General features: G+C 54.7%; 111 protein-coding genes, 2 tRNA genes and 1 riboswitch (2 of these 114 running past the window's edge). Of the genes, 50 read left to right on the top strand and 63 right to left on the bottom strand.

The window, feature by feature from the left end; all coding sequences use genetic code 11:
• From rnhA to QUE89_RS09065, 4 genes are all read left to right on the top strand, one after another.
• Nucleotides 1–75, top strand: the 3' portion of a protein-coding gene (gene rnhA, locus QUE89_RS09080; protein ID WP_286219785.1) for a ribonuclease HI. 369 nt of this gene lie to the left of the window's left edge; the window shows 75 of its 444 coding nt (coding positions 370–444); the start codon falls outside the window, past its left edge; the stop codon is at nt 73–75.
• 26 nt (nt 76–101) lie between these two features.
• The gene (dnaQ, locus tag QUE89_RS09075) at nt 102–812 is read left to right on the top strand and encodes a DNA polymerase III subunit epsilon (protein ID WP_286219784.1); all 711 of its coding nucleotides are present in this window, start codon (nt 102–104) and stop codon (nt 810–812) included.
• A 228-nt stretch (nt 813–1,040) separates the two neighbouring features.
• Entirely contained in the window at nt 1,041–2,747 is a 1,707-nt protein-coding gene (locus tag QUE89_RS09070; protein ID WP_286219783.1) for a FimL-related protein, read from the top strand.
• A gap of 3 nt (nt 2,748–2,750) precedes the next feature.
• Nucleotides 2,751–3,398: a multidrug transporter gene (locus QUE89_RS09065; protein WP_286219782.1), complete on the top strand. Its 648-nt coding sequence runs from the start codon at nt 2,751–2,753 to the stop codon at nt 3,396–3,398.
• A gap of 66 nt (nt 3,399–3,464) precedes the next feature.
• On the opposite strand, the gene QUE89_RS09060 is transcribed toward QUE89_RS09065, so the two are convergent.
• Complete coding sequence (locus QUE89_RS09060; protein ID WP_041338351.1) at nt 3,465–3,779, bottom strand: SCP2 sterol-binding domain-containing protein; 315 nt, start codon at nt 3,777–3,779, stop codon at nt 3,465–3,467.
• Nucleotides 3,780–4,006: 227 nt separating this feature from the next.
• Between QUE89_RS09060 and sohB the strand changes: the two genes are divergently transcribed.
• Nucleotides 4,007–5,071 (top strand): protease SohB, encoded by a 1,065-nt coding sequence (gene sohB, locus QUE89_RS09055; protein WP_286219781.1) that lies wholly within the window; start codon nt 4,007–4,009, stop codon nt 5,069–5,071.
• 23 nt (nt 5,072–5,094) lie between these two features.
• Nucleotides 5,095–6,093: a YhdH/YhfP family quinone oxidoreductase gene (locus tag QUE89_RS09050; protein WP_286219780.1), complete on the top strand. Its 999-nt coding sequence runs from the start codon at nt 5,095–5,097 to the stop codon at nt 6,091–6,093.
• 60 nt (nt 6,094–6,153) lie between these two features.
• Here QUE89_RS09050 and QUE89_RS09045 read toward each other — a convergent pair whose 3' ends face one another.
• From QUE89_RS09045 to metH, 4 genes are all read right to left on the bottom strand, one after another.
• Nucleotides 6,154–6,660, bottom strand: a complete 507-nt coding sequence (locus QUE89_RS09045) for a DUF934 domain-containing protein (RefSeq protein ID WP_286219779.1) — start codon at nt 6,658–6,660, stop codon at nt 6,154–6,156.
• Nucleotides 6,653–8,305, bottom strand: a complete 1,653-nt coding sequence (locus QUE89_RS09040) for a nitrite/sulfite reductase (protein WP_286219778.1) — start codon at nt 8,303–8,305, stop codon at nt 6,653–6,655. The genes QUE89_RS09045 and QUE89_RS09040 overlap by 8 nt, the downstream gene beginning before the upstream one ends.
• Nucleotides 8,306–8,690: 385 nt before the next feature.
• Nucleotides 8,691–8,948 carry a DUF2970 domain-containing protein gene (locus QUE89_RS09035; protein WP_286219777.1) on the bottom strand — a complete coding sequence of 86 codons (258 nt, stop codon included), beginning with the start codon at nt 8,946–8,948 and terminating at the stop codon, nt 8,691–8,693.
• A gap of 80 nt (nt 8,949–9,028) precedes the next feature.
• Nucleotides 9,029–12,727, bottom strand: a complete 3,699-nt coding sequence (gene metH / locus QUE89_RS09030) for a methionine synthase (RefSeq protein ID WP_286219776.1) — start codon at nt 12,725–12,727, stop codon at nt 9,029–9,031.
• 242 nt (nt 12,728–12,969) lie between these two features.
• Here metH and nfuA point away from each other — a divergent pair, with 242 nt between their 5' ends.
• From nfuA to QUE89_RS09015, 3 genes are all read left to right on the top strand, one after another.
• Entirely contained in the window at nt 12,970–13,557 is a 588-nt protein-coding gene (gene nfuA, locus QUE89_RS09025) for a Fe-S biogenesis protein NfuA (RefSeq protein WP_203300741.1), read from the top strand.
• Nucleotides 13,558–13,825: 268 nt separating this feature from the next.
• Nucleotides 13,826–15,037, top strand: a complete 1,212-nt coding sequence (locus tag QUE89_RS09020) for a DUF445 domain-containing protein (protein ID WP_286219775.1) — start codon at nt 13,826–13,828, stop codon at nt 15,035–15,037.
• Nucleotides 15,038–15,060: 23 nt separating this feature from the next.
• Nucleotides 15,061–15,435 carry a hypothetical protein gene (locus QUE89_RS09015; protein ID WP_286219774.1) on the top strand — a complete coding sequence of 125 codons (375 nt, stop codon included), beginning with the start codon at nt 15,061–15,063 and terminating at the stop codon, nt 15,433–15,435.
• Nucleotides 15,436–15,438: 3 nt separating this feature from the next.
• On the opposite strand, the gene QUE89_RS09010 is transcribed toward QUE89_RS09015, so the two are convergent.
• From QUE89_RS09010 to QUE89_RS08990, 5 genes are all read right to left on the bottom strand, one after another.
• On the bottom strand, nt 15,439–15,762 hold the full coding sequence (locus QUE89_RS09010) for a TusE/DsrC/DsvC family sulfur relay protein (RefSeq protein ID WP_286219772.1): 324 nt from the start codon (nt 15,760–15,762) through the stop codon (nt 15,439–15,441).
• Between the two features lie 3 nt (nt 15,763–15,765).
• Nucleotides 15,766–16,050 (bottom strand): sulfurtransferase complex subunit TusB, encoded by a 285-nt coding sequence (gene tusB / locus QUE89_RS09005; RefSeq protein WP_286219771.1) that lies wholly within the window; start codon nt 16,048–16,050, stop codon nt 15,766–15,768.
• 34 nt (nt 16,051–16,084) lie between these two features.
• A complete protein-coding gene (locus QUE89_RS09000) occupies nt 16,085–16,435 on the bottom strand; it encodes a DsrE family protein (protein ID WP_286219770.1) in 351 nt (116 codons plus the stop codon).
• Nucleotides 16,436–16,437: 2 nt separating this feature from the next.
• Entirely contained in the window at nt 16,438–16,866 is a 429-nt protein-coding gene (gene tusD / locus QUE89_RS08995; RefSeq protein ID WP_286219769.1) for a sulfurtransferase complex subunit TusD, read from the bottom strand.
• A 92-nt stretch (nt 16,867–16,958) separates the two neighbouring features.
• Complete coding sequence (locus QUE89_RS08990) at nt 16,959–17,657, bottom strand: Bax inhibitor-1/YccA family protein (protein ID WP_286219768.1); 699 nt, start codon at nt 17,655–17,657, stop codon at nt 16,959–16,961.
• Between the two features lie 209 nt (nt 17,658–17,866).
• Here QUE89_RS08990 and QUE89_RS08985 point away from each other — a divergent pair.
• A tRNA-Ser gene (locus tag QUE89_RS08985) sits at nt 17,867–17,957 on the top strand.
• 154 nt (nt 17,958–18,111) lie between these two features.
• On the opposite strand, the gene hemH is transcribed toward QUE89_RS08985, so the two are convergent.
• From hemH to QUE89_RS08965, 4 genes are all read right to left on the bottom strand, one after another.
• Entirely contained in the window at nt 18,112–19,221 is a 1,110-nt protein-coding gene (hemH, locus tag QUE89_RS08980) for a ferrochelatase (protein ID WP_286219767.1), read from the bottom strand.
• A 40-nt stretch (nt 19,222–19,261) separates the two neighbouring features.
• Nucleotides 19,262–19,690 carry a protein tyrosine phosphatase family protein gene (locus tag QUE89_RS08975; RefSeq protein ID WP_286219766.1) on the bottom strand — a complete coding sequence of 143 codons (429 nt, stop codon included), beginning with the start codon at nt 19,688–19,690 and terminating at the stop codon, nt 19,262–19,264.
• A 97-nt stretch (nt 19,691–19,787) separates the two neighbouring features.
• On the bottom strand, nt 19,788–20,213 hold the full coding sequence (locus tag QUE89_RS08970; RefSeq protein ID WP_286219765.1) for a DUF6691 family protein: 426 nt from the start codon (nt 20,211–20,213) through the stop codon (nt 19,788–19,790).
• A gap of 4 nt (nt 20,214–20,217) precedes the next feature.
• The gene (locus QUE89_RS08965) at nt 20,218–20,655 is read right to left on the bottom strand and encodes a YeeE/YedE family protein (RefSeq protein WP_286219764.1); all 438 of its coding nucleotides are present in this window, start codon (nt 20,653–20,655) and stop codon (nt 20,218–20,220) included.
• Between the two features lie 345 nt (nt 20,656–21,000).
• On the opposite strand from QUE89_RS08965, the gene QUE89_RS08960 reads away from it, so the two are divergent.
• The gene (locus QUE89_RS08960; RefSeq protein WP_286219763.1) at nt 21,001–21,411 is read left to right on the top strand and encodes a phasin family protein; all 411 of its coding nucleotides are present in this window, start codon (nt 21,001–21,003) and stop codon (nt 21,409–21,411) included.
• Nucleotides 21,412–21,450: 39 nt separating this feature from the next.
• On the opposite strand, the gene QUE89_RS08955 is transcribed toward QUE89_RS08960, so the two are convergent.
• The 10 genes from QUE89_RS08955 to QUE89_RS08910 all read right to left on the bottom strand — a co-directional run bounded on the left by QUE89_RS08955 (nt 21,451) and on the right by QUE89_RS08910 (nt 29,888).
• Nucleotides 21,451–22,080, bottom strand: coding sequence for a TetR/AcrR family transcriptional regulator (locus QUE89_RS08955; protein ID WP_286219762.1), 630 nt, complete (start codon nt 22,078–22,080; stop codon nt 21,451–21,453).
• Between the two features lie 18 nt (nt 22,081–22,098).
• Entirely contained in the window at nt 22,099–22,911 is an 813-nt protein-coding gene (gene xthA, locus QUE89_RS08950) for an exodeoxyribonuclease III (protein ID WP_286222852.1), read from the bottom strand.
• Nucleotides 22,912–22,991: 80 nt separating this feature from the next.
• Nucleotides 22,992–23,741, bottom strand: coding sequence for a hypothetical protein (locus tag QUE89_RS08945; protein WP_286219760.1), 750 nt, complete (start codon nt 23,739–23,741; stop codon nt 22,992–22,994).
• Nucleotides 23,738–24,259 (bottom strand): DUF2878 domain-containing protein, encoded by a 522-nt coding sequence (locus tag QUE89_RS08940; protein ID WP_286219759.1) that lies wholly within the window; start codon nt 24,257–24,259, stop codon nt 23,738–23,740. The genes QUE89_RS08945 and QUE89_RS08940 overlap by 4 nt, the downstream gene beginning before the upstream one ends.
• A complete protein-coding gene (locus tag QUE89_RS08935; protein ID WP_286219758.1) occupies nt 24,256–25,530 on the bottom strand; it encodes an SAM-dependent methyltransferase in 1,275 nt (424 codons plus the stop codon). The genes QUE89_RS08940 and QUE89_RS08935 overlap by 4 nt, the downstream gene beginning before the upstream one ends.
• Nucleotides 25,518–26,402, bottom strand: a complete 885-nt coding sequence (locus QUE89_RS08930; RefSeq protein ID WP_286219757.1) for a DUF1365 domain-containing protein — start codon at nt 26,400–26,402, stop codon at nt 25,518–25,520. Before QUE89_RS08930 ends, QUE89_RS08935 begins: the two co-directional genes overlap by 13 nt.
• 2 nt (nt 26,403–26,404) lie before the next feature.
• Complete coding sequence (locus QUE89_RS08925) at nt 26,405–27,670, bottom strand: NAD(P)/FAD-dependent oxidoreductase (protein ID WP_286219756.1); 1,266 nt, start codon at nt 27,668–27,670, stop codon at nt 26,405–26,407.
• Nucleotides 27,671–27,685: 15 nt separating this feature from the next.
• Nucleotides 27,686–28,471, bottom strand: a complete 786-nt coding sequence (locus QUE89_RS08920) for an SDR family NAD(P)-dependent oxidoreductase (RefSeq protein ID WP_286219755.1) — start codon at nt 28,469–28,471, stop codon at nt 27,686–27,688.
• Nucleotides 28,468–28,935: a nuclear transport factor 2 family protein gene (locus QUE89_RS08915; protein ID WP_286219754.1), complete on the bottom strand. Its 468-nt coding sequence runs from the start codon at nt 28,933–28,935 to the stop codon at nt 28,468–28,470. The genes QUE89_RS08920 and QUE89_RS08915 overlap by 4 nt, the downstream gene beginning before the upstream one ends.
• The gene (locus QUE89_RS08910) at nt 28,932–29,888 is read right to left on the bottom strand and encodes an acyl-CoA desaturase (protein ID WP_286219753.1); all 957 of its coding nucleotides are present in this window, start codon (nt 29,886–29,888) and stop codon (nt 28,932–28,934) included. The genes QUE89_RS08915 and QUE89_RS08910 overlap by 4 nt, the downstream gene beginning before the upstream one ends.
• Nucleotides 29,889–30,006: 118 nt before the next feature.
• Between QUE89_RS08910 and QUE89_RS08905 the strand changes: the two genes are divergently transcribed.
• Nucleotides 30,007–31,026 (top strand): NAD(P)/FAD-dependent oxidoreductase, encoded by a 1,020-nt coding sequence (locus tag QUE89_RS08905; protein WP_286219752.1) that lies wholly within the window; start codon nt 30,007–30,009, stop codon nt 31,024–31,026.
• On the opposite strand, the gene QUE89_RS08900 is transcribed toward QUE89_RS08905, so the two are convergent.
• Nucleotides 31,023–32,516, bottom strand: coding sequence for an HD domain-containing protein (locus tag QUE89_RS08900; RefSeq protein WP_286219751.1), 1,494 nt, complete (start codon nt 32,514–32,516; stop codon nt 31,023–31,025). The genes QUE89_RS08905 and QUE89_RS08900 overlap by 4 nt on opposite strands.
• A gap of 115 nt (nt 32,517–32,631) precedes the next feature.
• Here QUE89_RS08900 and QUE89_RS08895 point away from each other — a divergent pair, with 115 nt between their 5' ends.
• From QUE89_RS08895 to QUE89_RS08865, 7 genes are all read left to right on the top strand, one after another.
• Nucleotides 32,632–33,840 carry a PP2C family protein-serine/threonine phosphatase gene (locus tag QUE89_RS08895; RefSeq protein ID WP_286219750.1) on the top strand — a complete coding sequence of 403 codons (1,209 nt, stop codon included), beginning with the start codon at nt 32,632–32,634 and terminating at the stop codon, nt 33,838–33,840.
• Between the two features lie 14 nt (nt 33,841–33,854).
• Complete coding sequence (locus QUE89_RS08890) at nt 33,855–34,346, top strand: STAS domain-containing protein (RefSeq protein WP_138441447.1); 492 nt, start codon at nt 33,855–33,857, stop codon at nt 34,344–34,346.
• Nucleotides 34,347–34,416: 70 nt separating this feature from the next.
• Nucleotides 34,417–35,484 carry an NAD(P)H-dependent glycerol-3-phosphate dehydrogenase gene (locus tag QUE89_RS08885; RefSeq protein ID WP_286219749.1) on the top strand — a complete coding sequence of 356 codons (1,068 nt, stop codon included), beginning with the start codon at nt 34,417–34,419 and terminating at the stop codon, nt 35,482–35,484.
• Between the two features lie 24 nt (nt 35,485–35,508).
• Nucleotides 35,509–35,958, top strand: a complete 450-nt coding sequence (locus QUE89_RS08880) for a SixA phosphatase family protein (RefSeq protein WP_286219748.1) — start codon at nt 35,509–35,511, stop codon at nt 35,956–35,958.
• A 194-nt stretch (nt 35,959–36,152) separates the two neighbouring features.
• Nucleotides 36,153–37,295 (top strand): GGDEF domain-containing protein, encoded by a 1,143-nt coding sequence (locus QUE89_RS08875; protein WP_286219747.1) that lies wholly within the window; start codon nt 36,153–36,155, stop codon nt 37,293–37,295.
• A 3-nt stretch (nt 37,296–37,298) separates the two neighbouring features.
• Nucleotides 37,299–37,853, top strand: a complete 555-nt coding sequence (locus tag QUE89_RS08870; RefSeq protein ID WP_286219746.1) for a DUF1285 domain-containing protein — start codon at nt 37,299–37,301, stop codon at nt 37,851–37,853.
• A gap of 209 nt (nt 37,854–38,062) precedes the next feature.
• A complete protein-coding gene (locus tag QUE89_RS08865; protein WP_286219745.1) occupies nt 38,063–38,524 on the top strand; it encodes an FKBP-type peptidyl-prolyl cis-trans isomerase in 462 nt (153 codons plus the stop codon).
• Nucleotides 38,525–38,638: 114 nt separating this feature from the next.
• Here QUE89_RS08865 and QUE89_RS08860 read toward each other — a convergent pair whose 3' ends face one another.
• A complete protein-coding gene (locus tag QUE89_RS08860) occupies nt 38,639–40,291 on the bottom strand; it encodes an electron transfer flavoprotein-ubiquinone oxidoreductase (protein ID WP_286219744.1) in 1,653 nt (550 codons plus the stop codon).
• 527 nt (nt 40,292–40,818) lie between these two features.
• Between QUE89_RS08860 and QUE89_RS08855 the strand changes: the two genes are divergently transcribed.
• The 3 genes from QUE89_RS08855 (at nt 40,819) to QUE89_RS08845 (ending at nt 43,460) form a co-directional block, all read left to right on the top strand.
• Nucleotides 40,819–41,568 (top strand): electron transfer flavoprotein subunit beta/FixA family protein, encoded by a 750-nt coding sequence (locus QUE89_RS08855; protein WP_286219743.1) that lies wholly within the window; start codon nt 40,819–40,821, stop codon nt 41,566–41,568.
• Nucleotides 41,569–42,510 (top strand): electron transfer flavoprotein subunit alpha/FixB family protein, encoded by a 942-nt coding sequence (locus tag QUE89_RS08850; protein WP_286219742.1) that lies wholly within the window; start codon nt 41,569–41,571, stop codon nt 42,508–42,510. It abuts the gene before it with no gap.
• Between the two features lie 107 nt (nt 42,511–42,617).
• Nucleotides 42,618–43,460, top strand: coding sequence for a putative RNA methyltransferase (locus tag QUE89_RS08845; protein ID WP_286219741.1), 843 nt, complete (start codon nt 42,618–42,620; stop codon nt 43,458–43,460).
• A 17-nt stretch (nt 43,461–43,477) separates the two neighbouring features.
• Here QUE89_RS08845 and QUE89_RS08840 read toward each other — a convergent pair whose 3' ends face one another.
• Nucleotides 43,478–43,957: a hypothetical protein gene (locus QUE89_RS08840; protein ID WP_286219740.1), complete on the bottom strand. Its 480-nt coding sequence runs from the start codon at nt 43,955–43,957 to the stop codon at nt 43,478–43,480.
• Between the two features lie 15 nt (nt 43,958–43,972).
• On the bottom strand, nt 43,973–44,302 hold the full coding sequence (locus QUE89_RS08835) for a hypothetical protein (protein WP_286219739.1): 330 nt from the start codon (nt 44,300–44,302) through the stop codon (nt 43,973–43,975).
• A 210-nt stretch (nt 44,303–44,512) separates the two neighbouring features.
• Here QUE89_RS08835 and QUE89_RS08830 point away from each other — a divergent pair, with 210 nt between their 5' ends.
• Both QUE89_RS08830 and QUE89_RS08825 read left to right on the top strand, forming a co-directional pair.
• Nucleotides 44,513–44,929, top strand: a complete 417-nt coding sequence (locus tag QUE89_RS08830; RefSeq protein WP_286219738.1) for a hypothetical protein — start codon at nt 44,513–44,515, stop codon at nt 44,927–44,929.
• Nucleotides 44,930–44,962: 33 nt separating this feature from the next.
• Nucleotides 44,963–46,204 (top strand): saccharopine dehydrogenase family protein, encoded by a 1,242-nt coding sequence (locus QUE89_RS08825; protein WP_286219737.1) that lies wholly within the window; start codon nt 44,963–44,965, stop codon nt 46,202–46,204.
• A 9-nt stretch (nt 46,205–46,213) separates the two neighbouring features.
• On the opposite strand, the gene cydC is transcribed toward QUE89_RS08825, so the two are convergent.
• From cydC to QUE89_RS08805, 4 genes are read right to left on the bottom strand one after another with little or no spacing between them, the layout of a single operon-like run.
• Complete coding sequence (gene cydC, locus QUE89_RS08820) at nt 46,214–47,830, bottom strand: thiol reductant ABC exporter subunit CydC (RefSeq protein ID WP_286219736.1); 1,617 nt, start codon at nt 47,828–47,830, stop codon at nt 46,214–46,216.
• Nucleotides 47,823–49,550 (bottom strand): thiol reductant ABC exporter subunit CydD, encoded by a 1,728-nt coding sequence (gene cydD / locus QUE89_RS08815; RefSeq protein WP_286219735.1) that lies wholly within the window; start codon nt 49,548–49,550, stop codon nt 47,823–47,825. The genes cydC and cydD overlap by 8 nt, the downstream gene beginning before the upstream one ends.
• Entirely contained in the window at nt 49,551–50,552 is a 1,002-nt protein-coding gene (cydB, locus tag QUE89_RS08810) for a cytochrome d ubiquinol oxidase subunit II (protein ID WP_286222851.1), read from the bottom strand.
• Between the two features lie 2 nt (nt 50,553–50,554).
• On the bottom strand, nt 50,555–51,988 hold the full coding sequence (locus QUE89_RS08805; protein WP_286219734.1) for a cytochrome ubiquinol oxidase subunit I: 1,434 nt from the start codon (nt 51,986–51,988) through the stop codon (nt 50,555–50,557).
• Nucleotides 51,989–52,168: 180 nt separating this feature from the next.
• On the opposite strand from QUE89_RS08805, the gene QUE89_RS08800 reads away from it, so the two are divergent.
• Together QUE89_RS08800 and QUE89_RS08795 are read left to right on the top strand one after the other, a co-directional pair.
• Nucleotides 52,169–52,798: a class I SAM-dependent methyltransferase gene (locus QUE89_RS08800; protein WP_286219733.1), complete on the top strand. Its 630-nt coding sequence runs from the start codon at nt 52,169–52,171 to the stop codon at nt 52,796–52,798.
• A gap of 79 nt (nt 52,799–52,877) precedes the next feature.
• Nucleotides 52,878–52,964 (top strand) — tRNA-Leu (locus QUE89_RS08795).
• Between the two features lie 467 nt (nt 52,965–53,431).
• On the opposite strand, the gene drt3b is transcribed toward QUE89_RS08795, so the two are convergent.
• From drt3b to QUE89_RS08775, 4 genes are all read right to left on the bottom strand, one after another.
• A complete protein-coding gene (drt3b, locus tag QUE89_RS08790) occupies nt 53,432–55,423 on the bottom strand; it encodes an antiviral reverse transcriptase Drt3b (RefSeq protein WP_286219732.1) in 1,992 nt (663 codons plus the stop codon).
• On the bottom strand, nt 55,416–56,615 hold the full coding sequence (gene drt3a, locus QUE89_RS08785; RefSeq protein WP_286219731.1) for an antiviral reverse transcriptase Drt3a: 1,200 nt from the start codon (nt 56,613–56,615) through the stop codon (nt 55,416–55,418). Before drt3a ends, drt3b begins: the two co-directional genes overlap by 8 nt.
• Before the next feature lie 13 nt (nt 56,616–56,628).
• The gene (locus QUE89_RS08780) at nt 56,629–58,239 is read right to left on the bottom strand and encodes a replication endonuclease (RefSeq protein WP_286219730.1); all 1,611 of its coding nucleotides are present in this window, start codon (nt 58,237–58,239) and stop codon (nt 56,629–56,631) included.
• A gap of 421 nt (nt 58,240–58,660) precedes the next feature.
• Complete coding sequence (locus tag QUE89_RS08775; RefSeq protein WP_286219729.1) at nt 58,661–58,858, bottom strand: helix-turn-helix transcriptional regulator; 198 nt, start codon at nt 58,856–58,858, stop codon at nt 58,661–58,663.
• A 195-nt stretch (nt 58,859–59,053) separates the two neighbouring features.
• On the opposite strand from QUE89_RS08775, the gene QUE89_RS08770 reads away from it, so the two are divergent.
• The gene (locus tag QUE89_RS08770; RefSeq protein WP_286219728.1) at nt 59,054–60,595 is read left to right on the top strand and encodes a hypothetical protein; all 1,542 of its coding nucleotides are present in this window, start codon (nt 59,054–59,056) and stop codon (nt 60,593–60,595) included.
• A gap of 27 nt (nt 60,596–60,622) precedes the next feature.
• Here QUE89_RS08770 and QUE89_RS08765 read toward each other — a convergent pair whose 3' ends face one another.
• From QUE89_RS08765 to QUE89_RS08750, 4 genes are all read right to left on the bottom strand, one after another.
• Nucleotides 60,623–61,507 (bottom strand): hypothetical protein, encoded by an 885-nt coding sequence (locus QUE89_RS08765; RefSeq protein WP_286219727.1) that lies wholly within the window; start codon nt 61,505–61,507, stop codon nt 60,623–60,625.
• Nucleotides 61,504–62,715, bottom strand: coding sequence for a tyrosine-type recombinase/integrase (locus QUE89_RS08760; RefSeq protein ID WP_286219726.1), 1,212 nt, complete (start codon nt 62,713–62,715; stop codon nt 61,504–61,506). Before QUE89_RS08760 ends, QUE89_RS08765 begins: the two co-directional genes overlap by 4 nt.
• Before the next feature lie 384 nt (nt 62,716–63,099).
• Nucleotides 63,100–63,972: a DMT family transporter gene (locus QUE89_RS08755; RefSeq protein ID WP_286219725.1), complete on the bottom strand. Its 873-nt coding sequence runs from the start codon at nt 63,970–63,972 to the stop codon at nt 63,100–63,102.
• 42 nt (nt 63,973–64,014) lie between these two features.
• Entirely contained in the window at nt 64,015–64,158 is a 144-nt protein-coding gene (locus tag QUE89_RS08750) for a hypothetical protein (protein WP_286219724.1), read from the bottom strand.
• 175 nt (nt 64,159–64,333) lie between these two features.
• On the opposite strand from QUE89_RS08750, the gene QUE89_RS08745 reads away from it, so the two are divergent.
• Nucleotides 64,334–65,125, top strand: coding sequence for an enoyl-CoA hydratase (locus QUE89_RS08745; protein WP_286219723.1), 792 nt, complete (start codon nt 64,334–64,336; stop codon nt 65,123–65,125).
• Between the two features lie 28 nt (nt 65,126–65,153).
• Here the strand turns inward: QUE89_RS08745 and QUE89_RS08740 are convergent, their stop codons facing one another.
• From QUE89_RS08740 to QUE89_RS08730, 3 genes are all read right to left on the bottom strand, one after another.
• Nucleotides 65,154–65,516: a DUF192 domain-containing protein gene (locus tag QUE89_RS08740; RefSeq protein ID WP_286219722.1), complete on the bottom strand. Its 363-nt coding sequence runs from the start codon at nt 65,514–65,516 to the stop codon at nt 65,154–65,156.
• Between the two features lie 140 nt (nt 65,517–65,656).
• Nucleotides 65,657–66,418 (bottom strand): ABC transporter permease, encoded by a 762-nt coding sequence (locus QUE89_RS08735; protein ID WP_286219721.1) that lies wholly within the window; start codon nt 66,416–66,418, stop codon nt 65,657–65,659.
• A gap of 26 nt (nt 66,419–66,444) precedes the next feature.
• Complete coding sequence (locus QUE89_RS08730) at nt 66,445–67,365, bottom strand: ABC transporter ATP-binding protein (protein WP_286219720.1); 921 nt, start codon at nt 67,363–67,365, stop codon at nt 66,445–66,447.
• A 131-nt stretch (nt 67,366–67,496) separates the two neighbouring features.
• Here QUE89_RS08730 and QUE89_RS08725 point away from each other — a divergent pair, with 131 nt between their 5' ends.
• Both QUE89_RS08725 and QUE89_RS08720 read left to right on the top strand, forming a co-directional pair.
• Nucleotides 67,497–67,952 carry a hypothetical protein gene (locus QUE89_RS08725; RefSeq protein ID WP_286219719.1) on the top strand — a complete coding sequence of 152 codons (456 nt, stop codon included), beginning with the start codon at nt 67,497–67,499 and terminating at the stop codon, nt 67,950–67,952.
• 91 nt (nt 67,953–68,043) lie between these two features.
• Nucleotides 68,044–68,358 carry a hypothetical protein gene (locus QUE89_RS08720; protein ID WP_286219718.1) on the top strand — a complete coding sequence of 105 codons (315 nt, stop codon included), beginning with the start codon at nt 68,044–68,046 and terminating at the stop codon, nt 68,356–68,358.
• Here the strand turns inward: QUE89_RS08720 and QUE89_RS08715 are convergent.
• The gene (locus QUE89_RS08715) at nt 68,351–68,920 is read right to left on the bottom strand and encodes a hypothetical protein (RefSeq protein ID WP_286222799.1); all 570 of its coding nucleotides are present in this window, start codon (nt 68,918–68,920) and stop codon (nt 68,351–68,353) included. The two genes, QUE89_RS08720 and QUE89_RS08715, sit on opposite strands and share 8 nt — an antisense overlap.
• A 312-nt stretch (nt 68,921–69,232) precedes the next feature.
• A riboswitch (cyclic di-GMP riboswitch) is annotated at nt 69,233–69,307 on the top strand.
• Nucleotides 69,308–69,338: 31 nt separating this feature from the next.
• Between QUE89_RS08715 and QUE89_RS08710 the strand changes: the two genes are divergently transcribed.
• The gene (locus QUE89_RS08710; protein ID WP_286222798.1) at nt 69,339–69,995 is read left to right on the top strand and encodes a PEP-CTERM sorting domain-containing protein; all 657 of its coding nucleotides are present in this window, start codon (nt 69,339–69,341) and stop codon (nt 69,993–69,995) included.
• Here QUE89_RS08710 and QUE89_RS08705 read toward each other — a convergent pair.
• Genes QUE89_RS08705 through QUE89_RS08695 form a run of 3 tightly spaced genes read right to left on the bottom strand, consistent with a single transcriptional unit; the run spans nt 69,992 to nt 72,986 of the window.
• Nucleotides 69,992–71,458 (bottom strand): PhnE/PtxC family ABC transporter permease, encoded by a 1,467-nt coding sequence (locus QUE89_RS08705; RefSeq protein ID WP_286222797.1) that lies wholly within the window; start codon nt 71,456–71,458, stop codon nt 69,992–69,994. The two genes, QUE89_RS08710 and QUE89_RS08705, sit on opposite strands and share 4 nt — an antisense overlap.
• 8 nt (nt 71,459–71,466) lie before the next feature.
• A complete protein-coding gene (locus QUE89_RS08700; protein WP_286222796.1) occupies nt 71,467–72,117 on the bottom strand; it encodes an ATP-binding cassette domain-containing protein in 651 nt (216 codons plus the stop codon).
• Nucleotides 72,117–72,986 carry a putative selenate ABC transporter substrate-binding protein gene (locus QUE89_RS08695; protein ID WP_286222795.1) on the bottom strand — a complete coding sequence of 290 codons (870 nt, stop codon included), beginning with the start codon at nt 72,984–72,986 and terminating at the stop codon, nt 72,117–72,119. The genes QUE89_RS08700 and QUE89_RS08695 overlap by 1 nt, the downstream gene beginning before the upstream one ends.
• A 184-nt stretch (nt 72,987–73,170) precedes the next feature.
• On the opposite strand from QUE89_RS08695, the gene senB reads away from it, so the two are divergent.
• A complete protein-coding gene (gene senB, locus QUE89_RS08690; protein WP_286222794.1) occupies nt 73,171–74,154 on the top strand; it encodes a selenoneine biosynthesis selenosugar synthase SenB in 984 nt (327 codons plus the stop codon).
• 24 nt (nt 74,155–74,178) lie between these two features.
• On the opposite strand, the gene selD is transcribed toward senB, so the two are convergent.
• From selD to QUE89_RS08670, 4 genes are all read right to left on the bottom strand, one after another.
• Complete coding sequence (gene selD / locus QUE89_RS08685) at nt 74,179–76,455, bottom strand: selenide, water dikinase SelD (RefSeq protein ID WP_286222793.1); 2,277 nt, start codon at nt 76,453–76,455, stop codon at nt 74,179–74,181.
• Complete coding sequence (locus QUE89_RS08680) at nt 76,455–77,147, bottom strand: helix-hairpin-helix domain-containing protein (RefSeq protein WP_286222792.1); 693 nt, start codon at nt 77,145–77,147, stop codon at nt 76,455–76,457. The genes selD and QUE89_RS08680 overlap by 1 nt, the downstream gene beginning before the upstream one ends.
• Before the next feature lie 42 nt (nt 77,148–77,189).
• Entirely contained in the window at nt 77,190–77,588 is a 399-nt protein-coding gene (locus QUE89_RS08675; RefSeq protein ID WP_203300794.1) for a hypothetical protein, read from the bottom strand.
• A gap of 168 nt (nt 77,589–77,756) precedes the next feature.
• Nucleotides 77,757–79,277 (bottom strand): GNAT family N-acetyltransferase, encoded by a 1,521-nt coding sequence (locus tag QUE89_RS08670; RefSeq protein WP_286222791.1) that lies wholly within the window; start codon nt 79,275–79,277, stop codon nt 77,757–77,759.
• Between the two features lie 195 nt (nt 79,278–79,472).
• Between QUE89_RS08670 and QUE89_RS08665 the strand changes: the two genes are divergently transcribed.
• Nucleotides 79,473–81,359, top strand: a complete 1,887-nt coding sequence (locus QUE89_RS08665) for a methyl-accepting chemotaxis protein (RefSeq protein ID WP_286222790.1) — start codon at nt 79,473–79,475, stop codon at nt 81,357–81,359.
• 58 nt (nt 81,360–81,417) lie between these two features.
• On the top strand, nt 81,418–81,975 hold the full coding sequence (locus QUE89_RS08660; protein ID WP_286222789.1) for a YiiD C-terminal domain-containing protein: 558 nt from the start codon (nt 81,418–81,420) through the stop codon (nt 81,973–81,975).
• 44 nt (nt 81,976–82,019) lie between these two features.
• Here QUE89_RS08660 and recQ read toward each other — a convergent pair whose 3' ends face one another.
• Nucleotides 82,020–83,888: a DNA helicase RecQ gene (gene recQ, locus QUE89_RS08655; protein WP_286222788.1), complete on the bottom strand. Its 1,869-nt coding sequence runs from the start codon at nt 83,886–83,888 to the stop codon at nt 82,020–82,022.
• A 219-nt stretch (nt 83,889–84,107) separates the two neighbouring features.
• On the opposite strand from recQ, the gene QUE89_RS08650 reads away from it, so the two are divergent.
• Both QUE89_RS08650 and QUE89_RS08645 read left to right on the top strand, forming a co-directional pair.
• The gene (locus tag QUE89_RS08650; protein ID WP_286222850.1) at nt 84,108–85,301 is read left to right on the top strand and encodes a 1-acyl-sn-glycerol-3-phosphate acyltransferase; all 1,194 of its coding nucleotides are present in this window, start codon (nt 84,108–84,110) and stop codon (nt 85,299–85,301) included.
• A gap of 38 nt (nt 85,302–85,339) precedes the next feature.
• Entirely contained in the window at nt 85,340–85,999 is a 660-nt protein-coding gene (locus QUE89_RS08645) for an alpha/beta hydrolase (RefSeq protein ID WP_286222787.1), read from the top strand.
• Between the two features lie 16 nt (nt 86,000–86,015).
• Here the strand turns inward: QUE89_RS08645 and glgA are convergent, their stop codons facing one another.
• Both glgA and QUE89_RS08635 read right to left on the bottom strand, forming a co-directional pair.
• Nucleotides 86,016–87,506: a glycogen synthase GlgA gene (gene glgA, locus QUE89_RS08640; protein WP_286222786.1), complete on the bottom strand. Its 1,491-nt coding sequence runs from the start codon at nt 87,504–87,506 to the stop codon at nt 86,016–86,018.
• A gap of 88 nt (nt 87,507–87,594) precedes the next feature.
• Entirely contained in the window at nt 87,595–89,007 is a 1,413-nt protein-coding gene (locus tag QUE89_RS08635; RefSeq protein ID WP_286222848.1) for a TrkH family potassium uptake protein, read from the bottom strand.
• 249 nt (nt 89,008–89,256) lie between these two features.
• Here QUE89_RS08635 and QUE89_RS08630 point away from each other — a divergent pair, with 249 nt between their 5' ends.
• The 3 genes from QUE89_RS08630 to QUE89_RS08620 are packed head-to-tail and all read left to right on the top strand — an operon-like array spanning nt 89,257 to nt 90,985.
• Nucleotides 89,257–89,799: an outer membrane beta-barrel protein gene (locus tag QUE89_RS08630; RefSeq protein WP_286222785.1), complete on the top strand. Its 543-nt coding sequence runs from the start codon at nt 89,257–89,259 to the stop codon at nt 89,797–89,799.
• A gap of 23 nt (nt 89,800–89,822) precedes the next feature.
• The gene (locus tag QUE89_RS08625; RefSeq protein ID WP_286222784.1) at nt 89,823–90,398 is read left to right on the top strand and encodes an acyl carrier protein phosphodiesterase; all 576 of its coding nucleotides are present in this window, start codon (nt 89,823–89,825) and stop codon (nt 90,396–90,398) included.
• Nucleotides 90,395–90,985 (top strand): ATP-dependent zinc protease family protein, encoded by a 591-nt coding sequence (locus QUE89_RS08620; RefSeq protein WP_041338460.1) that lies wholly within the window; start codon nt 90,395–90,397, stop codon nt 90,983–90,985. The genes QUE89_RS08625 and QUE89_RS08620 overlap by 4 nt, the downstream gene beginning before the upstream one ends.
• Here QUE89_RS08620 and QUE89_RS08615 read toward each other — a convergent pair.
• From QUE89_RS08615 to QUE89_RS08600, 4 genes are all read right to left on the bottom strand, one after another.
• Complete coding sequence (locus tag QUE89_RS08615) at nt 90,982–92,454, bottom strand: DUF3336 domain-containing protein (protein WP_286222783.1); 1,473 nt, start codon at nt 92,452–92,454, stop codon at nt 90,982–90,984. The genes QUE89_RS08620 and QUE89_RS08615 overlap by 4 nt on opposite strands.
• Before the next feature lie 199 nt (nt 92,455–92,653).
• Nucleotides 92,654–93,400, bottom strand: a complete 747-nt coding sequence (locus QUE89_RS08610) for a CLCA_X family protein (RefSeq protein ID WP_286222782.1) — start codon at nt 93,398–93,400, stop codon at nt 92,654–92,656.
• Nucleotides 93,401–93,476: 76 nt separating this feature from the next.
• Nucleotides 93,477–96,134, bottom strand: a complete 2,658-nt coding sequence (locus tag QUE89_RS08605) for a mechanosensitive ion channel domain-containing protein (RefSeq protein WP_286222781.1) — start codon at nt 96,132–96,134, stop codon at nt 93,477–93,479.
• Between the two features lie 265 nt (nt 96,135–96,399).
• Nucleotides 96,400–96,624, bottom strand: coding sequence for a hypothetical protein (locus QUE89_RS08600; RefSeq protein ID WP_286222780.1), 225 nt, complete (start codon nt 96,622–96,624; stop codon nt 96,400–96,402).
• Between the two features lie 640 nt (nt 96,625–97,264).
• Here QUE89_RS08600 and QUE89_RS08595 point away from each other — a divergent pair.
• From QUE89_RS08595 to QUE89_RS08555, 9 genes are all read left to right on the top strand, one after another.
• Complete coding sequence (locus tag QUE89_RS08595) at nt 97,265–98,092, top strand: DUF4437 domain-containing protein (RefSeq protein ID WP_286222779.1); 828 nt, start codon at nt 97,265–97,267, stop codon at nt 98,090–98,092.
• Nucleotides 98,093–98,481: 389 nt separating this feature from the next.
• Entirely contained in the window at nt 98,482–98,733 is a 252-nt protein-coding gene (locus QUE89_RS08590) for a hypothetical protein (protein ID WP_286222778.1), read from the top strand.
• Between the two features lie 971 nt (nt 98,734–99,704).
• Nucleotides 99,705–99,896, top strand: coding sequence for a phage/plasmid replication domain-containing protein (locus tag QUE89_RS08585; RefSeq protein WP_286222777.1), 192 nt, complete (start codon nt 99,705–99,707; stop codon nt 99,894–99,896).
• A gap of 524 nt (nt 99,897–100,420) precedes the next feature.
• The gene (locus QUE89_RS08580; protein WP_286222777.1) at nt 100,421–100,612 is read left to right on the top strand and encodes a phage/plasmid replication domain-containing protein; all 192 of its coding nucleotides are present in this window, start codon (nt 100,421–100,423) and stop codon (nt 100,610–100,612) included.
• Between the two features lie 524 nt (nt 100,613–101,136).
• Nucleotides 101,137–101,328 carry a phage/plasmid replication domain-containing protein gene (locus tag QUE89_RS08575; protein ID WP_286222777.1) on the top strand — a complete coding sequence of 64 codons (192 nt, stop codon included), beginning with the start codon at nt 101,137–101,139 and terminating at the stop codon, nt 101,326–101,328.
• A 524-nt stretch (nt 101,329–101,852) separates the two neighbouring features.
• Nucleotides 101,853–102,044: a phage/plasmid replication domain-containing protein gene (locus QUE89_RS08570; protein WP_286222777.1), complete on the top strand. Its 192-nt coding sequence runs from the start codon at nt 101,853–101,855 to the stop codon at nt 102,042–102,044.
• A 524-nt stretch (nt 102,045–102,568) separates the two neighbouring features.
• Entirely contained in the window at nt 102,569–102,760 is a 192-nt protein-coding gene (locus QUE89_RS08565; RefSeq protein WP_286222777.1) for a phage/plasmid replication domain-containing protein, read from the top strand.
• A 747-nt stretch (nt 102,761–103,507) separates the two neighbouring features.
• Nucleotides 103,508–104,767 carry a tyrosine-type recombinase/integrase gene (locus QUE89_RS08560; protein ID WP_286222776.1) on the top strand — a complete coding sequence of 420 codons (1,260 nt, stop codon included), beginning with the start codon at nt 103,508–103,510 and terminating at the stop codon, nt 104,765–104,767.
• Between the two features lie 116 nt (nt 104,768–104,883).
• The gene (locus tag QUE89_RS08555; protein ID WP_286222775.1) at nt 104,884–105,771 is read left to right on the top strand and encodes a LysR substrate-binding domain-containing protein; all 888 of its coding nucleotides are present in this window, start codon (nt 104,884–104,886) and stop codon (nt 105,769–105,771) included.
• 65 nt (nt 105,772–105,836) lie between these two features.
• Here QUE89_RS08555 and QUE89_RS08550 read toward each other — a convergent pair whose 3' ends face one another.
• Both QUE89_RS08550 and QUE89_RS08545 read right to left on the bottom strand, forming a co-directional pair.
• The gene (locus QUE89_RS08550) at nt 105,837–106,430 is read right to left on the bottom strand and encodes an HD domain-containing protein (protein ID WP_286222774.1); all 594 of its coding nucleotides are present in this window, start codon (nt 106,428–106,430) and stop codon (nt 105,837–105,839) included.
• On the bottom strand, nt 106,431–107,471 hold the full coding sequence (locus QUE89_RS08545) for a TauD/TfdA family dioxygenase (protein WP_286222773.1): 1,041 nt from the start codon (nt 107,469–107,471) through the stop codon (nt 106,431–106,433).
• 336 nt (nt 107,472–107,807) lie between these two features.
• Between QUE89_RS08545 and QUE89_RS08540 the strand changes: the two genes are divergently transcribed.
• Complete coding sequence (locus QUE89_RS08540) at nt 107,808–109,121, top strand: MmgE/PrpD family protein (protein ID WP_286222772.1); 1,314 nt, start codon at nt 107,808–107,810, stop codon at nt 109,119–109,121.
• 43 nt (nt 109,122–109,164) lie between these two features.
• Here QUE89_RS08540 and QUE89_RS08535 read toward each other — a convergent pair whose 3' ends face one another.
• Nucleotides 109,165–109,797, bottom strand: a complete 633-nt coding sequence (locus QUE89_RS08535) for a metallophosphatase domain-containing protein (RefSeq protein WP_286222771.1) — start codon at nt 109,795–109,797, stop codon at nt 109,165–109,167.
• A gap of 435 nt (nt 109,798–110,232) precedes the next feature.
• Between QUE89_RS08535 and QUE89_RS08530 the strand changes: the two genes are divergently transcribed.
• The gene (locus QUE89_RS08530) at nt 110,233–111,069 is read left to right on the top strand and encodes a LysR family transcriptional regulator (RefSeq protein ID WP_286222770.1); all 837 of its coding nucleotides are present in this window, start codon (nt 110,233–110,235) and stop codon (nt 111,067–111,069) included.
• Here QUE89_RS08530 and QUE89_RS08525 read toward each other — a convergent pair.
• Nucleotides 111,052–112,353, bottom strand: coding sequence for an MFS transporter (locus tag QUE89_RS08525; RefSeq protein ID WP_286222769.1), 1,302 nt, complete (start codon nt 112,351–112,353; stop codon nt 111,052–111,054). The genes QUE89_RS08530 and QUE89_RS08525 overlap by 18 nt on opposite strands.
• A gap of 152 nt (nt 112,354–112,505) precedes the next feature.
• Nucleotides 112,506–114,262 carry the 3' portion of an efflux RND transporter permease subunit gene (locus tag QUE89_RS08520; protein WP_286222768.1) on the bottom strand. It continues 1,297 nt past the right edge of the window, so the window shows 1,757 of its 3,054 coding nt (coding positions 1,298–3,054); the start codon falls outside the window, past its right edge — the gene reads right to left on this strand; the stop codon is at nt 112,506–112,508.

Raw genomic sequence — 114,262 nt, 5'->3', positions numbered from 1 at the left:
CACGCCGGTATCCCCGATAACGAACTGGCCGACGAACTGGCCAATCGAGGCGTAGCAGAATTGGCTCGCGCCTGAGCACGACCTATTGAATTGAGTAAATCATGAGACAGATTGTACTGGATACAGAAACTACGGGTATTGATCCAAACGATGGCCATCGGATCATCGAAATTGGTTGCGTGGAACTCGTCGAGCGCCAACTGACGGGGCGGAATTACCACGTCTATATCAATCCAGAGCGTGAGGTAGAAGCCGAGGCTATTACTGTCCACGGCATCACCAATGAATTCCTGGAAGACAAGCCCAAGTTCGCCGAGGTTGCCAACGACTTCTTTGAGTTCATTAAGGGAGCCGAACTGGTCATTCACAACGCGGCGTTTGACGTTGGCTTCATGGATGCTGAATTTGCCCGGATGAAGCCGGTCCGGAAAACCGCGGACCACTGCGGGATTGTGGATACCCTGGCGATTGCCCGTAAGAAACATCCTGGCCAGAAGAACAACCTCGATGCGCTTTGTAAGCGCTACGGTGTGGACAACAGCAACCGGGATCTCCACGGCGCCTTGCTCGACGCCGAGATCCTGGCCGACGTTTACCTGCTGCTGACCGGTGGCCAGACCGCGTTGTCGTTGGATGCCGGCGCGGAAGAAGGAGGCTCCGGCACCGGTATTCGGCGGTTGCCGGCCGAGCGTCCGGCGCTGAAGGTTGTTCGGGCTTCTGATGATGAGAGCGGCGCCCACGAAGAGTTCATGGCGATGCTGGAGAAGAAGGCCGGTGAAACGGTGTGGGGCAAGCTCCAACCAAGTGAGTGAAGTCGCTCTCTTTTGTACCAAATGTTACATTCTGCCTTTCTTGAGGTACTTGAGTTTTGTGTTATAAGTAATGGTTAGTTCGCCAGTTTTCGCGAACAATTGGTTACTTTTTGCGTGTGCAGGCCAGCGAGGGTTGAGCTGGCTTCTAACAATAACACCGGTCGTTCCACCTGACGGGCGCAGTCGTATCAGGGAGCGGTAGTCTCCGCAAATTAACAGGAAGCGTTTATGGTTCAATCGTCTCTGGCGACGAAATCGCAGTCGTTTGATCTGGTTAAGAGTGAAATCGAACAAACCATCAAACAGGCAGAATCCAGCCTTGAACGCTTTCAGGAAAACCGTGAAAGTGGTGAAGATCTTCAGAACTGTGTCGACTTCATCAATCAGCTTCGCGGTATCTTCATTCTTGTCGAGCTTCGTGGTGGCACCTTGCTATGTCAGGAAGCGGTCAGCATGGCCAACGATGTTCCTGTTGGTGCCAACGACGATAAAAACATCCTGCTCACCACCCTGAACAGTGCGCTGTTCATCCTCCGCCGATACGTTGAGTACTATCACCAGCAGCGTGAAGACCATCCGGAGCTGTTACTCCCGGTCATCAACGATCTGCGTGAGGCCCGCCGGGAAAAGCCTTACCCGGAATCCTGTTTCTTTGATGTCGATGTGAAAGAGCGGCCGGATTTCTGTGCCAGCCTTCAGGTCCAGATATTTGAAGGTGATAACGCGGAGTTTGAAGTAATGGCGCGACGGATGCGCCTGACTTTCCAGGTGGCACTCCTCAGCATCCTCCGTGATCGCAACGACGTGGTTAGCAAAAAACTTGTTGCCCGGTCTTCCCGTGGTTTGGCTCGGCTTTGCCAGGGCGCGCCGATGGGGCAGTTGTGGTGTTTGGTCTCGATTGTGGCTGACACCATGCTTGACCGTGTAATGCCCTTTACCAAGGCCCGCAAGCGAATGTTCATGCGTATTGAAAAGTACGCCCGTGAAGTCGTGTACATCGGCAAGGTCGCTACCGCTAAAGATGCGCCTGATTCCCTGGTGCGTGATTTGGTTTACCTGCTATATCGCAGTGGTTCCGCCAATCCCGAAGTAACCCAGGTGCTGTCGGCTTATCAGCTCACTCCCGCTGACTACCCCGATGCCATGCTCGAAGCCCATGCCCGTCGACTGTACGGTCCCGGCAGCGATGTGCTCCGATCTCTGGCAGAAGCTCTTCAGGACGAACTGAACCAGCTTAAGGACAAGCTCGATATCATTGAGCGCGGTATTGAGCCGGACCTGGCGGAGCTGTCGTCTATTTCTGGTGCTCTTGAGCGTCTTGCCAACACTCTGATCATGCTGGATCTGAACAAGCTGGCAACCGTAGCCCAGGAAGAAGCCTCGCGGTTGCGTGGCTGGGAAGCTGAATCACGGCTGCCTGATGATGACGAGCTGTACGGTCTGGCTGACTCGGTATTGAGTATTGAAGATGCCGTGATGCAAATCGTCACCCGTGGAATTACCTCGGAAACCGATGCCCTGGCCCGGGGTCATCGCGGTCGGGATGAGTCGGTGTACCTGAGTGAGGCGCTGTTTGTGGTAGCCGACGAAGCGCGGGGCGCACTGACGCTGGCGAAGCGGGCTATCACGGCGTTCATGGAGTCCGACTACGACAAGCTGCACCTGGCCAATCTCCCCGCTACACTGCACAGCATCTGGGGAGGACTGCACATGGTCAATGATCCTGCGGCGGCATCCGTGCTGGAGAGGGTAGCTGCATCCATTCAGGAGCGACTCTTGGATGCGCGAGAGGCACCGCCTATGCAGGTGCTGGAAGCACTGGCAGACGCCTTGACGTCGCTTGAGTATTACATTGAAAGTATCGGCCGGCGCGAAGAGCGTAATCCCGATCTCCTCAAGCTGGCTCAAACGTCTCTGGACGATGTAGGTCTTTAAGCCGTGTCTCATGAACTAGCAACCGCAGTGCTGACCGTATTTGGCGCGCTTCTGGTCATTGCAGGTCTGCTGTTCTTCCTGCGACCGAGATGGTTGTTGGCATGGCTAAAAGGTATGGCGGTGTTCGGTTTGATACTGGTAGGTGTCTACACCCTTGCCATTGCCATCAACGTTGCCGGCTACCAATCGCTTGAAGGCATGCAGACCGTTGCAACTGTATCCACCCAGCGTCAGGCTGAGCAGCGTTGGTACGTGAGACTGCAGGCGCCGGGAAAAAACACCGTAGCTGAGACGTTGACCGGTGATCAATGGCAGGTGGACGCTCGTATTATTCGGTTCTCCGGGCCGCTGCGGTGGCTTGGAGTCGCTCCGGGGTACCGGCTTGAACGACTGAGCGGGCGCTATACGTCGCTTGAGCAGGAGCGCTCTGGACCTCGGTCGGTGATAGGTTTGGGCGAGGCATCCTGGCCGGACCTGTGGGAGTTGGACCAAACCTTCAACATGCCGTTCGTGGAAGGTGTTTATGGCAACGCCACCTTCATGCCGATGCGTGATGGCGCGATGTTTGATATTCGCTTGTCGGCCTCGGGTTTAGTGGCGGTTCCGGTGAATGAGCAGGCCAGGGAAGCGATCCAGCTGTGGGATGAATAGCGTTTTGTTCGCCCAATAAAAAACCTGCGCGTAGCGCAGGTTTTTTTTCACCGTTCGCGAGGGCTATCAGCCCATCTTGAACAGCTCGCCGAGCTTGGTGGCAAGCATCATGTCGCCTTCAGCGCGCAGCTGGCCGGCCATGAAGGCCTGCATGCCGTCTGTTTCGCCGGAAACGATGCCGTGCAGGGTTTCAGAGCTCATAATCAGGGTAACGGAAGGATCGTCGTGTTCGCCTTCGTGCGCCTGGCAGGTGCCATCGTTGATGACCAGGTGATAGTTCTTGTCGTCCTCGATGTTGAACTGGAATACCAGGTCCAGGCCTTGCGCTGCGTCTGCGTTGAAGTTCTGTTCGAGTTGTTCAAATACCTGAGCTACCGACATTTTTATACCCTTAATGGTGGTTGTCTTGTCATGGTGACGGCGTCGATGTCCCGTGCTGTTTGAGCCTGAGCGGGAATCCGTCTGGAGCCGACCTCGCTATGCGACTTTATGGTGAGTGTCAGGTTGTGTCAAGCTCGATCGAACGCTTGTTTTAATTATTTTACTCTGCTTATTACCACAAATTCGGTAAGTTACACATTCACGTTTTAATCACACGGAGAAGCACTTTGGAGTTCCTGACTGAGTATGGTTTATTCCTGGCGAAGGTCGTCACCTTTGCCGTGGCCGCGATCGTTGTGGTCGCAGTGATCATTGCGTCGGCACAAAAAGAGCGGGAAGACCATGGCGGCGACGGCGAGTTGAAGATTCGCAAGCTCAATGAAAAGTACGACAAACTCCGGGAATCCATCCAGGCCCGGCTGATGTCCGATGCTGAGCGCAAGGCATTCGAGAAGCGTCAGAAAAAAGAGCAAAAGGCTAAGAAAAAGGCCGAAAAGGCCAAGCACAAAGAGGTGACCACGGAACCGGAGCGCCAACCGCGCGTGTTCGTGCTCGATTTCGACGGCGACATCAAGGCCAGTGATACAGATCCACTGCGCAGATCCATCACCGCTGTCCTCAGCGTGGCTGATCCGGAGCGGGATGAGGTCGTGGTTCGGCTGGAAAGCGGCGGGGGACTGGTGCATTCCTATGGCCTGGCAGCGGCGCAACTTGACCGTATTCGCAGCAAGGGTGTGCCGTTGACCGCCTGTGTCGACAAGGTCGCAGCAAGTGGTGGCTATATGATGGCCTGCGTGGCGGATCGCATCATTGCTTCGCCTTTTGCCATTCTCGGGTCAATCGGTGTGGTCGCCCAGCTTCCGAATTTCCATCGTTTCCTGAAGAAAAATGACGTGGACTTTGAGGTGCTGACCGCGGGGGAGCACAAGCGCACCATGACGGTCTTTGGCGAAAATACCGATAAGGGCCGGCAGAAGTTTCTGGAAGACCTGGAAGACACCCATGTTCTATTCAAGGAATACGTGGGTGAGCGACGTCCGGCCGTTGATATCAGTGCGGTTGCCAATGGTGACATCTGGTTTGGCAAGCGGGCTCTGGACGTTCAGCTGATCGATGAGATCAAGACCTCCGACGAATATCTTATTGAGGCCTGTGATCGGGCAGACGTAGTCTCGGTAGCGTACCAGCGAAAACGCACGCTTCCGGAAAAGCTTGGTCTGGCGACCAGTGCAGCGCTGGAACACACAGTCTGGCGGGTTTTGAGTGCCTTCCGGAACCAGAAAATTCAATAGTTCATGAAGGGTGGGATACAACGATGACAACGAACACCGATTTCAAGGCTTGGCGCGTCGAAGAACAAGACGGCAGCTACGTAGGCAGCGAACAGACCTTGAACACCGCCGACCTCCCGGAAGGTGAGGTTTTGATCCGGGTTTCCCATTCGTCCCTGAACTATAAAGATGCCTTGTCCGCATCCGGCAACAAGGGTGTAACCCGCGATTTCCCGCACACACCGGGCATTGATGCCGCTGGTGAAGTGGTTGAAGACGCCTCTGGCAAGCTTGCGGCGGGCACCGCCGTGCTCGTCACCGGCTTTGATCTGGGTATGAATACCGATGGTGGCTTTGGCGAATACATTCGCGTCCCGGCAGGGTGGTGCGTGCCCATGCCGTCCGGATGGGATGCTCGTACCGCCATGATCTACGGTACCGCCGGCCTGACTGCCGGTTTGTGTGTCCAGAAGCTCCTGACTATGGGTGCCGAACCTGCCCAGGGCCCGGTGGCCGTATCCGGCGCCAGTGGTGCAGTCGGCAGTGTTGCGGTGGAATTGCTTGCGAAACTGGGCTTTGAGGTTGTCGCGATCAGCGGCAAGGCAGACCACGCGGCCGACCTTAAAGCACTGGGAGCAAGCGAGGTGGTTGGTCGCGATGCGCTGACCGAAGAGAAGAAGCCGATGCTGAAGCCAGTCTTCGGTAATGCTATCGACACCGTCGGTGGTACGCCTCTGGCGGAGTTGCTGAAGCAGATCAAGCCGGGCGGCTCTGTGTCCTGCTGTGGCCTGGTAGCGGGCCCGCAGCTGCAGACTACTGTGCTTCCATTCATTCTTCGCGGTGTGAACCTGCTTGGGGTGGATTCGGTGGAAATTCCGCTGGCGGACAAGCAGGCAGTCTGGGGCAAGTTCTCCGGTGATTGGGCCTGCCCGAAAACTGAGCAGTCGGCTCGGGATATCGGTCGGTCCGAACTCGATGCGGCGCTCAAGGCATTTCTGGGCGGCGCTTCGGTTGGCAAGACAGTGCTTCATCACAGCCGCTAAATCCAGCGGCATAAAAAAAGCCTGCCGAGTGGCAGGCTTTTTTGTTTGTGCTGGGCGTTCTCAGGAAGCCCGGCGACGGAACAGGGGCAGGTCGGTATCGGTTGCCGCTTGATAGCCCTGGCTGAAGAAGTTCAGGCAGCGGGCGGCCTTGTTGATGTCCTTGTCCGCGCGCAGCACGTAGGCGTCAAAGCCGCAGCGCTTCATGAACTGGAGCTGATCCAGCAGCACATCGCCGATCGCGCGCAGCTCGTTTGCATAGCCGAAACGCTCACGCAGCAGACGAGCAATGCTGTAGCCGCGGCCGTCGCTGAACTTCGGGAAGTTCACCGCGATGACAGGCAGCTCCTGGAATTTTCCGGCGAGCATTTCCGGTTCATCGTGGCTATCAAACCACACGCCGATGTCGTCACGACCGGTAAAGTGCTCATACCCGGCCAGCCACAGGTCAGCGGGAATCAGAGCCTTGCTCTGCTCGGGAATGTCGAGAGATTCGCCCTCGGCCGGGCGGGGCACAACGATCCAGTCATCCTGTCGGATGCTGCCGTCCTGGGAAATTACATCAGGCATAAACCCGCTCCTTGAAGGGATCAATTCCAACGCGGCGATAGGTGTCCAGGAAGGTTTCTTCCTCGGTACGCTTGTCGACGTAAACATCAATGATCTTGGCGACGACATCTGGCATGTCTTCACGGGCAAAGGAGGGCCCGAGAATCTTACCAATGGTCGCGTCGTGGTGAGAGGAGCCGCCCAGACTGATCTGGTAGAACTCTTGACCTTTCTTGTCGACACCCAGAACACCGATGTTGCCAACGTGGTGATGACCACAGGCGTTCATGCAACCGGAGATGTTCAGGTCGATGTTGCCCAGGTCATACAGAAAGTCCAGATCATCGAACCGGCGCTGAATGGCTTCTGCCACCGGAATAGACTTGGCGTTGGCCAGGGCACAGAAATCGCCGCCGGGGCAGCAGATAACGTCGGTCAGGGTGTTCAGGTTGGCGGTGCCGAAGCCCATGGGCACAACGGCCTGCCACAGCTCCAGTAGGCGATCCTGACGGACGTCGGCCAGAACTACGTTCTGTTGATGAGTAACCCGGACTTCTCCGAAGCTGAACTCATCGGCGAGGTCGGCAATCTGTTCCAGCTGCCGGTCGGTGACGTCGCCCGGCGGGGTGCCGGTTTCTTTCATGGTCAAGGTCACGATCGCGTGGCCGGGCTTCTTGTGAGTATCGACGTTGTGGCTCAACCACTGATCGAATCCACGATGCTCGAAGCGCTGCTCGGCCAACAGCTCGGTGGCATTGTCGACGCTCTGGTAATCCGGCTCGGTAAAGTACGCCTGAATGCGATCGATGGCGTCGCGGGTCAAGCGGCTTGGCGAGTCCTTGATGTGCGACCACTCGGCCTCAACTTTTTCGGCAAAGGCTTCAGGGGTTAGCGCCTTCACAAGAATCTTGATGCGTGCCTTGAACTTGTTGTCCCGGCGACCATAGCGGTTATATACCCGCAGTACGGCTTCGAGGTAGGTCAGCAGGTCCGCTTCCGGCAGGAAATCACGGATAACCGGGCCAACCATCGGCGTACGTCCCAGACCGCCACCAACGTGCACACGGAAACCCAGGTCGCCGGCGTCGTTACGTACCATTTGCAGTCCGATGTCGTGCACCTGGATGGCTGCGCGGTCGGTCTTCTCTGACGCGTTCACGGCCACCTTGAATTTCCGCGGTAGAAAAGCGAATTCAGGATGGAAGGTGGACCACTGACGAATGATTTCACAGTACGGGCGCGGGTCCGCGATTTCATCGGACTGAACGCCGGAGAACTGATCGGTGGTGGTGTTACGAATGCAGTTACCACTGGTCTGGTTAGCGTGCATTTCTACCTCTGCCAGTTCGGCAAGAATATCGGGCACGTCTTCGAGCGCCGGCCAGTTCAGCTGCACATTCTGACGAGTGGTGAAGTGGGCGTAGCCCTTGTCGTAATCGCGAGTGATGCGAGCCAGTCGACGCAGCTGGTCTGCACGCAGCATGCCGTAAGGCACGGCAATGCGAAGCATGGGCGCCAGACGCTGCACATACAGGCCGTTTTGAAGGCGTAAGGGAAGAAACTCTTCCTCGGCCAGTTCTCCAGCCAGGGCGCGCTCGGTCTGGTCCCGGAATTGCGCAACCCGTTCGGCTGCGATTTGCCGATCGTGTTCATCGTATACGTACATAAGGAAGGTCCTGCCTGAAAACGTTGTTGCGGCTAGCCCCACGAGCCGGAGTCACAGGGGGTATGCCTTATATCTGCCCGCGAGGATAGCACCGTGTTTTTATTCTTAAAATGATTATTTCAAAATATGTTTATCGATTCAGGCGATAAGCAGACGCTGCGCCCAGACTGGACGATTGGCAGTTTGAGGGCTTTAATTAAAGAGGATCGGAGTAGAACCGCGGTCCCTTGTGAACAATAAAAAACATTCTGAGTAGCGAATCCAAGAGAGGTACACCCGATGAAGAAGTCCGCACGTTCAGACAGTCAGGTAGATGCAGTCGCTTCCGTTCTGCTGGTGATGCTGGTGGTTGCGTTTGCGGTGGTCTGGGTATCAGGGCAATAGGTTATTGGCCCGAGAGGACGACCTGAACGATCAGGATAAGCCCTACAACAAAGCTCACGGTGAATAACACTCCGGCAATGATGTAGGGCCACGGACTGTGACTGGCGAAATCTTCTTGCCGACGTTTGTCCGACTGGACACCAAATGCGCCGGCAAGGATGCTTTGCATTATTTTAAGCACCCCCGGGCGACTCGGACGGCCTGAGCCGTTCGAATAGACGTCTTTGGTGTCATTCCTGTCGGACGTTTTGTCTGTCATAACTGGACTCCCTTATTGCAACGCTCACCGCATGGATTTTGTGTCGGCGGCACTCCAGTTTGCCAGGTGTCAGTTACCTGTCATTCCGCTGGGTCGTAGGCGAGGCTTGGTGCCAGCCAGCGCTCGGCTTCCGCCTTGGAGATACCTTTGCGTTCAGCATAGTCTTCAACCTGATCGGCGCCAATTTTCCCAACGGCAAAGTACTTCGATTCCGGGTGGGCAAAATACCAGCCAGAGACGGCGGCGCTCGGGTACATGGCGAAGTGTTCGGTCAGCTCGATACCGGCTGTTGATGTGGCTTCCAGCAAGCTGAACAGCGTGGCCTTCTCGGTATGCTCAGGGCAGGCCGGGTAGCCAGGGGCAGGGCGAATGCCCCGGTAACGCTCTTTAATCAGATCTTCGTTGCTGAGCGTCTCATCTCCGGCATAGCCCCAGAATTCCTGACGAACCCGCTTGTGCATGCATTCGGCAAAGGCTTCCGCCAAACGGTCGGCAAGGGCTTTCACCATGATGGCGTTGTAATCGTCGTTGTTGTCCTTGAACTCAACGGAAAACTCTTCTGCGCCAATGCCGGTGGTAACGGCAAAGCCACCCACGTAATCACAGGTCTCTGAACCTTCGGGCGAAATGTAATCTGACAGCGCCATCATCGGCTTGCCCGGTGCTTTTTCATCCTGCTGGCGAAGATGGTGCAGCACGGTCAATTCCTCGGAACGTTCTTCGTCCTTGTACACCACGATGTCGTCGCCGCGACGATTGGCTGGCCAGAATCCGATAACGCCACGGGCTTGCACCCGCTTTTCATCAATCATCTGGCGCAGGATCTTCTGGGCGTCATCGAACAGGGTTCGGGCTGCCTCCCCGCGTTTCGGATCGTCGAAAATACCGGGATATTTTCCGGCCATGTCCCAGGAAATGAAGAACGGTGTCCAATCGATGTAGTTCACCAGTTCGTTCAGATCATAATCCTCGAACACCTTGATGCCGGTGAAGGCTGGTTTCGGCGGGATATAATCGTTGAAGGTAATCTCCGGTGCTCGATTACGCGCTTCCTTAAGCGACACCAGCTTGGTCCGGTCGCCACGGTTCTTTCTGCGCTCGCGGATCTCGTCATACTCCACGCGGGCCGCTTCGACGAGGCCTTCTTTGGCGGATTTGCTGAGTAGCTGGGAGGCCACGTTCACGCAGCGGGAGGCGTCGGATACGTAGAGCGCAATATCGTTCTTGTACTGGGGTTCAATCTTAACCGCAGTGTGGGCCTTGGAAGTGGTTGCGCCTCCGATCATCAGCGGGATGTTGAAATCCAGGCGCTGCATTTCCCGGGCGACGTGAACCATTTCATCCAGCGACGGTGTGATCAGACCACTCAGGCCAATGATGTCGACGTTTTCCTTTCTTGCGGTCTCAAGGATCTTGTCGCAGGGCACCATAACGCCCATATCAATGACTTCGTAGTTATTGCACTGCAGCACCACCCCGACGATGTTCTTGCCGATGTCGTGGACATCGCCTTTGACCGTGGCCATGAGGATCTTGCCCTTGGCCTTCTGATCTTCGGTCTTTTCCGCTTCAATGTAGGGGATCAGGTGCGCGACCGCCTGCTTCATGACGCGGGCGCTTTTCACCACCTGTGGCAGGAACATCTTGCCGTCGCCGAACAGGTCCCCGACCACATTCATGCCGTCCATCAGGGGGCCTTCGATGACTTCAATTGGATGAGTGGAATCCAGCCGGCATTCCTCGGTGTCATCAATGATGTAGTTGGTGATGCCTTTCACCAAAGCATGCTCAAGCCGTTTTCTTACCGGCCATTCGCGCCAGGCCAGGTCTTCTTCCTGGGTCTTTCCGCCTTTGCCTTTGAAGCGCTCAGCAATTTCGAGCAGCCGGTCGGTGGAATCCTCGCGGCGGTTAAGTACCACGTCCTCAACCCGCTCCTTGAGGTCGGGTTCGATCTCATCGTAAATCACCAGCTGGCCAGGGTTCACGATACCCATGTTCATACCGGCCTTGATGGCGTGGTACAGGAACACGGAGTGAATTGCCTCACGAACCACATCGTTACCACGGAACGAGAACGACACGTTGCTGACGCCGCCGGAGATAGACGCGTGCGGCAGGTTCTCGCGAATCCAGCGCGTGGCATTGATGAAATCAACCGCGTAGTTGTTGTGCTCTTCAATGCCGGTGGCGATGGCGAAAATGTTGGGGTCAAAGATGATGTCCCCGGGATTAAAGCCAATCCCGGTCAGGACGTCATAAGAGCGCTTGCAGATTTCGGTCTTGCGCTCGTAGGTATCCGCCTGGCCCTGTTCATCAAAGGCCATAACGACCACGGCGGCACCATAGCGCATGCAGTCTCTGGCGCGCTTGACGAACTCTTCTTCGCCTTCTTTCAGGCTGATGGAATTCACCACCGCCTTGCCCTGGATGCAGCGCAGACCGGCTTCGATAACTTCCCACTTGGAGGAGTCGATCATGATGGGCACCCGGGAAATGTCGGGCTCGGAGGCCACCAGATTCAGGAAGGTGACCATGACCTCCTTTGACTCCAGCATGCCTTCGTCCATGTTGATATCGATGATCTGGGCGCCGTTTTCAACCTGGTCGCGAGCAACGCTCAGGGCTTCCTCGTACTGCTCCTCTTTGATCAGGCGCAGAAAACGTTTGGAGCCGGTAACGTTGGTGCGCTCGCCGACGTTGATGAACAAGGTGTTTTCATCACCGGTGAACGGTTCCAATCCAGACAGGCGTAAGGCTTTCTTGCGCTCCGGGATTTTCCGGGGCGGATACTTGGCTACCGTGTTGGCGATGGCCTCAATGTGCTCAGGGCGGGAGCCGCAGCAACCCCCGATGATGTTCAGGAAGCCATCGCGGGCAAAGCCTTCAATGATTTCCGCCATTTCTTCCGGAGTCTGGTCGTATTCGCCAAATTCGTTGGGCAGGCCGGCATTGGGGTGGGCGCTGACGTAGGTTTCGGCCTTGGCCGAAAGTTCTTCCACATATGGCCGGAGCGCATCCGCGCCAAGTGCGCAGTTCAGGCCTACGGAGATCGGCTGGGTGTGGGCGACAGAGTTCCAGAAAGCTTCTGTGGTCTGGCCAGACAGCGTACGGCCCGAGGCATCGGTGATGGTGCCGGAAATCATGATCGGCAGGGCAATGCCGCTGTCTTCAAAATATTGCTGAGTGGCGTAAATGGCCGCCTTGGCGTTCAGGGTGTCGAAGATCGTTTCGATCAGGATGAGATCGCTGCCGCCTTCGACCAGGCCCTCGACCGCCTCATAGTAGTTGTCGACCAAGGTCTGGAAATCAACATTACGGTAGCCGGGGTTGTTCACATCCGGCGAAATAGACGCTGTTCGCGATGTTGGGCCCACGGCTCCGGCCACAAAACGCGGCTTTTTCGGGTTGCGGGCAGTGAATTCATCAGCGACATCACGGGCCAGCTTTGCGGCGGCTACGTTCAATTCCTTGGCAATGCTCTCCAGGCCATAGTCCGCCTGCGAGAGCTGGGTGGAATTGAAGGTGTTGGTCTCAATAATGTCCGCACCGGCATCCAGGTAGTCCGCATGGATGGTGCGAAGCAGGGCAGGTTGGGTCAGGTTCAGCAGATCGTTATTGCCCTGGACCTCTCGGTCGTAGTCTGCAAATCGATCGCCACGAAACGCCTGTTCGTCCAGCTTCAGGTTCTGGATCATGGTGCCCATGCCGCCATCAAGCACTACGATGCGTTCCTTCAGGGCGGTATGGAGCTGTTCCAGGCGGGTGTTGCGATCGGTCATATCAATACTTCCGGAAGTCGTTTGTTTCGTAGTATTTGTGTCAATGGCGCGGGATCATAGCAAAAATGCGCAAGTCCGTCTTAGTACGAATGGCGATTATCAAGTGCCTATTTTTAGGGCGCGGCCGGGGCCTCGTGTAAGTAGAAGTCATTAGCCTCATAAAGACCTAGTGTTTTACTTGGTCTTTCATGTTCCGACGAAGTCCCTTAAAATAAATTCAAACTTTCAAACGGGTTTACAACATGGCATTGGTTACTGTGACAGATCCCGCACGGGATTATCTTGCACAACTCATCGAAAAGCAGGACGTTGAAGGCATGGGCGTGCGTATCTTCGTGACCCAGCCTGGCACCAAGAATGCCGAGACCTGCCTGGCCTATTGCCCGCCCAACGAGGTTGTTCCGACCGACGAACAGGTCGATCTCGAAAAGTTCACCCTGTACCTTGATCACAACTCGGTTCCTTTCCTGGAAGAAGCGTTTGTGGACTACTCCAAGGATCAGATGGGCGGACAGCTCACGATCAAGGCTCCGAACGCCAAGGTGCCGAACGTTTCCGATGACGCTCCGCTGCCAGATCGCGTCAATTATGTCCTGGCATCCGAGATCAACCCGAACCTGGCCGCCCACGGTGGTGATGTCTCCCTGGTGGAAATCGTTGATGAATCAGTAGCGGTGCTGCGCTTTGGTGGCGGTTGCCAGGGTTGCTCAGCGGTCAGCCTGACCCTGAAGCAGGGTGTTGAAACCACGCTGAAAGAGCGGGTTCCGGAAATCACCGCTGTGCGCGATGTGACCGACCACACCAACACCGAAAACGCTTACTACCAGTAGAAGTCCTGCCCGCACCCGCTAGCCTTCGATGGGCGGCGGGTCAGCGCCCGATCAGGGGTGCTGCCGAATAACCGGGTTTTTTCTGGCTCCTCGGCCAATGTCTCCCGGTTTCAAGCGCTGCAATATCAACCACCTATACTGACGTCACAGAGATGTACAGACAGGGGTGGTATATTGTAGGGCTATGGCTGTCGTTACATGGCTATAGCGCTACCTTCGCTGTCATCATCCTCAGTATCGGCTGCAACATCCGGAATCGGGGTTTCATTTGTTCGATATTACGCTGCTTTCCCTGCCCCTAATGGCTGCCCTCGTAGGTTGGTTTACCAATTGGCTGGCCATCCAGATGTCTTTCTATCCCGTTGAGTTCATCGGTGTTGGCTCTTTCGGCTGGCAGGGCGTGATTCCCCGCAAGGCGGAGAAAATGGCGCACATCTGCATTGATCGCACGCTTCAGCAGTTTGGCGATCTGCAATCGGTGTATCAGCAACTGGAGCCCGAGCGGATTGTTGAGCAGGTCATTTCGCAAGTGACGCCGCGACTCGATGAGTACATTGACGAGGTGATGTACGAGATCCAGCCGGTGCTTTGGGACAATCTGCCGCTATTTTTAAAAAGACGTATCTATCAATGGGCAAGGGAACAGTTGCCGTCGCGGATAGAAGAGCTGGTCGAGGATTTCGGTGACGATCTGGACGATCTCGTTGATCTGAAGGCCTTGCTGAGCCGGGAGCTTCGCCAGCACCCGGACCTTATGAATCGCATCTTTCAGCGGGCGGGAGCCGTTGAATTGCGATCGGTGATCAACCGCGGCGCGATTATAGGCGGTATCCTGGGTGCAGCACTGATCCCCTTGTGGACCCGTTATCCCGAGCCCTGGTTGCTGCCAGTCGGCGGCTTTGCCGTTGGCTTTATCACCAACTGGCTGGCCATCAACCTGATTTTTGCACCACTTCAGTCTCGGCGAATCCTGTTCTGGAAAATTCAGGGCCTGTTTTTGCGTCGGCAGCCGGAAATCAGCGATGTCTGGGCCAAGCTGGTGGCAGAAGAGCTGATTACCGTGGAGAAGGTCGCCGATGCCATGCTGAACGGGGCTCGTGGCGATCGCACCCGCGCTATTATCCAAAAGCATCTGAGACCCTTGCTTGATAACTCGGCAGTCATGAAACTGACTGCCCAGGTGACGGTGGGGATGACCGGCTACACCGAATTGAAAAAAGTGATGAACCAGAAGGCCGTACTCGCAACCCGGGACGTTTTCGGTGATCCGGCCTTTAACCGAGAGCGGGCGCCGATTGTAGCCGGCGTGCTTGCAGAGCAGATGCGGGCGCTTGGGCCACGAGAGTTTCAGGATATTCTTCGCCCGGCCTTTCGTGAGGAAGAGTTCCGGCTGATGTTGGTCGGCGGTGCCTTTGGCGCGCTGGCGGGACTGGTCCAGTTTGTGTCCTTGATGTCGCTGAATATCCGATTACCCCTATAGGGTCTTAGAGCGGGAGAAACGTTATGCCAGCTTGGGCAGACATAGCACTACAGGTACTCGTTATAGCAGTGACCGTGACCCTGGTTTTGGCGGGATTCTGGCGCTTCGTGGCCCGCCCGCACCTCGACCGGAAAGTCGCCGAGTTGATCGAGGCGACTCAGGGCATCGAGCCAAAGGTGACTCGCGGCGTTAAAATGGGCGTTTCCGAGGCCGTCAGAGATCTGCCCGAGAGTGCGCTGGATGGCACGGTCCGGGAGTCGACTCGCCAGTTCCTGAAGTTTGGTTCGGGGCTGTTTGAGAATGGCCTGAGCAGCTTCCTCGGAACAGCCTCGGATCTGCAGCGCGAGTCCGCGCAAGATCGCGAAAAACCGAAACCTGACGCGCCCTCTAAGCGCTGAGTATCAAAGGCAGTTGGTCGGCCTTGGCAGGCCGGCAATCCGGCAAGCCGTTTTTGCAGGGGTGCCGGGGAACAGCTGCATCAGATAGATGCTGTTGCCTTTCTCTTCGCCCATGGCGTCTTTTACGGCCTTAACGAACAGTCTGTTCGAGGGCGGTGAAATTTCATGTTCTTTGTAAAAATCTCTCAGAAAGTTGATGATTTCCCAGTGATTTTCATCTAGTTCCAGCCCATCCTCAGCGGCAATTTCAATTGCCACGTCCGGGTCCCAGGCCCAGGCGTCTTCCAGAAAGCCTTCGTTGTTTCTCTCGGGAGTGGTTCTAGTCATGATTCACCAACTGATGACACGTTCTGCTTGCAGGGTCAGGTTGACCAGTTCGGAGTAGTCAATAGGTGCGGCGGCGCCTAGGTTGTCATCGGACAAGCCGCGCGCATTCAGGTCGCCTTCAAGCGCGTAGGTCTGTACGGAGCTGAATGCCTTGGATGCGACCAGCCCGAGTACGCCGTTCTCCGTCAATGCCACCGCATCGTCCGGGCCCAGGGTGCCCAGGCACTCGCTAAATCGCGGGTGGTCCGGGGTTTTGTTGAGTATGTGCAGGGTATGCAATCGGTTCATCGTTGACTGTCCGAGAAGTTGTTCATCAAGCAAGTTATCCCGCGAATGCGGTTTGGGAGTATTGGGCCAGCAAGTCCGCGTTGGCATTGGTCAGCTGCACTCCGTCGATCATGGCCTCGCTGTCGAGGTTGTAGCGCTGGCAGGCAGTTCGATCGGCCAGAATGGCTTCAATACCAAAAATAGGGGCGGCGGCCAGGTTTTTTTCCAGGGACTTCTGTTCAATATCAGCAGTGTTCTGCGCTTTGCGTAGCCAGTTCACGCCAGCGCCCGAGAACAGCAGGCTGACCGGTTGATCGAAGGCGGCCAGGGCAAACGCCATATCCAGCGCCTCACGGCCCGCCCAGGTACCGTAGGGCGACTGGTCGATGATGATGAGCATGCCCATAGTCAGGCTCCCGCGTGGAAGTAGATGGTCCTGGTCGATTTGATGCTGCCTTCAACCCATTCCCCCAGACCCGCTATGGCGAAAGGTGTCAGCAGGTTGTTGGCATTGAGTTGATAGCGTTTTTGCTCATCGCTGTCCACGAGCCCCCGGCGCAATGCCGATGCAATGCAGGCAACTCCAGGAACCTCATGCTCCTCAAGGAACGCCGCCCACTGTTTTGGCCAGTGGGTCTCGTCTGACGGGGCTGTTACCAGTGCTGAGGCTAGGTGTACGCCATCGCCATAGAGAAAGATCCGGTCAATGGTGTGGCCTGCCGCTACGGTGGCCCTAGCGAAGCCGAGCGCCGTTTGTGGCGCCTGGGAAGAATAGGGCGCTCCGGTGATAACCAGGGTAAACGACGGATTTTCGGTATCGGGCGTGGAGTGGGTCATGGTGATGAGTCTGGCCAGAAAGTTTTCAGTTTACAGAAAGCAAAAACCCCGGCAAAGGCCGGGGTTCGCTTGGCGATGGACTTAGCCTAAGCTCAGTCGTCGCCGCTGAATGCAGACAGCAGGTGCAGCAGGCTGACAAACAGGTTGTAGATCGACACGTACAGGCCAACCGTCGCGATGATGTAGTTGCGCTCACCGCCTTTGATGATCTGGCTGGTCTCAAACAGGATCATGATCGAGGCAAAGATGGTGAAGCCGGCCGATACTGCCAGCTGCAGCACGGAGCTTTCCATAAAGAAGGCCAGGAGCATGGCACCAATCAAGACGAACGCGCCGGCTGTCAGGAAGCTGGACAGGAAGCTGAAGTCCTTCTTGGTGATGATCGCCGTCGCGGACAGACCCACGAAAGCGACAGCTGTCAGGGCCAGTGCCTGGGCAACGATCTGGGATGCGCCAGCGGCCACGAATGCGCCGATGATCGGACCCAGGGTATAACCCATGAAGCCGGTCAGTGCGAAGGTGGTCACGATGCCCCACGGGCTGTTCTTCAGCTTATAGGTGGCGAACAGCAGGCCGATGTAACCCACGATGGTGATGAGAAAACCAGGATGGGTGCCGTTCATGTTCAGGAATGCGGTCAGTGCCGAGAACGCCAGAGTCATGCCCAGGAGCATGTAGGTGTTCCGCAACACATTCATGGCCTCTGCGCTGATACCGGTCGTCGCGCGCTCGGTCTGGGGTGCTGAATAAGCTCCCTGATTGTTCTGAGCGCCGAATCGTCTGTCTTCCATTGTCTTCTCCGTTGATAACGTCTGGATACTGTGTTCCATCATAGTGTCAGAATCGCAACTTTCAATCGTTTACGACAGGAAACTGCTCCGTGGATTTCATTAAATGCCGGTAATGTTGGAAATTTAAGCCGGATTCAGGTGAGGCGTTGACAGCGCAGGCAATTCCGGTATCATGCTCCCCGCTGTCGCAAGGCAGTAATGGAAAAAACGGTGGGCTGGCAGAGTGGCTGAATGCAGCGGTCTTGAAAACCGCCGAAGGTTAGTAGCCTTCCCGGGGTTCGAATCCCTGGCCCACCGCCATTTTTCCTCTCCCTTCGAATACCTCAAGCTCTTCTTTCCCTATTTAAAAAAGTTCAGTCGAAGCACGGGCTGCATCGCTGCGCATGCTGAGCACGAACGTTGCCGCACGTCGCTGGCAATTGTGCCTCGGTACGGCTGACGTTCTCCCCTGTGATTACAAGTCTCGGCCGGGGAATGTAGCTTCTTTGCGCTCGTCCGCCAATCTCTGACGTTCTAGCAGTTCGTCAGCATCATTCTTTGGCACTTGCCAGCCTTGCAGATTTTCCTCAATTAGCTGAACCAGCGCCCCGATGTGACCTGGCGTGGCATTCAGTGCAGGAATATAGCTGAAGGCTTTGCCGCCGCTCTCCATGAAGTACTCACGGTTTTCTTCATCAATTTCTTCCACGGTTTCCAGGCAATCAGATGAGAAGCCCGGGCAGAACACGTCGATTGAGTGCACGCCTTTACCCGGAAGCGATTTCAGGGTCTCATCGGTATAGGGCTTTAGCCACTCCTCCCGACCAAATCGCGACTGGAAAGTGGTGAGGTAATCTTCACTGCTCAAGCCGAGACGCTCCGCGAGAAGGCGTGAGGTCTTATGGCACTCGCAATGGTAGGGGTCGCCCTTCAACAGGTATTTCAGGGGCACACCATGATAGGACAGGACCAGCTTGTCGTTTCGACCGTGGTTGGCCCAGTGCGTCTCAATGTGTCGCGCCATGGCTTCGATGTAGGGCGGATAATCCGGGTAGTGCGAGACAAACCGGAAATCCGGCAGCCATCGGCGCTTGCCGAAATCCTTGGCAACAGCATCAAAAGTTGAAGCTGAGGTTGACGCCGAATACTGGGGGTATAGCGGTAGCACCAATAGCTTGCGCACACCCTGTTGCTGCATTTCATCCAGAACCTTGGAGATTGCCGGGTTGCCGTAGCGCATGGCAAACCCCACCACTACATTAGGGCCATACTTCTGCCTCAGTGCTTCCCGAATACCTTCCGCCTGCTTTGCTGTATGAGTCAGCAGCGGTGAGCCTTCTGGCTGCCATACGCCGGCGTAGGCCTTTGCACTGCGCTTTGGCCGAATCCTCAGAATGACACCGTGCAGAATTAGCCACCACAACGGGCGGGGCAATTCAACAACGCGCGGATCTGAGAGGAATTCAGCCAGATACCGCCTCAGTGCGGACGGAGTCGGTGCGTCTGGGGTGCCCAGATTAGTAATAAGCACGCCAAGCCGCTCCTGCTGACTGTGGCTGAAGCTCTCAGAACCTTTGAACTGCATAGGTAATTCCTGGTTGGTCGTGTGGCTGGGGCAGATCCGACTATTTCAGGCCGGCTTGCTGGGCCATACGGGGTGCCAGTCCACTGATGTCGTAGCCAGCATTGCGGGCTTTGGAGACAATCTCCTGGGCTGACGAATCGCGCACGGCGCTAAGTGCCCAAAGCACGGTGCACCGGGTTCCCGATCGGCAAAAGGCCAATACGGGCTTGTCCGCCTCGCGGATCATCGGCGCGAACTGGTCGATGTCATCATCGGTAATGTGTCCGGATTCCACCGGCATAAAAACCCAGTTGAGCCCATGCTCCTGTGCGGCTGCTTCAATGTCGGCCATGGCCGGCTGGCCAAATTCTTCCTGATCTGGGCGATTGGCTACCAGTGTTTTGTAACCGAGCCTGGCGATCTCGGCGACGTCATTCGCAGTGATTTGCGGTGCCACTGAGATGGTGTCATCGATCTTTCTGATATCCATAGATTGCTGCCTCCGAAAACGCTGTTGGATCTAACTCTATGATCGCACAGACCACTGTGGGTGTCAGAACGGTCGGGTATCAAGTTAGCAGAATTGATCAGGTTTTTACCCGCTGTCGTTCGATCAGTTCAAACACCGCCATGCCTGCCACCATGGATACGACAAAAACCGCGGCTTTGATCTCACCGGCGCCCAAAGCAACCAGTCCCGGTCCAGGGCAGAAGCCGGCTATTCCCCAACCAATACCAAAGCTGAGACCGCCGATAATCAGACGCTTGTCGATGTGGGTGCTGGTCGGGATTTTCATCGAAAAGCCGAGAAAAGACAGCGTCCGTCGGCGCGCAACAGCGAACGCGAAAACTCCGACGATAATTGCGCCGGCCATAACCAGGGCCAGAGATGGATCCCAAAGCCCGGCGATGTCCAGGAATCCGAGTACTTTTTCCGGGTTGGCCATGCCAGAAATAATCAGCCCTAAACCGAAGATCAGCCCGGCGAACAACGAGGCGAGGTTGTATTTCATGGTGTCAGGCTCCGAGTAGATGGCGAATGATGTAAACGGTGATAAAACCGGCCGCCATAAAGCTCAGCGTTGCCGCCAGGGATCGAAGAGATAGGCGCGAAAGCCCACACACGCCGTGACCGCTTGTGCAGCCCGAGCCGTAACGGGTGCCCAAGCCGACCAACAGGCCAGCAATGATAAGGCTGGGGTAACCCGCATTGATCTCAATGGGCGGTAGGTCGGCCACCATGAGCCAGGCTATCGGAGCACCAATCAGTCCGGCCATGAAGGCAAACCGCCAGACAATGTCGCCTCTAGAAGGTGAGAGAAGTCCGCCCACAATGCCGCTAATACCAGCAATTCGGCCATTCAGCAGTAGGAACAGGGCAGCAGCGAGGCCAATCAGCAGGCCGCCCGCCAGAGCCGTCCAGGGCGTAAAATCGCTCCAGGCAACCTCGATCATTGGGAGTCTCCAGGGAGTAAGAAATAACTTTCGAAAATCAGGTGTGAAGGCGGGAGATATTAGCAAAAAAAAGCCCGGCGTGTGGGCCGGGCAGAGGCGTGCGAGTAGTATCCATGAAAGACTTCCAGACAAACCGGCGTCAGCAGGGACGTCGGTATAGGGAAGTATTGTCTATATTTTAAACACTTCAAGCCGCAGCCTGTTTCATTTGAAAACATTTTGTCATATGGAATGTCTGTTTATACTGCGGCCTGTTCCGGCGCGGCTTCCAGGCGCACTGAAATTGGGTTCGGGGTGTAATATACTGGGCGTCCATCGTAATTTTTTATCCCCTGAGGTTTAAGCATGTCTGACGAGAACGACAAAAAGCCGGAGAACGATCCGCAACTGGCCGCAAAGATCAAAGATTCTGCGCGCCAGATCTGGCTGGCCGGCCTCGGGGCTTACACCAAAGCCGAAGAAGACACCGGTAAATTCTTTGAGCGCCTGGTTCAAGAGGGCGAGCAGCTCGAGAACAAAACCCGCGGTGTCGTAGAAAAGCAGATCAAGACGGTGGAAGACCGGGTGGGCGGAGTGCGCGAACGCGCTACAGGAACCTGGGATAAACTGGAGACCCTGTTCGACGAGCGGGTGTCTGGTGCTTTGCGTCGCTTGGGTATTCACCGTCGTGAAGAAATTGAGGCGCTGGAACACCGCATTACCGCACTCGAGGCGGAATTGAAGCGCCTGCGTGGCGACCGCAACGAGGAAGAGTGATTTAGTGGGCTTAGGGTTGGGCTATAGCTATAGCTAAAGCTATAGATAGTCGCGACTGGCCAGGCGGGCATGGGCCTGCTCGTCTGGGGCCAGGTACGGAATGATCAAATGCATCATTTGGTATACGCCCCGGCCTGGATCCACCTTATCCCTGTTGTCCAGGTGGGACAGGGTGTCGAAACTTCCCCAGTAACAAGCGGTTAGGGTCAGCTGCTCACATAGTGAGTCAAGTTGCTCAGCCTCAATGCCCATCTTCTCCTGACGCCGAAAGCTTTCACAGATCACCCGGAACGCAGTGGTTTTCTTTTTCAGAAGTCGTTTAAAGCGCACCTGCAACTGATCATAGCGGGACAGGATATTGACCAGATCCTGATAGATGAAACGATACCGAGCAACAGCTTCGAACAGCAGGTGCAGGAAAAAGCTCTGCTGGTCCAGGCTGATATCAACGTCCTCTGGTACTGCCAGCAGGTCCAGCATTTCCTCCTCGAAATGACCAAACAACTCCTCGACGATGTCCCCCTTACTCTTGAAGTGGTAGTAAAGGTTGCCCGGACTGATGTCCATCTCGTCGGAGATCAGCAGGGTCGTCACGTTGGGCTCCCCGACACTGTTGAACAGTGCCAGGCTAGTGGTGAGGATGCGATCGCGGGTTTTTATTTTGGCCATATCGCGGACAATCCGGTCCTAGAGTTCGATGCTTGCCCATATGGGGCAGTGATCCGAGGGGCGTTCCATTCCTCGGATGTCATAGGATACGCCAGCCTTTGTTGCCTTGGGCAACAAGCTATCGCTGGCCATAATCAGGTCGATGCGGAGCCCCCGTCGAGGTTCACGCTCAAAGCCTTTGCTGCGGTAATCAAACCAGCTAAAGGTGTCAGCCTCATCCGGATGCAGGTGCCTGAACACATCTGTATAGCCACGAGCCTCAACCTGACCCAGCCACTCCCGTTCTTCAGGCAGAAAGCTGCACTTGCCAGTTCTAAGCCAGCGCTTGGCGTTGTCAGCGCCGATTCCAATGTCCTTGTCGGTTGGCGAGATGTTCATGTCACCCATCAACACTACGTGGCCATCTTGCTGTTTTAGCTCGTCCAGAAAAGCCATCAGGTCGGCGTAGAACTTCTCTTTCGACGGGAACTTGACCGGGTGGTCCCGGCTTTCGCCCTGGGGGAAGTAGCCGTTTATAACGGTGAGGCGCTCACCATTCACGGTGAAGCGTCCAGTGATCAGGCGCCGTTGGGAGTCTTCACCGTCTGAGGAATAGCCTTTGATGACCTCGTCAGGCTCCATCCGGGACAGTAGGGCCACGCCATAATGGGTTTTCTGGCCATGGAAATGCACGTGGTAGCCCAGCTCGCGGATGGCCTCCACGGGAAACTCCTCGTCCCGAACCTTGGTCTCTTGAAGGCCGATAAAATCGGGGTTCAGGCTCGCGATCACCGCTTCAAGCTGGTGCAGGCGAGTGCGGATACTGTTGACGTTAAACGACACGAACATCATGGGCACTGGGTCTCCGGCGTTGGTTCCGTCCGGAGTTTAACACACTGAATGCCGGGGTATTCCTTGGCTCAGGCGACAGTTTAGGGAGTGAGTGCGCAATCCGGGTATTTTGCGACCGCATAACGGATGTGGGCGGTGTGGTTGGTGTCGAGGTTTTTTCGAATGTTGGTGAGACCGTAATAGTCCGTCAGGGCGCCGCCGCTGTTGTATCCCAGGATAATCGGCTCCACCAGGAAACGCAGCACCATGCCGGTGGGACGGATTTGCAGTACGTGATCAGACACTACCCTGGTGCTCTCCGCCGGTTCAAGAATGAACGCGTAGTGTTCACCTCGTGTCGGCGCCAAAAAACGAAACTCCACCGATTCGCCATTGGTTAGTGCTCCCCAATGCTGCCGCACAAGTGTGTCGAAACCGCCGTCTACCACAACGTCCTGATTGTAGCCAACATCATAGCTCTTAAGCTCTCCGTCTGGATCTTGCCACTCAATGGTCAAGGTGTCGGGTGAGGGGTACTGAATCGATAGCGATTCGCTAAAATCAGGTTGGAGAAACTCGACGGTTGGGCGGATGACCGAATCCGGGTAGGTCAGGCTTTTTGAGGCGAAAGTTTCCGCCGCTTCCGGTCGGTGGTACCCAATCTTATGGCCCTGGGGCCGGAACACCCCCTCCTGGCAAGAGCCAGACACCCTGTGCTTCTCCTGATAGAGAATGTCCCCGTTTTCGGTTTTTGCCGTGCCGATGAACTCCATGTCGGCCGCCTGCACAGGCAGGGCGGCCAGGGTGATGATCATCGAACAGATCAGCGCCTTGATTGGGAGGGTGTTCATGGCTGGAGCTCCGGGTACAGGGAGTTTCTCAAGAATAGCAGCAGTGGAAACACGACTAGCCAGCCCACCGCCAGAGCAACCAGCGATGGAATCAGCGCGGGTAAGGTGACCGCACCGAGCTGGGCCGCGGACCAGTAGGCAAACGGCCCTGCCATGGGTGCCAACACGAAGGGCAGCCAGGCTTTCCGGCCGATCCAGCTCAGGGAATGGTTCAGGGTGGTCATAAAAATAGCCCAAATCGCCACCAGCCACGGTGGTGTCAAAAACACTTCACCGTCCACGCTCGCCAGAATGCCGGTACGGAACCACAGCAAGTCCAACGCGGCCCCAAGGACCGTACCCAGGCCAATGAACTGAAGCTCGCTCATGCGTTTTTGGCTGACCAGTACAAAGTGCAGCACCAGAAATGCCAGCACCAGCCCGGCCGCTGCCAGGCCCGGATACAGGACACAGATCAGCCAGCCGGTTTGGAAGATGACAAAATTCAGGACATTGCGGGCGGTCTCGGAGCGGATCATAGGCTAAGAATGTTCGCTCGTTTGTTGCCAGGCTTTGCCAGCAGGATTTGGGACACACCGATGGCGCGTTCGCTGAAGCCGGCCTCGCAGTAGGCAAAGTAGAAATGCCACAGGCGCCGGAATGCCAGATCGTAACCGGCGCTGTCCAGCTCATTGGATTGGGCCATGAACCGTACACACCAGTCGTTCAGGGTGCGCGCGTAATGGAAACCAATGTCTTCGGCGTGGGTCAGTACCAGGTTGCTCTGGTTGCGCACGGACTCAAAAATCGCGCCGAATGAGGGTATAAAGCTGCCCGGGAAAATAAAACGCTGGATAAAATCGACGTTGGACAGCGCCCGCGCGTAGCGCTGTTCCGGCATGTTGATGGCCTGAATCAGTGCCAGTCCGTCCGGCTTCAATAAGCTACTGACCTGGGCAATGTAGCTATCCAGGAACTGGGGGCCAACGGCTTCGATCATTTCAATCGAGACCAGTTTGTCAAATTGGCCTTCCAGATCCCGGTAATCGTCAAACAGCAGGGTAATCTGCTCCTGCAGGCCTTCTTCCACAACCCGGGCCTTTGCCAAGTCCAACTGCTCTTGGGAAATGGTGGTGGTGGTCACCTGACAGCCGAAGTACTTGGCGGCATGAATCGCGAACCCGCCCCAGCCCGTGCCGATTTCGATGACCCGGTCACCGGGCTGCAAATCCAGCTTACGGCAAATGGTGTCCAGCTTATGAACCGCCGCCTCGCCCAGGGTGGCTTCCGGGGAGGGGTAAATTGCCGATGAGTACATCATGGTGGGGTCGAGGAACCGTTCGAACAGGTCGTTGCCCAGATCGTAGTGGGCGCTGATGTTCTTCCTGGAGCCTTCCCGAGTATTCCGGTTGAGCCAGTGCAGGCCCTTAAGGGTAGGCTTGGTGATCCAGCTGTACCGGTCTTCGAATTCGTTCATGCGATCGACATTGCGGGTGAAGAAGCGCAGGAGGGCAACCAGATCTGGCGTCGACCAGTCGCCGCTCACATAGGACTCGGCCGCGCCAATGCTGCCGCCGGTCAGAAGATCCCGCCAGGTGCTGTGATCATGAATGATCAGTTCTGCGGGTTGGTGGCGGGTATCGCCATCTCCGAACACGAGATCCTCATAGCCGGATTCCCGAACAGTCAGCAGGCCATCTTCAAGCCGATTGAGCTGTTGTACGACCAGGTTTCTGGCGATTCGGCTAACCAATGGCTTAGTGGTTTTCCGCTCTTCGGTGGCCTGTACTGAAGTATTCAGGTTCTCCATGAACTTACCCTTCCAGATTTATTGTTACTGCGCTCGGCACTGGTCACGTCCAGGCCGGCATCGCTGTTGCCCTGTTTGTGGCTGGGATTGTCTGCGGGGAGTTTGTCCGGGTGAGTGTAAAAGGGCGCGCCTTTCACTTTCAGCTTCAGGGCGTGCCAGTAAATCCCGGCTGTCACCTTGATCGCTTCCATCGGAAACTTTCGCAAACTTCTATGTACTTCCTTACGGGTCAGGGGGGTGCGATGGACTACCAAGGTGGCATCAAAATGTTTTTTTTCGGCTTCCAGAACATTCATGTGAATGCGCAGGTCGGGACCTCTGAAGCTGAATGTCCACTGGTAGTGCTGCTCCATGCCGTTGAACGGCGATACATGAAAACGCTTGCTGAACTCAAACCGTTCACTGTGCCAGCCCTGGGCATTGGCGCCTTCGTGCAGTGTTTCCATGCAATACACATGGCATTCGTGCCAGGGCGTGTTGGAGATCTGGGCCATGATGACTTTCGGCACCGGGCCATCCAGTGGGTTATCGCCGGGGCGGTAACAGAAGTAGAAACTGACCGGATTGAACACGTATCCAAAGTATCGAGGGTGGGTCACCAGCTCGACGGCTCCGTCGGGACGCCAGCCGGTGGCGGTTTCAACCTGATCTCGGACCGCATCAGAGAGTGAGCCAGCCTCCGGTTGAAAATAATCGCTGCGACGCAGTGACAACCAGTTGAAGCGTTCCAGTGAAAACAGAGGGCTGGTCTGCGTAACCTGGTCCCATTCGTCCAGATCAAGCGCGAGCATGCCCGTACTGTACTGAAACTCGTGGCTGACCGGAAATTTCCGACGGTGGCGAACTGTACCCTCAAGCCATTGGCTGTTCATTGCTACAACTCCAGCCCGAACGCCTTGGTCACACGCAGAGCGCTGCGTACCCCGTCCTCATGAAATCCGTTGAACCAGTAGGCGCCACAGAAATGGGTGCGGTTCTGGTTGCCAATTTCGTCGTAACGGGATTGAGCTGCCACGGCACCCATGGTGAAAACCGGGTGAGCATAGCTGAACTGTTTGATGATCTTTTCCGGCGCAATGTCGTGACTGCGGTTCAGGGTCACGCAGAAGGTCTCCGGAGCCTCATCAAAGTTCTGCAGTATGTTCATGTTGTAAGTCACAGAGACCGGCTCGGTACTGTGGGTTGGCATGTAGTAATTCCAGGCGGCCCAAGCGCGCCGGGTATCGGGCAGAACGCTGCTGTCAGTGTGCAGCACCACGTCGTTCTGCTGGAAACCGATGGCGCCCAGGATTTCATTTTCCTTTTCGGTGGCATCGTCCAGCATGGCCAGGGCCTGATCGCTGTGACACGCCAGTACCACCTGGTCGAACCGATGCACTTCGCCGCCCACGGTCACGTCGACACCGTGGTCGTCTCGCTGAATGCGTTCAACGGGGCTGTTCAGGTGTGTGCGATCGCCCAGGCGCTCCATCATCTTGGCAACGTACTGGGCCGAGCCTCCTGAAATGACTCGCCATGTGGGCCGGTCATCCACGGACAGCATACCGTGGTTGTTGAAAAACTGCAGGAAGAAGCGAATGGGGAACTGCTCGAGCACGATCTCCGGTGCGGACCAGATGGCCGCCCCCATGGGTACGATATAGAAACGACGGAAGTAACGGGAATAGCCATTACGGTTCAGATACTCGCCCAGGCTTTCGTCATCGTTGATGGCACCCGAATCCAGATCTTCCTTGGTTTCCTTGTTGAACCGCAGGATTTCCCGGATCATCTTCAGGAACGGCAGATTCAGCAGGTTCTTTCGCTGAGCAAACAGGGTATTAAGGCTGGTGCCGTTGTATTGCAGGCCCGAGGCGTTGCAATCGACGCTGAAGCTCATGTCGCTCTTTTCAGACGCCACGCCCAAGCGGTCCATCAGCTTGATGAAGTTAGGGTAGGTCCAGTCGTTAAACACGATGAAACCGGTATTGACCGGCCAGGTGCGGCCGCCTGCTTCCACCTGCTCGGTGTTGGTATGGCCGCCGGCGTAATCGCCAGCCTCAAAAAGCTGAACATCGTGCTTTTCGGCCAGTTGCCAGGCTGCGGTAAGGCCGGAAACGCCGGCACCAATGACAGCAATACGCTGACGTTCGTTAGTCATTCAAAGGATTCCTAGTTATTTGTTCGTGCTCTTCCGTGCCATGCTCGCCGCCATGCGATCAATCGCCTTCTGCGGCAATGCTCCAAGGGTTCGAAGCATCCACGTAAAGCGCTTGGGAAAGGCGATTTCATTCTTGCCCTTGGCCAGGCCGGCCACGATCCGTTCGGCAGCATCGTCTGCAGTCACGAGAAAGGGCATTGGGAAGTCGTTACGGTCGGTCAGGGGCGTTTTTACGAAGCCCGGCGATACCACGACCACGTCGATACCTTCTTTAGCCAGGTCTGCTCTCAAGGCCTGGGCAAAATAGGTCAATGCCGCTTTCGAGGCGCCATAGCCTTCGGCTCGTCCGAACGGAAACCACCAGGCGGAGGAGCTGACAATCACCAGTGTTGCCGGCAAGCCCTTGGCGCGGGTGCGGCGCAGAGCGGGCAGGGCAATGTCCACACAGCGCGCGGTGCCAATCACATTGGTGTGAATGTTCTTTTCGATCACATCACTGTCGTAGTGGGTGATGTCCAGGTACTCGCAGGTACCCGCGTTCAGAATCGCCATGTGCAGATCGCCCTGATCCTCGAGCACGTTGGCAATCGATTTCAGGTCTTCTTTGCTGGTGGTGTCACCTGCGGCCGCGATGATCCTCTCCGGTGCCGCGGCCCTGAGATCTTCCAGAGGTTGCTGGCGACGTCCGGTTATGACCAGATTGTGACCACCACGGGTGAGCGCCTGGGTTACGGCCTCGCCAATGCCAGAGCTCGCTCCGGTAATCCAGATGTTGGATTTGCTTTGCAGACGTTCACTCATCCGGCGTATCCCTTTATGAAACGGATAATGCGGCCAACGAGGGGGAGATTCTCATACAGCAACTGACCGGCGTCGAAATAATCCCGGTGGAAGCAGACCTTGCCATCCCGTACCCGTAGGTGGCTGATGCCATCCACCATGATTTCACGGCCCCTTTTAATGCGTTTGTGGCGCAGGTGCATAACCCAGGGAATGGCTATGGTGGCCCCCTGCGTTACTGGTTCGGAGAAATCGAAACGGCAGCTGATGACGTTGGAATACGCCCCGGCGAAATAGTGGGTAAGCTGATCCAGACCGTGAACAGCGCCCAGAGGATCCTGGAACTGCACATCTTCACTGTAGACTTCCGACAGCTTGTTCAGGTTTCCCTTGTCCAATTCGTTGAACAACTGCGTGAACTGAGCCAGAGTGGCTGGCACCGCGGAATCCTGCGATCCGACTTCTATGGCTGAGGCGGTTTTCATGCTCGTGTCCTCCTCGCTTTGTCCAGTTGACGGGTTTCTTCCTGAATGTGTTTGGGAATTGGCTTTAGCTCCCAGATTATGCCGAGGCGGGACAGCAGCCACAGGCCATACCAGGTCACATCGATTTCGTACCAACGAAAGCCCTGGCGTACAGTCTGTGGCCAGCGATGATGGTTGTTATGCCAACCTTCGCCCAGCGTTAGCAGTGCCAGCCAGAAGTTGTTGCGGCTGCCATCAGACGTCTCGAAACGGCGCTTGCCCCAGACATGGGAAAGCGAATTGATCGAGACGGTCGCATGGAACAAAGCCACGGTTGAGATGAAGAAACCCCAGACCAGAAGCTGAAGCCCGTCAGTGCCCAAGCCCGGCGCCCAATGCGCCAAGGCTTCACCGAGCCCGAAGATGCTTACCGCAGCCACGGCCGGAACGACCGCGTCGAACCGGTTAATGAATCGAAGCTCCGGGAACTTCATCCAGTCCTTTACCCGGCGCTCATCCATAGCGAAGCCTGCATCGCAAGTGAACCAGCCCACGTGAGACCACCAGAACCCGCCTTGATGTGGGGAGTGCAGGTCCTGCTCTTGGTCGGAGTGCTGGTGGTGATGCCGGTGGTGAGCGGCCCACCACAATGGCCCGCGTTGAGCCGCACTGGCGCCGAGCAGGGCAAAGATAAACTGGGCTGGTCGACTGGTTTTAAAGGTTTTGTGAGCGAAATACCGGTGATAGAAGCCGGTGATGGCAAACATCCGTACCAGGAAAAACACGAACGCGAACGTGGCCGCGAAAGGGCTGACTCCGGTATACAACGCTAAAAAGCACGCCACATGCAGCGCCAGGAACGGAATTACACGGATAAAGTTGAAGGCGCGGGAGCTGGTATTAATGTGATCCGAACCTGCAGAGGCGTCGAACCACCTCAGAATGTTTGTAAGCCAGTTTTGCACTCGGGTCATACCCTGTTTGCCTTTGTTTCCTAGAATGAATCTCGAAAGCGTGATCATTCAATAGGGCTGAACGAAACGCTTGCAGGGTTGTACGTTCTAACTTGTTACTTTGGATGCACAATAGATCATGAATAATCAGTCAGCTCAGATGCCTGTTATACGCCGGGTAGCCATCGTTGGTTCAGGTCTGTCCGGTTTGACGGCCGGAATTCGGCTGCAACAACAAGGACATGACGTAAAGGTGTTCGAGAAAAGCCGGGGTCCCGGTGGCAGGCTTGCCGCCAAGCGGGTGCCAGGCGGCTCCGCTGACGTTGGCGCCCAGTACTTCACTTCCCGGAATCCTGAGTTTCTGCCCTTTCTTCGGAAATTTGCAGGCGAACAGAGCTTCGCGATCTGGCCGGGTCGGTTTGGATTCCTTGATGAATCTGGTAATTGGGGTAGCTTTTCGGACGAACCCCGCTACGTCGGTGCGCCCAGAATGACCGCAATCACCCGAGCATTGTCTGCCCATGTCGACGTAACCGCTGAAACCCGGGTCGAGCGGCTCGAACGTTCAGGCGATCAATGGCTGTTGGTCGACACCGAAGGCAATTTTTTGGGTACCTTTGACCAGGTCATCATTACCGCGCCCCCGGCACAAGCCCAAACCCTACTGGCAAACAGTCAGCTTTCCAACCTTGTGGCGGAACTGGAGCAGCCGGTACAGAAGGTGTTGCCTTGCTGGGCGGTAGCAGCCCATTTCGAAACCTCGCCCTGGCCCCACCACGAGGGCATGAGGGTTGAACACCCGGTGCTTTATTGGCTTGCCAACAACTCCAGCAAGCCGGGACGAAATGACGACGGACACTGGTGGGTACTGCACGCCAATCCGGAGTGGACTGAGCAACATGTGGAAACTCCTGCCGAGCGGGTCGCGGCACTGATGGTCGATGCTTTCCGGGAGCTGACCGGGTTCAGTGCTGAGCCGGACAACCTGGTCACGCATCGGTGGCTGTACGCCCGCTCTCGGGATGGTGATCAGCCCGGGCACCTGTGGTTTGCCGATAACCGCATAGGTATCGCCGGAGACTGGTTGTCCGGTGGGCGATTGGAGGGTGCTTTTGACAGTGCCAGCAGTCTGGTCGCGGCGATGACGGCAGACCGCTAGAACTCGCTGCTGGAACGATCACGGTCGTCGGTGGCAGTCACCGTCGGCCGGGTATAGAAATGCGTGATGGTGCCGTCGCGGAATTTGCTGAAGAAAGCGCTGACATCGGTGATCTTCTTGACCGACCGTTTCCGGGTGATGGGGGCACGGGTCAGTACTTTAATGCCATTAAAGTTGTCCTGAATATTGGAGAAGCGAGCCCGCATCGAGCAGGTGACGACTTTCTCCGCATCGAGCCCCAGCTCCTGCGCCAGCCAGGCGCTATGGCGTTCGATGCCACGTTCGCTCAGGTCTTCTCGGGTATCGAGGTGGTCCAGCTTAATGCGGTTCACTATGCAGAACGAAAAGCTACTGGGATGCTTGCGGGCCACTTTCCGGAACGCTTCCCAGAAAAAGTTATCGGTCAGTTCCGCGAAGTAGCGCATATCGCTCAGGCAGGTATCCACCCAGTCGAAATTCTCGGGGTCCTCGAGCACCTCATTGATCGCCTCCCTTAAGAGCCAGTCAAACCCCAGCGCGGTCTTGTGGGCGTAGACCTTGCGATACATCTGATGCCGGCTGTAAACGAAATCCTCCAGCGCCCCCAGACCTTTCTGGGTAATCGCCAGGCCCAGCCAGGGCTCGGTCACGTCCCAGCCAAAACGCAGGTTGCTTAACAGGTGGTCCAGATTAAAGCCACCGATGGTGACTGAGGAGTGAAACCCGTCCCTGAGCATGTAATCAGCGCGGTCGGCATCAATTTCACCAGAGACAATCGATTTCAGCAGGTCCATGACCATCCGCGGAACATCCCGACCGATCAGTGAGGCGGATTCCGCGTCTTCACCGGCAATGAAGGCCCAGAAGGTCTGGGCATGGCGGCAAAAGGTTTCGCTGGGCTTAACGTCGGTGGTTTCCATGATGCCGATGACATCCCGGGCATGGAGGCCAGCGCAGTCGAGGTCCACCGCGGACAGTACGTCATGGGCCACGCGCACCGAATAGTGTTCGTGCTCAAGTTCTGCCGGCTCCTCACCGTGGTAAGCGGAAAAGTCCACACCTGTCCAGAGGTCGGCAAAACGGCCGGCGCGTGACATCAGTGCCCGAATGCGACGGGCCTGGGTAAACTGGTGGGAAAAGCTGGAGTGTCCGCTATCGTGCAGCAGGCAGCCAAGCCGAATAGTTTTCGCCAGGTAGTCGATGGCATCCAGCTGGCTCAGACTGAGATCGGTGAGGTCGCTGAGTTGCCGCTCGCGCAGGTAGGCGTCAATCATCGAGCGGAACATGCGACTGCCCACATGCATCACGCCGATGCTGTGCAGAAAACGGGAATGGGTGGCACCTGGAAAGACCAGGCTCAGGATATCGTTCTGGCAGATGTTCCTGAGGCGCTGGAACAGCGGGTGGTCGATCACTTGGATTTCGTGCCGGTAGAGTGGGATTCCGCCATGAACCGGATCCATGATCAGCTTGTCATAAGCGCCAAGTAAATCGTTTACCGCTCGTCTCATCGCCGAATTCCCCTCCAAATTCATCAAACTGGCCTTGTTATATCACAGGGTCGTGCCAGAATAGGCGTATTAACGCCATTTTTTCTTTTATCGCTGGTAGCTTAGGGCAGTAGCCATGACCTCGCGCACCGAGCGCATACTCATTATTGATGTCGACGAAACGGCTCGCACGGATCTGTCTCGCTACCTGGAAGCTAGAGGGTTTTACGTTTCCGGTTCTCCCAGCCTTGCCTCCGCCAAGACCCTGTTCGATGACAATGCTCCTGACGTCATCTTTGCAGACCTGCCGCCAGCTGCGATTAAAGATCTGGCCACCAGGCTGGAAGAGGCGGATGTTTTCGCTCCTATTGTCTGCTGTTCCACCAGCGAGTCCAGTGCCGACGTTGTTAGCGCGCTCAGGGCCGGGGCCGCCGACTTTGTCCTCAAGCCCTGCAATAACGATAAGGGCGCGTTGGACGACGTGATTGAAAAGTTGTTTGATCGGGTCCGGGTGAATCGGCTCAACCAGTTGTATCGCCAGGAACTGGAAGAAGCCAACCGTGATCTGCGCAATGGCATCGCCGAACTGCGGGCTGATCAGCGGGCTGGCCGGAAAGTGCAGTTAAGAATGCTCCCGGATCACGTTCAGGACGTGGCCGGCCTGAAGGTCGACCACCTGATCAAACCGTCGCTGTACTTGAGTGGCGATTTTCTGGACTATTTCCAGATTTCTCCCAATCAGGTTCTGGTGTACATCGCAGATGTGTCGGGCCATGGCGCCAGTTCTGCGTTCGTGACGGTATTGCTGAAAAACCTGACCAACCGGTTGCAGCGCAATCTCCGCAGGCATTCAAGCGACGACATTTTGTACCCCGACCGTTTTCTGGAACGCATCAATTCAGAACTGCTCGATACGGGTCTCGGCAAACACGTAACCGTATTTGTTGGCATTATCTCCATCGCTGAGCGTACATTGACGTATGCAGTGGGGGCCCATTTTCCGATGCCAATTCTTTCATTCGAGGGTGGAGAAGCGGCGTTTCTCGAGGGAAGTGGCCTGCCAGTGGGGCTTTTCGAGACCCCAACGTGGGAGGTTTACGAAATCCCCCTGGATAAACCGTTCCGGCTAACCCTGTTCTCGGACGGAATATTAGAGGTCATTCCGGCAAAAAGCCTGGATGAAAAGGAAAGGACACTACTTGAACTCGTGTCTGGAGGTCGTCACACTATCGCCTCCTTGAGCGAGGCTCTAAATCTCGACGAGATCACGGAATTACCGGATGATATAGCGATCGTCTCGGTAACTGACGCCATAATGGATTCAGTCAACAGGTCGTCGAAATAGTGGCAGTGTGAAGCATGGCTGGTTATAAGATCCTGCAAGCTGAAAAACAGGGCATTTATGTCCTGAAGTTTATTGGAGAAATCCGGCTGAACCTGTGTTCAACGCTGGACAATCTGGTTGAGTCCATTACTCAGGACCCTGAATTCAAGACCGTGGTGATCGATCTCACTGAAACCGAGATCATCGATAGCACCACACTGGGCCTGCTGGCCAAAATCGCCATGGCCGCTCAGCAGCAGAGCAATTTTCTGCCCACACTGATCTCCACCAATCCGGATATTACCCGCATTATCACTTCCATGGGGTTCGACAAGATATTCATCATTGTCAGGGAACCTGCGTCCCGCATTGAAGAGCTTGAAGAAATCCCGGTACTGAAGGCCAGCGAACAGCAGGTTCGAGATAAAGTCCTTGATGCTCACAAGGTGCTTATGGGGCTGAACAGTCGAAACAGGGAAGAGTTCAAGAATCTGGTACGTGCTCTTGAGTGTGAAGAGACCGGTTAAAGGCAGTGCCGTTTCGCCGATTCGGAATCATCCGGATTCTCACCCGACTAGATAACACAACGGATTAACTATGCCTCAGAAAAATGCACCTCAAGACCATGGGGGCGCCGTTCCGGTGCACGATGTAGCCGTTCTTGGCGGTGGCAGCTTTGGTACCGCAATGACCAAGGTGCTGGCGGAGAACGGCCATCGCGTGCATTTCTGGATGCGCGATGCAGCCCAGGTTGAGGAAATCAGCACCACATCCATCAACAGTCGGTACATGCCCGACGTCAAACTGAGCGGAGATGTCCTGCCTACCACTGACCTGGCAGAAGCTGTCGGCAAGGCCGAGATCGTATTTGTCGCCATTCCCAGCAAAGCCTTCCGGGCCGTAATTCGGGAACACTGTGATGAGTTCCGCGACGGTCAGATTGTTATCAGCCTGACCAAGGGCATCGAAGAGCACGGCTTCAAGCTGATGAGTGAGATCCTCCAGGAGGAGATCCCCCGCTGCCGTATTGGCGTGTTGAGTGGGCCGAACCTGGCTGGAGAAATCGTTAACCGCGACCTGACCGCCACAGTAATTGCCGCCAAAGACCCCGATGTACGCCGCACCGCTCAGGATTTGTTGGGCTGCGAATACTTCAGGGTTTACGCGAACGTTGATATCTATGGTGTTGAATTAGCGGGCGCTTTGAAAAATATCTACGCCATCGTTGCAGGCCTGTCATCAGCCCTCGACATGGGCGAGAACGCCAAGGCCATGCTGATTACCCGTGGCCTGGCAGAGATGAGTCGCTTTGCTGTCAGCTTGGGGGCGAACCCCATGACGTTCATGGGGCTGGCGGGTGTTGGCGACCTCATCGTAACCTGCACTTCATCCAAGAGCCGTAATTTCAGGGTTGGTTACGCTGTCGGCAAAGGCCAGAATCTGGATGACGCCGTCGCTGAATTGGGGCAGGTGGCCGAAGGTATCTACACCCTGAAGCTTGTTAAGGAAAAGTCCGAGGCGATTGGCATCTATATGCCGTTGGTTCGCGGTCTTTATGAAATCCTTTACGGCAACGCGTCTATCAAGGCGGTTATTAACAGCCTGATGATGGCGGTGCAGAACTCCGACGTGGAGTTCATTCTGCCTCGTACCATCACTCAGTAACGCCCGCGCAACGGAGGATTGTCAGTGCAAGTGCTCGTGATGCGCCATGGTGAAGCGGGTTGGCATACGCTGGACCAGGAGCGGGAGCTGACGGAAGTCGGCCGGCTTCATGCTGCCGAGTGTGCCGCTCAGATTGCCGATTCGCCCTGGCGGCCGAAGTTGATCTGGACCAGTCCGTATGTCCGGGCGCGCGAAACCGCGGCCATCGTGTCCGAAATCCTGAATTGTCCGGTGGAGGAGAAGCCGTTCCTGACCCCCGACGATGACCCGGGGCTTTGCCTGGACGCGCTGCTGGAGCATCAGACCTCACCTTTATTATTGGTGGCACACATGCCACTGGTAGGCAGTCTGTCCACCTTGCTGGTCGATGGTCATCGTCATGGCATCCCGTTCATGACGTCCCAGGCGGTGGTATTGGATATGCCAGTGGTTGGCCCGGGATGTGCCGACTTGAAAGCCCAGTTTTTGCCCTGATTTAGCACCTGTCAGCAGCTTCCTCTTTTTTATAACGAGACTTAGTACCTAGGCGCTCAATGCTTGAAGTCACATTAATATCTAACTAGCTGGAGCCCCAGTTTCTTGGATTAATTTGTTGCGTTTCCTGCCCCCCGCAGGGGATGATTAGCGCGACTGTGCTTCCACAAAAAACAAAAAACACAGGTCGCGTTATGAAGTTCAACCAGAGTGATGTGTTTCAGTTTTCACCCGAAACATCTAGCTACAAGAGCTACCTTGCCGCCCAGAGCCTTCGACTTAGGCAGTGGAGTTTCATCGGAGCAAGTGTCCTGTATACCTTGTTTGTGGTTATGGATTTCCTTCGTTTTCCTTCTGAAGTCTGGTCACTGACTATTCCAGTGAGAATTGTATTTGCCATTACCCCGATCATTTTTCTTACGGTGGTATTCAACAGAAAAAAATCGAACGACGTCCGCTCTCATGTTTCACTATTAGTCAGTAGCTATCTCTCTATCGGATTAACTCATGCCTTTGTAAATTATATGGCTCTGATTCATGGTATTGAGTTCCCGAATAATGGTCTGGTGTTGATAATATTGTTTGGATGCCTGCTGACTGCGATCCCGATTCGGCTCGCTGCCGTTACTACCTTTTTCATTGTGGCGATAACTGAAGTGTCGAGTGTTGCGGCTGGCCAGTCAGTGGTAGAAAGCGCAACCGATGGTATGTTCTTCTTTTTGTTTGGTGGGCTTTGTTTAGCTGTTCATCGGATTTGCCAGATTGTATTGGCTCAAAATTTTGGCCTTCTTCGAAAATTGCATGCCAGCTCAGTAATGGATGAGCTTACCGGGCTAAATAATCGTCGGTTCTTCGACCTGGAAGTCAAGCGTCTATTGCAGCAAGCAAGGCGCGATCAGAAAACTTGTGGATTAATGATTCTGGATATCGATCACTTCAAATCAATTAATGACAATCTGGGCCACGACGCAGGAGATCGTCTGTTGAGAGCCCTTGGTGCCTTTCTTCAGTCAGTTTGCCGTCGACCTTCTGATTTCGCGGCACGATATGGCGGAGATGAATTCGTACTCTTTTTCTACGATATTGAGAACTCTATGCTCGAAAAAATCGGGCATCAAATTGTCCAGCGCGTCCGAACTATTCGTCCATTTGGTGCTGCTTCTGACTGTATTCCCACTGTGTCCATTGGCGCCACGTCCTCTAGCTCGCACCCGGCTGAGCTATTCAAAGCAGCCGATAAAGCATTGTATGAAGCAAAAAGAAAAGGGCGTGACTGTTTTCAGTTGTCATCAACGGGCGGGGAATTGATTGACAGAGTATTTGAAGCACAGGGTTAGTCTATGAGTCAGAATTTCGAAGATATTGCATCCCAAGTGAACCGGACTAAATCGGTGGGGCAGCCGCCGCTTGATCAGTGGCACCCTGATTTGTCCGGCGACATGGATTTGCGCGTGTCCCGAGACGGTCAGTGGATCTTCAAGGGCGAGCCGCTTGCTCGTGAGGCTATTGTCCGTCTGTTCTCAACCATCCTGCGTCTTGAAGACGATGGTGAGTTTTACCTGGTCACTCCGGTGGAAAAATGGCGCATCCAGGTGGAGGATGCTCCCTTGCTGGCCCATTCCCTGGCAGTGGAAGCTGATGGGACAGAGCAGGTTATCAAGCTGACCACCAATGTTGGCGAAGTTCTTGAGGTGGGAGATGACCATCCGCTGGAGGTAGGCAGCTACTCGGGCACTGATGAGCCGCGCCCCATTATTCATGTGCGCCACGGTGTTACAGCGAGACTGGTAACCGCTGCTTTTTACGAACTGGCAGAGCACGTGGTTGAGCGTGAGGGGCAAGCTGGGCCTGAGCTTGGCGTGTTTAGTAACGGAAATTTCTACAAAATCGGGTAGGGTGGTTGAAAACCCTTACCGCGACCCCATCAATGACGGTAGAAAACGCACTAAGTCAGTTGTTAAACTGTGTTTTCATACTTGTTATGAGCCTGGCTCTCTAACGAGGCCCGGTGGTCGTCAGTCCCTCTGTGCAGTCTGGCTGTTCAAGATCACTTTCGATTGCCTTAATTCAATTAAACAGTCATTGCGACACGCAAGGAGATCACATGGCCCAACCTCGTGTTGTCACCATCCATTACACGCTCACCAACGATCAGGGAGAGCAGCTTGACTCCTCCCGTGTAGAAGGTCGTGAGCCACTGTCATACCTGGAAGGTGCTCAGAACATTATCGGTGGACTGGAAAGTGCACTGAACGAAAAGAACCCTGGCGACGAAGTCAAGGTATCTGTTGAGCCGGCTGAAGGTTACGGTGAGCTGAACGAAGAGCTGGTACAGCCGGTTCCCCGTTCTGCGTTTGAAGGCGTCGACACCATCGAGCCTGGCATGCAGTTCCAAGCGCAGACTCCGGGCGGTCCCCAGGTAGTTCGCGTTGTAGAAGTTGGCGATGAAACCGTTACTATCGATGCCAACCATCCGCTGGCAGGTCAGACCCTGCACTTCGACGTAGAAGTTGTTGAAGCGCGCGATGCGACTGACGAAGAGCAAGAGCACGGTCACGCTCACTAAGCTTTTCTGAAGTGTCTGCGAAAACGGCTCCATCTGGAGCCGTTTTTTTATGCCTGGAAGAAAATCAGGGCAAAAAAAACGGCCCAATAAAGGGCCGTTTTTCGCTAACCGAATTTACATGTTCGGGTAGTTGGGACCACCGCCACCTTCCGGCGTTACCCAGTTGATGTTCTGAGCAGGATCCTTGATGTCACAGGTCTTGCAGTGAACACAGTTCTGGGCGTTGATCTGGAACTTCTTGCCGCTGCCGTCTTCTTTTTCGACAACTTCGTAAACCCCGGCCGGGCAGTAACGCTGCGCCGGTTCGTCGTACTTCGGCAGGTTCTCGTTCAGCGGGATGTCCGGATCGGTCAGCTTCAGGTGAACCGGTTGATCTTCCTCGTGGTTGGTGTTGGAGATAAACACCGAGGACAGACGATCGAAGGTCAACTTGTTGTCCGGCTTCGGATAGCTGATTTGCTTGGCTTCAGAGGCAGGCTTCAGCGTGGCGTAATCCGGTGTTGTGTCGTGGAAGGTGAATGGCAGACTGCTGCGCAGGATGTTCTGCTCAACGAATGCGATTGCACCACCGACGAAGTTGCCAAATTTGTGCATGGCCGGACCAAAGTTACGCTCAGCGTATAGCTCTTTGTACAGCCAGCTGTCCTCGAACCGCTGCTGGAAGCCGGTAATTTCCTCACCACTCTTGCCTTCCTTCAGGGCTTCGAAGACCGCTTCAGCACCGAGCAGGCCAGATTTCATGGCGGTGTGGGAGCCTTTAATCTTGGAGCTGTTAAGGGTGCCGGCATCGCAGCCAAGCAGCAGACCACCAGGGAAGCTCATCTTCGGCAGGGCGTTGTAGCCACCCTTGCTGATAGCGCGAGCGCCGTAGGATACGCGCTTGCCGCCTTCCAGGTACTTGGAGACTTCCGGGTGCAGCTTCAGGCGCTGGAACTCTTCAAACGGGCTCAGGTGTGGGTTGCTGTAGGACAGGTCCGTGATCAGGCCCACGTAAACCTGGCCGTTCTCCAGGTGATAAAGGAAAGAACCGCCCGTTGTACCGCTTTCGCTCAGCGGCCAGCCTGTGGTGTGCACAACCAGACCTGGCTCATGTTTGGCAGGATCGATGTCCCACAGCTCTTTGATACCGATGCCGTAGTGCTGCGGATCCTTACCTTCGTCCAGCTTGAAGGCATTGATCAGGCGTTTGCCCAGGTGACCACGACAACCCTCTGTAAACAGGGTGTACTTCGCGCGGAGCTCCATGCCTGGCATATAGCCGTCTTTCTCGGAGCCGTCACGGCCTACGCCCATGTCACCGGTTATGATGCCCTTAACCTGGCCATCTTCAACAATGGTCTCGGAGGCCGCAAAGCCAGGGTAAACCTCAACGCCCAGTTGCTCGGCCTGCTCAGCCAGCCAGCGGCACAGGTTGCCCAGGCTGATAATGTAGTTGCCGTGGTTGTGCATGTTCTTCGGCACGAAGCCATTCGGGATCTTGGTGGCTTTTTCCTGGTTTTTTAGCAGGAAAATGTCGTCCCGGGTGACCGGAGTATTCAGTGGCGCACCTTTCTCTTTCCAGTCCGGGAAGAGTTCGTTGAGGGCAGTGGGCTCGAACACGGTACCGGCAAGGATGTGCGCGCCGATTTCGGAACCTTTCTCTACCACGCATACGGTGAGTTCTTCGCCAGCTTCCTGTGCCAACTGCATGACACGGCAAGCTGCCGACAGGCCTGCAGGCCCGCCGCCGACGATAAGAACATCAAACTCCATCGATTCGCGTTCCACGTTGGTCTCCTCAAACTTCTTTTAATGGATATTATGTGCCCGTAGGCGGAATTCTGGGGCGTCATCATACCGGTAAAACTGCCTATAGACGACTGCCCAAAGCCGATCACACCGACTATTAACCGAAAGGATATCGTATTTGCAGAATCAAACAAACGTTTGTTTGAAATTCTGCCTCTCCTTTGGCATTGTACGTGTACACCGAAACATCGTGTGTTCTGAGGCGTTTTTTAGTATCGTCTCACTGCGTGGCCCAGTCAACACTGGCCAATGTGATTGAAAAACGCTTCTGGCGCGTCCGAGCGGGCCTATTGACCCGTTCACCCTTTGCCTGCAGTATTAGTCCGCCGTGACAGCAGGCCCCGCGCGAGGAAGCTGTTTGTAACGTTCGGCGTGAAGGCCCATAATTCTGGGTTCATACCGAAACTACAGGAATCAAGAATACTCCGAGGTCCGCAGCTGCGGGGTCGCAAAAGAGTGTTTCTGATTGCGAGTCTTTAAACCCATCGTAGAAGAACGAGGAATCTATGAAGGTTCTGGTCGCTGTAAAACGAGTAATCGACTACAACGTAAAGGTGCGCGTCAAGCCGGACAACACCGGTGTTGATCTCGCCAACGTCAAGATGGCAATGAACCCGTTCTGTGAAATCGCGGTTGAAGAAGCGGTTCGCTTGAAAGAGAAGGGTGTTGCCAGTGAAATCGTGGTGGTCTCTATCGGCCCGAAAGCCTCACAGGAGCAGATCCGAACTGCACTGGCCCTGGGCGCGGACCGTGGTATCCACGTAGAAACCGACGACGAGGTTCAGTCCCTCGAAGCGGCCAAGCTGCTGAAAAGTGTTGTCGAGAAAGAAGAGCCGAAGCTGGTTATTCTTGGCAAACAGTCCATCGATTCCGACAACAACCAGACTGGCCAGATGCTTGCAGCACTGACCGGCATGGCGCAGGGCACCTTCGCGTCAGAAGTGGTTGTTGAAGGCGAAAAGGTTAACGTAACCCGCGAAGTAGACGGTGGTCTGATGACCGTGTCTCTGAACCTACCGGCGGTTGTTACCACAGACCTGCGCCTGAACGAGCCGCGTTACGCCTCGCTCCCGAACATCATGAAGGCGAAGAAGAAGCCGCTCGAGTCCATGAGCCCGGCTGACCTGGGCGTCGACATCGCCCCGCGCCTGTCCACTCTGAAGGTTGAAGCACCTGCTTCCCGTCAGGCTGGCGTGAAAGTGGCAGACGTTGCAGAGCTCGTCGATAAACTGAAGAACGAAGCGAAGGTGATCTAAATGAGCATCCTTGTAATTGCTGAACATGACAACAGCAGCCTGAAGCAGGCTACCCTGAATGTTGTAGCGGCCGCCAAGGCCATCGGCGGAGACATCGACGTACTGGTTGCCGGCGAGAACTGCAGCGCGGTTGCAGAATCTGCTGCCAAGGCTGAAGGCGTGAACAAGGTACTGGTTGCCGACAACGCTGCATACGGCCACTTCCTGGGTGAAAACCTGGGTGAGCTGGTTGCCGAAGTAGGCAAGGGCTACAGCCACATCCTGGCCGCTGCTGGGACCGTGGGCAAAGACTTCATGCCACGGGTTGCTGCGCTGCTGGACGTTGCGCAGGTGTCAGACATCATGCGTGTGGAGTCCGAAGACACCTTCGTTCGTCCGATCTACGCAGGTAACGCGATTGCCACTGTAAAATCCAGTGACAACATCAAAGTAGTTACTGTTCGACCGACCGCTTTCGACCCAGTTGCTGCTGAAGGTGGTTCCGCCGCTGTCGAACAGCTGGACGTTGTAAAAGACGCTGGCTTGTCCCAATTCGTAAGCGAAGAACTGGCCAAGTCTGACCGTCCTGATCTGGCAAGCGCCGGTATCGTTGTTTCCGGTGGTCGTGGCATGCAGAATGGCGACAACTTCAAAATGTTGGAGCAGGTAGCTGATCTGATGGGTGCTGCTGTTGGCGCATCCCGTGCTGCTGTCGACGCTGGTTTCGTACCGAACGACATGCAGGTTGGCCAGACCGGTAAGATTGTTGCTCCGCAGCTGTACATTGCCGTGGGTATCTCCGGTGCCATCCAGCACTTGGCTGGTATGTCTGACTCCAAGGTGATCGTTGCGATCAACAAGGACGAAGAAGCACCGATTTTCCAGGTGGCTGATTACGGCCTGGTCGCGGATCTGTTTGAAGCAGTACCGCAACTGGAAGAAGAGCTGAAGAAAGTTCTGTAACTTTCTGGACGCTTGAAAAAGGCACCTTCGGGTGCCTTTTTTGTTGGGTGGTCATAAAATAGATCCGCCTGAGTTACCGAACCATCCTGATAGCCGGAATCTTTCCCATGCCCCTCACTCCCTTTGACGCACTGGCGTGTCCACTCGATGGCAAAATTTTGCACCGCGATGGCAATAGCTGGCGCTGCGAATCCGGACACAGCTTTGACATTGCCCGACAGGGCTATGTGCATCTGTTGCCGGTGCAAAAGAAGCGGTCCCGGGAGCCCGGCGACAGCAAAGACATGGTGGCCGCGCGCCAGCGTTTCCTGAATGCCGGTTTCTACGATGCCATCTCTGATGCGGTGAACCGAATTGTGGCCGGCGGGTTGCCGGAAGCAGGTTTGGTGCGTCTGCTGGATGCTGGCTGTGGTGAGGGCTATTACACCCGGCGCCTGGCCGAATCAAAGCCAGAAAGCCGCGAGGTTGCGGTGGTTGGTCTGGATATTTCCAAGTGGGCGGTGTTGGCTGCGGCCAAGCAGGACAAAGAGATGAGCTGGGTGGTGGGGAGTAACGCCAATCTGCCGGTTCTGCCCGGTACGCTGGACGCCGTGCTGTGCCTGTTCGGTTTTCCGGTTTACAGTGAATTCCATCGGGTGCTGAAATCAGGTGGTCTTGTTTTGCAGGTCGATGCGGGACCGGATCATCTTCGGGAGCTGCGGGAAATCATCTATCCGGAGCTAAGACCGGAAAAGTCCAGGAGTGAGGCCGCGCCGGAAGGCTTCGAACTGGCGGCATCGGAGCCGGTTCGCCACACCCTGACCCTGACGGGACAGGAGGTGATTGCCGACTTGCTGGCAATGACGCCGCATCTATACCGTGCCAGCGCCGAGGGCCGGGAGAGAGCGGCAAAGCTGACTGAGCTTACGGTCACGGTAGACGTTGTGTTGCAGCACTACGCCAAGCTCTGATTGGCGCGCCAGACCGGTTATTTCCCGGTTTTGGGCGAATCCCTACCGCCGGGCTTTTTCGAGACCAGTCGCTTTTCCGCCTTACCGATAAACAGAGTTTCAGCCAAAATGTGCAGGGCCTTGTTGGTGGTGCGGACGGTCTTGTACACCGTTTTGCTGGTTTGATCGTGGGTCTCGCGCGCTTTTCGGGCGCTTTGGCGGAATTCCTCGTCTCGGGAAAACAGGTCGATCAGGCCAAATGTGGTGCTCGAAATCGCCTTGTGAACCTTCTCAACGGCGCTGGTACCGCCGGAGACCGTGTCCTCAAGCAGTTTCGCGCGGTTGCGGACTTCCTCCAGTTCCATCCGGCGTTTCTGGGTGTTGCTCTGGGCGGAAATCCGTCGAGCGTTAAGAATCCTTAGCTGGCGTCGAGAAGCTTGCAGCCGGCTCAGCGTGAAGCCCAGCGCGATCAGCGAAACACCTAGCAGGATTGCCGGAATAATCAGGGAAGTGCTCATGATATCAATTGCCCCTTAGCGGTACTCGATGTGCATCTGGACATCGATATCCCGCTCCGCCATCTCGGTCTCCAGCTCTTTCATCACTTCCTGGTAGACCATTTTTCGCACCATAACCGGCAGCTTGTCGGCAAGCATGCGACCCGAACGCGATTCCCGCTTGGCGATGGCGATCGGGTCCAGAACCCGCATGATTAGCACCATCTCGGGATCGGGAGCTTCGCCGTCAATGTCGTCGGACTCCATCATCTGCGCAATCATCCTTCGTTGTTCAATGACCTGCCAACACAGAAAGCCACTGAAGACGGCAAGAGTCAGGCTTACTATCAACAGAGTTGTGATCAATGTTTAGCTCCTCGGCGTCATCATGAGTTCTGCGGGGCAGTGTGCCCGATTAACGGCCGCAAGCGATTGGCCCAGCCGACGGAATTGTCTTGGTTTTGCACGGAAAACGGCCCGCGGAATGGTTATATCAATAACATTTGCAGTGTGTTGCGGTGCTGTGCAGAATCAACTACTTAAGACTAAAGAATAATTCACTGACAGGGACCCATTATGGTCTGGATTAAAGCTTTTTTCGCTGGTTTTATTGCAACCCTGATTTTTCATCAGGGCCTGTTCATGGCCTTTTATCTGGCTGACATGGTGCCGATGGCCCCCTTCAATTTATCGCCAGTGCCGCCACTGGGCGTGCCCTCAGTTCTTTCTCTGGCGTTCTTCGGTGGGCTCTGGGGTATGTTGCTTTGGCTTCTTGTTGGCCGTTTGGCTGGGGCCAAGTACTGGCTCGGCCATATTCTGGTGGGCGCGATCGGACCAACCGCCGTTGCCATGCTGGTAGTGTTCCCTTTAAAAGGCCTCGAGGCGTCAGCTCAGACCTGGGTCGGTGGCTTGCTGCTTAACGGCTTCTGGGGCTTGGGTGTTGCAGTGTTTATGGTCGTGATGGATGCCCGCGCGCAACGCACGTTCGATTAATTACCTAATCATATAAAACGCAAAGGATAAGCAATGACTAAATCAGCAGAAACGGCCTATGATCTGGTCGTATTTGGCGCCACCAGTTTTGTCGGCCAAATACTCACCCGATATCTGCTTGAGACCTATGGACTAGGGAAAACCGTAAACTGGGCCATAGCCGGCCGTTCCGAGTCCAAACTGAATACCCTGAAAAGTGATCTAGGCAGCAAGGCGAAGAATCTTCCGGTCATCCTGGCCGATGCCGCCGATGAACAGGCGCTTCAGGCCATGTGTGGCCAGACCCGCGTGATTATCTCCACCGTCGGCCCCTACGCCCTGTACGGTGAGCCGCTGGTTCAGGCTTGCGTGCGTGCAGGTACGGATTACTGCGACCTGACCGGGGAAGTGCAATGGATCCGCAAGATGGTCGACCGGTATGAAGACGAGGCCAAAGCCTCCGGTGCACGCATCGTGCATTGCTGTGGCTTCGATTCCATTCCGTCCGATATGGGTGTCTGGTTCCTGCAGCAGCAAGCCGAGCAGACATTTGGTGAGCCGTGCCAGGATGTTCGGATGCGGGTTAAAGCGCTCAAGGGCGAGTTCTCCGGTGGCACCGTCGCTTCCATGATGAACATCGCCAAGGAAGCAGGCGCAGATCCCAAGCTCCGCAAAGAACTGGCTAATCCATTTTCAATTTCTCCAGCGGGACATCGCTCCGAGGCTCGCCAGCCCAGCCTCAAGGGCGCTGAGTACGATAAGACTTTCGACGTCTGGCTGGCGCCGTTTGTGATGGGTGCAATCAACACGCGCATCGTCCACCGTTCCAACGGACTGCAGAACGCGCGTTACGGGAAAGAATTCACCTACGATGAAGCGATGATGACGGGCCGGGGCATGAAGGGTCGTCTGGCAGCCTACAGCATCACCGGCGGCCTTGGCGCTTTCTTCACAGCGTCGGCGATCAAACCCACACGCTGGTTGGTCGAGAAATTCGTGCCGCAGCCCGGCGAAGGACCCAGCCCGGAAGCCCAGAAAGCCGGGTATTACGACCTGCGCTTTATGGGCCGTACCGAGGACGGCAAAACCATCATCACCAAGGTGACCGGCGACCAGGACCCGGGCTACGGTTCAACCGGCAAGATGCTGGGCGAAGCCGGTATGAGCCTGGCGTTCGACATTCCCGCCGAGAAAGAGGGTGGTTTCTGGACGCCATCCTCTCTGCTCAATGGTAGCCTGATGGACCGCTTGACCAGCAAGGCTGGTCTGACTTTTGAGGTTCTGGAAACCCGCTAATTCCCGGGCTCAGGAAATCAGGTGAATCTCGCGGTCGGTGTCCGGTAGGGCATCCGGCCCGTGGCCCAGCGCAATCACCGCTTTTCCTTTTAGCCAGTACCGCAGGTTATTACAGATGCGCTCCCGAGCGGGCGCATCTACCCCGGTAAACGGCTCATCCAGAATCAGCAATGGTGCCGGATTCAACAGTACCCGGGCCAAAGCAATCCGCCGGGCTTCGCCACCGGACAGCCGGCTTCCGCTGTTGCCCAGCCAGGTATCCAGCAGATCAGGTTCACTCGCGAACCGCTCACCCAATTCCACCAACTCCAATACCCGCCATATCGCGGCATCGCTCGCCGTGGAGTCGCCCACCAGCAAATTCGCTTTCAAGGTATCTTCGAACAGCACCGTGCTCTGAGTCAGGTAACTCAGTGGCAAACGCGCTATATCGCCCTGAAAAGGGGGCGCCAGGCCCGCAAGTACATCGGCAAGGGTCGATTTGCCACTGCCGGAGTGACCAATGATTCCCAGATGCTCGCCCAAGGCGACATTCAGGTTGAAGTGCATGAGGATTGGCGGAGCACCGTCGTATCGCACACCAAGCTCTGTTGCGACCAGCGCTGTGCCTTTTGGTGGCTCGCTGGTATGGATTGTCTGCTCCCCGGGAGCGTTCAGGGAATCCTGGTTCAGCCGATTGGCAGAGGCCTCGGTGGCACCCAGCTTACCGAAGGCTTCTGGCAGCCCCCCATAAACCTCGGCCAGTCCTAGCAGGGCAATGGGCAACAACACCAGCACCGGCCCTGAAATTTGCCCGGATTGAAACAGTTCAAATCCAGCCCAGAGCACGGCGATAGCCGCAAGATTGATCAGCAGGTGGGTAAACGCCTGATTCCAGCCCACACGTCGGTCCACTTTCGCCTGTTCCTTGGCAAAACCGTGGGCCTGGCGCATCAGCCAGGCCGCATGCTTACCAGTCCGCCCGGCGGCGGTGAGCTCGGCAAAGCCTTCAAGATGCTCAATAATATGGGTGCGCAGATCCTCTTCGCTATCGCTGAGCTGACGGGAAGTTTGTCGCGTTCGTAAAAGCGTTCCAATGGACGAAAAAAACAGGGTGCCAGCCAGCAGCAACCCTAGCCACAGGGCGAGTTGGCCATCGAACAGAACCGCGGCCAGAAGCACTACCAGTAGGCTGACCACTGCCGCCAAAGCAGTCGGCGCGATCAGGCGCAGGTATAGGGTATCCAGCGCGTCTACGTCTCGGGTTAATCTCGATAGCCACTGGGCGCCAGATAGCCCAAGACGCTGACTGCGGGGCGCGGCCGCTAGCTGCCGGAACAGCCGGGTTCGAATATCAGACAGCTGGCGCAACACCGTATCGTGGTTATAGACCCGCTCCAGATAGCGCCCGACGGTTCGGACAAGGGCAAACAGGCGAATTCCGCCACCGGGCGTGTAGAGGTTGATTGAGACCTGAGCGCCAGCTGCAAGCAGGAGGCCTGCCAGTGCCGTCTCCGTGATGAACCAGCCCGACAGCGCCAGAAGCCCCATACCTGAAATTACAGTGATCAAAAGGAGCAGGCCGCCAACTGAGAGTCGGCCCCAGCGCTGAAAAATAAGGCGTAACCACGGCAGCAGCTCACGCATCCCACAGGTCTCCTTCGGACACCAGTAATACCCGGTTGGCCAGAGTGAGCAGTGCCTGGTGATGGGTTGAGAAAATCAGGGTCTTACCGGCTTCGGCCAGCTTATGCAGGGCCTCGATTACATGCACTTCGCTGTCGGTATCCAGGCCCGCAGTAGGCTCGTCCAGCAGGATCAGGTCGTAATCCGCCACGAAGATACGGGCCAGGCTAAGTCGTCGCGCCTGGCCGCCGGACAGTCCCTGGCCGTCCTCCGAGACGTGGCTGTGAATGCCTGCATCCCGGCTGTCCAGAAGTGGCCGCAGGCCTGCATTGGTGAGGGCCGCCTCAATCGCGATATCGGAGGCGTCCGGCCGGGTCAGGCGCAGGTTATCGGCCCAGGAGCCCTGAACCAGGAATCCGGTCTGGCCGAGCCAGCCAAAACTGAAGGAGCCAGGTTGCTTGCCAAATACCGAAATAGACCCTTCATCCGGCACCACAAACCCGGCCAGTAAATGAAGCAAGCTGCTTTTGCCACCTCCGGACGGACCCGTAAGTGCTATGCAATCACCTTTCTCAAACGTCAGTGATAAATCCGAAAAGACCGGTCTTTCCTGCCGGTAGGATAGGCCGACCGCGCCCAGCTGAACGTTGTCCTCACGCTTTTCCTCGCTTTCGCCATCGTTACCACAGCGCGGCGAACCATTCTTCAGATGGTTCATACGGGCCAGAATTTCGGCACCAGCCCCCAGGGCGGAGGCCCGGTCGTGATAGTGCTGGGAGAGAGTACGCAATGGCTGGAAAAATTCTGGGGCCAGCAGCAGAATCAGCAGCCCGGAAAACAAGGTCAATTCGTTTGCGGGGCCAAAGGTGATGTACCCAAGCAAGCCAAAGCCAATGTAGATCGCGATCACCGCTATCGCCATCGAGGCAAAGAATTCCAGAACCGCGGAAGACAGAAAGGCAATTCGGAGGGTCTTCATGGTGATGCGTCGATAGGCATCCGAGCGGGTGGCGAGCAATGAGGCGGCGGTGTCGGTCTGGCCAAACAGTTGCAGGGTAGTCAGGCCGCGGACCTTATCCAGAAATTGCCCGGAGAGTCGGCTAATCGTCTGGAAGTGCTGCTGGTTGAGCCTTTCTGCGCCCATACCCACCAATGCCATGAACACGGGTATTAAGGGAGCGGACAACAATAAAAGTAGAGCCGCGAGCCAATCCAGCGTAAACACCAGGATCAGTATAAGACTAGGGGTGATGACGGCGAGCAACAGCTGGGGCAGGAACCGCGCGTAATAGCCGTGCAGAGCCTCAACGTGATCCAGCCATTCCCGGGCCAGTGCGCCCGCGGAGAAGTGACTCAGGGCGACCGGGCCAGCGGCATTCCAGTGCTGGTTAATCTGCCGCCGGGCATCGCATCGGACATGTTCACTACACTGGGCAGCCATGCGGGTTTGCATTCCCTGGCCGAGGGCGCGAACAAGCACGGCCGCCACGAGCACCAGAAACAGGGGAGAAAGCTCTGCGACCGGCACAGCTTCGCCAACGCCCTGATGCACAATCAGGGCGAGCATGGCCATTTGCACCAGGGTAGCAATTCCGGTGACCACCCCCGCCACTACGGCACCGTACATCCACCGGCGGTTGCTCTTACCGAGCTCTGCCAACCATTGCTTTACCTGGCGCTGATCCGGGACTGAAGCAGATTCTTCAGCCCCCGAAGCGTTTGGATCGGCTGTTTCTGCCACTTAATGGTAGCCCTCGCCTGCACGAACCTTGCCGCGAAAAACCCAATACGTCCATGCGGTATAGACCAGCACAATCGGGATTACAAACAGCAGGCCCAGCAACAGGAACAGCTGGGATTCGTACGCGGAAGAGGCCTGCCAGAGGGTGTAATCAGGCGGAACAACGTATGGCCAGCGGCTGACTATTAGCCCCAGATAGGTAGTGATGAACAGCCCCATGGTCGCGACGAAAGGCATGCCCTCAAATCGGTTTCGCACAGAACGGTAGATTTGGAAGGCGCACAACAGGGTGAGCACCGGCAATACCCAGATCACGGTGAGGTTATTAAACCAGCGGTCCCGAACCAGCTCATCAACGAATGGTGTCCAGATGCTGATAACACCAAACACTGCCAGAACCGCGGCTAACAACGGTAAGGTAAGACGATAGGCCCAGGCCTGAAGCTCGCCTTCGGTTTTCATGATCAGCCAGGTGGAGCCGAGCAGGGCGTAGCCAGCGAGCATGCCAAAGCCGGTGAGTACCGTGAATGGCGTCAGCCAATCGAAGGCCCCGCCCACATAAACGCCGTTTGCGGTGTCGAAACCCTGGATATAGGCGCCCACAACTGCGCCCTGGGCGAAAGACGCAACCGTCGAGCCGCCGGCAAAGGCCCAGTTCCAGAGGTACCGGGAGGACCGGGCCTTGAACCGGAACTCGAAGGCCACGCCCCGGAAAATCAGGCCGGCGACCAGCAGAAAAACGCCGATGTAGAGCGCGGGCAGGAAAATTGTATAAACCAGCGGGAAGGCGGCCAGCAGACCGGTGCCACCCAGTACCAGCCAGGTCTCATTGCCATCCCAGACCGGTGCGACGGTATTCATCATGACATCCCGCGCCTCGTCGTCTGGTGCGAACGGAAACAGGATGCCCACACCAAGATCGAAACCGTCCATCAGCACATACATGATGATGCCGAAACCGATAATAAACGCCCAGATCAGGGGTAGATCGAAGAGTTCCATCATCAGTGGCCCTCCTGAGGTTCCGGATTTCCAGCGTGGCTGTTCTGGTCAAATTCAAAGGGCACGTGGGCCGCAGAAAATGGCCGGCTTGGACGCTCGGCTTCGTATTGACCGTCATCGTGGTTTTCTTCCATGCCCACATAGAGCACCCGAAGCAGGTAATAAATCCCCGCCGAGAAGACCAGGGCATACACCAGCATGTAGCCGAGCAAGGTGAATAAGGCCATGCCGCCGGTAAGGGAGGGCGTGAGCGATTCGGCGTGAGTCATCACCCCATAAACCAGCCAGGGCGCACGACCGGTTTCAGTGACAATCCAGCCAGCCAGGACCGCGAGGAACGGGGTAAAACTCATAAACCGCAGCCCGTTGAGGAACCAGGTGCTGCGCCAGTAGCGGCCGCCTGAACGGAGGATCAGGCCAGTTACCGCGCAAAGGATCATCAGCATGCCGAGGCCCACCATCACCCGAAACGCCCAGAACACAATGGCGACCGGTGGCTGCTCCGCAACCGGCGTCTCGTTCAGGCCGGGAACCTCTCCATCCCACTCGTGGGTGAGGATCAGGCTGGCGAGACCGGGCACTCCGATCTCGTAAAGGTTGCTCTGGCTATCCTGATTGGGAATGGCGAACAGGAGCAGCGGAACGTTTCGAGAGGTCTCCCAGTTACCCTCCATGGCCGCCACTTTTGTTGGCTGGTGCTCCAGGGTGTTCAGGCCGTGATAATCGCCGACCACGGCTTGCGTTGGGGCAATGAACAATATCAACCACAGACACATCGAGAGTGCTTTTCGATTGGCCTCAACCTCGCGTCCGCGCAACAGATACCAGGCACTGACGCCAGCCACCACAAAGCTCCCGGTAAGAAAGGAGGCGAGGGCCATGTGCAGGAATCGATAGGGGAAGGACGGATTAAAAATCGCCTCACTCCAGGACGTAATATGGAAAACGCCCTCCCTGAGTTCGTAACCCGCGGGTGTGTGCATCCAGCTGTTAGCCGACAGAATCCAGAATGATGAAATGAAAGTACCCGTGGCCACCATCACCGCCGCTAGCAGATGCACACCGGCTGGAACCTTGTCGCGTCCAAACAGGAGAATGCCCAGGAAGACCGCCTCCAGGAAAAAGGCAGTAATGACCTCGTAACTGAGTACTGGCCCGAGAAAGTTTGCGGAGGCCTGGGCAAAGTTGCTCCAGTTAGTACCGAACTGAAACGACATCACAATGCCGGACACCACGCCCATGCCGAAGACTACCGCAAACACTGTGGTCCAGAAGGCTGACAGCTTGGCCCAGACGCCATCTCCGGTTTTGAAGGCCAATCCTTCCAGAACGGCGATGAACGAGGCCAGGCCAATGGTAAACACCGGGAATATGGCGTGAAAAGACACCACAAACGCGAACTGGATTCGCGAGAGCAGAAGAGGATCTAGTTCCATGGGAACCCTCCGGTAACTCACACATCTCAATAAACGAGAGCAAGAACTCCCGCGGCCGCTGCCTTGGCGCCTATTGTCTGTTGTTATTACCGGCAGATGGTTACCATGCTACTAAAAACACGGGTAAATCCGATAGGGTGAATTGCCGCTCCCGTGATCTGAGACAATGATGGTGACATTATGAGCTTTTACGAAGAACGGATTTTGCCCCACCTGATCGACCGTGCCTGCTCGGTGGGTCAGGTGATGAAGCTGCGCCAACAGATAGTACCGGAAGCTCGCGGCGTGGTACTTGAGGTGGGCATGGGATCTGGCATAAACCTGCAATTCTACAAGCCCGATTCAGTGGAACTGGTTTATGGCCTGGAGCCGTCAGAGGGGATGCGCCGAAAGGCCTCCGCCAATCTGGAACGCTCACCGGTTGAGGTGAAGTGGCTCGACCTGCCAGGCGAAAAGATTCCATTGGCGGACGAGAGTGTGGATACCGTGTTGTTGACCTTCACACTGTGCACCATCCCCGATTGGAACGCAGCATTACAGCAGATGAAACGCGTACTAAAGCCTGGGGGAATTTTGCTGTTCCTGGAACACGGTGAATCGCCGGATGCCAGCACCCAGAAGTGGCAACACCGGATTACACCAGGTTGGCGCAAAATTGCGGGCGGCTGCCACCTGAACCGGCACATTGCTGACCTTATTCGCAGCGCTGGCTTCGAGATCACCGAGCTGGAAAACCTCTATGTACCCAAGACCCCCAGGATCGCGGGTTACATATACAAAGGCCGGGCCACTAAGCCGACCAACGCCTGACAGGTGAGGGTGCCGGGAATCGGAATTGCGTTACCGAACCGGCCCTTATACAATTCCGCCCGTCTGATTGCCCTCCGATGCTCCGGTGGTGAAATTGGTAGACACAAGAGACTTAAAATCTCTCGACCTCACGGTCGTGCCGGTTCGATTCCGGCCCGGAGCACCATTAAAAACAATAAGTTGGCAATACTCCCTCATCCACACTTTGTTTGTTGTTTCATGGTGTAGACGTAATGTAGACGCCAAGTGATTCGTCCTGCCTGGAATTAGCCGGGCTTTCCCAGTAAAAAGGGTCACACGACAACTAAAGTTGGCGTTTTGAGAACGGAAAGGTGGAGTTGCTGGTTTCCAGTGAAGCTGGTTTTGGGATGTTAAGATTATGATGGTGGGCTTAAGCTAGTTAGAACGATCGATACCCTAAAAACAGACCCAGCCTCCAAGGCCCCCCGGAAGACTGAGTCTGCTATAGGGTAACGGTTGCAAGCTTCGTGTGTATCCTCCTCGCTCTCAACCAAGCTGCAGACCGGGTCAGTGTGCTAGAGGAATTCTGATCTAATTAAAGATCAGTGTTTCGGCAACCCAGCCAATTACGGCTAGGCTGCCGACGCTTCCAACAGATGGTAGAGTAGGGTGTTAGTAGTTGAGATACAAGTAGGGCGACCGTAGCTCTTTCTTCGCTAAATTGTAGAAAATACTTTTATCACTGTCCCAGCTGAAGAACCAAGTATCGTTCTTGAAGTTGTCGCAAATTTTCTTAGCGATAGCGTGTTTTTCACTTTTGGGAACTCCGTCCATGTGCTTCCGCATCAACTGCTCCCTCAGCTTCGTTTTCGTAGATGATGAGATATAAGGACAAGTTAAACTATCTACGAAAAACAGAAAAAGTTCCGAATGCTTGAAAGGCCTAGCCTGACGGTCAAGCTTTTCTATAATTCCATTCTCAATTTTTAATCTCAACTCCTTGGCTGATTCGTGATCTCCGAGGTAAAACAGGAACGACATCGCAGAGAAGTAATCAAGGTCGATAGAGTCCTCTGAGATCACTCTTTTCGGTAGGAACGAAGACAACACCTCTGGGGAAAATCGGTAACGATCACCGAGTTCTTTATGTAAGATGAGAAGATTGAGAAACTCATGAGGGAAGCTTGAGTCATTGTTGGCTGGACTTCTAAGCGTTGTTAGTATTTCGTCAGAAATAACCTTCTTTAAGCTTTCCTCTTGATCAGTGCCAAGCTTTTTTGAGATAGATATAATTACAAGCAGTATCTGACAAACGAGATAGCTGGGCCTGTAACGCATATCCATAGAGAAACAATAAAGACATAACGTAATAATTGACTTAAGGTATGTGAATCCTCTTACGCTGTCTGGATTTAGTGATTTGGACAGAATGGTATTCTGTAGGTGTACAAGTCTGTTGCGCATTCCAGTAAGAAATATATTTGTCGAAGCCTCATAGCCAATTCCATTCTGTTTTGCGATCGATTTATATTTTGAAATATAAGTTAGATCCAAGTTTCGTAAATTCTGATGGCTATTTATAAATCGAAAATAGGATGAGCTGGATTCTTCTTTTTCAACCTCAACAAATCTATCGAAAAGCTCATTTACCAATGAGCTTGCCTGCTGTTTCGCAACTGATTCGTTTGTGATGAAGGGTCTATAAGATAAAATTATCTTTGACTCATTAAGGTGTAGGTTGAATTTCTCCAATTCACTCCTAAAGATGTGCATTATAGCTTTGGCTTGCTCTTCGTTCTGAGCAAAAACGAAATAATCGTCGACATATCTTTTAATCTTAAAGTTCTCGAATCCTTCTTGGTGAAGAAGTCTACGACTATTTTCGTCTATCCGCTGCAAAATTATCTCAGAAAATATTCGGGAAAATTCCGGGCCAATCAATATTCCGTTGGTCTCGTTTGAATTAGATCGTTGCATTATTCTGTCAAATTTCCCCTCGAAAGAGGAGCTTTTAATATCAGGTAAATTATCTTTTACGAATTGCTTGTCCTTGACGGCCCAAGTTATAGAGTGCGTATAGATGCTTTGAAAACACTTCGACACATCAAACTGAAGCATAACCTTAAATTGACGTTCTAGACGCTGGAATAAATAAGAGTCATAGAACTTAAATAGTAAGGGGAAGTCTCTATATTGAAAATAGGATGAGGCATATCGATTGTCATCATCACCCGCATTTTTTTTATGTTCGACTAAATCGTCTCTTAAAACTCTTGTGAAACGCAGTGTGGCCTGCTTTTCAATAAAATGTGACGCAACCTTGTATGGCGCCCTGAGCGAAGCTTTGCTTCTGCTGCAGAGCGAAGTTATTATCGATTGAAAGTTATCATAAAAGTCTACGAAAGAGAACTGAATAGCAGGATGAGGCAGGCTTACTTTACGAGTTGAGCTTGAGCTTTTTACTATTCTATAGGTAAATGGATACGATTCCGATTCATTGTAAATAAGTTTTAGAAAACAGTTGTGGAATTTTTCAAGCTCGCCATTTCTAAATTTTTTATGGAATGAGTCGTTCGAAAATAGGACCGGAACTTCGTAGGGTAAAGTTTCAGTCAACAGGATTCGATATTTATCGCTTCTATTTACTTTCTTGACTTTACCCATTAGTCCAGCACTTCCTTATTTCCACTACATCATCGTATGTAAATTTATGACTAATTCTTTCTCTGAATCCAGTACAGAATGAAAACTTTCTCAGGTACCGTTTGTCTTGACCATTTAAAACTGAGCTCAAAGTTCGTCCAAGTTTTCCGCGCCTTGCGTAAATAAATCTAAGTATAAAGCCATCTAAGTCTTTTAATGCATCCGATTGCTCAGGTATTTCAGAATAGTTGTAATAGGTGCCTGTCTTAAGATCGTTACCAATGACCTTGGATCTAGACTTTAGGTTAAAGTTTCCCGTCAAGAACTTTAGTCGCTTGGTCAAAAGGTCAAAATCTCTGTCTTTTGAAAAAGCATAAAATGATTTTGCAATTCGAGATTTTATTTTTTTGACCTTTTTAGGTGATATGTCTATCTCGACGCTCTCGCCAGTCTTTTGGAATCTATAACCAAGGTAATCAAAATCGATTGGTTTTGGGCCAATTTTATTTTGAAATGCATCGCATTTTTTATAATTTACTTCTAATCCCATATCGATTATAGAGGTTTCAACATTTTTCATAATATCGTTCTGGTTAGGAACGCTGAATACCAATATGTCGTCGACATAGCGTGCTGAATAATATACTCCCTCAAGACCCTTAATATATTCATCGAGATTTGACAAATAGAATTCTGAAAGCGTCGAGCTTATCGATAGTCCCCTTGGTAAACCTGGTTTACTTACGAATTGACTACCTGTTAAGAGATCGTTTAACAATACCTTCGTCTTATAGGACAGAAGAGGGTCATCCCAGCATGCAGATATCAAATCCTTTGACGAAATTGATTCATAGAATGAAGCAATGTCAATTTTTATTAAAATAAATGGAGACTTTTCTTCTAGCAAGGTTTTCACTTGGTTTACTAAGGTATTCCTATCGGTATGTCGAACTCCTAAAATCTTTTTGAGATTTTGGTTTATCTTCTTTATAGCGAAGTGATCTTCTGGCTTTCGAGGTTTAAACACCAGTTTTCCGTTTCGTTGAAACGACTTGAAATCTGAGAACTCGAAGCTATCGCTGTTTATTTTTTCGGCGATTTTCGATAGTGAGGATAGTTGTTGCTCGGGTGTCGAACCGAGTTTGTGTTCAACAACTTCGGAAACAGAGCAAAGTCTATGTAACGATTTGGCAGAAAATGTTTGGTCTAACATCAGTCCATTGGTGTCATAAAGTGTGCATGTCAGTGTACTCGCTCAGATGTCCGGTCGTACAGTTATTGACAGAACTCCAAGGTGGCGGGTGAACCTCAGCATTCAGCTTCTCCCAGGTATAGGCGGTGTCGTCAGGCAATGCGGCAATTTCCGCTTCTGTAGCTTCCCGGAACTCAGTCAGTTGCTTGAGGCGTTCAAGCCATGAGCGATCAGAGCTAATCTTGGGTTCGGCCTTCTTCGGTCGCTTGATTTCCCACCGCGCCGTTCGCGTTATCCAATACTGGCCTTGAGCATAAATACCAAACAGCTTGCCTTTGGCGGGTTCGCCGTATTGGTTAACCGGGCTATCTAGGCACTCTCCGGTTCCCTGGTCGAACTCTAACCACTTGGCTATTTTGATAGGCTGATCGGCTCGCTTCGAGCAAGGGCCATTCATTGCCTCGATGAACCCTGCCCAATCGCTTTTATCAGCCGCTTGCCGGGCTTTCTCTACTACTTGAATATCCGCGTGATCCAGGCGTCGTAACTCGCGCCATACAGTCACAGGTGGCCCGCCAATCTGTTGGAACTGGCGGATACCGTGAATGCTTGCCCAGGCGCGAACGCGGGCGGCAACATCTTTGGTCAGGTTTCCGTACCAATCCTCGGCATCCTCGCCGTTTTCCTGAAACTCGCCGTCGATGTTCTTGCAGATGTATTTAACGATGTAGCCAGTTGCCGAACCACGATCATAATCGATATCGACCGCGTCAAACCTGGCTTCTTTCGCTCCTTTTTCGTCTCCGTCTTCCAACAGAGCATAGGAACGCATGATTTCAACGAGTCGTGCTTTGTGGGCGGGCTTAACAAACAGCATGAGGTGCCAATGCGGGGTTCCGTCGTGATGAGGTTCGACGATCCGCAGGCCGTACGTTCGAATTTCTTCCCGGTCTAGCTGTGCCCGAACCCGTGACCAAACTGAATTTAGGTAGGCTTGGGCTTCCCCGGGCGTCGAACCGTTGTATTTGGGGTTCAGCTGTCCGGTAACTTTGACCGGATGGTATTTGCTGGGTGTGGTGAGAGTGAGGAATACCCCGGCGTGCCCAAGGTCCTGGGCAATTTTCTCAAACCCGGAAGCGCGAACAATTAACTCTGACCGTCGAACGTAGGGATTGCTGACTGAGAGGGCGGAGAGTTCTGCAAGGGTGTATTCCTGGCACTGATCGTTAACAGCGATCATTTCCTCAAGCAAGGATCGGTTACGGGTGAGCTGTTCCTGGTGGAGCTTTAACCCCCAGTCCGATACATAGACGCCTTTTTTCTTGGACACGAGACCATACTCACGAGCCACGTTATCCAACACCCGCTTTTGTTCTTTCCTGATCAGTCGCCGCCACCAGATTTCGTCCTTGGTTCGTTCAATGCAGCCTTTGTCAGTTTGGCTTTTGGGTAGATCGAACGAATACCGTGCCAAGAGCCCGCTGATTGCTTTCAACGCTTGAGTCGGGTCTTTGATGCGTGCATTGGTTTCGCCACATACTTTGGCTCTGGATCGGGCGAAGTCTTTGAGCTGCGCATCGTCTATCGTGAACTTCAAATCGCGGCGCTGGAGCTTCGATTCCAAGTCTTCCAGGGCAATCTCCAAGGCAACGCACCCTTGATCCTGACCCATTAGGTACAGATTGGGTTCGAGCTTGGGGAAGACCTGAGGGAAACGTTTCCGGAACCGGGTTACCGCTACTCGGGTTTGGCGGGTTCCGATGGTGTATAACCGGCCCTGCGTTCGGTAGTACCGAAACTGCTTTTGGTCTGAGGGCGTCATTAAACCCTCCGGTAACGGTCTGGGACTGAATAACTACTGGGTCTTTGACGGTCAGTTTTGACGGATAGACCCAACGGTTGTGGCCGACTGGAGACTGTACCTGTACCTATAGGTGCAGCCCCTGGGTTATGTACCTGAGCGTTTCCCCTTGGTATGACTGGGGGGAGCCGGTAGGGGCGGGGGGACCTACACCTAATAGGTTCAGGTTCACTATATCGGAACCCGGGCTGACACGATGGATTCATCACGCAACCTGGGACGTCGAGAGGCGAACCTGCTTTTCTATGTATTCTTCGAGATCGTTTAGACGGTATCGAACGGTTCGACTGCCCACCTTGATAAAGGGAATGCGGGCGCCGGCCCAGCGGTCTCGTTCAAGAAAGGCCTTGCTGACGCCGAGGTAGTCGGCGGCTTCTTTGGTGTTTAAGAGTGAGTTGGTCATTGAGTACCCCATAGCTTGTCGCGTTTTGTCTGAGGTACTTTGGCGTGAAAGGCCGTTCTGAAATATGTGGTCTAGGCTGGACCAGTATTTTATAGTCCCAGACCAGTATTTTTCGTTCTCTAACCTTCGGATATTTATAGTTTTTTAGTTACGGTTTTCGAGGGCTCGAAAGGAAAAATGTTTCAAAACTGCTGTATGGAAGATTTTATGGGGCGGCTGCAGAAGAACAAATTTGCACTAATGAGCAATAATGAACTCTTGGCCTACCTTTGGGAACGCTACTGTTCAGAGGGCATTGCTAGTCTGTCTTACCCGGAGTTGAAAAAGGAAAAAGGGCTTTACTTCCAAATGTATGGGAAGGGCCTAAAGATCAATGATGTTATTTCAAAGCTTGGACTGGAGGAGGAATACCAAGAATACAAGAACAATAACTTCACCAAACGAGTTGATGGAGTAACGCAGAGGCGTTGGACCTGGGCGCGAGTCCTGGAAGAAGCCGCTGAAGTGGCTAACCAGATGGGCTTTTTGCCGCCTGCGCAGTGGTTCCAGCAGAATGGTAAAGGCTCGCTCGTGTTTGCCGTGTACAAATTCAACAAGACATGGACTGATCTGCGAGAAGAATTTGATTGCTTTAAAACGAGTGACTTTGTCCAATCGAGAAATGGCATGAGATGGCGTAGTCATCCGGAAGCTTCACTTTCCAATTTTTTGTATTCGAGAGGGATCGAGCATAAAAAAGGCGAGAAATATCCGGAGCAATACAGCGAGTACGGTGACTCATCTTATGGATATTATGACCTTCACTTTAAGTCATCGCTAGGTTCTTGGGTTGATGTGGAAATTTGGGGCGACAAGCCCAATGGCCACGCAGAAGACCGATACGAAAAGGTTAGACTCGCTAAAGAACGGTTTAACAAGGTAAATCCGAACTTCTTGGGAATTGAGCACAAAGATTGTTTTAACGATGATCTGTTGGCTGAAATTCTGGATTTTCACATCGGGCAAATAGAACCATTTGTTTTCGATAGACCAACCGATAAAGTTCTGCAGCCCACTCATTGGTCAAACGCCGATGAACTGATCGAATATTGTAAAGAGATCGCGGCTTGTCAGCCGGACGGTCTTTTCCCAACAGAGGAATGGCTTCGAAAGCGGGGTAAATGGCGGAGCCGACCAGGCCCCACATACAACACGGTATCTATTTATATTAAGACGTGGATTGGTGGTATCCGAAAACTAAGGCGAATCTTGGGTCAGGAAGAGGGAAGCACCATCGAGTGGACCCGAGAATCTGCACTCAAAGAGTACAAAGCTTTTTACCAAGAGCACGGTATTCTTCCTGGGCAGGCCAGAAGGGCTGGTGTCGGAATAGCGGAAGAGGTCAAAAAGAAAGCTGTTCGGGTGCTCGCCGCAGTAAACAAACACTTTGGCACTGCTACAGAGGCAAACCAAGAGCTTGGCTTGGTAGTTGACAGAAAGACAAAATGGTCGACGGAAGAGTTAATTGCCCAAGCACAGAAACTCTATAAGGCGTATGGCCTTACGCCGGGGCAAATAAAAAACCTGAATTCTGATGATAAGCTTCTATTTGGTGTCTTGGATTGTGACAAAGTGGATGCTGGCAAAATTGCAGATCGAGCAAGCGCTTATTTTGATAGCGCTAAGTCTTTTTACGATGCTTGTGGCATCGAGGCAACCGATATGAGGTTGCTGCGACGCCAAGCGGAGCTGTCCTAAGTGGGTGAATGCAAGTTTAGAAGAAGATCATGGTTGAGGAATCTGAGAGCCTGGCCGCCCCCTTCTATTTTCGGGAGGCCTTGGGTCCAGTTCCCGAATCCAATTCCGAACCGTGTTCGGGTCTGAGTAGTAAGCCGCACCACAGTATTTTTGCATGGCTTCGTGTTCAATAATTTGGGCTTGGGTGAGGCAAGGGTTTTCTTTCCAGATCTTACCCGCGACCTCTTTCGCCAAGATTCTATGCTTTTGAGCGCTAGATAATCGGTCCCAAAAACGATCGATCATATCCTGCGTCAATCTTGTTGAAGAAAGCGTGTGCGTGTCTTGTTGCTCTTCTTCACCTTCAGCCTGCGGGTTTTTCTCTATTTCTCGATAGATGCTTCCTGTTGACTTAAAGTTTTCCAGTTCTTGAGTTGAAAACCAGAAAGCTGGAAGTCCTAAACTCTGTTTTTGGCAGAGCTCCTGTATCGCTAGGCGATCGAGGTGAATTGTCTCCAATCGAGCTTTATCGAACGCTCTGCCCTTAAAGCATTCGTCAAGACCTTCAATGGCGTTCAGGTGTGGTCTTGACCATTTATCTAAGGCTTCGAAATAGGCCTCTTTTCGTATGGTTAGATCAAGGCTTTCTAGCTCTTCAGCTGGAAGCTCGTCGAACTTCTCTCCAATTTCTGCTCGCAAATCGAGCTCGAATTCGAAACTTTCGAAATCACAGAAAGTACGTTCGCTTTTTAGCTCGACCCCGCTTTGTTTGAGGATAGGCAGTTCCTGGCGGCTCTGCATAAGGGTAATAATGCGCAGAATATCCTGAACGTTCAGGGGTAGCGCTTTTGGATCGGAAGTGTTGGGATCACAGTCGAACCAGCGGTGGGCTATTTCCCAGATGCTCAGATGACCAATTTCACGGAGGATCATTTCAGGCTCCCATTAGGCCGTGATGTTTCAAAGTTGCGAAAGAAGAAGTCAGTAATTTTATCCATCGGCACACGCAAGCGCTCAACGTCAAAGATGATATAGCCCTCGGTTACGTCGTTCGGGTCTTTGTGGTTGATCAGTCGTTTTAGGGCGTAGGCGGGAATATCCAATCGTTCGGCAGCGGTGATAAAGGTTCGCCGTAGGTCATGTAGAGTGAAGGATACACCCGACAATTTGGTGACCCGTTTTATGGCTGTGCGAGGTTCGGAAAGATGCCCACGTTCCGCATCGCTGGGAAAGACAAACGGACTGGATTGATCCTCGTGCCGTCGGGTCAGAAGCTCCTCGATGGCATCACTTAACGGGAGGCGGTGAATCCGGTTGTTCTTGGTCGCGGTGATGGTCAGCGTTTTTTCTTTGAAGTCGATCTGATCCCAGGTGAGGGTGGCCGCTTCGGTGCGCCGTAGCCCGGTCAGCAGAACCAAGTGCAGGTAATCCCGCGTGGTCTGGCTGTTCAGCTGCATGGTGGCATCGTACCAGGGCTTTAACTGGTGATCCTTGATCAGCGTTTGCCGACGCTCAACCTTGTACCAAGCCCTTTGGTGACTGAGGACGTCTACAGGGTTCGCCACGAGGAACGGCTTGCCGGAAGCGTCCTGATAGCGTTGCAGGGCGTGATTGAAGATCGCCCGGAGGATTCGCATCCCGTTATCGGCGCGGGCAGGGCTGCGAGCTCCGTATTCGGCGTGGCGACTAATCACCATATCCCGCGAAATGTCGCTCAGGGCTTTGGTCTGCCAGTCCTTGAACATTTCGCTCATTGAGCGTTTGTAGTCGTTGAGGGTGTTCGGCTTCAGGTTCTTTCGAGTGGCGAGATAATCCTGAAAGGCATCGCTAAGTGTAATGCGTTTGGCCCGACGCTCCTTAACCTCACGGATGGGATCGATGCCCGAGGCGACCTGGCCAAGAAATTTTTGGGCTTCCTTCCGGGCCTGCTCGACGGTCAGATTGCCATACCGGCCCAGGGTCTTTCGCTTAACCCGGCCATCGACTCGCTTTTCCACGATGAAGGATTTTGCACCGCCGCTGGTCACTCGCAGGCCAAACCCGGCAATGACCGAATCCCGATAAAAGGCCTGAGTGGATTTGCCGTCCTGGCCGATGTCAGGGAGGGGCACTTTATCGACAAAGCTCTTGGTTATTCGCACAGGTGGGGGCTCCACTCGAATTCGTCAGAAAGTCCCTTGTGTCTCCATGTAGACACTATGTAGACAAAATCGGTCAAATTCTAGCGGATTTCTTCAAACAACCGCAAACAACGATTTTTAGGAAAGCGCCATAAGGCACTGTTTTATAGTACTTATTAAAAGCTAATCCAATTTCTTCAAAGAAGGACTCTAATAACTTAAAATCTCTCGACCTCACGGTCGTGCCGGTTCGATTCCGGCCCGGAGCACCATCTATCTTGTTTCTAGCCTTTACCCTTGAATCAAAACCTGTTGCTAATCGTCACGCCGATAGGGCGGGCTCGGGTTTTCGTCTGCACCAAAATATTGCCCGTCAGCTGGACATTGAACTCGGTATCCGGGTGTTTACGGGAGGCTAGCCCTTCGATAACGGCGAACCTCTATCCAGCCATGAGCTAGCAGAGCCGAGAATACGATCACCCCGCCGAACAGGCTGAGCGTGGTGGGCACTTCGCCCAATACCAGCCAGACCAGAAAGGCCCCGATTATCGTCTCCAGAAGCAGCATCATGCTGACTTCCGCCGCTGGTATGTAGCGTGGACTGATCTGAATCAGTGTGGCGGCGATCGGCAGAAAAAACAGGCACAACAAACCGATAAACAAGCTGTCCCGAACCGATGGCAGCTTGGCGCCTCCGGCTATGGCAGCCAGTGCGGCTAACACCAGTGCTCCGAACATCAGCATCACGCTCATGTCGGCATCGGGCCGTGAGCGGGCCACATTCAGGTTGGCTGCAAGGGCCGTGGCCGCAACACCGGCCATGACCAACCCCAGTGGTTCACCTCGCCCCCATTCGCCAATGGCCATGATGGAGGCCCCGGTCACGCACACCACAATAATCACCCAGGTTCGAAGTGGCAGTGTTTCCTTCCAGACCAACCAGGCAATGAGGGCGGCAATAACCGGTGCGGTGTTCAGGATGATAAGCACATTGCCGGCAGCGGTGTTTTTCATTCCCATCACGAAACCCAGGGTGCTGACTGCGAAGGCGCAGGCGCAGAACCAGCCCTTCCAGCCGCACCGCTTCATTTCGGGGACTAGCTGTGAGCGGTAACGCACCGTGTTAATAATCAGGAAGCTGACGGCAAGTAACAGGCCCCGCCAGAACAAAAATACCACCGGATCCACCGAGGTGATTTTCACGAGCAGGGCATCGGGTGTGATAAACAGAACCCCAAGCGCCGCGATGGCCAGTCCTTTGATGCGTGTGGTGTGCAATGGTTACTTCCCTTTAAATGAGCAGTCGGGCCCGTCAGTTGGTTACGGACTGTCCTGCTTGGGCACCGGTTCAATTCGGTTTATATCGCCGGTAGGCGGTTCCGGTTCATCCTGATAGACCACCAGCAAGCCACCGCCAATAATGGCTACCGCGACAATGGCCTTAAAAATCGTCGACTTCAACATCAGTGTCTCCTTTTAATGCGCGATTCACTGCCACTTACCTGTAGGTCACAGCCTCGGATCACAACCCCAAAAAATTACTGAACATCCGACAAAAGTCGTTTCGACAGTGTGAGAGGCCTGGTTAATACTGAAGGTTCTAACAAATATCTTCGGAACCCAACCGGGAGGAGCCGCTATGGCGTCTGCAGAGGAACCCTTGCTGCACCAATACAGCGAGAATGGGATCACCACGCTGACCCTGGATCAGCCGCAACGGCGCAACAGCCTGTCGATGGCCATGCTTGAGGAACTGTCGACCGCCCTGGAACAGGTGGCTCAGGATTCGGAAACCCGCGTCGTTGTTCTGGCTGCCCATGGCAATGTGTTTTGTGCCGGGCATGATCTTACGGAGATTCAGAATCGATTCGATGACCATGAGTTTCAGCTGGCCCTGTTCAAGTTGTGCAGCAAGGTGATGCAGCAGATCGTCAATCTCCCGAAACCGGTGATTGCCCGGGTTGCTGGTGTCGCCACCGCCGCTGGCTGCCAACTGGTTGCCAGTTGTGACCTTGCCGTGGCGGCAGACACTGCACGGTTTGCCACTCCAGGCGTCAACATTGGTTTGTTCTGTTCCACGCCCATGGTCGCGCTGTCACGCAATGTCAGCCGCAAGCACGCCATGGAAATGTTGCTTACCGGCGAGTTGATCGGCGCCGCCCGCGCGGAAACCATCGGCCTGGTTAACCGGGTGGTGGACGAGCAGGTGCTGGATGAGACTGTGTATCGTATGGCCCGCACCATTGCGGACAAATCCGGTCAGGCGGTAAAAGTGGGCAAAGAAGCTTTTTACCGACAACTGGAGTTGCCACTGGCCGATGCCTACGAATTTACGTCTCAGGTGATGGCGGAGAACATGCAGGCCAGTGATGCCCGTGAGGGTATCTGTGCGTTTCTGGAAAAACGCAATCCGGAATGGAGCAAAGATTAAAGGCGACTAAAAGGTGCGGATAGGGCGGTTAGGGACTGGGGCAGTGTTCTGTTCCAATCATCAGCCGGTCGCCCACTTCGATACCTTGGTCTGAAAAGAAATCCAGGTTCATTTCCACGGCGGATTGAAAGGCCGCGCCAGCCGGGTAGGTGGGACAGCTACTTGCGCTGTCTGTCTCGCATGGCGCCATCTGGCGAATACTGGCAATTTTGCCCTGTTCATCCAGATAGGCGATATCGAGATCAAGCTGGGTTTTGTACATCCAGAAGCCGCGATCCGGGCTCTGAAGATCCGGGTACTGGAACAGCATGCCCTCGTCTTCCTCCAGAGACTCACGCCCCATCAACCCTGTTTGTCGCTGGCTGAATTCCCGGGCCACCTCGAGAGTCACCGGCACGACTCCTTTATCCGTTACAAAGCAGGCAACCACCTCTGGCAGCTTCGGCTGGGGAACAGAAGAGTCAGCTGCACAGGAACTGGTCAGGATGCCTGTGCAGGCGATTGCCACCAACAGTGGTCGCAGTGACTTCCTCACGAACGCAGCCGGTAACCGGTTTTAAAGATGTACCAGACGGCCAGCATGCAAGCGGTGAGGAACACCAGGGTCATGCCGACACTGATGCCGATGTGCACGTCTGAAACCCCGTAAAACGCCCAGCGGAAGCCGCTGATCAGATAGACCACCGGGTTGAACAGGCTGATGGTCTGCCAGATCGACGGCAGCATGTCGATGGAGTAGAAAGTACCGCCCAGGAATACCAGCGGCGTGACAATCATCATGGGTACGATCTGCAACTTCTCAAAGCCGTCCGCCCAGATGCCGATGATGAAGCCAAACAGGCTGAAGGTGACCGACGTCAGTACCAGGAACGCCACCATCCAGAACGGGTGCAACACCTCGTAATCAACAAACAATCGAGCGGTGGCAAGGATGATCAGGCCGAGGATGACGGACTTGGTCGCGGCAGCGCCCACGTAACCCAGCACCACCTCAATGTAAGAGACCGGCGCCGACAGCACCTCGTAGATCGTGCCCGAGAATTTGGGCATGTAGATCCCGAAGGACGCATTAGAAATACTCTGCATCAGCAGTGACAACATTACCAGGCCGGGAATGATGTAAGCGCCGTAGCTGATGTTGTCGATATCGCCCATGCGCGATCCGATGGCGGAACCGAACACCACAAAATAGAGGCAGGTCGAGATCACCGGGGACAGCACGCTCTGCATCACCGTGCGTTTCATGCGGGCCATTTCAAAGTTGTAGATTGCGCGAACGCCGTAAAAATTCATGCCTTTCTCCAGTGGGGCCGCGGGCCTTATTCGTGCACCAGGCCAACGAAAATCTCTTCCAGGGAGCTCTCTCGTGTTTGCAGATCGCGGTAGTCGATGCCCAGATCTCCGAGGGTGCGAAGCAGGCGAGCGACGCCGGCTTGCTCTTGCTGGGAGTCGAAGGTGTAGATCAGCTCGTAGCCGTCCTCGGACAGTTCGATGGGCTCCAGTGTCAGTTCACCCGGCATCTTGTCGAGCTTGCTCTGCAGCTGCAGGCGCAACTCTTTCTTGCCAAGTTTGCTCATCAACTGGTCTTTCCCTTCCACCAGAATAATCTGGCCTTCGCGAATCACCCCGATCCGGTCCGCCATTTCTTCCGCTTCTTCGATGTAGTGGGTGGTGAGAATGATGGTGACGCCATTTTCCCGGAGCTTCCGCACCATTTCCCACATGTCGCGACGCAGCTCGACATCGACACCCGCGGTGGGCTCATCGAGGAAAAGGATTTGAGGCTCGTGGGACAGGGCCTTGGCAATCATGACCCGGCGCTTCATGCCACCGGACAACGACATAATCCGGTTGTTGCGTTTGTCCCAGAGGGACAGGTCTTTCAACACCTTTTCGATGTGCTCTGGCTTCGGTGCTTTGCCAAAAAGGCCCCGGCTGAAAGAAACGGCATTCCATACCGTCTCAAACGAGTCGGTGTTCAGTTCCTGCGGCACCAGACCAATGGACTGACGAGCCTTGCGGTACTGGCGCACAATGTCGTGTCCGGCAGCTTCGACCTTACCTTCGGAGAGGTTGGTGATACCGCAGATGATACTGATGAGAGTGGTCTTGCCAGCGCCATTCGGGCCGAGAAGGGCGAAGATTTCGCCGCGTCTGATTTCCAGATTAATGTCTTTCAGCGCCTGGAAGCCGTCGCCATAAACCTTGCTGAGGTGCTGTACGGAAATGTCCGGTTGCACGGGCGTGTCCTGTCTTGAAGTGGGCCAGAAATAGAAGCGCGATATTTTCTCATGACTAACACAGGTTTAGAAAGCTTTGCCTGACAACGGATAAGCTCCATAATGCCGCTGTCTGCAGATGAGGTACGGGTATGTTACGAGCAGTTCTGGTGGTGGGATTGATGCTGACGCTGTTAATTGCAGCGGTTTTTGGGCCTCGTCTGTTGAAGACCGTGGAGCCGGAAGCCGGCACCGGTGCCAAAACCGAGTGTGATCTGGATACCAGTGCTTGCTCCTGGTCCGATCTTGATGGCAACTGGCACGTGGCATTGAAGCCGCTGACGGATCAGGATGCGGACTACGAGTTGACTGTGACCGGGGTGGAAGCCCCAGACCGACTGCTTGCAGTTCTGCAGGGCGATTCCATGTACATGGGTGAATACCCGGTTCCACTTCGCCGCCAGGGCGACGGTCGTTATGTTGCGCGCTTCAGCGCCCCTCTGTGCAGCACCGGAAGCGATATGCGCTGGCGCCTGAATCTCCAGCGAGGGCAGACCAGTATCGATACGGCTCCCTTCCACATGGTGTTTCAGGCACACACTCTGTGAAAGACCGCAAAACCTGAACCCCGCATTGCTGACAAGCCCCCACGAATGTGTAGACTCCAGTAATCTTGTCGCCAACATCAGGGAAGACGCCATGGATTACGGAGATAGTGTCCAGAAAGTATTGCTGCGGAAAATTCGCAAAGCAGAGCAGGATCTCATTCAATTGAAACTGGACTACTGCCGGTTTGTTTTTGGCCTAACCCATCGCGCTCGCGTTGTTTCCGACGATGGCGTTTACCTGGTGCGCTCGGTTGATGTTGAAACCATGAAGCCTACCGAAGAGGGCGCTTTTACCAAACCTGCAATCGCTGGAACTCCAGTCCATTCACCGGATACTCCGGAGCCCACCCAGCTTGGCACTCAATGGACATTGGAAGCAGCGCCCAAGCATGCAGCAATTAAATAAACGCATTGGCGGTAACGGCTTCATAGAGACTGTGTTGTGACGCCACATAGTGAGACTCCTGCCAGAACTTGGCCCCATCGAGACCCTCCCGAAAGCACGCCAGACCCGCGCTACTGTTCGTTAATGTTGCGATGGCCTGAAGTGCCTGTGATTGCTTCAGACCTGTCTTTCGGCTGGCGATGTGAGCCACGATGCCGGCCAGTGAGTCAGAATGGCGAAGAGTGCGGTCACACAGTGTACAGGCGGCCCCGTACAGCCACGCAGCCGCATATGCCCGAACGGCAAAAGATGACTCGGCCAAGTCGAGACCGCGGATCCGACAATCCCGCTCTTGCAGGCCAGCAAGAATGTGAAGTTGGGTAAACAATTCGGTTCGATCGGGGGCAGATGCCGGAGGCATTAAGCCGGAAGTGGATGGGTCAGCAAGTCCGGGCATCTCCATTCGGCTGCTTTGAAGCCCATCCATTGGGGCAGAGCGAACCAGCGCCACCATTCGAAAGGCCATCAATAGCACCAACGCTACCAATCCAACCTGCGTCACTAAAATCAGCCCGTCTGTCATAACATCCGAATCCAAGCATTAAGAAGATAAGCAGATTGTAACGGAATGTAATCGGGCGCCAGAGCTAACGGATTGGCAGAATGCGCCAAAACCGCGGGGGTTATCTTCGAATTGTGATTGGAGTCCCACTCCGCATGCCATGCTTTCCGAGCGGGTCAGTGTCAGTTCCTTTTACAAGAATCGAGCGTTGCAAGGAATGTAACTCCTGATTAACAGCTATGCGTCGATTATTTTTACAGGTGCCAATCGTCCACTTAAAAAAACTGAGAAATATCCAGCGCCTACGGTCTCTGGCATGGTTCTGGCTAACTGTAAACTTGTAGCCAAACCATTCGTGAGAGTGGGACGGAAAGCCGCGGGTCTCCAGGAGACAGCCGGGCTGCGCCGAACGAGTTCCAAGCCTCCCCGGAGAAGGTCGATGAAACTATTTAAAACGGCACTTGGTTTCGTGTTTGCAGCAGTAGCAGGCGCCGCTCTAGCCACACCTCAATACCATGGCACTACAACAGCGAGCGGTGATCTCACGTTGAGCCACGGAGCGGGTTACTACATCTGGAATGACCTGCACAATAGTCGTGACTGGTTTGTTCGCTGGGCAGCTCCGGGAGTCAGCGATTCGGACGGCACGGTAGAGTGGTTCGGACACCTCCAATTCGGAAACTCGATGCTTGGCACCGTCGAAGAGTTCGGTTTCGAAACCTCCGGTACTCACTTGGACACCCTCAGCAGCATGAGCTTCGGGACTTCCGACTTCATTGTCTGGGAGGCTGCTACTAACGACAGTGGTGGTGTCGACGGCTTTAACTTTACGCTGACGGGCCATACTGAGTTGCTGCAGTTTGCACTCGGTTCCAGCATCTATTCCGGACTTGCTCCGGCGCTGGCAGATCCGGGTGTAACTTCTACCGGGATTTTCATTGGCGACGGCTACGCCTCGACCAATACTCTGGTTTTGGAAGGTTCCGATGGCATCTATCAGCAGTTTGAAATTTCTGTGGCTGAACCGTCGACACTGGCTCTTTTAGGGTTGGGTTTGGTGGGCTTTGGCGTGTTGCGAAGAAAAAAGAAATCCTAACAGGTTGGCATAGTCTGAAGGGCCAGCTTCCGCCTTATGAAGCGGCCCAAAATATCCACACCGATGTTCAGCAGCGCTGTAATAACGATTAGCACCATGGCCCGGTCGAACTGGATGTTTTGGATGGCGCTGTCAACATAGAAGCCGAGGGTGTAGATCCCCAGAATGCCCAGAATTGCGGTTTCCCGCATGATGATTTCCCACCGGTAGAACAGGAACGCCAGGAACGCGCGGTACACACGTGGCACCAGCTCGTAGGTGTAGCGGTTGAAACCAATCACCGCATCGGGTCGAAGCTGTATTGCGCTGGATTGCCGACCGATCAAATGCCCGATGATTCCGCCATTATGCAGGGCCAGGGCGATTACTGCCGGCAACATTGATGGCCCCCAGAGCTGCAAGAGAATGTAGGCGAGAATGTACTCTGGGGTAGAGCGGGCTATGACAAGAAATATGTGCCCGCCAGTTCGGCGCGCCGGCCCTCCAAAGTGGCTGGATATCAGCGGAAAGGTCAGCAAGGCAATCAATCCCGTCGCCACCAGGGCAATCTGGGTCAACACCAGCGTGTTCCAGATGCCTGGCGCTGCTTCAGTAACCATAACATCCCCGAACCACGGCATCAGGCCAGCGAGTCCCTCACCGTTCCGGAGGGGTGACGGGATAATATCCTGGGTGAAGAAGCGCTCGACATTGCCCCAGACGATGGGCAAGCCATCACCGAGAAAAAAGGGTGCGCCGAGGATGTAGACCGGCAGCAGCTTGGGCTTCACCCAAAGCGGCATCGTCGCGATCAGAACATAAAACAGAATCAGCATGGCCCCGGCTTCGGAGTAATGTCCTTGGGAAAAAGCGGATTCCAGGAAAAAGCCCAGGGTTGGAAGCCCGACAAAGCCCAGAATCGCGCTAGACCGCAAACCGCACTCGAGCCGATAGGCCGTGTAAGTTCTTAGCTGAACCCAGCAGTCCGGAATGCGGGTGTACAGGAAGGCCGATACCCTGCCAGTTCCTGGCGGCAACAAGCGGCCTGGGGTTGGGTCGGCCTCTTCGAAGATCTCGGAATACACCTTTGCAAAAATACCGGCGTAAGGGATGGCAATGGCCAGTACACCGGTGAGTGGGTGAAAGCCAAAGAATTGCAGAAAAATCAGAGCCCAGAAAAGTTCGTGAATGGCGCGGATGAACGCGCAGAACGTGCGCACCACCGGGCTGCGATACACCAGTGACAAAACGAAACCACACAGGCTGCCCAGCGCCACCCCCACGAAGGCGAAGGCCACTGTGCGCAACAAAGCCACTGCGACACCTTCAGAGCTGAAAAAGTCCGGAGTGACAACGCCCATGAAAAATCGACCCAGGTCTTTCCAGGGGTTGGCGGCCGTAATCGCAATATCAGCAAACAACAGCGCGACCAGAGCAATGGCAACAAACAGAAAACTGACTCGAACCGTGGGTGAGGAGAACATGGGAGGCGTCAGTATAGTGGGGTGATGTCGGCGGGAGTCAGTCGCTCGCTGTATTCATCAAGAGCGATCTGGCCGTCCTGAATGCCAACGATGCGGGTACAGTATTGAAGAGCCAACTCAACGTCGTGCAAAGCCACAACACTGGTGGGAAATCGCTTGCTCATCAGCTTCATAACCAAGTGAGACATGGGGCCATCCAGTGCCGACACAGGCTCATCGGCCAATAGCATGTCTGCTTTGCGAAACACCGCCCTGGCGATAGCGACCCTTTGCCGTTGCCCGCCGGACAGGGAAGCGGTCGGCACCCAGATTTTTTCCGGCATGGAAAGATCTTTGAGCAGTGCGCGCACGGCGGCTGAGTCCTTGGAAAACGGGCGCATCAGGGTTAGCGTGTTGTACCAGGTTGGGTGGGCGTCAAGCTGCCCCATATACACGTTGTGAAAAACTGGCAGGGCATTGACCAGTCCAAGGTCTTGTGGAACCAGGGAAGAGGTGCGGCCAACCTGCTGATGAATCAGGCTGATCAGCGTCGACTTGCCAGCGCCGCTCTTGCCGACCAGCGCAACTCGCTCTCCTTTTTTCACTTGGAGCGAAAGCGGACCAATCACCCGCTCTCCTCCAAACGAGGCCGTTAGCCCTGATAGATCAAATCCCGACATTAATCGATGATTCCGATCTGCTTTCCTACCACTTCAATCGGCTTGTAGGCATCATTGGAAACCGGAATAAAACCAGAACGCGGGAAGCTATTGAGCAGCTCCTCATCCTTCATGTTCAATAGCGCCTGCTGAACGCGATCGGTAAAGCCGTCGCCAAACCGCTCGTCCGCGTCACCGCGAATGCTCCATTGGTAATTGGGGTAACTGGGTGTCGTCCAGATGACTTTAACCGCATCGGTGTCCACGTTGCCGGCTTTGGTCTCTTTGTCCCAGACCGAAAAATTGATGGCGCCCACTTCATAAGTGCCTGCCTCAACCAGACGCAGGGTGCGGGTATGGTTACCACTGAAACCAACCCGTGAAAACACGTCGTCCGGTGCTTCGTTGAAAGCTTCGCGGATGTAGTATTCGGGGATCAGACGGCCGGAGGTTGACCCTTTTGAGCCAAACGTGAAGGTCTTCCCACGCAACTCCTCGGGCAAATCTTCTGATTCGTCGAGGCCGGTACTTTTGTGGGCGATGATGTGAGAATAAAACGCCTCGTCTTCAACACCCTGTGCAATCGCTTCAGAGCCGGGTACCAGCGAGCGTGCCTGTACACCAGACAGGCCGCCAAACCAGGCCAGCTGCACCTGATTGTTACGGAACGCAGACACGGCTGCGGCATAGGATTTCACCGGGATGTATCGAACATCGACATCCAGGTTCTCAGACAGGTAATCGGCGATACCACGGAAACGCTCAACAAGCTTGGTTTCATCTTCGTCAGGAATCGCTGTGAATACTAGGGTCTGGGCTGAAACAGCGGCCGAACAAGCGAACATCATGACACTTGCGGCGGCAAATTTCCGTATCATATTCAGAGCCATTTGAGGGTCCTTTCTTTCCGGGGATGGTTCGTTCTTTTGAGTTGTAAGCTGCCGAAAATACTGGCTTCATCAGCATACCGTGATTTACTACGTCTCGGAACAGCTATACGATTGCAGTCCAGAAAAAGTGCAACCTGACGGGGAAAATTATCGTCGCAGGCAAACCAGCAGGAATTCAGCCGCCATGCACATCACTCTGATCACACCTGCGCCCTCAGGTTCACGGGCTGGCAACCGGGCGACAGCGGATCGCTGGGCATCACTGCTAGAAAATGCCGGGCATCACGTCAGTGTTGTCACTGAGTACGAAGGCGCGCCCTGCGACCTTTTCATCGCGCTGCACGCCTGGCGCAGCCACGATGCCATTCAGACCTTTCGTAAATCCTGGCCGGAAACGCCGCTGGTTCTGGTACTGACCGGCACGGACATCTACCGGCATCAACAGGAATACCCGCTGCCTACCCGGGCATCCATGGCGGCCGCCGATGTGCTGATTGGCTTGCACGCGCTGGTTTCGGAGGACATCCCTGAAGAGTTCGCCGGCAAACTTCTTACCCTTTATCAATCCGCCAATGAGATCCCGCCCGTCACCAACAAAGCGGCTGCGATCGAAACGTTCGATGTTTGCGTGATCGGGCATCTGAGGGAAGAAAAGGATTCGCTGCGGGCGGCGATGGCTGCCCGGTTGCTGCCGGATAAATCGAGGGTGCGTATTCTCAATGCTGGCAAGCCCCACAATCAAGAATGGCAAGCTTTAGCAGAGCAGGAGATGGCGGCGAACTCGCGTTTCCAGTGGCTTGGTGAACTCGACAAGCCCAGCACCCAGAACCTGATGGCGCAGTGCCAGTTGATGGTGATGAGTTCGGTGATGGAAGGCGGTGCGAATGTAATATCGGAGGCCTGTCGGGCAGGGCTGCCGATATTAGCCTCAGACATTTCTGGTAATCGGGGGTTGCTGGGCAATGACTATGAGGGTTATTACCCGGCTAAGGACCAAGCGGCTCTGGCCAAATTACTGCAGAAAGCAGAATCCGATCCGGAATTCCTGAAGTGTCTGACAGAGCAGGTGAGTGAGCTCGCCCCTCGGTTCACACCAGAAAATGAACAAAGATCATTGGAGCAGGCACTGGAAATGGCTCTCCAGCGCCGCTCCAATCTGAGCGGCTAGGCTAGGGGCTCCAAACCCAATCGATCAATCCTTGAGCGAAATAGGTTCGATGGCGCCTTGCATGTCCTGGGCTGTAACCCGACCGATGATGGCCGTGTGCGGGTAGCCCAGTGCTTTCAGCTCGTGCACGCAAGCCTCAGCCTGATCCGCCGCCACACTGGCAAGCAGACCACCGGCCGTCTGTGGATCAAAGATCAGGGGGTACCTCGGATGATTTACCCACTTTTCCTGATCTCGGATACCGCGACGCAAGCGGATGTTTGCCGGCTGCAGCGAACTGAGAATGCCTGCGGCCGCTGTTTCCTCGGCACCCGGCAAAACCGGGATGGCAGACAAATCCAGTTCGGCATCGACGCCAGAAGGCCGAGTCATCTCTACCAGGTGGCCGAGCAACCCAAAGCCAGTCACATCGGTACAGGCCTTTGAGCCATAGCGCCTGAGGCACTCAGCACCGGCTTTATTGGACTGGATCATGGAGCTCAGGGCGCTATCAATCCAGCGACCCCTGGCGGCCAATTTGGCGTGGGCTGCGAACAGAGTTCCGGTGCCAATCGGTTTGGTCAGAATCAACACGTCACCGGCACGCAGGCCGCCTTTGCTCATGACTTCGTCAGGATCGATCAGTCCGTTTACCGCAAAGCCCAGAGCCAGCTCTTTGCCTTCGCCGGTGTGACCACCGACCAGGGCACAACCCGCTTCGTTCAGAACCTCGACGGCGCCAGACATCATCTGGTAAACGACATCTTCAACCTTGGACTCAATCCCGTAGGGCACGGTAGCAACGGCAGTGGCACTTTGAGCCTCTGCACCCATGGCGAATACATCACCCAGGGCGTGGTTGGCTGCAACTCTGCCAAACACGTAGGGGTCGTCGATAAACGCCCGGAAAAAATCCACCGTATGGACCACAGCCTTCCCCGGCGGAACCTCCAGCACGGCGGCATCATCGGGCGAATGCAGCCCGATGATGATGTCATCCCGATCGATAGGGCGGAGCTCGCCAAGAGCGCGGGAAAGAACCGTACTACCGACCTTGGCACCACAGCCACCGCAACGCATGGCCACCGCCGAAATTGCCTGAGAGGCTTCTTCCGAATTCTGGGCCGCAGCCGTATCGGGCAGTTTGGCGTTTTCTTCCATCTCTGGAAGATCGTTGAACTTCTTCATGAAGCGACGGTCGATCCAGTCTTTCCAGCGCCAGACCGCTGCGCCATCCACTTCGAAATTTCCCCGGGAGGCGATGGCGTACTTGTCGCCGGTGCTGATCAGCGCCAGCCAGTTTTTCTGGGGCTGGAAATCCTTGGGCGCCTTGCCGAGAGTCAGCCGCTTGAGGTTGTCGGCAAGGGGCGGGCCCTGACGAACCGCAAACACGCCAGCCTTTTCGCGCGGGTGATTGAGAACATTGGCAATATCGCCGGCAGCAAAGATGCTGTCGTCGTTTTCTGCCTGAAGAGTATCTCGAACCCGGATAAACAGACCGTCGTCCAGAGCGAGGCCGGTGTCCTTCAGCCACTCAGGCCCGCCGGCCCGGGTAACCCACAAAACTTCATCAACCTGCAGCGACTCGCCGGATTCGGTTTGCAGCAGGCCTTCCTGAACTTTTTGCACCGGCGAACCGAGGTGAACTTTCACCTTGCGTTCAGCCAGGGTTTTCTCAAACACGGCTCGCACTTTCGGGTTGTGCGTGGGCAGGATCTGATCGGCAGCATCGAAAAGATGAAAATGGAGCTGATCCGGATCCTTGCCCCGCTGCTTGAGTTCGCGGGTTAGTCGGAACTGCATGGCCAGCGTTAACTCCACGCCACCGGCTCCGGCGCCCACCACACCCACGGTCAGCGGGCCCTCGTGATTTTCAATTCGTGAGAGCAGGGCAAGCCAACGGTTGTTGAACCCGGTGATGGGTTTAACCGGAACAGCATGCTCCGAAGCGCCTTCCACCTCATTTACGCGAGGGGAGGAACCAATGTTGATCGAAAGAAGATCATACGGAACATCTGGCCGCCCACGGCACAGTACCCGCTTGTTCTCCCGATCAATACCGATCGCTTCAGCCCGATAGAATCGAGCGCCTGCGAATTCCGCAAGCTTGCTGAGATCGATATGAACATCGTCGTAGCTGTAGTGTCCGGCAACGTAGCCGGGCAACATACCGGAGTAGGGGGTGTGGGTGTCACGGCAGATGAGGGTCAGGCGCACGCCGGGTACCGGGTTCATCGCGAACCGTTTAAGTACCCCGACGTGGCTGTGCCCGCCGCCAATCAGGACTATATCCCGTAATACAGGCTGGTCAGGCGTGCGCATCAGATAATTTTCTTAGCTTCGGTACTGAACTGCGCAAATCCTTTGACGCTGGAGAAAGCCTTCAGTTTTTCCTGATCGGCGGCGGAGGGGTTAGCAATCTGATCGATGGAGGTAATACCTGCGTCCTTCATTTTTTTCGCGGTCGCCGGGCCGATGCCTTTGACCAACGTGAGGTCACTCTTGTTTACCGGCTTGGCTGCCTTATTAGCCGCCGGCTTCTTTGCTGCAGGCTTCGTGGCCGCAGACTTTTTGGCAGCTGGTTTCTTTGCTGCGGGCTTCTTAGTTGCAGACTTCTTGGCAGTTGACTTGGATCCCGGAGTCTTCATCGCCGCCGAGGTGGCTTTACTGGTCGCGGACTTGGCTTGTTTCTTGGCCTGCTCGGCCTGTTTCTTGACGTCTTCGGCGGCATCTTTGGAGGCGACACCAAGACGCTCAAGAATACTGTTTTGCAGCTCATGGAATTCGTTCAGGCGGCGCTCAAACTCCTCATTGAAACGCTTCATCTCGCGATCGCGAAGCTCGTCGACTTCTTTGAGAAGCTTCCGTACCGGATCCTGAACTTGTTGCTGCAGGCTATCAAACTGCTTCAACGCATCATTGACCAGCCCCTCGATCTGAGAGGACGTTTTTTCGAACTCCTGGTTTACCTTTTTGACAATTTTGTCAACGCTAGGTTTGGCCTTCTTTGCCATGAAATGTCTCCTTGGGGATGAGGGCATTACGAACAACGGGGATTAGGCCATTTGCCGAAAACCGGAAATAGACCCGGGCGAACGCCTCGACTTCAGAGACTGTTTTTTCGAGAGAACTTCCCGAATTCGCCGCAGTTTCTCCGCGAGGGGAGAGTCGTTATCTGAATCGAACTCAACAAAATCAATTGAATAGTAGAAGTTACTACAGTGCTTCCTTCGCTCGGTTACCAGGCCGGTCACGCCCTCCGCACGAAGCTTGTCGAACGGCATATCCATCACCAGATCCAGAACGATGGTGTCGCCTGGATTAAACATTTTGTCGGTTTTCATCACGCACCCGTACGCATCCAGCTCATAAAGAGCGGCTTCAACCAACTCCTTTCGGAACAGGCCCTGCCTGATTCGAAACTGTGCGATAAGGTCCGGTAGTGCTTCAGTCATTAACATGGTCTCGAGTGATTTCCGTATCGGCCTTAGCCTGCCTTCCCTAAGGCAGCTTGATATTGATTAAACGATAGCCACTGAATTGCAGTTTAGCAACGCTATCAGTGTCCTACGAACAGGGTTTGAGGCAGTTATTGAACTCATAACTGCCTTAACCCAAGCCTATTACTTCTTTTTCAGATCGTACATGTCAACACGGCGATCCTTCAGATTCGTTACTGAGCCCTCATTTCGGACCAGTTTGAGCTTTTCCAGATCCATGTCCGAGAACATGATCATTTCAGTGTTTGGCGTTGTTTCTGCCATCACCGCGTCATGGGGAAACGCAAAATCAGAGGGCGAGAATACGGACGATTGCGCGTATTGGACGTCGAGGTTTTCAACTTTTGGCAAATTTCCCACGCTGCCGGTGATCACAACGTAGCATTCGTTCTCAATGGCTCGGGCCTGGGCACAGTGACGTACCCGCAGGTAACCATTCTTGGTGTCGGTCCAGAACGGAACCATGATGATGTCGACGTCCTCACTTGAGGCAATCCGACCCAGTTCCGGGAACTCAATGTCGTAGCAGATCATGATCGCAACGCGGCCTGCGTCGGTTTCGAACACTTCAAAGTCGCTGCCGCCTTCGATAACCCAGTCCCGGCGCTCGTGCGGGGTAATGTGGATTTTGCGTTGCTCATCCACCCGGCCGTCGCGATGGCACAGGTAAGACACGTTGTAGACCCGGTCATTTTCCAGCAGTGGCATAGAGCCGGTGATGATGTTGATGTTGTAACTAACTGCCATCTCGGACATCTCATCGCGGAACTGCTCGGTGAACCCGGCCAGGAAGCGGATGGCCCGGGTCTGATCCATCTGATCGGTCAGCCCCATGAGCGGCGCGTTGAAGAATTCCGGGAATAGGGCGAAGTCACTTTTGTAATCGGAGAGTGCGTCCACGAAGTACTCAACCTGTTTGAGCACCTCTTCGACCGATGTAAATTCGCGCATTTGCCACTGAACCGCGCCTAATCGCACCTGGGTCTTCTTGACGTTCAGAACTGACGAAGGCGGCGTGTATAGAATGTTCCGCCATTCCAGCAGCGTGGCATAACCCAGTGACTTCTCATCTTCGGGCAGGTATTTGTGCATCAGCCGCGTGACCTGGAAGTCGTTAGACAGCTGGAAGCTCAGAATCGGGTCGTAGATCTCTTTGCGATCTACTCGCTGGATATACTCTGCCGGGGTGTATTGGTCTGCGTACTTGTAATAACTCGGTATACGACCGCCCGCGAGAATGGCTCGCAGGTTCATGGACCGGCACAGTTCCTTTCGCGCCTCGTAAAGACGGCGACCAAGACGGTACCCGCGAAATTCCGGATGAATGAAAACATCCAGGCCATACAGAGAGTCACCGTTAGCGTTGTGCCAGATCTTTTCGTTCCGAAGGATCAGGTCGTCGTAGGTATGCGGGTTGCTGAAGCGCTCGTATTTCACGCTCACGGTCAGCGCAACCGCAATCAATTGGCCATTGTCCTCAATGCAGATCTGGCCATCAGGAAACTGCTCCACCAGTGCCTTAATAGTCTCTTTAGGCCAGGCCCCGCCAATGTCGTCGTAGATACGATCCATCAGGACCTGGAGCTGGTCATAGTCGTCAAGCGTCAGGTTTCGGAGATTGAGGTGCAGTTCTTCGTGGGCCATTCAGATCGGCTCCCGCCAGTGAGATGAAGCTGTGGACATGCAGCTGCTTGAGCAGCGAAACAGCAAAAGTTTATCAGAAGCAGCTAAAGAGTTCGCAATTTAGGTCGAAACAACACTTAACAGAGATTAGCTACTCGAACGTGTATCTTTCTACGCCTTCGATTTCTAAAAAAAACATTTTTTGAGGACACCACCGTGAACCTGAGCTTCGGTCAAAAGCTTCTGGCTGCCTTCAGCATTTTGCTGCTACTTGCGATGGGCGCCTTTACACTTTCTGGCGATCTCCGCCTTCAAAAAACCACGTCCACGTACGTTGATGCATTGATCGACGATGCCGTGGCCCAAAGTACGTCGAGTATTGCCCAGTGGCTCAATACCCGTCTGGAAATGACGGAGTCTGCGGCGCTGTCACTCGAACGGGTTGAGGACGATGAGCAGGCAAGAACCCTTCTGCAGGCCATTACCGCAGGTGGTGGGTTCCGGGACGTGTATGTGGGCCGTAACGACGGCTACATGCTGATGAAAACGGAAAAAGACACTGCGTCCCTGCCGGCCGATTACGATCCGCGGGTTCGACCCTGGTACAAGAAAGCCATGAGCATGGGCCAGGCGTCCTTTACCGAGCCGTACCGCGATGCCGCCACCAGTGACACCATCATTTCCACTCTGGCGCCGGTTGAGCGTGGTGCTTACAAGGGCGTTGCCGGCGGAGATATTGGCCTGGGCGACATCGAAAAAACACTGGAGACCGTGACCCTGGCGAACACGGGCTATGCGGCATTGATCAACGCCAAAGGTATTGTGCTGTTTCACCCCAACCAGGCACTGATCGGGAAAAACATCAAGACCCTGATCGGCAAAGCCCCGAGCCTCGATGGACGCGCTCACCAATACCAGGACGATGACGCGTCCTGGGAAGCCAGCTTTCACGCGATCGAAGATGCCCGTGGCGTCGATTGGTATCTAGGCACCTTCGTCAACCAGGACCTGATCAGTGCGCCGGTTCAAAGCGCCCGCATGACCGGGTTGTTGATGGCCGTTATCGGCTTGGTGATCTCCCTTGTTGTGTTGCACTTTGGCATAAAGGTATTGATGGCGCCCTTACGTCGCCTGAACACCGCAATGGCCGACATTGGTACTGGCGATGCCGATCTCACCCAGAGACTCGACACCCGCGCCAGTGATGAATTTGGTCAACTGGCGAAGAGCTTTAACCGCTTTGTCGAAAACATTCAGACCGTGGTTCGTGATGTTCAGCGCGGCAGCGAGGAGCTGGGCAGCAACGTACGCTCACTGCGCGAGACCGCCAGCACCAGCCGTTCCAGCGTTGAGCAGCAGCAGTCGGAGATCGACATGGTGGCGACCGCCATCAATGAAATGTCCGCTGCAGCTGGTGAAATCGCGCAGAATGCCCAGCAAACCGCCGATGCCGCCAATACCGCCGATAACGACAGTCGCGCTTCGCTGGAAACCGTTGCAGCATCTCGGGACGCGGTACAAAAGCTGTCTAAAGAAGTTAACTCCGCGGCGGAAGTCATCAACGCCCTGGGCAAGGATGTTTCATCCATTACCACGGTGCTGGAAGTGATTCAGGGCATTGCCGAACAAACCAATTTGCTGGCGCTGAACGCAGCCATTGAAGCGGCGCGGGCTGGTGAGGCAGGGCGCGGCTTTGCCGTGGTTGCCGATGAGGTCCGGAACCTGGCTCAGAGAACCCAATCGAGCACCGAAGAAATCAATAACATGATTGAGCGTCTGCAAAAGGGTGCCAACAATGCGGTTACCGTGATGAATGCCTCCACGGCGGTCTCGAATGTCAGCATGGAAAAAGCGCAGGACGCCATGGAGGCGCTGAATCGCATTGCCGAGGCCATTACCTCCATTAATCAGATGACGTCTCAGATTGCGACCGCATCGGAGGAGCAGACCTCGGTCACCGAAGAGCTGAATTCGTCCATTACGCGCATTGCCGACCAAGGGCAGGAAGCGGCCGCGGCGGCTAGCGAAAACGACGTTTACAGTGGGCAGATCGAAAGCATTGGCCACACGCTGAACCAGAATGCGTCACGGTTCCGAGTGTAATAGGCACCTGGAAGCCAATTGTGCGAAGATTAGTCAATCTCCCTAACAGAGCACGAAAATGGCACTAATTGACACAATTATTGGCGCAACTGGGCAATGGGTTGCGCACTCAGACTCCCATGCCACCCTGGCCAATCCTTTGGCATGGCTCCGTAAGACCGGTGGCTATGCCGCCGTGAACCGGATTATCGGCCTGTCGATTCCGTTTGCCACCCGTAATCGATTCAGTGTGGAGGAGTTGCGGCCGGGCTATGTGAAGGCCCGAATTCGCCTGAAGGGCAACAAGAACCACTTTGGCAGTTTGTATGCCGGCGCCTATTTCCTGGTTGCGGAAATACCCGGTGGCGTGCTGACGCTGTTTGATTTAGGCCCCTCTTATACGCCGATTCTGAAGGAGATGACCCTACAGTTTCTGCAGCCGGCTAACTCTGATGTCACCGTGGAGTTCTCACTTACACCGGAAATGGTCGAGGGTATTCTGGCGGACGCCGATGCTACCGGCCGGGCCAAGTTCACTCTTGAAGGCCAGCTGCATGATCAGGAAGGCAACCACGTTGCCAACTCAATCGCCCATTACCGGGTTCGAAAGCAGGGCTTCAAAGCTGAGGGCGAATAAGCCTTTCGAAATGAGTTGTTAGCGGGGAATGGTAAGTGGAGCGCTTAGGAGCGCTCCAGGCCAGACAGGGTTTCAAGGAAAATGGCGCCGTACTTCTCCAGCTTGGCGGCGCCGACGCCGCTAACTTCTGCCAACTCGTCCAGGGATCGGGGTTTGCGCTCCAGCATGTCGAACAGAGTGGCGTCGTGGAAGATGACATAGGGCGGAACCCCTTGTTTGTCGGCAAGCTCCTTGCGACATGCCCGCAGGGCATCCCAACCCGCCTGATCAGTAATCTGATCGCGAATGGCTGCGCCACTGCGGCTGCCTTGGCCTCTCGACGAGGTTTTCTTAACCACCGGATCCTTGCGCAGCTCAACCGGCTGTTTGCCTTGCAGCAGCGGGCGACAGGTCTCCGTTAATTGCAGGGCTCCGTAGCCCTCGGGGTCCGCCCGCAAATAGCCGTTGGCAACCAGCTGCCGGAATACCGACTTCCACTCGTTCACTGACAACTCGGTACCAATCCCGTAGGTGGACACTGCCTGGTGGCCCGACTGCAGGATTCGTTCGTTTTCCGATCCCCGAAGCACATCAATCAGATAGGTGACACCGAAGCGCTGGCCCGTTCGAAAAACACAGGACAACGCCTTCTGAACCGCGACGGTTCCATCCCAGGTTTCCGGTGGGTTCAGGCAGGTATCGCAATTGCCGCAGGGCTCATCCTGGGTGTCCCCGAAATAACGCAGCAACACCTCGCGCCGGCACCGGGTGACTTCGCACAGGCCAAGCATGGCGTCGAGCTTCTGCCGTTCTACCCGCTTGAACTGATCGTTGCCCTGTGACGCTTCCAGCATCTGGCGCAGCTTGATGACATCCTGCAGGCCATAGACCATCCACGCGGTTGAGAGTTTGCCGTCCCGGCCGGCACGACCGGTTTCCTGGTAGTAGGCCTCGAGGCTCTTGGGCAGATCGAGGTGGGCCACAAACCGAACGTCAGGCTTGTCTATACCCATCCCGAACGCAATGGTGGCCACAATAATGACACCGTCTTCGCGCAGGAATCGCTCCTGATGGAGGGCTCGTGTCTCAGACGGCAGGCCGGCGTGGTACGGCAGAGCGGTATAGCCTTTGTCGGCCAGCATGCGCGCCGTTGCATCCACCTTGTTGCGAGACATGCAGTAAACGATTCCGCACTCGCCATCATGTTCTGCTTTAATAAAATCCAGTAATTGCTTGTTTGCATTGATTTTAGGTGCAATTCGGTACTGGATGTTCGGGCGGTCAAAGCCGCTAACAAAGTGCCGAGCTTCGGTGAGGGACAGCCGCTCGGCAATCTCCTTACGGGTGCGCTCGTCGGCGGTGGCGGTCAGGGCGATGCGTGGAACCGTCGGAAATTCGTTGGCCAGCATACTCAGCTGAAGGTAGTCAGACCTGAAATCATGGCCCCACTGGGATACACAGTGAGCTTCGTCGATGGCGAACAGAGAGATCGATGCGTCGTGCAACAGATCAATGGTACGTGGCTGGATTAATCGCTCGGGCGCGCAATACAGCAAATCGAGTTCGCCCGTTGCCAACGCGTATTCGGTAGCCCGTGCCTGCTCCATGTCCATGGTGGAGTTCAGGAACGCCGCGTTCACGCCCAGCTCCTTCAGCGCTGCAACCTGATCCTGCATCAAGGCTATCAACGGCGAGATGACCACGGCGGTACCGGGCCGAACCAGGGCCGGCACCTGGTAACACAGGGATTTACCACCCCCGGTTGGCATCAGCACCAGGGCATCACGGCCATCGACCACTTCCCGGATGATGTCGCCCTGCAACGGCCGGAAGGTTTCGTACCCGAATACCTCGTGGAGCACCTGTTCGGGATCCCTGCGGGAGGTGGTAGGGCGCTCTGTGCTCAGTTCTTCGAAGTTCTGATCAAAATGCATAAGGTAACCGGTTAACCGACGTGTTTGCCGGCAGGATTGCAGGGTCAAATTGCGTGGGCGCGAATGATACCAGATTCACCGACAGATTCATTGGTGAGGGTGGCGAAACCCCATAGTAGGGGATGGAGGCAAAAAAGCGTGAGAAACGCTACAATACCGCGTTTTTGAATCACCGTTTAGCGGAATTCTGTGACAGACACCGATAATAACAGGGCTTCCATGCAGGAATTTGATGCCATCCGTCCGTATTCGGACGAAGAGACCGGCCCGGCCATTCAGCGCCTGGTAAACGATCAGGAATTTCTCGACATGGTCGGCCGGTTCAAATCGCCGACACTAGCCCGTTGGGCCCCGGCAGTGCTCAGAGTGTTCATTCGCCGCTGGCTGGCAAACCATTTTGGCCATTACCACCGGGTTGATGATCTGCAAGCCAGCTTGTCTTCCTATGTCGGGGAACTGGTAGACGGCACCACATCACGGGTTACTGCCAGTGGCCTCGAAAACCTGGACAAAAACAGCGCGCACCTGTTCATCTCCAACCACCGGGATATCGTCTTCGACCCGATGGTGGTGAACTACCTGCTGTTCCAGAACGGCTTTCACACCACTCGCATCGCCATTGGTGACAACCTGCTCGCCAACCGCGTGTTTGCGGAAATGATGCGACTGAACAAAAGCTTTGTGGTTCGTCGCAACATGACGAGCCCGCGGGAAATGCGGGACGCTTATCTAACGCTGTCTGGTTTTATTAACCACAGCATCGATACCAACAACAGCATCTGGATTGCACAGCGGGAAGGTCGGGCCAAAGACGGCCTCGATTTTACCGATCCCGCCATCATCAAGATGTTCTACATGAGCCGCAAAAAGAGCGGGCTCAGTTTTGCAGAGGCCATGAACCGGCTGCACGTGGTTCCTGTCTCCATCGCCTATGAGTACGACCCTTGCGACGAAGACAAGGCCCGAGAGCTGGAAGCGCGCGCCCGCACTGGCAACTACACCAAGGCCGAAGGTGAAGACACCGATCAGATCATGAAGGGCCTGACCGGCTTCAAGGGCCATGTGCACGTTCATTTTGGCAAGCCCATTCAAAACGCCCCGGACGACGCCAAGGCAATGTCTGCGCTGATTGATCGGGAAATGCACGCCAACTACCACCTGCATGCTTCCAACCTGGTCGCGTACCATGCCCGTGGTGTTCACCCCGATGCCCACGCCACACCTGACACCGTCAGCGATACCGTGGTGACGGCCGAAGCCTGGTCACCGGCGGAAATGGAAGCTGCCGAGGCCGAAATGGATCGGCGCCTGGACGCCTGTGATCCGGCCATCCGTCCGTACTTGCTGGATATGTACGCCAACCCGGTAGTGACGGCACTGGAAGCGAATTCAGACGAACCGAATCCGGAATAATCCGAATCATCTATTTACCGACGTCAACGAGGTGTTGAGTGCAGGATCTTGATTACATTGAACTGGAAACCGCTCCGAATCCGACAGCTGCGGTCATCTGGCTGCACGGCCTGGGCGCGAGCGGGCACGATTTCGAGCCGGTAGTACCGGAGCTGGGCCTGCCTGAAGGCGCGGCTGTACGCTTTATCTTTCCCCATGCCCCGGAGTTGCCGGTGACTATCAACGGCGGCATGCGTATGCCCGCCTGGTACGACATCAAGGCTATGGATATAGATCGCGTGGTGGATACCGAGCAGCTGATGGCATCCGCCGATGCCGTGGGTAAATTGGTGGATCGCGAGATTGAGCGCGGCATTCCGTCTGAAAAAATCGTTATCGCGGGTTTCTCCCAGGGCGGCGCCGTGGCTTACGAGCTGGGCCTGAGTTACCCGAGCCGCCTGGCCGGTGTGCTGGCACTGTCCACTTACTTTGCCACCGCCAAAACGGTGAAACCGTCGAGCGCCAATGCCGGGATACCCATCTCTGTTTATCACGGGACCTTTGATCCCATGGTGCCGGAATCACTGGGGGTACAAAGCGTTGAGGCTCTGAAGTCTCTGGGCTTTGCACCGGATTACCAGACCTTCCCGATGGAACACAGTGTTTGTCTGGAAGAAGTGGTCGATATCGGCCGTTTCATCCAAAAGCACGCACTTTGAAGTTCGCCAGCACAGCCTAATCCCAAATGGCATGCTGCCGTTCGGCTAGGATGTTCTGGTACAGATCGCTGTATAGCCGGGCGCTGCGGTTCCAGGAATAATCGCCTGTCATGGCGTTTTCCTGAAGCCGGCGCCAGGCCCTTCGGCTTTCGTAATATTTCAGTGCCCGCTCAATGGTGCAGAGCAAAGCCGAGGCGCCTGGCGTGTCAAAGCTGAAGCCGTTGGCTATCTCACCGCTGTTGTTGGAGGCATCGAATACGGTGTCTCGCAACCCTCCGACCCGATTCACGATGGGAAGGGTGCCATAGCGCAGACCGTAAAGCTGGTTCAACCCGCATGGTTCGAATCGCGAGGGCATAAGCAGCATGTCGCTGCCCGCAATGATGCGGTGGACAAGGGCCTCATCGTAAACAATGGTCACTGACAGTTGTTGAGGCCATTCCCGGGCCAGCCGGTCCAGTGCCCGCTCAAACTTCCTTTTTTCAGAATGAGACTCCCGAGAAACAGATCCGGCGCCTATCAGGGCCAGCTGGCAGCCTCGTTTGAACAATGCCGGTAACACATTCAGAAGCCAGTCCAGGCCCTTTCGTTTAACCATTCGACCGACAAAGCAGAACAGTGCGGCATCCGTCTGTTTCAGCCCCAATTCCTGTCGCAACTGAAAGCGGCACAGGCGTTTGCTCTTAACATCCTCGGGACCAAATTGGCGAGGAATGTGAATATCGCTCTCAGGGTCCCAAGTGCGGGTGTCAATGCCATTCAGGATTCCGGTCAACTCATGACGACGTTGGTAAAGCAGGTCGTCCAGGCCACAGCCGAATTCCGGAGTCTGGATTTCCTCAGCGTAGCCTGGGCTCACGGTGGTGATGCGGTCACTGAAACCCAGGCCGCCCTTGATGAACGCGAGCTGCCCCTTGAGTTCCAGTAAATCGTAACTCCAAGCATTCTCGGGTGAGCCCAGGTTTTGAAAGGTGTCCCGCGGGAACAAACCCTGGCTAGCCAGATTATGAACGGTGAAGACTGTACTGGGACGCTCGGGGATTAATTCCAGGTAGACCGGCAGCAACGCAGTTTGCCAGTCATTGCAGTGCACTAACTCGGGTGTCCAGGATAACCCAGCCTTACCGAGTGCGATCTTGGCCCCTACCTTGGCAAACAATTGAAATCGGCGGGCATTATCCTTCCAGGGATGCCCCTCTGCGTTCTTGTAGGGGTTTCCGGGGCGTCTGAACAGCTGTGCGCAATCCACCACCCACAGGGTAACGGCGGTGCCCGGTAATCGCGTCTGCCAAAGGTTTATATCGTAACTGTCGATCCACAGGCGCGCTTTGTGTAGAGCCCCTGTGTCATGGACTAGCGACATAGCCGCAGGATAGCCGGGTAACAGGATGGTGACATCGTAACCAATATGGCCCAGAGCCTCTGGCAAACTGGCGGACACGTCGGCCAATCCGCCGGTTCTGACCAACGGATGAGCTTCACTGGTGACGAACAGGACTCGGGTCATGGAATGACCTTGGCTTAACACCCTAAGGGTGGTAGGGCTTCCAAGCTGCGTACTGGGTTAGTTCGATGGTACTTATTTTATAATAGCCTTAACTGCGCCAGAAGGCGGGCGACAGTACGATAATGACACTGAGGATTTCCAGGCGACCCATCAGCATGCCGACTGAGAGTAACCATTTGGCGCCGTCTGGCAGGGGACCAAAGTTCCCTGAGGGACCAATGATGTCACCCAACCCTGGGCCGACATTGGTCAGCGAAGACAAGGCGCCCGACAGAGAGGTGATGAAGTCCAGCTGCATAGCGGCGAGCGCTACCGTAATCACCAGCAGGGAAAGCAGAAAAATGAAGCTGTAGGCGATCATGGACGAGATGATTTCGTCACTGACCGCCCGGCCGTTGTAGTTCCGCGTCAATACGGCGCGAGGGTGAAGCAGGCGCATCAACTGCTCTCTAAGGATGATGATCGAGAGCTGGAACCGGAAAACCTTCATGCCGCCGGAGGTTGAGCCCGAACAGCCGCCGATGAACATCAGGAAGAAGAACAGCACGAAGGCCAATGGGCCCCAAGCCGAGTAATCCTCTGAGGCATAGCCCGTGGTGGTCACTACCGAGGTTACGTTGAACAGAGTAGAGGCGTAGTTGTGCAGAGGGTCAAAGGGCACTGGCGACACGGCCCACCGGTAAATGGTCAACACCGCTGGAATCAGCAGCAGTAACGTCAGCAAAAACCGAACCTGCTGGTCACGAAACAGCACGCCATGTTGTCCGTGCATCTCCCGAACAAACAGGAAAAACGGCAGGCTGCCCAGAATCATGAACAGGGTTGCTTCCATCAAGATCAGGTCACTGAACTTGCCCATGGACATGTCTGAGGTGGAAAACCCGCCCGTGGCGATACTGGTCAGGCCGTGGTTGAAGGCATCAAACAAGGTCATCCCGGAGACCCAGTAGGTCAGCACCGCGACAATGGAAAAGATTATATAGACCACCAGCAGCCCCCGGCTGAGGGTTTTCATCCGGGGGAGGGCCTTATCTGTCCACTCCGAGGATTCGGTGGCAAAAAGCCGCATACCGCCAACCCGCAGGAACGGCAGAACCGCAACGAACATACCGATTATCCCGATACCACCGATCCACTGAAGAATGGAACGCCACAAAAGCAGGTCCCGGTCCATGGTATCCAGGCCGCTGAGCACGGTTGCCCCTGTGGTGGTTATGCCGGAGGTTGCCTCAAAAAAGGCGTCCGGCGCAGAGATGTTATTGCCGCTCAGGTAAAAGGGCAAGGCAGAACACAGGGTGAGGATGAACCAACTGGAAACGGTGAGGACAAACATGTACCGGGGCTTCAGATCCCTGGGCTGCCGATAAGTGGCAACGATGCCAAGAATCCCGAGGCCACAGACAATACCGGCAGATTCTGCAAACGCCGAGGCATTAGGCGCAATAGAACCTGCCAGAAAGATGACCGGTAACGTCATGAAAACGCTCAAAAGCACAAACATGACACTGACGATAAATATTACGGGATAGAGGTTTCTCAAAGAATGCTCAGGCCAGCTGAAACAAGAGTGGCGTCAGAATACCTGTGGGTGCCCGCTTCCGCAACAAAACGGCGCTTTCAGCCTACGAATTACCGGAGCATTAAATCACTGTAAAAAAGGGGTAAATAGGGATCTCGGCTCTGGTATTGCCCGTGTGATTGGTGCAACTTCTAAAAAGAGCCAAACTTTGCTCGATAAGGAGAACAAGCAATGAAACACTCACGTTCACTTGCCGTAGTTCTGGCCTCTGGCCTTTTTGCCACCAGTGCAGCCAACGCTCAAGACATGTACAAATCCGGGGTTGGTGGGGTTTACACCGGCCTTAACTACACCTTTATGAGTCTCGACGCCGGAGGAGAAGACGCTGACGTGGGTACGCTCTCGGCCAAAGCCGGGGTTATGGCCACTCCGTTTCTAGGCTTTGAAGCTCGCGGCGGCTTTGGGGTGGATGACGATCGCGTCCGCGGCATTGATTTTTCCGTCGACAACTTCTTCGGCGGCTACGCCACGTTCAACATCGCCAACGAATCCCCGATAACGCCGTACGCGGTGCTGGGCTTTACCCGTGTTGAAGTTGAGGCGGAAGGGCCATTCAACACGGTTAAGGATGACGACAGCGACGTATCTTACGGTGTCGGCCTGAACATGGAGTTCGCCCGCAATGTCTCTGGTAACCTTGAATACATGCGATACTATGACGATGACGACGTTACCGTAGACGGTCTTGGAGTTGGCGTTCAGTTCAACTTCTAATTCTATAATCGCCAGGAGTTTGCTTGAATCACCTTGCCCATGTCTTTCTCGCACCGGATTCCCCCGAGGCCAGAGTGGGCAGTATTCTTGGCGATTTCACGCGGGGTATCGATGTAGCCCTGTTGCCCGTATCGGTGCAGCAGGGCATTCGCCATCACCGGGCGGTCGACAGTTTTACCGACCAGCACCCCGAAGTTCTTGCCAGTAAGGCCGTCTTTTCGAGGCAGCGGCGACGGTTCGCCGGCGTAGCCCTCGACATCCTCTACGATCACTATCTGTTAAGACATTGGCAACGTTTTAGTCAGACCGATCGTGGTATCTTCGTTGAGCGTATTTACCAGGAACTTCGGCGTAATGAGCACCTGATGCCCGAGAAAATGGCTCAGGTGACCCGACGCATGGTCGAGCACGACTGGTTTGGTGCGTATCGAGATCTGGAGAGTATTGGCTATGCCCTCGATCGCGTTGCCGGTCGCATTCGGTTCGCCAACAAGTTCACCGGGATGATTGACGAAATCCGGGCAAATGATGTTGAACTGGAAAGACGGTTTCTTCGTTTTTTCCCCGATTTACAGTCCTTTGCAGGAGATTTTGAATGAAGCTTTTAACTTCACTGGCACTCGCATTTTCCTTGGCACTGCCGGCAGGGGCCGCATTCGCTGAAGCGTCAGAGGATTCGGACAAGCCCGTTCCGGAAACCCTCGGCTTCGTTGAATGGCTGGTCATGAACGACACCAGCGTGCGCCTGAAGGCCCGCCTGGACACCGGTGCCAAGACCTCGTCACTGCACGCAGTGAACGTGGAAGGATTCAAGAAGGGCGAAGAAGAGTGGGTGAAGTTCCAGCTGCCGCTGGGAGACCATGAAGATCAGCCCAGCGAAGGCACGATTGAACACGAAGACGTAATCCTGGAATTCGAGCGCCCGGTTCATCGCACTGTGTTAATCAAGCGCAAGAGCGCGCCGTCGCAGCGCCGGTACGTGGTAAAAATGGACTTCTGTATTGCCGGTACCGTGCACGAAACCCAGTTCTCACTGACCGACCGCGGCAACTTTAAATACCCTGTGCTACTGGGCCGTCGCTTCATGCGCGACGACAATATCCTCATCGACTCCGCCGACAGCTTCATTGCTGAGCGCGAATGTGAATACAACACGCTTGAGGAAATTGCCGCCCAGGTGGACTAACAGGGCACCGAGGGGAGCGTCAGCTTGCGACGCTCTCCTTTGCTGCGCTCGTTACCATTCCGCTCTCCGCCATTTCGCTTTACTCCGCTGGATTGCGCACCGAATTCCTTCTGATCCAGCGATTCCAGGATGGTATCGAGTTCCTGGCCGATCAGCGTCGCATTGCGAATCATCGCCAGTTTAGGCCAGGTATTGCGCTTGCCCGCAAGCACGAGATTATCGATTTCTTCCTCCCCGTGGTAACTGAACAGCACATTGCGCCAGTGGAAGTTCTTCTTCTCAAGGATAATATTTACATCGCCCGTATAGCTCTGATTCAGCACGCCGTGCGCCATCAGAATGGCCGGACTGATGAGTGAAACCCCAACCCGAGTCAGGTAGTGCTCCAGGCCACTGAGCAGATCGGTTGCTGCATCAGTCATCATGGTATTAGTTACCGTTCGAATACGCCTGCGCGTGCGCAGCTTTGGATCGTCTACAAATGGCACAGCCACCGGATTAATCATGCTGACGATGTAGTGATTAACCCCGAACAGCCGGGATAATCGCTTGGCAGGTAAATCCTCGGCAAAGGAGCCGTCGACCCATTTTCGAGTGGGAAGATAGGGCTTGGGTTTGCCATCGGCACCGCGCGCATAAAGAGTGACCGGTGGCACCACGCCCGGAACACTGCCAGACGCATCCATGGCCGAGCGGATATACACGTTTGGCGAGGTAATCGCATTCATCAAACGAGAATTCTGGTGTTTCTCAGCGGGCGCAATTGAGATATTGATGTAGCGACCAGTGTGCTCGTAAGCTTCCTGGAACGTCATATGGTTATCGATGCCATCCATCGCGCACTGTTTAATCGACAGCGGCGAAACGCCCGGCTCCAGGCCTGCCAGGACCCGCAATGGGTTCAGGTGTATTGGCAAGTCGTAGCGATAGCGGCCAATCACACCCGATTTCAGTTCTTCGTTGGTGTACATCGCCAACAACCCCGACACCCAGGCTCCGGCACTGGCCCCTGAAATAACGTTCGGCAAAAGATCCTGCTCAATGAGCGTTTGCACGACACCATGGTGAGAATAGATCAGGCCGGCACCACCACTGAGCATGAGCGCAGAGCGGCCGTAGCAGTGACTTGCCCGGCGGAAGAAATCGACTTTGTCCTGCAATGGAATCTTGTTCGAGGGCGATCCGGCAACCAACCAAAGCGCATCGGCAATGGCTGTCACGTATTCATCAATCAGGCATTTGGTACCCGTCAGCGCCCGATCGTAAAGAATCGGGCGGCCCATGCCGCTCATGTTGCCGTGAATGCCTTCATTCAATACATACAGCAGTTCTTCGTGATTCTTGTCGTCGAGGAGGGTAACCAGCTGCTCGTAACGAGCGCGGATATCGAGGAAATCGTAGTAATCGGAGGCATCGCTGTGGCGCCAGACCTCCGCGCCAGAGAGGTTATCGAGGGCTAAAGCAGCCATATACCAGTCCTGAAAGCTGGTAGCGGTTCGTAAGCACTGTCGCAGTTCCTGCAGGCTGAATCCGTTCTGCTTCTTCAAGGACATCATCGGTTAATACCGTTGTCCTATGCCGAGAAGTTCGCATTTAGATCAACGCATGGTCGTTTTTTTAGGATTCGCGTTGTCTACCCGGTCCCTCCGGATTTCTGAAGTATGGCCCTCAATGTTTATTCCTGCCAGTTAATGAGGTTTTGCCCAGTGCGATACCAAGCTGGGCGAAATAGTCACTGAAAGCCGCCGCGACCCGCTCGCGCTGCTCATCTTCGGGATACAGGCCCAGCCGAGCTTCCGGGGAGGAGCGGGTACCCCTGACCAGAAACCCATTATAGGGGGCTCTGTCTTCGATGAACGCTTCAAAGGCACGGGCGCACATTTCCTCTGGCCGCGCCCAGTAAAGAACCTGCTGCTCTTTGTCCACCTTTTGCGACGCCCGGAACAGCTCGCTTGGCTGGGTGCCGTCGTCGCTTAATAAAATGGCCTCAAAGCATCGGAACAGCCGGGATGTGAGCGAGTGTGACTTATACGCCTGGCTGTCGAGCCACAGTGAGCTGGCAAAGGCCTGACGGCCCGGCTGCACAAAGACTTTGCCGGCAATGTAGTGGTCAAAGGCGTGAAACCATTCGTGGGCGAGGCTGCCTGCGCCTGCGTTCTTGGCCAGGGCCAGTTGCCGGGTCGCAGGAATGTAGTGGGCACAAACGCCGAGCTGGCCGCCAATGCCATATTGCAGGCCCAACGAGCTTTTCAGCGAGATGACTTCTTCCGGCACATGAAGAGTGTCCATGAGGGTGATCAGGGCTTCGTGAAATCGCACCGCGGCACGATCACGCTCTGTTTCGGTAACCCAGCGCCCGATCTCAATGCTTCGGAAATCGTACTGGCGACGGATGTGCACAAATGAAACGGTCACTAACTACCCTCAAGCCAAACACTGTATGAATAGCCAGTATGGTAGAGAAGGGGCAGGGCCGTTGCAATCGATGTAGCTACTGATTTTGCTCGGGTTGGCTGGGATCCTTGCGCACCGGTTCTGTTCGGATATGAATATCCCGCTGCGGGAAGGGGATTTGAATGCCCGCTTCTTTCAGTGTGCGGGTAATGGCCGAGTGTAGCTCATGAGACAGCGGCATGAAGTCCAGCAGGTCGCGGACAAACACGCGCACCTCGAAATCGATCTGACTGTCGCCCAGTTCGACGCAGAACACCGCCGGTGCGGGCTCTTCAACAACCCGTTCGTTCTCGATAGCCACCTGGTGCAGTAACTCCTGAACCTTATCGACATCAGAGCCATAGGCGACGCCGACGCGGATAATTACCCGGGTGATGGGATCCGACAAGGTCCAATTGGTCAGATCCTGGGTCACGAAGGTCTTGTTCGGAATGATCTGCTCTTTGCGATCCCAATCCACCAGGGTGGTTGCCCGAATGCGAATGCGCGAAACCGTGCCGGTAATGCCGCCAATGGTGACCGTATCTCCAACCCGGATCGGGCGTTCGAACAGCAGGATAATCCCCGAGACAAAGTTGGCGACAATCTCCTGAAGACCAAAGCCCAGGCCGACACCCAGGGCGGCCACCAACCATTGCAGTTTGGACCATTGAAAACCGAGCCCGGCAAGAGCGGCGGCAATGCCGATAAAGACGATGGTATAGGTTGCCAGCGTGGTGATCGCATAACCCACACCCGGCTCCAGGTTAAGCCGGCTCAGGAACACCACTTCCATGGTGCCCGGCAGGTTACGGGCCGCCAGCACCGTGCCTACAACGATTGCCAGGGCAATCATCAGGTCGCCGAGATTGATCGGAACCGGACTTTCACCTTCAATCCCGGTGCTGATAGTCCATAGGGTTATCTCATCGAAAATTCCCAGCGCAGGAAAAACATTGTCCCACAGCGCCCAAAGCCCGGCGGCGGCCAATATCAGCGAGAAAATCTTCAGCACGGTTTCACTTTGCTGGCTGATGTCATCGATATCGCGCTGGGGCATCTCGTAATTCAGCGGCACGCCTTCGCCTGAGGTCTCCGCAGCTTCGCGTGTTTCGGCGATCTTACGCTCTGCTTCACGATTCTCGATGACACGCTTGAGGGTCATCCGGCGTTCCCGAACGGTAAGACTGCGCAAACCCAGGTAATGCAGCAAGATGACGCAGGCCAGCCAGCACAGACTGATGAACATCAGCCCCTCAAAACGAACAGCGGTGTAGTGGTAGCCCCAGAGTGAAATGAAGGCGAGCACCAGCGGCATGGCGACCGCGGCCCCGTGAAGAAGCTTGAGTATTTTTCGATTGGGCTGGTCCTTGCGCACTGCCGACATAAAGCGCTGCGCAAAAAATGCGAGGGCGATTGACGCTATCGCAAACAGCAAGCGCCCCAGGCTGTCACTGAATGCGGCACCTTTGGTAGTGGACATCGTTGGCATTACCACAATGATCGGAATCAGCACGGCTAGTAACATCGGGATCTGTTTTCGAAGCACCCTCAGCGTATTTGATTTCCACTGGAAGTGACGTTCACCCAACCCTTTGTTGTAGGCCACCGTGAATATGCCTCGCAGCAGGAATGCCACAAATGCCGCGTTGGAGAGCCCACGGGAAAGCGCACGCAAGAACCGGTCACCGCCCTCCAGGGCCAGGTGCCCGATGGTCAGCGCAATCACGCCCGGCAAAGCCAGCAACAGGCTGTAAATGAGCGCAGAAAACGTAAACTGCCAACGATCCCGGCGCACATTACCAACGTGGTACCCGGTGTCGACGAGCGCCTTACGAAGCCCTCGGCGACGGACCGCCATGATCAGGAGCAGGGCGGTTAGCAGGCTCATTAGCGGCCAGTTCTCATCGATCGATACAGAAACAGCTTCCTTCAAAGATTCCCATTTGAAGCCGGAGACAAACCAGGCAAGCCCCCGATAGACCTCGCCAAAAATGGTCAGATCGACCCGTTCCGTACTGGGTAGCCAAAACAGCCGTTGCTGGAGCAGTGTCTGATAGGCTTCAAGCCGGTCCTGGAGTTGAATGACAATGTTGTAGTACTCGTTCAGCACCTCAATATGCTTGGTGACCGTGCTGTGTAATTGCCGAAGAAGCTGCGCACGCTTCACTGCGAGCCTGCCACGGGCGTCGTCATCGGGTTCAATAACCGCTTCAAACTCTTCCAGCCGTAACTGTTCTTCACGCGCTGCCGACAACTGTGCGGTGATGCCTTTGGTGAGCCCGGCGGCTATGGTCTGGTCACGCAAACGTTCGAGTCTCTGTCGTAACAGATTCGCGTAGTCATCGGTCAGATTCAGTCCGGCGCGCTCCAGGCGAAGCTCAAAGCTTTCGTACTCGTTATTCAAACGATTCAGCAGCGACTCGGCGTAGCCCAGCCTTTGTTCACTCAGGCTCAGGGCATGTTGCCTTCCATCCAGGGCGTCACGCAGTTTTTGAATCTGTTGCTGAATATCGGCGGTTTTTGCCGTTGGCAGGGAGCTTCTCAGAGGTTCCTCTGGCGCTTCTATTTCCGGTTTAACCGGCTCGAGCTGCGGTTCCGGTTCCTCTTCTGCCTCGTCTTCGACGTTCTCACCTTCCGCGTCTTCATCTTCAGCCGGCGGGAATCGTTCGGTTTCGGTCTGTACGGGCGGGAGCAAGTCATCAAGTGCTGCCAATGTGGTGTCGGCATGGCTTGGCCCTGTGACAAGGACGAGCGCGAAAAAGATGGTCTGAAGATAAGGGATTTTCATCTTGGCGAGAGAATCTCGGGCGGATTTCCTACAGTCTAGCGGAATCAGCAGCGCGGCCAAATTGGCAAAACGTAATGCCCATTGCCACAACACGACGAATCGCGCGATCTGAAGGAGATTTTCGTAGGCTAGTTAGCGGCGGGAACAGAGCAGGGAAGGAAGGCGATCTTCTTTCCCTGCTTTCTGATAATCAGGCTTTTTGCAGATCTCGCAGCCTTGCCTGTTCATCAAGGTGCGCCAGGTTCTTGTCCTGCCAAGCCTCTTCGGCACCATGAACGAATGGCGGCCAGGTGCGGGGATCGTTCGACAGTTTGTCTATGCCAATCTCTTTGCCGGCTTCGGCAATGGTTTCGTTGACGTTCAAGCCTTGCTGCCAGCATTTGGCACCAAAATATTGTCCTTTTCTTTCGCTCATCGTGTTTTACCTTTTTCAAATGTGCACCGAACCCTAGTGCAACTTCTAGGTTCCTGCCATCCGTGATTTCTCGGAGCAGCGCCTTTCGGTTCCAAAATTCCTGAGAACTTTGAACGCCTGGCCCCAGGAACGTTTTCGACTGGTTAGCACTGAATTGGTCGTGGGTGCGTGGCACGGCGGAGTAGTCCAGAAAGACCGGCTCGCTTCCTCGATCAATTCTGATCTGGAAATTCCGATGTCCCGAACAAGTGCATTCAGTTCCTGAGGGCTCATCCCTTCTAATCGATGGGAAAGATTTCGGCGCGTTGCATAGTGGGTCCGATAGAGTCTGAGCCGTGAAACGAGAGACTTAAGAGTAGCCATAATTCACCTCCAGTGATCACTGAAAGTTTATAGACATGGTGATCAAAAAGTAGACACACCAGGAAGGGTTCGGCCCATTACAGATTCGAGGATTTGGAGAACTGTACCGGTCTTGGTTCGTTTCATCTGTTCGTCTTTATAGAGTGCTTAACTTAGGATCCCCAATCTATTATGCCGATTTTACGAAAACTGAAATAAAGAAAGTCCGGTTTTTAACGTGTATAGCGACGAGTAATCTAGTAGCTCCGTTCAATTCACAGATACACGGTGCCCCCCAATGTACTCGCGCAGACTGATACTCACGCTCTTCCTCACCAGTGCAGCAGCGCTGGCTAATGCAGATAACCACAACGCTGGCACCCTGGTAAAAGTCATGTCCATTGATGACGTGGAATGGGGATATCTCAATCCTTTGCGGGGAGTGCTCAGTCCCGGCGCAGCAGATCTATGGGGAGATCGAACCACCGGGACTGCGACAGGCATGCTCGTTCGGTTCAAAAAGGGTTTCGAGTCACCACCTCACATTCATAACATCACTTATCGCGGCGTCGTTATTGAAGGGGTGATGCACAATGATGACCCGACGGCGGCGAAAATGTGGATGCCACCTGGATCTTTCTGGACTCAACCAGCCGGTGAAGACCACACAACGGCAGCCGATGGGGAAACAAACCTGATTTATCTGGAGATCGATTCAGGCCCCTATTTGGTTAAGCCCTCTGCCGAACAATTCGACAACGGCGAACGGCCCCTCAACCTGCACGTTGATAACGTCGTCTGGTTGGAAAACAGCGATCTGCACAAGATCAATGCCGACAATGTTCAGGCGACTCATCTATGGGGCAGCAGTGCCGAGACAGGTGGCTCGATGATCAAACTGGGCGTTGGTTTTGAGGGTGAGCTGACGACTGAAGCCAGTGAGTTTCGCGCGGTGGTGATTGGGGGAGAGGTCAGTTATAGCGCTCGCGACCTTGATGGCGCAAAAACCCTCTCAGCTGGAAGCTACATCGAATCCACCGGCGCCTACACGCACCGGTTCGCGAACGACAGCGATGATGAGGCAACCATATACATCCGCACTAACAGTGCGTATCAGTTGAACTAAACGACTATTGAGAGCTGGCGCAAGAACGTCAACTGCTCCTTATTTATGTAATAGTCGGCAGGCACCTGTAACAGCTCGTCCCTGGTTAGGAACATGTTCAATCAGTCCCAGGCCGGAAATGGTGTGTTCAGGCTTGGCTGGACGACCACAAAAATCACTAAATTTCCGATACGCCATATCAGAGACTTACACGCCAAAATCCACGCATAGTACCCAACAAACTTAAAGCAGATTCTAGAATAGGCCGCTGCCTCGGATTTCCGAATAAAGTGCTACATTCGTAGTCAACGATCGGACGACAGATTTTTCCAACTCTGGATTGGTTTAGAACGGGGGAGAGCGTCAAAGGAATCACGGCCCCCTAGGTCCATCCGGGTGCATTGGGTGGATTGACAACCCGTGATGAAATACATAATAGAAATCAGGTTATTAATGATCTGGTGGTCAAGTGGGGAGAGAAAACCCATGTTCAGGAGATTGAGCTTCAGCCCGGGACTAGAGTGCAGGAGAGTGTTGTAGTACCGCAGCGCGCAAACCAGATAGAACCATTAATTCCGAAAAGAGGAAGAGCCTTAAAAAAGGCGGAACGAAGCGAGGCAATGGTTCCGGTTGGAAAGGCGAAAAAACTGCCAGAAAATTGAGGATCAATCTTTTCGATTTTGCATGATCCTGATAGCTGAGAATTTATATGTTTCACCAATATTTAGATTTTTTAGTGGATAAGAACTTAGGTGGTGATAAATCTCGAGTAGTCGAGCTTTTCCAAGATGACTCCGTTTTTGAGGAGTTGAACAAAAACTCGTCCTCATACGACTGGTTTCATTTCGAGCCCAAGACGCTTGATGGCGATTATTTCATCAAAGCAAAAAACGGATACCGGTGTTTTATGCAAGAAAGGGGACAGCTTGTATCTTGTGTAGAGAAGTTCCCAAATATTGAGGACGCTGCCAAGCATTTCTTCGAAACAGCAGGGTATTACTAGGCTAAGGAAAGCCATAAAACCGGGGCGGATTTACTTTAGAGGGCCTCAGGTGTTTCGGTTCTGCCGGGTCTGGCTTGACCCCCAGCCGGATGGTTTTGGGTAACATCCGCAAGTTAGCTTATATCGTATTTAACATAATATACATTATGCGCAGTTGGATACTGGGGATTGGAACCTGTTTTGCCCGTTTGGCTCATAAGGAACCCCCCGCACGCGGGTGCCCCCCTTATGCAGCGCCTGACTCAGAACCTGACCCTCAGCACCTCTGGTTGCCCGCTATCCCTTGTGCCACATGGCTTTCAGGGGTTTTCGGTGGACCTCCAAAGGGTCAAATCCTTTGGGGGGTTGGCTGGTTTTGGAGTACCTGACCCCCCTATTAGACCGAGGGGGGTTAGACACCCTGTACCGCAGTCGAGATTTTGCCGATACACTCGACCTGTGACCTCAGATCCCGCTAGGTACGCCAATACCGATGATGCGGGATTTTTTCGTTCAAAAGCCTGCTCTGGATGCCCAGGCGGATTCTCCACCTGGGGAATATCGAGACCGGGATTGCCGGTCTGATTCCGCTGTAGGCCTTCTCTGGACGGCGATTAAACGCCGTGGCGGGAATTTACAGACCTACGAGCCATGCCATCTCAATTCACCATGACCAAAGACCAGCAGCTCACATTTCTGCGTTTGCCGGTCAAATTGCGCGGCACCTACGTAACTTGGCTGATGGGCTACAACCCGTATTTCCTGATGTCCCGGGAAACCTATTACCGCCACAAAAGGGAGCTACTGTCGACTTTTGGGATCGATATTTCGCATAGGGCATGACCCGAAAACCCCTTAAGAAACAGACCTCTAAATATACATTATGCGCAGTTGGATACTGGGGATTGGAACCTGTTTTGCCCGTTTGGCTCATAAGGAACCCCCCGCACGCGGGTGCCCCCCTTATGCAGCGCCTGACTCAGAACCTGACCCTCAGCACCTCTGGTTGCCCGCTATCCCTTGTGCCACATGGCTTTCAGGGGTTTTCGGTGGACCTCCAAAGGGTCAAATCCTTTGGGGGGTTGGCTGGTTTTGGAGTACCTGACCCCCCTATTAGACCGAGGGGGGTTAGACACCCTGTACCGCAGTCGAGATTTTGCCGATACACTCGACCTGTGACCTCAGATCCCGCTAGGTACGCCAATACCGATGATGCGGGATTTTTTCGTTCAAAAGCCTGCTCTGGATGCCCAGGCGGATTCTCCACCTGGGGAATATCGAGACCGGGATTGCCGGTCTGATTCCGCTGTAGGCCTTCTCTGGACGGCGATTAAACGCCGTGGCGGGAATTTACAGACCTACGAGCCATGCCATCTCAATTCACCATGACCAAAGACCAGCAGCTCACATTTCTGCGTTTGCCGGTCAAATTGCGCGGCACCTACGTAACTTGGCTGATGGGCTACAACCCGTATTTCCTGATGTCCCGGGAAACCTATTACCGCCACAAAAGGGAGCTACTGTCGACTTTTGGGATCGATATTTCGCATAGGGCATGACCCGAAAACCCCTTAAGAAACAGACCTCTAAATATACATTATGCGCAGTTGGATACTGGGGATTGGAACCTGTTTTGCCCGTTTGGCTCATAAGGAACCCCCCGCACGCGGGTGCCCCCCTTATGCAGCGCCTGACTCAGAACCTGACCCTCAGCACCTCTGGTTGCCCGCTATCCCTTGTGCCACATGGCTTTCAGGGGTTTTCGGTGGACCTCCAAAGGGTCAAATCCTTTGGGGGGTTGGCTGGTTTTGGAGTACCTGACCCCCCTATTAGACCGAGGGGGGTTAGACACCCTGTACCGCAGTCGAGATTTTGCCGATACACTCGACCTGTGACCTCAGATCCCGCTAGGTACGCCAATACCGATGATGCGGGATTTTTTCGTTCAAAAGCCTGCTCTGGATGCCCAGGCGGATTCTCCACCTGGGGAATATCGAGACCGGGATTGCCGGTCTGATTCCGCTGTAGGCCTTCTCTGGACGGCGATTAAACGCCGTGGCGGGAATTTACAGACCTACGAGCCATGCCATCTCAATTCACCATGACCAAAGACCAGCAGCTCACATTTCTGCGTTTGCCGGTCAAATTGCGCGGCACCTACGTAACTTGGCTGATGGGCTACAACCCGTATTTCCTGATGTCCCGGGAAACCTATTACCGCCACAAAAGGGAGCTACTGTCGACTTTTGGGATCGATATTTCGCATAGGGCATGACCCGAAAACCCCTTAAGAAACAGACCTCTAAATATACATTATGCGCAGTTGGATACTGGGGATTGGAACCTGTTTTGCCCGTTTGGCTCATAAGGAACCCCCCGCACGCGGGTGCCCCCCTTATGCAGCGCCTGACTCAGAACCTGACCCTCAGCACCTCTGGTTGCCCGCTATCCCTTGTGCCACATGGCTTTCAGGGGTTTTCGGTGGACCTCCAAAGGGTCAAATCCTTTGGGGGGTTGGCTGGTTTTGGAGTACCTGACCCCCCTATTAGACCGAGGGGGGTTAGACACCCTGTACCGCAGTCGAGATTTTGCCGATACACTCGACCTGTGACCTCAGATCCCGCTAGGTACGCCAATACCGATGATGCGGGATTTTTTCGTTCAAAAGCCTGCTCTGGATGCCCAGGCGGATTCTCCACCTGGGGAATATCGAGACCGGGATTGCCGGTCTGATTCCGCTGTAGGCCTTCTCTGGACGGCGATTAAACGCCGTGGCGGGAATTTACAGACCTACGAGCCATGCCATCTCAATTCACCATGACCAAAGACCAGCAGCTCACATTTCTGCGTTTGCCGGTCAAATTGCGCGGCACCTACGTAACTTGGCTGATGGGCTACAACCCGTATTTCCTGATGTCCCGGGAAACCTATTACCGCCACAAAAGGGAGCTACTGTCGACTTTTGGGATCGATATTTCGCATAGGGCATGACCCGAAAACCCCTTAAGAAACAGACCTCTAAATATACATTATGCGCAGTTGGATACTGGGGATTGGAACCTGTTTTGCCCGTTTGGCTCATAAGGAACCCCCCGCACGCGGGTGCCCCCCTTATGCAGCGCCTGACTCAGAACCTGACCCTCAGCACCTCTGGTTGCCCGCTATCCCTTGTGCCACATGGCTTTCAGGGGTTTTCGGTGGACCTCCAAAGGGTCAAATCCTTTGGGGGGTTGGCTGGTTTTGGAGTACCTGACCCCCCTATTAGACCGAGGGGGGTTAGACACCCTGTACCGCAGTCGAGATTTTGCCGATACACTCGACCTGTGACCTCAGATCCCGCTAGGTACGCCAATACCGATGATGCGGGATTTTTTCGTTCAAAAGCCTGCTCTGGATGCCCAGGCGGATTCTCCACCTGGGGAATATCGAGACCGGGATTGCCGGTCTGATTCCGCTGTAGGCCTTCTCTGGACGGCGATTAAACGCCGTGGCGGGAATTTACAGACCTACGAGCCATGCCATCTCAATTCACCATGACCAAAGACCAGCAGCTCACATTTCTGCGTTTGCCGGTCAAATTGCGCGGCACCTACGTAACTTGGCTGATGGGCTACAACCCGTATTTCCTGATGTCCCGGGAAACCTATTACCGCCACAAAAGGGAGCTACTGTCGACTTTTGGGATCGATATTTCGCATAGGGCATGACCCGAAAACCCCTTAAGAAACAGACCTCTAAATATACATTATGCGCAGTCTTGGATGTTAATCAGGACGATAGTAACGGTTATTGCATACGCCTGGAGCAGCGCTCCTCCCGTATAATAAGCACACTATCTAAACGGGCCTCTTCAACGCGAGGCATAAACCTGTTCTTCCATCACGACAGTCCTTCTAGGTTTAACGAAGTGGATCCGGACGGAAGAACCAATGGAGGTTAACCAAGCTATGAATCTTATTCCTGTCATTACCCTGTTCGGCGGCCTGGCTGCATTTTTCACTCTGGCCGTTACACTGAGATTCGCATTTGCCAAAACTCAGACAGTCGAGACTCAAAACGACAACCAGCTCGCTGGCTCGTAATCGACTCTAAGAAAAACTGCACACCCGGTTGAGCTTCTCAGCCGGGCTGCTTCCTCAGCTCTTATTCTCCCGCTCACACACGCAGAAACTCCAGCCTCAGTTTATTGCGGTCAATCCAAACCGCTAACGTCTGATCTTCATTGAGCTCTGATCTTACTATCCGACCATAAGCGCTGACATCGGCAGTGAGTTAATGCCTGGAATCGTTCTGTCAGTCTCATCAGTGAAACCAACGCCACATTAGTTACACGTTGAGGTTGTTCCGGTAATATCCTGATTTTACGAGGATATAGGTAATGTCCAATATTTGGGAGTATTGGACATTATTGCTATTGTTTCGTGCACCTCACGTCCCATAGAAAGATTTCCTTTATGAATACCAGAACTCGATTTCCCGGTTATCCCTTGTTCGATACTGCCGAGCTAATTCACGAGCAGGCAGATCTTGAGCTGTACCCGGATCTCCAAGCAGCTCTGATGGCCTTGCCACAGACTCATCGGGATGACTTTCACATTGCCCAACGGTTTCTGGTCAAATACAGCGACGTTTCCGGCACTTACAATCGTTTTCGAAGTGAGATTCAACGCTTCCTGAACTACACCTGGCATATCGCGAAGCGGCATCTCTCCCAGGCTGACAGTGACCTGCTAAGTAGTTATTTCTCGTTTTTGAAAACGCCCCCTACCTCCTGGATATCGCGGGGTATCTATCCGGCATTTTTAGACAGCAACGATTTGAGGCATCAAAACCCCGATTGGCGGCCGATGGCCCAACGTTCGAAGGATTCCAGTGCGCCCTACTCCGTGACTCAGGCCAGTCTCAATGCCAGTCGAACTGCATTACAAACCTTCTTTAAATACCTGATGGCACAAGATTATCTGCAGCATAACCCGCTCATTGATGTTCGCAAACGGGACCGAAATGCCAAACCGAACCTCAATAAGGACGTCGATGCCGAAGTGCGACGCCTCACGGACTGGCAGTGGTCCTATCTGTTGGAAACGCTGACCCAACTGGCCAGCGCCAACCCGAAATTCGAGCGCAACCTCTTTGTCATCGTGACCATGAAAAGCCTGTTCCTGCGAGTCAGTGAATTGGCTCCCCGGCCTGTAGACCGAGGTGAGATTCGGACGCCCAGCTTCAGTGATTTCAGGCGCACTATCGTGGATGGCGAGGCCTACTGGATCTATTCAATCTTCGGCAAGGGCGACAAAACCCGTCAGGTCACACTTCCTGACGCTTATCTGGGTTACCTGAAGCGATGGCGGTTACATCTGGGGCTCACATCTCCCCTGCCCGTTCCCGGTGAATCAACGCCCATCCTGCCTTCGGCCAAGGGAGATGCCATTGGCAAACGGCAGGTGCAACGGATTTATGAACAGTCAATTGTTGCTACCGCCGAACGAATGGAACAACAAGGGTTTGGCGACGAAGCCAGACAGTTACTGGCGATCCGCACCGAAACCCATTATTTGCGACACACGGGCGCCAGCCAGGCCATAGAGGCTGGAGGTGATATCCGGCACATCAGTGAGGAACTGGGCCATGCCAACGCAACGTTTACGGAGTCTGTGTATGTGAACTCAGAGCAGGCCCGTAGACGGACAGAGGGTCGACAGCGGTTGGTGTGATAGGTAAGGCCGCCAATCGGTGTGGAGAATTAGGGACTTGTTCCGTATTCTAACGGGTTCACGAAATACAGCTTCCGGAAAGGTAAGGCTCGCCGGTGATCCGAAAGAAACCCTCCATGCCATCTCTGATTGCTTTCGAGGCAACTGCCAGGCTGGGCTCAATGACCGCCGCGGCAGATGAGGAGCGTGCGACTCAACCCACCATCTCACAGCGGATTCGAGTGCTTGAGGAAACCCTGGGCGTACCACTGTTTGATCGCCGTGGCGGACGGTTGGAGCTTACTGCTCACGGCGAGCGATTCTATCGAGAAATAGCTCCCGGCCTGAAGGACATTCAAGAGGCCTGTGAACACCTGATTCACAGCAGCCACAACCCGTCACCCTCACTGGTTATTGCCGCCGGGTCCGGATTTACCCACCTATGGTTGCTGCCACGCCTCCCTGCTTTGAAACGTGCATTTCCGGATCGCAGTTTCAGATTGATGCCCGTTGACCGGGCTGATGATCCCGAACTGCAAGCTGCCGACATCGCGATACGGTTCGGCCCTTACGTGCCCCAAGACGCCGCCCAGCTCGTTGCCAGTGAAGCGGTGTTTCCGATTTGCAGTCCTGACTACGCCCGCCGGCACAGGCTACACAAAACCCTGACCTTATCGGTTCTGCAACAGCTCACCTTGCTTCATCAGGACATCAAAGATCCACGCTGGCTCGATTGGGTTCAATGGGCTCGTTTAGCCGGTATGAACCTGGCGCCCAGAGACGATGTCTTTGCATATCATAACTACGCCCTTCTATTGAACGCAGCTTTGGCCGGTGAAGGCGTAGCGTTAGGCTGGACACCACTGGTTGGGGATTATCTGGCCAGCGGCGAGTTGGTCGCGCTGGGTCCCCGGGTGACCCGCAAGGACTACGGCTACTGGCTAAGTACCAAGCACCATCGCAGTGCGATTGCCGGCCCGGTGGGCGATTGGCTGATCGACGCAGCCCACCAGCCAATAATCTAGCGCCTTATCCTATAAAGGAGGGCCCCTTCAGTCCTCAGGACTATTCCGGTTAACCTTTGGCCTGGTTAGGATTCCTCAACCAGCGGATCTTCTTCACCAATCACTTCTGGGTCGAACGGTTTGCGGGAAAATATCCGCCGCAACATTGGCTCAAAATGAGCTAGAGGCGACGTCGGGTAATCTGGATCGAACGATGCCTGGTCATATCGTTCGCAGAACTCTACGCAGGTCCGGTACCAGGGGTGGTTACGGTAACGATCCCGTTCGTTTGGATTTTCTCCAAAGTGATGAGCGTAGTAATACGACTGGAACACGCCGTGGTGCTGTACCACCCAGGTCACTTCTGCACGAACGTAAGGACGAATGATCGATGCAGCCAGTTGGGAATGGTTGTATGGCGCAAGGTCATCACCCAGATCATGAAGCAGCGCGGCAATGATCATTTCTTCGTCAGCGCCATCGGCTTCTGCCCGGGATGCAGATTGAAGCGAGTGTTCCAGTCGACTCACCTGATAGCCGCTTAAACTGTGCTCCAGGCTGCGGAGGGCATGAAGCAGGCGGTCTACAAGCCCCTTGTTGAACTCCTCTTCCAGGCCATCAAGAAAGACATAGTCTTCCCTCGTACCCTCTTTCATTTGTCGGAACGACACCGTTTTCATTCAGGCCACCTCTCCTTTTGGTTCCGAACTTTTCAGTAAGCTGGCAAAGCGCTCACGAGGCCCGTCACTATCAAGATAACAGCCCTGGACATGCCTATGCCCTTCATTAGAATCGTAGCTGGTTCGGCCGTGCAGAACTCGGCTGTTATCAAACAGGATCAGCTCCCCCGCTTGTAATGCAAAGCGAACCTCGTAAGCCGGATCAGTCAATAATTCTCCCAGCCGCTGACGTGCCTGATGAAATTGTCGAGTCTCGGTGTCGGTCAGAAACGGCAGAGCGTCCAGCCGAGGGCTGTAGTGGACGCCGGTTGGCTCGCCCTCGTCGTTCGTCTGGATCATGGCGCGTTGGGTAATCAGCTCGGTTCCGGCGTCCACAAATCGGAACCGGACTGGAGTATCTTTGAGCAACTCGTAACCTTCGGGGTGCTCAGTGCGAAGCTGTTGCAGTACTTTGAGGCTGTCGGCCAGCGTTGAGAGACCGCCGGACGTGTTGTTTACCAGGCAGTGAAGCAACTGAATACCCGGAACCGGGCTTCGATACGGGTTATCCGTGTGTGGTCCCAGCGCGACGCTACGGTAGGCCAGGTCGTTACCTGAAGGTCGCGAGTAGACCTCGAAATAGCGGCCAAAATTGGTCTCTTTGATGTATCCAAAGTGGCGGCCTACTTCAAGAATCCGCTCAGGATCAGTCGGAACGCCGTGAAGAATTATGTAACCAAAGCGTAGATAGGCATCAAGCGAGGAACGGAAATAACTCGATTCCTTACGAACCCGCTGCCAATCAAACGTCGCATGACCTTGATCCAGCTCAGCGTCCCAAGGCTCAGGCGCAGGAAACACCGCTGTATCGCTAAGCTCGCCGGTTAAAAACCGTAAATCGTACGTCTCACGATGACCATCACTGAAAACCAATGCGGCATGTTTGTCATCAACCCGTGTCGCGCTCTCCAGTGTCAGCGTTGAATCGATAGCGTGAGAGTCGAATAAGCGCTGCTGTGTCATAGGCTCTAGTTGATCTGGCGCCTGAGTGCGTTCACGCAACCACAGTGGACTCAACTCCTGGGTGGTCTCGTAGCCGCGAACGACAACTGATGGCGGTTGTTCACAGACAACAAGCTCTATAGTGCTCGACATATCCGGCCTCTATTTCGGTATCAATTACGGGATGGGATTGGGCCCTAGTATGAAGAGCTCTTGGTGGGGCTTAGTAGGGCCGGATTGTTATCGACGTGCATGCAATTTCTTTATAGGGGGACTGGTAAGCCTTCACGCTTCGATTGGTAATCTAGCGAAGTCCGTTTCCGAAATGTAGGATACAGGCCTCGCCGGGCCAACTCCGAGCCCGACGCACATCCTCCGATTTGAACCAAGTTTCTCATGCGCACCAATATTCAACCTCTCGACTGGATTCAGTCTTTCACTCCAGACATGCTGGGCCCGGAGCAGATCGCTCATGCCAAACGCTGCCTGATGGACCTCATCGGTGTAGCCGCTGGTGCCACCGCTACACCACTGGCAGACAAGGCACGCCGGTTCACACTAAGCCAATACGGCGGCGACCGCCCGTTGCTGTTTGCTAATTGCCAGGCTTCTCCGGCCGGTGTTGCATTGCATGGCGCCTGGCTGATTGATGCGCTGGACGCACACGATGGTCAGGTACTTACCAAAGGGCACGTAGGGGTAGCGGTACTGCCCGGCCTGCTGGCCCTACCGGCCGTGAATTCCTTGTCCGGGCGAGAGTTTCTGGGGCTGATGGTTCTAGGTTATGAAGTGGCCACCCGCGCCGGTATTGCCCTGCACCAATCCGCAGATGACTACCACACCTCCGGTGCCTGGAACGGGCTAGCTGTGGCGGCCGTGTGTTCTCGCCTGCTGGGATCGGATCGCGATACTCTGCACCATGCGCTTGGTATCGCGGAATTCTATGGCCCCCGCAGTCAAATGATGCGCTGCATTGATCACCCCACCATGCTCAAAGACGGTTCCGGATGGGGAGCCCTGGCCGGAGTATCTGCCGCGCTGTTGGCTGCCGACGGTTTTACCGGTGCACCGGCGGTGACAGTCACCGATCCGGAACAACAATCAGTCTGGGCTGATCTGGGCCAGCGTTGGTACCTCCATGAACAGTACTTCAAAGCCTACCCGGTGTGCCGTTGGGCGCAACCGGCGGTAGAAGCCGCACTCGCGATTCGGCCATTAGATGTCGATCCGGCCCGAATCGCGCGGATCGAAATTGAAACGTTTCACGAAGCCAAGCGCCTACACACCCGAACGCCGCTTGATACCGAGCAGGCCCAGTACAGTTTGCCCTGGTCGGTCGCCTGCGCCTTGGCCCGGGGGACAATTGATACCGACGGTATCACCACCGCGCTGGGCGATACATTAATCACTGAACTGGCAAGCCGAGTTGAAATCGCCGAGTCCGAAGCCTTCAACGCGGCCTTCCCGGCACGCCGCTGGGCCCGGGCAACTCTCGTTCTGGATGACGGCCAAACCTGGCACAGCGACGCAATGGAAGCCCGGGGAGACCCCCACACTCCGCTCGGCGACGACGAGATTCGCGCAAAATACCGCGCACTGGCAGAGCCCGTGCTGGGCGCCGAGGTTGCTGCGGAGCTGGAAGCAGTGATTGACACTCTGGAAGAGCGGCCTGTGACCGACCTGCTGGAGAAGTTGATCCGCACTCGCTAGCGGGTATGGCGAGTGATCAGGGGAATAGAATATTTGCCGGGATTCAGAGCTCGAGCACAACAGGTGGATTTGTTGGCTCATATCTGACCGTGCAGGTGCTGGCGTTGACCATTTGAGTTACGCCTTTTTTCTCTACGCCATAGCCCTCATGAATGTGCCCAAAGATATGGGCTTTAAGCGACAATTTTTCTACTCGAGCAAGAAGGTCGAGACAGCCAACATTTTCAACACCAAACCCCATATCGACTTCATCCCCAATGCCTTTGGGAGGGCCATGGGTGATGAGAACATCCGTATTATCGGGAATTTGCTTCCATTTCTCATGGAGGGGTTGTCCTCGCTCCAGCATAAAGGCCCAGTCCAGAAACGCTGGAGTCCACGGCGATCCCCAGAACCTGACCCCCTCAATCTCCACGCCGCTGTCTTCCAGGTAAAGAGCATTGGTTAGCGTCGCGCGGGCCAACTCAGGAATCTCTTGGAACGCCCAGTCATGGTTGCCTGCAATAACAATCTTATGGCGATGTGGCAACTCACCGAGCCAATCGTTAAGGTCCTCCAGGTTGTCCAATGTCCCTTGGCCCAGTGAATCCCCAGCATGGATAAGAACATCCCCTTCCGGAATATCCACTAAACGACGGTGTAGGCTATGGGTATCGGAAAGGCAGACAAGTTTCATCAGGCGTTTACCGCAAAGTAGGATTTTTCCTATTAAACCAAAGGCTCCTCTTCCAGAACACCAGAAACCCTATTCGATACCCAATTCGATCTTCCTGAGAGCCGCTATTCTCATTACATAGAAGATTTTCAGACCAGCCGCCCACAGTGGAATTGAGAGGTGCATCAGGATCTGGCCCGCAAGCGATAAATTCGCCGCCCACCAGTACGCAACAAACACTGTCGCACACAATGCTGTTACCGATATAGCTAGTCCCCAATTGGCTCCTGTCAGTAATCTGTTCATCGATTAATCACCTATGATCCGTGATCTTTTAGCTCATGTTTGGAAATCGGACCCCAGTATGGAGCGCGCTTTATATTTGTGATAATGAATTGTTTTTGGCTTTAATATCAGTATCACTGATACAAAAATCGTGGAGGATAGGTAACGATTGTGGACATCGAGCTCGCCCGCACCTTTCTGGAAATCGTCCGAACGGGCAGTTTTATCGCGGCGGCAGAAAGGCTTCACATTACACAAACGACCGTCACTGCTCGCATCAAGAACCTCGAGGCCCAGCTGGGTTGTCGTCTCTTCATTCGCAATCGCAGTGGCGCCTCGTTGACAGCGGATGGTGAACGTTTTGCAGGGCGTGCCAGCCAACTGGTTCAAACCTGGGATGCCGCCCGCCGGGAACTTCCGCTCCCAGACGGGGCCGACAGGGTTGTCACACTCGGTGCTGAAACAAGTCTGTGGAATCCATTGCTGCTTGATTGGTTGTCAGCGCTGAAAGAGGACGCGCCCACTCTCGCTCTGCGAGTGGAGGTTGGCGAACCTCAGACTCTTCACGACAAGCTGGAAAAAGGTGTGATGGATGCGGCGCTGGTTCACCAACCCAACTACTGGCCGGGAATGCAAATAGAACAGTTGCTGGAGGAGAAACTGGTACTGGTGAAAACCAGGAAACAATCAGGCGATTACATATATGTGGACTGGGGTCCCCATTTCCGGCAACAGCACGACGCTGCCTTCCCGGAAAATGCTCGCCCACGACTGACATTTAACCTGGGGCCACTGGCCATACAACATCTGCTGGCACATGGAGGTAGCGGCTATTTCAGGACGCGGGTAGCCCAACCCTATCTGGAAAGTGGATTGCTTGAGCGGGTCGAGGACGCACCCGAGTTCAGCTATCCGGCGTATCTGGTCTATCCCCGTGCCGGCGAAGCTTCAACTCTCAGGACAATTGTCGAATCAATACATTGCTCAGTTTCAGGCAGCAACCGCTAGTTTATTCCGTTGCGACCACGGGAATTCCTTAACAGGCAGGTGGATCAGCGCAGACAACGCCCCTACTCCCACACCAACCCACCAGACCAGCGTGTAGTCGTTATAGAGATCGTACAAGGCACCGCCCAGCCATACACCCAGGAAGCCACCAAGCTGGTGCGAGAAAAACACCACGCCGTACAGTGTTCCCATGTATTTCAGTCCGTAGATGTGCGCCACTAAACCGGAGGTCAGTGGCACGGTTGCCAACCAGAGTGATCCCATCGACACCGAGAACAGGACGACGGTTTCCGGGGTGATCGGCGCCATGATGAAGGCCGCCGATACCAGGGTTCGCAACAGATAGATGGTGGCCAGCAGATACTTTCTCGAATATTTGTGCCCCAGCCATCCTGCGAGCAGCGTCCCGCCGATGTTGAACAGCCCGATCAGCGCGATGGAAATGGCGCCGAGCCCCGATGCGGATGTCACACCCAGCACATACAGCATGCTATCCGGGCTTATCGGCCCACACATTTCCGTGATAAAGGCTGGAAAATGCGCGGTGATGAATGCCAGTTGATAACCGCAGGAGAAGAAGCCGATGAAGATGAACCAGAAGGTGGGATCCTTGAGCGCCCGCTTGAGCACAACGCCCATGGGTTCTTCCGTCTCGGTCGACTTGGCCGATTTCGGAGCCCGCATCAACGTAAGTGCGAACATGGACAACAGAACAAACCCGGCGAAGATGACGAACACCGATTGCCAGGGCATCTGGCTCAACAGCGACTGGGCCACCGGTGGCCCGACGATCTGACCGGCAGACCCTGCCGCCGTGGCAATGCCCAGCGCCATAGACCGGTTCTTGTCCGAAGCTGCACGCCCGACCACCGCCAGAATGACGCCAAAGCCGGTGCCCGCAATCCCGAAGCCGACCAGTATTTCCAACAACTGATGCTGGCCCGGCGTGATGGCAAATGCCGACAAAACCAGCCCAACCACGTACACCACACCACCGGTGAAAATGGCTTTGCGATCGCCATAGCGCTCCGCGAACGCGCCGAAAATCGGCTGACCAATTCCCCAGAACAGATTTTGAATGGCGATGGCAAGGGAGAAGGATTCCCTGGGCCAGGCGAACTCCAGTGCAATGGGCAGCTGGAACAAGCCAAACGAAGCGCGAACCGCGAAACTCACGAGAATGATGATGCAGCCGGCAACGAGCACCGGGTTAATCAACCGGTCGTACGTCCCCGAGGGTGAGCTTTCCATCACCCGGCCTTCACCGCCCCGTTGTTGTCCCATATCGATGCCTGCTCCCGGTGGGTTCTGCGCTAAAACCCTTTTTTTCTTCGCTTGGCCGCATAGCTTACGAGAACCCCGGCCAGAACCGTAAGGAAGCTATGTTAGCAGAATTCGTTTGATCCGCACGCCTCGGTTAACGGGCGTTTTTTCAGTTACCGGGAAGCCGGTATTCGCATCAGCGTGCAATAAACCACCGGCAACACAATGAGCGTCAGCACGGTCGCCACGCCAAGACCAAATACAATCACCACCGCCATACTGGCAAAAAAAGCGTCACTGAAGAGGGGTATCATGCCGAGCATGGTCGTGATGGCAGCCATCAACACCGGCCGAACCCGACTCACCGCTGCATCGACGACCGCATCGAAGGCGTCACTCTGCTGCTCCACCTGAATCTTGATTTCCTCCACTAGCACAATGGCGTTTTTCAGTACCATGCCAATTAGGCTCAGGGTGCCCAGCAGGGCCATAAACGTGAACGGAGCGCCAAACAGCACCAACCCGCCGACAATACCGATCAGAATCAAGGGTACGATGGACCAAATGGACAACGCCTGCCGGAAACTGCCAAACAGCAGCATGGAGATGATGAACATCCCCAGCAATCCGACCGGTAAAGAGGCAAACAACGAGGTTTGGGCCTCCGTGGAAGTCTCGTACTCGCCGCCCCACTCAAGGGTATAACCCGCGGGCAGCTCCAGGGCGTCGACCTGCGGCCGGATTCGCTTCAAAACACTGGCCGCGGTCTCGCCAGAAAGAGGCATGGGTTCGGCGTACACGGCAAGCATTCGCTGCCGGTTGCGCCGTTTGATCAGGGGATCCCGAAGTTCAGTGCGTGTTTCGCTCAGAACATTGCCGGCACTCACATAAGCCTGCTGCTCGTCGCTCCAAACGTTGATCGCGCCCAGATTCTCGATATCAAAACGCTGGCCTTCGCGGGAACGCATCAGAATCGGAATCAGATCGCTGCCATCCCGATAGATACCCACGCGTTCGCCCTGATTATTGAGCAGTAACGCCTGATGCAGGCTCTCACGGGACACCCCGACACGCCGCGCCTGTTCGTCCAGAAATTCCGGTACGAGAGCCAGTTCGCGGTTGCTCCAGGAAATCCGGACGCTTTCTGCCATCTGTTCCTGACGGAATATGGCCTCGACCTTAGCGCCCAGTTGGCGTAGAACAACCGGGTCGTCGCCGTGAATCCGGGCCTCGAGACTGGCCTTGGCCGAGGGCCCGACCTGCAGCGCCTGTACCTTGTACTGCACGTTCGGGAATTCCGCTCGCAGCAGCCGGATGACCTGCTCCATCCGGGCCTGGCGAGAGTCCCGATCCGCCGTTTCGACAATTAGCTGCCCGTAACTCGCGTAGCGCTTCTCGGGCGAATAGGTCAGGGTAAAACGCTGGGCTCCGCCGCCGACGACGCTGGTTACCTGATTGACCTCCGGCATCTGCCCGACTTGCTGCTCCAGTTCGCTCACTACCTGCTCCGTACTCAGAATATCAGTACCCTCTGGCAGCCAGACATCCACGAAAAACAGCGGTGTTGTGGCGTTGGGGAAGAACGCATTTTTTACCTGTCCGGAGACCGACAGCACGCCCACCAGCAACAGCAAGGCACAGCCGATGGTGACGTACTTAAACCGAATCGCTACGGTCAGCATGCGCCGGAAAACCTGAAAAATCAGGCCCCGATACGGGTCCTGCTGTTCAGAACCTGAGGCCAGCTCGTCTGCCCGATCGGCGAAAAAACGATCAAAGAAGAATGGCGTGAGAGTGAGCGCGGTTACCCAACTCAGGATCAGCGAATAGCACAGCACCCAAAACAGCGAACCGATGAATTCGCCGGTGGTATCCGGCGACAGGCCAATGGGCGCAAACGCCGTAATGGCGATGACGGTAGCACCCAACA

The sequence above is a fragment of the Marinobacter sp. LA51 genome (assembly GCF_030297175.1).
In the GTDB taxonomy this organism is placed as follows: Bacteria; Pseudomonadota; Gammaproteobacteria; order Pseudomonadales; family Oleiphilaceae; genus Marinobacter; species Marinobacter apostichopi.
Note: the sequence above shows the minus strand (reverse complement) of the source record. Positions and strands in the feature narration are given on the sequence as shown.

Excerpts from the sequence above, each read along its gene's own strand:
- dnaQ (WP_286219784.1), top strand. The coding sequence starts at position 102 with ATGAGACAGATTGTACTGGATACAGAAACTACGGGTATTGATCCAAAC.
- QUE89_RS09070 (WP_286219783.1), top strand. The coding sequence starts at position 1,041 with ATGGTTCAATCGTCTCTGGCGACGAAATCGCAGTCGTTTGATCTGGTT.
- QUE89_RS09060 (WP_041338351.1), bottom strand. The coding sequence starts at position 3,779 with ATGTCGGTAGCTCAGGTATTTGAACAACTCGAACAGAACTTCAACGCA.
- QUE89_RS09050 (WP_286219780.1), top strand. The coding sequence starts at position 5,095 with ATGACAACGAACACCGATTTCAAGGCTTGGCGCGTCGAAGAACAAGAC.
- QUE89_RS09045 (WP_286219779.1), bottom strand. The coding sequence starts at position 6,660 with ATGCCTGATGTAATTTCCCAGGACGGCAGCATCCGACAGGATGACTGG.
- QUE89_RS09040 (WP_286219778.1), bottom strand. The coding sequence starts at position 8,305 with ATGTACGTATACGATGAACACGATCGGCAAATCGCAGCCGAACGGGTT.
- QUE89_RS09035 (WP_286219777.1), bottom strand. The coding sequence starts at position 8,948 with ATGACAGACAAAACGTCCGACAGGAATGACACCAAAGACGTCTATTCG.
- metH (WP_286219776.1), bottom strand. The coding sequence starts at position 12,727 with ATGACCGATCGCAACACCCGCCTGGAACAGCTCCATACCGCCCTGAAG.
- nfuA (WP_203300741.1), top strand. The coding sequence starts at position 12,970 with ATGGCATTGGTTACTGTGACAGATCCCGCACGGGATTATCTTGCACAA.
- QUE89_RS09015 (WP_286219774.1), top strand. The coding sequence starts at position 15,061 with ATGCCAGCTTGGGCAGACATAGCACTACAGGTACTCGTTATAGCAGTG.
- QUE89_RS09010 (WP_286219772.1), bottom strand. The coding sequence starts at position 15,762 with ATGACTAGAACCACTCCCGAGAGAAACAACGAAGGCTTTCTGGAAGAC.
- tusB (WP_286219771.1), bottom strand. The coding sequence starts at position 16,050 with ATGAACCGATTGCATACCCTGCACATACTCAACAAAACCCCGGACCAC.
- QUE89_RS09000 (WP_286219770.1), bottom strand. The coding sequence starts at position 16,435 with ATGGGCATGCTCATCATCATCGACCAGTCGCCCTACGGTACCTGGGCG.
- tusD (WP_286219769.1), bottom strand. The coding sequence starts at position 16,866 with ATGACCCACTCCACGCCCGATACCGAAAATCCGTCGTTTACCCTGGTT.
- QUE89_RS08990 (WP_286219768.1), bottom strand. The coding sequence starts at position 17,657 with ATGGAAGACAGACGATTCGGCGCTCAGAACAATCAGGGAGCTTATTCA.
- hemH (WP_286219767.1), bottom strand. The coding sequence starts at position 19,221 with ATGCAGTTCAAAGGTTCTGAGAGCTTCAGCCACAGTCAGCAGGAGCGG.
- QUE89_RS08975 (WP_286219766.1), bottom strand. The coding sequence starts at position 19,690 with ATGGATATCAGAAAGATCGATGACACCATCTCAGTGGCACCGCAAATC.
- QUE89_RS08970 (WP_286219765.1), bottom strand. The coding sequence starts at position 20,213 with ATGAAATACAACCTCGCCTCGTTGTTCGCCGGGCTGATCTTCGGTTTA.
- QUE89_RS08965 (WP_286219764.1), bottom strand. The coding sequence starts at position 20,655 with ATGATCGAGGTTGCCTGGAGCGATTTTACGCCCTGGACGGCTCTGGCG.
- QUE89_RS08960 (WP_286219763.1), top strand. The coding sequence starts at position 21,001 with ATGTCTGACGAGAACGACAAAAAGCCGGAGAACGATCCGCAACTGGCC.
- QUE89_RS08955 (WP_286219762.1), bottom strand. The coding sequence starts at position 22,080 with ATGGCCAAAATAAAAACCCGCGATCGCATCCTCACCACTAGCCTGGCA.
- xthA (WP_286222852.1), bottom strand. The coding sequence starts at position 22,911 with ATGATGTTCGTGTCGTTTAACGTCAACAGTATCCGCACTCGCCTGCAC.
- QUE89_RS08945 (WP_286219760.1), bottom strand. The coding sequence starts at position 23,741 with ATGAACACCCTCCCAATCAAGGCGCTGATCTGTTCGATGATCATCACC.
- QUE89_RS08940 (WP_286219759.1), bottom strand. The coding sequence starts at position 24,259 with ATGATCCGCTCCGAGACCGCCCGCAATGTCCTGAATTTTGTCATCTTC.
- QUE89_RS08935 (WP_286219758.1), bottom strand. The coding sequence starts at position 25,530 with ATGGAGAACCTGAATACTTCAGTACAGGCCACCGAAGAGCGGAAAACC.
- QUE89_RS08930 (WP_286219757.1), bottom strand. The coding sequence starts at position 26,402 with ATGAACAGCCAATGGCTTGAGGGTACAGTTCGCCACCGTCGGAAATTT.
- QUE89_RS08925 (WP_286219756.1), bottom strand. The coding sequence starts at position 27,670 with ATGACTAACGAACGTCAGCGTATTGCTGTCATTGGTGCCGGCGTTTCC.
- QUE89_RS08920 (WP_286219755.1), bottom strand. The coding sequence starts at position 28,471 with ATGAGTGAACGTCTGCAAAGCAAATCCAACATCTGGATTACCGGAGCG.
- QUE89_RS08915 (WP_286219754.1), bottom strand. The coding sequence starts at position 28,935 with ATGAAAACCGCCTCAGCCATAGAAGTCGGATCGCAGGATTCCGCGGTG.
- QUE89_RS08910 (WP_286219753.1), bottom strand. The coding sequence starts at position 29,888 with ATGACCCGAGTGCAAAACTGGCTTACAAACATTCTGAGGTGGTTCGAC.
- QUE89_RS08905 (WP_286219752.1), top strand. The coding sequence starts at position 30,007 with ATGAATAATCAGTCAGCTCAGATGCCTGTTATACGCCGGGTAGCCATC.
- QUE89_RS08900 (WP_286219751.1), bottom strand. The coding sequence starts at position 32,516 with ATGAGACGAGCGGTAAACGATTTACTTGGCGCTTATGACAAGCTGATC.
- QUE89_RS08895 (WP_286219750.1), top strand. The coding sequence starts at position 32,632 with ATGACCTCGCGCACCGAGCGCATACTCATTATTGATGTCGACGAAACG.
- QUE89_RS08890 (WP_138441447.1), top strand. The coding sequence starts at position 33,855 with ATGGCTGGTTATAAGATCCTGCAAGCTGAAAAACAGGGCATTTATGTC.
- QUE89_RS08885 (WP_286219749.1), top strand. The coding sequence starts at position 34,417 with ATGCCTCAGAAAAATGCACCTCAAGACCATGGGGGCGCCGTTCCGGTG.
- QUE89_RS08875 (WP_286219747.1), top strand. The coding sequence starts at position 36,153 with ATGAAGTTCAACCAGAGTGATGTGTTTCAGTTTTCACCCGAAACATCT.
- QUE89_RS08870 (WP_286219746.1), top strand. The coding sequence starts at position 37,299 with ATGAGTCAGAATTTCGAAGATATTGCATCCCAAGTGAACCGGACTAAA.
- QUE89_RS08865 (WP_286219745.1), top strand. The coding sequence starts at position 38,063 with ATGGCCCAACCTCGTGTTGTCACCATCCATTACACGCTCACCAACGAT.
- QUE89_RS08855 (WP_286219743.1), top strand. The coding sequence starts at position 40,819 with ATGAAGGTTCTGGTCGCTGTAAAACGAGTAATCGACTACAACGTAAAG.
- QUE89_RS08850 (WP_286219742.1), top strand. The coding sequence starts at position 41,569 with ATGAGCATCCTTGTAATTGCTGAACATGACAACAGCAGCCTGAAGCAG.
- QUE89_RS08845 (WP_286219741.1), top strand. The coding sequence starts at position 42,618 with ATGCCCCTCACTCCCTTTGACGCACTGGCGTGTCCACTCGATGGCAAA.
- QUE89_RS08840 (WP_286219740.1), bottom strand. The coding sequence starts at position 43,957 with ATGAGCACTTCCCTGATTATTCCGGCAATCCTGCTAGGTGTTTCGCTG.
- QUE89_RS08830 (WP_286219738.1), top strand. The coding sequence starts at position 44,513 with ATGGTCTGGATTAAAGCTTTTTTCGCTGGTTTTATTGCAACCCTGATT.
- QUE89_RS08825 (WP_286219737.1), top strand. The coding sequence starts at position 44,963 with ATGACTAAATCAGCAGAAACGGCCTATGATCTGGTCGTATTTGGCGCC.
- cydC (WP_286219736.1), bottom strand. The coding sequence starts at position 47,830 with ATGCGTGAGCTGCTGCCGTGGTTACGCCTTATTTTTCAGCGCTGGGGC.
- cydB (WP_286222851.1), bottom strand. The coding sequence starts at position 50,552 with ATGGAACTCTTCGATCTACCCCTGATCTGGGCGTTTATTATCGGTTTC.
- QUE89_RS08805 (WP_286219734.1), bottom strand. The coding sequence starts at position 51,988 with ATGGAACTAGATCCTCTTCTGCTCTCGCGAATCCAGTTCGCGTTTGTG.
- QUE89_RS08800 (WP_286219733.1), top strand. The coding sequence starts at position 52,169 with ATGAGCTTTTACGAAGAACGGATTTTGCCCCACCTGATCGACCGTGCC.
- drt3b (WP_286219732.1), bottom strand. The coding sequence starts at position 55,423 with ATGGGTAAAGTCAAGAAAGTAAATAGAAGCGATAAATATCGAATCCTG.
- drt3a (WP_286219731.1), bottom strand. The coding sequence starts at position 56,615 with ATGTTAGACCAAACATTTTCTGCCAAATCGTTACATAGACTTTGCTCT.
- QUE89_RS08775 (WP_286219729.1), bottom strand. The coding sequence starts at position 58,858 with ATGACCAACTCACTCTTAAACACCAAAGAAGCCGCCGACTACCTCGGC.
- QUE89_RS08770 (WP_286219728.1), top strand. The coding sequence starts at position 59,054 with ATGGAAGATTTTATGGGGCGGCTGCAGAAGAACAAATTTGCACTAATG.
- QUE89_RS08765 (WP_286219727.1), bottom strand. The coding sequence starts at position 61,507 with ATGATCCTCCGTGAAATTGGTCATCTGAGCATCTGGGAAATAGCCCAC.
- QUE89_RS08750 (WP_286219724.1), bottom strand. The coding sequence starts at position 64,158 with ATGTTGAAGTCGACGATTTTTAAGGCCATTGTCGCGGTAGCCATTATT.
- QUE89_RS08745 (WP_286219723.1), top strand. The coding sequence starts at position 64,334 with ATGGCGTCTGCAGAGGAACCCTTGCTGCACCAATACAGCGAGAATGGG.
- QUE89_RS08735 (WP_286219721.1), bottom strand. The coding sequence starts at position 66,418 with ATGAATTTTTACGGCGTTCGCGCAATCTACAACTTTGAAATGGCCCGC.
- QUE89_RS08725 (WP_286219719.1), top strand. The coding sequence starts at position 67,497 with ATGTTACGAGCAGTTCTGGTGGTGGGATTGATGCTGACGCTGTTAATT.
- QUE89_RS08720 (WP_286219718.1), top strand. The coding sequence starts at position 68,044 with ATGGATTACGGAGATAGTGTCCAGAAAGTATTGCTGCGGAAAATTCGC.
- QUE89_RS08715 (WP_286222799.1), bottom strand. The coding sequence starts at position 68,920 with ATGACAGACGGGCTGATTTTAGTGACGCAGGTTGGATTGGTAGCGTTG.
- QUE89_RS08710 (WP_286222798.1), top strand. The coding sequence starts at position 69,339 with ATGAAACTATTTAAAACGGCACTTGGTTTCGTGTTTGCAGCAGTAGCA.
- QUE89_RS08705 (WP_286222797.1), bottom strand. The coding sequence starts at position 71,458 with ATGTTCTCCTCACCCACGGTTCGAGTCAGTTTTCTGTTTGTTGCCATT.
- QUE89_RS08700 (WP_286222796.1), bottom strand. The coding sequence starts at position 72,117 with ATGTCGGGATTTGATCTATCAGGGCTAACGGCCTCGTTTGGAGGAGAG.
- QUE89_RS08695 (WP_286222795.1), bottom strand. The coding sequence starts at position 72,986 with ATGGCTCTGAATATGATACGGAAATTTGCCGCCGCAAGTGTCATGATG.
- senB (WP_286222794.1), top strand. The coding sequence starts at position 73,171 with ATGCACATCACTCTGATCACACCTGCGCCCTCAGGTTCACGGGCTGGC.
- selD (WP_286222793.1), bottom strand. The coding sequence starts at position 76,455 with ATGCGCACGCCTGACCAGCCTGTATTACGGGATATAGTCCTGATTGGC.
- QUE89_RS08680 (WP_286222792.1), bottom strand. The coding sequence starts at position 77,147 with ATGGCAAAGAAGGCCAAACCTAGCGTTGACAAAATTGTCAAAAAGGTA.
- QUE89_RS08675 (WP_203300794.1), bottom strand. The coding sequence starts at position 77,588 with ATGACTGAAGCACTACCGGACCTTATCGCACAGTTTCGAATCAGGCAG.
- QUE89_RS08670 (WP_286222791.1), bottom strand. The coding sequence starts at position 79,277 with ATGGCCCACGAAGAACTGCACCTCAATCTCCGAAACCTGACGCTTGAC.
- QUE89_RS08660 (WP_286222789.1), top strand. The coding sequence starts at position 81,418 with ATGGCACTAATTGACACAATTATTGGCGCAACTGGGCAATGGGTTGCG.
- recQ (WP_286222788.1), bottom strand. The coding sequence starts at position 83,888 with ATGCATTTTGATCAGAACTTCGAAGAACTGAGCACAGAGCGCCCTACC.
- QUE89_RS08650 (WP_286222850.1), top strand. The coding sequence starts at position 84,108 with ATGCAGGAATTTGATGCCATCCGTCCGTATTCGGACGAAGAGACCGGC.
- glgA (WP_286222786.1), bottom strand. The coding sequence starts at position 87,506 with ATGACCCGAGTCCTGTTCGTCACCAGTGAAGCTCATCCGTTGGTCAGA.
- QUE89_RS08635 (WP_286222848.1), bottom strand. The coding sequence starts at position 89,007 with ATGTTTGTGCTTTTGAGCGTTTTCATGACGTTACCGGTCATCTTTCTG.
- QUE89_RS08630 (WP_286222785.1), top strand. The coding sequence starts at position 89,257 with ATGAAACACTCACGTTCACTTGCCGTAGTTCTGGCCTCTGGCCTTTTT.
- QUE89_RS08620 (WP_041338460.1), top strand. The coding sequence starts at position 90,395 with ATGAAGCTTTTAACTTCACTGGCACTCGCATTTTCCTTGGCACTGCCG.
- QUE89_RS08615 (WP_286222783.1), bottom strand. The coding sequence starts at position 92,454 with ATGGCTGCTTTAGCCCTCGATAACCTCTCTGGCGCGGAGGTCTGGCGC.
- QUE89_RS08600 (WP_286222780.1), bottom strand. The coding sequence starts at position 96,624 with ATGAGCGAAAGAAAAGGACAATATTTTGGTGCCAAATGCTGGCAGCAA.
- QUE89_RS08595 (WP_286222779.1), top strand. The coding sequence starts at position 97,265 with ATGTACTCGCGCAGACTGATACTCACGCTCTTCCTCACCAGTGCAGCA.
- QUE89_RS08585 (WP_286222777.1), top strand. The coding sequence starts at position 99,705 with ATGCCATCTCAATTCACCATGACCAAAGACCAGCAGCTCACATTTCTG.
- QUE89_RS08580 (WP_286222777.1), top strand. The coding sequence starts at position 100,421 with ATGCCATCTCAATTCACCATGACCAAAGACCAGCAGCTCACATTTCTG.
- QUE89_RS08575 (WP_286222777.1), top strand. The coding sequence starts at position 101,137 with ATGCCATCTCAATTCACCATGACCAAAGACCAGCAGCTCACATTTCTG.
- QUE89_RS08570 (WP_286222777.1), top strand. The coding sequence starts at position 101,853 with ATGCCATCTCAATTCACCATGACCAAAGACCAGCAGCTCACATTTCTG.
- QUE89_RS08565 (WP_286222777.1), top strand. The coding sequence starts at position 102,569 with ATGCCATCTCAATTCACCATGACCAAAGACCAGCAGCTCACATTTCTG.
- QUE89_RS08560 (WP_286222776.1), top strand. The coding sequence starts at position 103,508 with ATGAATACCAGAACTCGATTTCCCGGTTATCCCTTGTTCGATACTGCC.
- QUE89_RS08555 (WP_286222775.1), top strand. The coding sequence starts at position 104,884 with ATGCCATCTCTGATTGCTTTCGAGGCAACTGCCAGGCTGGGCTCAATG.
- QUE89_RS08550 (WP_286222774.1), bottom strand. The coding sequence starts at position 106,430 with ATGAAAACGGTGTCGTTCCGACAAATGAAAGAGGGTACGAGGGAAGAC.
- QUE89_RS08540 (WP_286222772.1), top strand. The coding sequence starts at position 107,808 with ATGCGCACCAATATTCAACCTCTCGACTGGATTCAGTCTTTCACTCCA.
- QUE89_RS08535 (WP_286222771.1), bottom strand. The coding sequence starts at position 109,797 with ATGAAACTTGTCTGCCTTTCCGATACCCATAGCCTACACCGTCGTTTA.
- QUE89_RS08525 (WP_286222769.1), bottom strand. The coding sequence starts at position 112,353 with ATGGGACAACAACGGGGCGGTGAAGGCCGGGTGATGGAAAGCTCACCC.